102 protein-coding genes, 1 tRNA gene and 2 riboswitches (2 of these 105 only partly in view) are annotated in these 115,343 nt (G+C 56.5%); of the genes, 65 read left to right on the top strand and 38 right to left on the bottom strand.

Annotated elements, in window-relative coordinates:
* Window positions 1-2,541, top strand: the 3' portion of a protein-coding gene (locus EL361_RS10045; RefSeq protein WP_126379095.1) for an ABC transporter permease. The gene continues 24 nt to the left of window position 1, outside the view; the window shows 2,541 of its 2,565 coding nt (coding positions 25-2,565); its start codon lies beyond the left edge, outside the window; the stop codon is at window positions 2,539-2,541.
* Window positions 2,542-2,769: 228 nt separating this feature from the next.
* Here the strand turns inward: EL361_RS10045 and EL361_RS10040 are convergent, their stop codons facing one another.
* On the bottom strand, window positions 2,770-3,444 hold the full coding sequence (locus tag EL361_RS10040; RefSeq protein ID WP_232034754.1) for an arylesterase: 675 nt from the start codon (window positions 3,442-3,444) through the stop codon (window positions 2,770-2,772).
* Window positions 3,445-3,509: 65 nt separating this feature from the next.
* Complete coding sequence (locus tag EL361_RS10035) at window positions 3,510-3,944, bottom strand: FKBP-type peptidyl-prolyl cis-trans isomerase (RefSeq protein ID WP_126379093.1); 435 nt, start codon at window positions 3,942-3,944, stop codon at window positions 3,510-3,512.
* Window positions 3,945-4,253: 309 nt separating this feature from the next.
* On the opposite strand from EL361_RS10035, the gene EL361_RS10030 reads away from it, so the two are divergent.
* A tRNA-Ser gene (locus EL361_RS10030) sits at window positions 4,254-4,343 on the top strand.
* Window positions 4,344-4,639: 296 nt separating this feature from the next.
* Here EL361_RS10030 and EL361_RS10025 read toward each other — a convergent pair.
* On the bottom strand, window positions 4,640-5,731 hold the full coding sequence (locus tag EL361_RS10025; protein ID WP_126379091.1) for a tetratricopeptide repeat protein: 1,092 nt from the start codon (window positions 5,729-5,731) through the stop codon (window positions 4,640-4,642).
* A 50-nt stretch (window positions 5,732-5,781) separates the two neighbouring features.
* On the opposite strand from EL361_RS10025, the gene EL361_RS10020 reads away from it, so the two are divergent.
* The 4 genes from EL361_RS10020 to EL361_RS10005 all read left to right on the top strand — a co-directional run bounded on the left by EL361_RS10020 (window position 5,782) and on the right by EL361_RS10005 (window position 9,716).
* A complete protein-coding gene (locus EL361_RS10020) occupies window positions 5,782-6,018 on the top strand; it encodes a hypothetical protein (protein ID WP_126379089.1) in 237 nt (78 codons plus the stop codon).
* Between the two features lie 25 nt (window positions 6,019-6,043).
* On the top strand, window positions 6,044-6,643 hold the full coding sequence (locus EL361_RS10015; RefSeq protein ID WP_126379088.1) for a hypothetical protein: 600 nt from the start codon (window positions 6,044-6,046) through the stop codon (window positions 6,641-6,643).
* 40 nt (window positions 6,644-6,683) lie between these two features.
* On the top strand, window positions 6,684-7,295 hold the full coding sequence (locus EL361_RS10010) for a hypothetical protein (RefSeq protein WP_126379086.1): 612 nt from the start codon (window positions 6,684-6,686) through the stop codon (window positions 7,293-7,295).
* 282 nt (window positions 7,296-7,577) lie between these two features.
* The gene (locus EL361_RS10005) at window positions 7,578-9,716 is read left to right on the top strand and encodes a Tex family protein (RefSeq protein WP_126379085.1); all 2,139 of its coding nucleotides are present in this window, start codon (window positions 7,578-7,580) and stop codon (window positions 9,714-9,716) included.
* A 68-nt stretch (window positions 9,717-9,784) separates the two neighbouring features.
* On the opposite strand, the gene EL361_RS10000 is transcribed toward EL361_RS10005, so the two are convergent.
* From EL361_RS10000 to EL361_RS09985, 4 genes are all read right to left on the bottom strand, one after another.
* Window positions 9,785-10,321, bottom strand: a complete 537-nt coding sequence (locus EL361_RS10000; RefSeq protein ID WP_172961708.1) for a DinB family protein — start codon at window positions 10,319-10,321, stop codon at window positions 9,785-9,787.
* 167 nt (window positions 10,322-10,488) lie between these two features.
* Window positions 10,489-12,618 (bottom strand): methyl-accepting chemotaxis protein, encoded by a 2,130-nt coding sequence (locus tag EL361_RS09995; protein ID WP_126379081.1) that lies wholly within the window; start codon window positions 12,616-12,618, stop codon window positions 10,489-10,491.
* Window positions 12,619-12,759: 141 nt separating this feature from the next.
* Window positions 12,760-14,202, bottom strand: coding sequence for a tetratricopeptide repeat-containing serine protease family protein (locus tag EL361_RS09990; protein ID WP_126379078.1), 1,443 nt, complete (start codon window positions 14,200-14,202; stop codon window positions 12,760-12,762).
* Window positions 14,203-14,228: 26 nt separating this feature from the next.
* A complete protein-coding gene (locus EL361_RS09985) occupies window positions 14,229-16,178 on the bottom strand; it encodes a PAS domain-containing protein (RefSeq protein ID WP_126379076.1) in 1,950 nt (649 codons plus the stop codon).
* 215 nt (window positions 16,179-16,393) lie between these two features.
* Between EL361_RS09985 and rfbC the strand changes: the two genes are divergently transcribed.
* The 9 genes from rfbC to hgcB all read left to right on the top strand — a co-directional run bounded on the left by rfbC (window position 16,394) and on the right by hgcB (window position 25,817).
* Window positions 16,394-16,951 carry a dTDP-4-dehydrorhamnose 3,5-epimerase gene (gene rfbC, locus EL361_RS09980; protein WP_126379074.1) on the top strand — a complete coding sequence of 186 codons (558 nt, stop codon included), beginning with the start codon at window positions 16,394-16,396 and terminating at the stop codon, window positions 16,949-16,951.
* A gap of 37 nt (window positions 16,952-16,988) precedes the next feature.
* The gene (locus EL361_RS09975) at window positions 16,989-18,428 is read left to right on the top strand and encodes a mannose-1-phosphate guanylyltransferase/mannose-6-phosphate isomerase (RefSeq protein ID WP_126379072.1); all 1,440 of its coding nucleotides are present in this window, start codon (window positions 16,989-16,991) and stop codon (window positions 18,426-18,428) included.
* A 309-nt stretch (window positions 18,429-18,737) separates the two neighbouring features.
* Complete coding sequence (gene qrcA, locus EL361_RS09970; RefSeq protein ID WP_126379069.1) at window positions 18,738-19,340, top strand: menaquinone reductase multiheme cytochrome c subunit QrcA; 603 nt, start codon at window positions 18,738-18,740, stop codon at window positions 19,338-19,340.
* A 14-nt stretch (window positions 19,341-19,354) separates the two neighbouring features.
* The gene (gene qrcB, locus EL361_RS09965; RefSeq protein ID WP_126379067.1) at window positions 19,355-21,400 is read left to right on the top strand and encodes a menaquinone reductase molybdopterin-binding-like subunit QrcB; all 2,046 of its coding nucleotides are present in this window, start codon (window positions 19,355-19,357) and stop codon (window positions 21,398-21,400) included.
* Window positions 21,401-21,414: 14 nt separating this feature from the next.
* Window positions 21,415-22,239, top strand: a complete 825-nt coding sequence (gene qrcC, locus EL361_RS09960) for a menaquinone reductase iron-sulfur cluster-binding subunit QrcC (protein ID WP_126379065.1) — start codon at window positions 21,415-21,417, stop codon at window positions 22,237-22,239.
* Window positions 22,232-23,542, top strand: a complete 1,311-nt coding sequence (gene qrcD, locus EL361_RS09955) for a menaquinone reductase integral membrane subunit QrcD (protein WP_126379063.1) — start codon at window positions 22,232-22,234, stop codon at window positions 23,540-23,542. The genes qrcC and qrcD overlap by 8 nt, the downstream gene beginning before the upstream one ends.
* Window positions 23,543-23,823: 281 nt before the next feature.
* Complete coding sequence (locus tag EL361_RS09950; RefSeq protein ID WP_126379060.1) at window positions 23,824-24,162, top strand: ArsR/SmtB family transcription factor; 339 nt, start codon at window positions 23,824-23,826, stop codon at window positions 24,160-24,162.
* A 101-nt stretch (window positions 24,163-24,263) separates the two neighbouring features.
* Complete coding sequence (gene hgcA / locus EL361_RS09945; RefSeq protein WP_269471685.1) at window positions 24,264-25,394, top strand: mercury methylation corrinoid protein HgcA; 1,131 nt, start codon at window positions 24,264-24,266, stop codon at window positions 25,392-25,394.
* 144 nt (window positions 25,395-25,538) lie between these two features.
* Window positions 25,539-25,817 carry a mercury methylation ferredoxin HgcB gene (gene hgcB, locus EL361_RS09940; protein WP_126379058.1) on the top strand — a complete coding sequence of 93 codons (279 nt, stop codon included), beginning with the start codon at window positions 25,539-25,541 and terminating at the stop codon, window positions 25,815-25,817.
* Between the two features lie 41 nt (window positions 25,818-25,858).
* Here hgcB and EL361_RS09935 read toward each other — a convergent pair whose 3' ends face one another.
* From EL361_RS09935 to EL361_RS09925, 3 genes are all read right to left on the bottom strand, one after another.
* Complete coding sequence (locus EL361_RS09935; RefSeq protein ID WP_126379056.1) at window positions 25,859-27,331, bottom strand: type II secretion system protein; 1,473 nt, start codon at window positions 27,329-27,331, stop codon at window positions 25,859-25,861.
* A 135-nt stretch (window positions 27,332-27,466) separates the two neighbouring features.
* The gene (locus tag EL361_RS09930) at window positions 27,467-29,080 is read right to left on the bottom strand and encodes a type II secretion system protein (RefSeq protein WP_126379054.1); all 1,614 of its coding nucleotides are present in this window, start codon (window positions 29,078-29,080) and stop codon (window positions 27,467-27,469) included.
* 103 nt (window positions 29,081-29,183) lie between these two features.
* Window positions 29,184-29,888 (bottom strand): pilus assembly FimT family protein, encoded by a 705-nt coding sequence (locus tag EL361_RS09925; protein ID WP_269471684.1) that lies wholly within the window; start codon window positions 29,886-29,888, stop codon window positions 29,184-29,186.
* A 341-nt stretch (window positions 29,889-30,229) separates the two neighbouring features.
* Here EL361_RS09925 and EL361_RS09920 point away from each other — a divergent pair, with 341 nt between their 5' ends.
* The 16 genes from EL361_RS09920 to EL361_RS09845 all read left to right on the top strand — a co-directional run bounded on the left by EL361_RS09920 (window position 30,230) and on the right by EL361_RS09845 (window position 49,252).
* Window positions 30,230-30,838, top strand: a complete 609-nt coding sequence (locus EL361_RS09920; protein ID WP_126379050.1) for a hypothetical protein — start codon at window positions 30,230-30,232, stop codon at window positions 30,836-30,838.
* A gap of 5 nt (window positions 30,839-30,843) precedes the next feature.
* Entirely contained in the window at window positions 30,844-31,701 is an 858-nt protein-coding gene (locus tag EL361_RS09915; protein ID WP_420705112.1) for a UshA-like (seleno)protein family 2, read from the top strand.
* Between the two features lie 101 nt (window positions 31,702-31,802).
* Window positions 31,803-31,883, top strand: a riboswitch (cyclic di-GMP riboswitch).
* Between the two features lie 39 nt (window positions 31,884-31,922).
* Window positions 31,923-32,708, top strand: a complete 786-nt coding sequence (locus EL361_RS09910) for a prepilin-type N-terminal cleavage/methylation domain-containing protein (RefSeq protein ID WP_126379046.1) — start codon at window positions 31,923-31,925, stop codon at window positions 32,706-32,708.
* 38 nt (window positions 32,709-32,746) lie between these two features.
* Window positions 32,747-33,505 (top strand): prepilin-type N-terminal cleavage/methylation domain-containing protein, encoded by a 759-nt coding sequence (locus EL361_RS09905; RefSeq protein WP_126379044.1) that lies wholly within the window; start codon window positions 32,747-32,749, stop codon window positions 33,503-33,505.
* A 150-nt stretch (window positions 33,506-33,655) separates the two neighbouring features.
* Window positions 33,656-35,365 (top strand): ExeA family protein, encoded by a 1,710-nt coding sequence (locus EL361_RS09900; RefSeq protein WP_126379042.1) that lies wholly within the window; start codon window positions 33,656-33,658, stop codon window positions 35,363-35,365.
* A 5-nt stretch (window positions 35,366-35,370) separates the two neighbouring features.
* Window positions 35,371-35,445, top strand: a riboswitch (cyclic di-GMP riboswitch).
* Between the two features lie 56 nt (window positions 35,446-35,501).
* Entirely contained in the window at window positions 35,502-37,151 is a 1,650-nt protein-coding gene (locus EL361_RS09895; RefSeq protein ID WP_126379040.1) for a GspE/PulE family protein, read from the top strand.
* A gap of 43 nt (window positions 37,152-37,194) precedes the next feature.
* Complete coding sequence (locus tag EL361_RS09890) at window positions 37,195-38,418, top strand: type II secretion system F family protein (protein WP_126379038.1); 1,224 nt, start codon at window positions 37,195-37,197, stop codon at window positions 38,416-38,418.
* Window positions 38,419-38,437: 19 nt separating this feature from the next.
* Window positions 38,438-38,947, top strand: coding sequence for a hypothetical protein (locus EL361_RS09885; protein WP_126379036.1), 510 nt, complete (start codon window positions 38,438-38,440; stop codon window positions 38,945-38,947).
* Window positions 38,948-38,980: 33 nt separating this feature from the next.
* Window positions 38,981-40,654: a hypothetical protein gene (locus EL361_RS17195; RefSeq protein WP_197723430.1), complete on the top strand. Its 1,674-nt coding sequence runs from the start codon at window positions 38,981-38,983 to the stop codon at window positions 40,652-40,654.
* Window positions 40,655-41,302, top strand: a complete 648-nt coding sequence (locus EL361_RS09875) for a hypothetical protein (protein WP_126379034.1) — start codon at window positions 40,655-40,657, stop codon at window positions 41,300-41,302.
* A gap of 94 nt (window positions 41,303-41,396) precedes the next feature.
* Window positions 41,397-42,995 carry a pilus (MSHA type) biogenesis protein MshL gene (gene mshL, locus EL361_RS09870; RefSeq protein ID WP_172961707.1) on the top strand — a complete coding sequence of 533 codons (1,599 nt, stop codon included), beginning with the start codon at window positions 41,397-41,399 and terminating at the stop codon, window positions 42,993-42,995.
* A gap of 122 nt (window positions 42,996-43,117) precedes the next feature.
* On the top strand, window positions 43,118-43,807 hold the full coding sequence (locus tag EL361_RS09865) for a tetratricopeptide repeat protein (RefSeq protein WP_126379030.1): 690 nt from the start codon (window positions 43,118-43,120) through the stop codon (window positions 43,805-43,807).
* 160 nt (window positions 43,808-43,967) lie between these two features.
* Window positions 43,968-46,475 (top strand): HD domain-containing phosphohydrolase, encoded by a 2,508-nt coding sequence (locus EL361_RS09860; protein ID WP_232034752.1) that lies wholly within the window; start codon window positions 43,968-43,970, stop codon window positions 46,473-46,475.
* Between the two features lie 73 nt (window positions 46,476-46,548).
* The gene (locus EL361_RS09855; protein ID WP_126379026.1) at window positions 46,549-47,757 is read left to right on the top strand and encodes a cyclic nucleotide-binding domain-containing protein; all 1,209 of its coding nucleotides are present in this window, start codon (window positions 46,549-46,551) and stop codon (window positions 47,755-47,757) included.
* Window positions 47,754-48,557: a motility protein A gene (locus EL361_RS09850; protein WP_126379024.1), complete on the top strand. Its 804-nt coding sequence runs from the start codon at window positions 47,754-47,756 to the stop codon at window positions 48,555-48,557. Before EL361_RS09855 ends, EL361_RS09850 begins: the two co-directional genes overlap by 4 nt.
* A complete protein-coding gene (locus tag EL361_RS09845) occupies window positions 48,557-49,252 on the top strand; it encodes an OmpA/MotB family protein (RefSeq protein ID WP_126379022.1) in 696 nt (231 codons plus the stop codon). The genes EL361_RS09850 and EL361_RS09845 overlap by 1 nt, the downstream gene beginning before the upstream one ends.
* Window positions 49,253-49,363: 111 nt before the next feature.
* Here EL361_RS09845 and EL361_RS09840 read toward each other — a convergent pair whose 3' ends face one another.
* On the bottom strand, window positions 49,364-50,449 hold the full coding sequence (locus EL361_RS09840) for a tetratricopeptide repeat protein (protein ID WP_126379020.1): 1,086 nt from the start codon (window positions 50,447-50,449) through the stop codon (window positions 49,364-49,366).
* Between the two features lie 211 nt (window positions 50,450-50,660).
* Between EL361_RS09840 and EL361_RS09835 the strand changes: the two genes are divergently transcribed.
* From EL361_RS09835 to EL361_RS09800, 8 genes are all read left to right on the top strand, one after another.
* Window positions 50,661-51,263: a TetR/AcrR family transcriptional regulator gene (locus EL361_RS09835; RefSeq protein WP_126379018.1), complete on the top strand. Its 603-nt coding sequence runs from the start codon at window positions 50,661-50,663 to the stop codon at window positions 51,261-51,263.
* Between the two features lie 80 nt (window positions 51,264-51,343).
* A complete protein-coding gene (locus tag EL361_RS09830; protein WP_126379017.1) occupies window positions 51,344-51,859 on the top strand; it encodes a carboxymuconolactone decarboxylase family protein in 516 nt (171 codons plus the stop codon).
* A 371-nt stretch (window positions 51,860-52,230) separates the two neighbouring features.
* Window positions 52,231-53,211 (top strand): flagellar motor switch protein FliM, encoded by a 981-nt coding sequence (gene fliM, locus EL361_RS09825; protein ID WP_126379014.1) that lies wholly within the window; start codon window positions 52,231-52,233, stop codon window positions 53,209-53,211.
* 473 nt (window positions 53,212-53,684) lie between these two features.
* Window positions 53,685-54,962 carry a lysozyme inhibitor LprI family protein gene (locus EL361_RS09820; RefSeq protein ID WP_172961706.1) on the top strand — a complete coding sequence of 426 codons (1,278 nt, stop codon included), beginning with the start codon at window positions 53,685-53,687 and terminating at the stop codon, window positions 54,960-54,962.
* Window positions 54,963-55,060: 98 nt separating this feature from the next.
* Window positions 55,061-56,017: a metal ABC transporter solute-binding protein, Zn/Mn family gene (locus tag EL361_RS09815; RefSeq protein ID WP_126379010.1), complete on the top strand. Its 957-nt coding sequence runs from the start codon at window positions 55,061-55,063 to the stop codon at window positions 56,015-56,017.
* Between the two features lies 1 nt (window position 56,018).
* Complete coding sequence (locus tag EL361_RS09810) at window positions 56,019-56,858, top strand: metal ABC transporter ATP-binding protein (RefSeq protein ID WP_126379008.1); 840 nt, start codon at window positions 56,019-56,021, stop codon at window positions 56,856-56,858.
* Window positions 56,851-57,672 carry a metal ABC transporter permease gene (locus EL361_RS09805; protein ID WP_126381405.1) on the top strand — a complete coding sequence of 274 codons (822 nt, stop codon included), beginning with the start codon at window positions 56,851-56,853 and terminating at the stop codon, window positions 57,670-57,672. Before EL361_RS09810 ends, EL361_RS09805 begins: the two co-directional genes overlap by 8 nt.
* Window positions 57,669-58,091 carry a Fur family transcriptional regulator gene (locus EL361_RS09800; RefSeq protein WP_126379006.1) on the top strand — a complete coding sequence of 141 codons (423 nt, stop codon included), beginning with the start codon at window positions 57,669-57,671 and terminating at the stop codon, window positions 58,089-58,091. Before EL361_RS09805 ends, EL361_RS09800 begins: the two co-directional genes overlap by 4 nt.
* Before the next feature lie 143 nt (window positions 58,092-58,234).
* On the opposite strand, the gene EL361_RS09795 is transcribed toward EL361_RS09800, so the two are convergent.
* Complete coding sequence (locus EL361_RS09795) at window positions 58,235-59,362, bottom strand: sensor histidine kinase (RefSeq protein WP_126379004.1); 1,128 nt, start codon at window positions 59,360-59,362, stop codon at window positions 58,235-58,237.
* 122 nt (window positions 59,363-59,484) lie between these two features.
* Window positions 59,485-60,114: a class I SAM-dependent methyltransferase gene (locus EL361_RS09790; protein WP_126379002.1), complete on the bottom strand. Its 630-nt coding sequence runs from the start codon at window positions 60,112-60,114 to the stop codon at window positions 59,485-59,487.
* 260 nt (window positions 60,115-60,374) lie between these two features.
* Between EL361_RS09790 and EL361_RS09785 the strand changes: the two genes are divergently transcribed.
* The gene (locus EL361_RS09785; RefSeq protein WP_126379000.1) at window positions 60,375-61,796 is read left to right on the top strand and encodes an alpha/beta hydrolase family protein; all 1,422 of its coding nucleotides are present in this window, start codon (window positions 60,375-60,377) and stop codon (window positions 61,794-61,796) included.
* On the opposite strand, the gene EL361_RS09780 is transcribed toward EL361_RS09785, so the two are convergent.
* Window positions 61,793-63,319 carry a sigma-54 interaction domain-containing protein gene (locus EL361_RS09780; RefSeq protein ID WP_126378998.1) on the bottom strand — a complete coding sequence of 509 codons (1,527 nt, stop codon included), beginning with the start codon at window positions 63,317-63,319 and terminating at the stop codon, window positions 61,793-61,795. The two genes, EL361_RS09785 and EL361_RS09780, sit on opposite strands and share 4 nt — an antisense overlap.
* A 344-nt stretch (window positions 63,320-63,663) precedes the next feature.
* On the opposite strand from EL361_RS09780, the gene EL361_RS09775 reads away from it, so the two are divergent.
* Complete coding sequence (locus EL361_RS09775) at window positions 63,664-64,029, top strand: hypothetical protein (RefSeq protein WP_126378996.1); 366 nt, start codon at window positions 63,664-63,666, stop codon at window positions 64,027-64,029.
* A gap of 115 nt (window positions 64,030-64,144) precedes the next feature.
* Here the strand turns inward: EL361_RS09775 and EL361_RS09770 are convergent, their stop codons facing one another.
* Together EL361_RS09770 and EL361_RS09765 are read right to left on the bottom strand one after the other, a co-directional pair.
* Entirely contained in the window at window positions 64,145-65,107 is a 963-nt protein-coding gene (locus tag EL361_RS09770) for a hypothetical protein (RefSeq protein ID WP_126378994.1), read from the bottom strand.
* Between the two features lie 152 nt (window positions 65,108-65,259).
* Window positions 65,260-66,174, bottom strand: a complete 915-nt coding sequence (locus EL361_RS09765; RefSeq protein WP_126378992.1) for an ADP-ribosylglycohydrolase family protein — start codon at window positions 66,172-66,174, stop codon at window positions 65,260-65,262.
* A gap of 241 nt (window positions 66,175-66,415) precedes the next feature.
* Between EL361_RS09765 and EL361_RS09760 the strand changes: the two genes are divergently transcribed.
* Window positions 66,416-68,788, top strand: a complete 2,373-nt coding sequence (locus EL361_RS09760; protein WP_126378990.1) for a GAF domain-containing protein — start codon at window positions 66,416-66,418, stop codon at window positions 68,786-68,788.
* Window positions 68,789-68,846: 58 nt separating this feature from the next.
* Here the strand turns inward: EL361_RS09760 and EL361_RS09755 are convergent, their stop codons facing one another.
* Both EL361_RS09755 and EL361_RS09750 read right to left on the bottom strand, forming a co-directional pair.
* A complete protein-coding gene (locus EL361_RS09755) occupies window positions 68,847-69,809 on the bottom strand; it encodes a rhomboid family intramembrane serine protease (RefSeq protein WP_126378988.1) in 963 nt (320 codons plus the stop codon).
* Window positions 69,810-69,828: 19 nt separating this feature from the next.
* Entirely contained in the window at window positions 69,829-70,221 is a 393-nt protein-coding gene (locus EL361_RS09750; protein ID WP_126378986.1) for an FxsA family protein, read from the bottom strand.
* A gap of 176 nt (window positions 70,222-70,397) precedes the next feature.
* Between EL361_RS09750 and EL361_RS09745 the strand changes: the two genes are divergently transcribed.
* Window positions 70,398-71,132 carry a LexA family transcriptional regulator gene (locus EL361_RS09745; RefSeq protein WP_126378984.1) on the top strand — a complete coding sequence of 245 codons (735 nt, stop codon included), beginning with the start codon at window positions 70,398-70,400 and terminating at the stop codon, window positions 71,130-71,132.
* A gap of 353 nt (window positions 71,133-71,485) precedes the next feature.
* A complete protein-coding gene (locus EL361_RS09740; protein ID WP_172961705.1) occupies window positions 71,486-71,977 on the top strand; it encodes a host-nuclease inhibitor Gam family protein in 492 nt (163 codons plus the stop codon).
* Window positions 71,978-71,999: 22 nt separating this feature from the next.
* Here EL361_RS09740 and EL361_RS09735 read toward each other — a convergent pair whose 3' ends face one another.
* From EL361_RS09735 to EL361_RS09725, 3 genes are all read right to left on the bottom strand, one after another.
* Window positions 72,000-72,383, bottom strand: a complete 384-nt coding sequence (locus EL361_RS09735; RefSeq protein WP_126378980.1) for a hypothetical protein — start codon at window positions 72,381-72,383, stop codon at window positions 72,000-72,002.
* 184 nt (window positions 72,384-72,567) lie between these two features.
* On the bottom strand, window positions 72,568-74,076 hold the full coding sequence (locus tag EL361_RS09730) for a carboxypeptidase M32 (RefSeq protein ID WP_126378978.1): 1,509 nt from the start codon (window positions 74,074-74,076) through the stop codon (window positions 72,568-72,570).
* A gap of 108 nt (window positions 74,077-74,184) precedes the next feature.
* On the bottom strand, window positions 74,185-74,787 hold the full coding sequence (locus EL361_RS09725) for a MarC family protein (protein WP_126378976.1): 603 nt from the start codon (window positions 74,785-74,787) through the stop codon (window positions 74,185-74,187).
* A 213-nt stretch (window positions 74,788-75,000) separates the two neighbouring features.
* On the opposite strand from EL361_RS09725, the gene EL361_RS09720 reads away from it, so the two are divergent.
* The 18 genes from EL361_RS09720 (at window position 75,001) to EL361_RS09640 (ending at window position 94,303) form a co-directional block, all read left to right on the top strand.
* Window positions 75,001-76,329 carry a PilZ domain-containing protein gene (locus EL361_RS09720; protein WP_172961704.1) on the top strand — a complete coding sequence of 443 codons (1,329 nt, stop codon included), beginning with the start codon at window positions 75,001-75,003 and terminating at the stop codon, window positions 76,327-76,329.
* 171 nt (window positions 76,330-76,500) lie between these two features.
* Window positions 76,501-81,234, top strand: coding sequence for a PAS domain S-box protein (locus tag EL361_RS09715; RefSeq protein WP_126378972.1), 4,734 nt, complete (start codon window positions 76,501-76,503; stop codon window positions 81,232-81,234).
* A 9-nt stretch (window positions 81,235-81,243) separates the two neighbouring features.
* A complete protein-coding gene (locus EL361_RS09710) occupies window positions 81,244-82,461 on the top strand; it encodes a response regulator (RefSeq protein WP_126378966.1) in 1,218 nt (405 codons plus the stop codon).
* 63 nt (window positions 82,462-82,524) lie between these two features.
* On the top strand, window positions 82,525-83,556 hold the full coding sequence (locus tag EL361_RS09705; RefSeq protein ID WP_172961703.1) for an HD domain-containing phosphohydrolase: 1,032 nt from the start codon (window positions 82,525-82,527) through the stop codon (window positions 83,554-83,556).
* A 183-nt stretch (window positions 83,557-83,739) separates the two neighbouring features.
* Window positions 83,740-85,836 carry a methyl-accepting chemotaxis protein gene (locus EL361_RS09700; protein ID WP_126378962.1) on the top strand — a complete coding sequence of 699 codons (2,097 nt, stop codon included), beginning with the start codon at window positions 83,740-83,742 and terminating at the stop codon, window positions 85,834-85,836.
* A 139-nt stretch (window positions 85,837-85,975) separates the two neighbouring features.
* Entirely contained in the window at window positions 85,976-87,292 is a 1,317-nt protein-coding gene (locus EL361_RS09695; protein WP_126378960.1) for an MFS transporter, read from the top strand.
* A gap of 73 nt (window positions 87,293-87,365) precedes the next feature.
* Window positions 87,366-87,608, top strand: a complete 243-nt coding sequence (locus tag EL361_RS09690) for a hypothetical protein (RefSeq protein ID WP_126378958.1) — start codon at window positions 87,366-87,368, stop codon at window positions 87,606-87,608.
* Complete coding sequence (locus tag EL361_RS09685) at window positions 87,605-88,795, top strand: mechanosensitive ion channel family protein (protein WP_126378955.1); 1,191 nt, start codon at window positions 87,605-87,607, stop codon at window positions 88,793-88,795. The genes EL361_RS09690 and EL361_RS09685 overlap by 4 nt, the downstream gene beginning before the upstream one ends.
* 45 nt (window positions 88,796-88,840) lie before the next feature.
* The gene (locus tag EL361_RS09680) at window positions 88,841-89,179 is read left to right on the top strand and encodes a tRNA-binding protein (RefSeq protein ID WP_126378953.1); all 339 of its coding nucleotides are present in this window, start codon (window positions 88,841-88,843) and stop codon (window positions 89,177-89,179) included.
* A gap of 351 nt (window positions 89,180-89,530) precedes the next feature.
* Window positions 89,531-90,163: a LysE family translocator gene (locus EL361_RS09675; protein WP_126378951.1), complete on the top strand. Its 633-nt coding sequence runs from the start codon at window positions 89,531-89,533 to the stop codon at window positions 90,161-90,163.
* A gap of 121 nt (window positions 90,164-90,284) precedes the next feature.
* Entirely contained in the window at window positions 90,285-90,836 is a 552-nt protein-coding gene (locus EL361_RS09670) for a LemA family protein (RefSeq protein WP_126378949.1), read from the top strand.
* Window positions 90,833-91,618, top strand: coding sequence for a hypothetical protein (locus EL361_RS09665; protein ID WP_126378946.1), 786 nt, complete (start codon window positions 90,833-90,835; stop codon window positions 91,616-91,618). The genes EL361_RS09670 and EL361_RS09665 overlap by 4 nt, the downstream gene beginning before the upstream one ends.
* A 109-nt stretch (window positions 91,619-91,727) precedes the next feature.
* Entirely contained in the window at window positions 91,728-91,865 is a 138-nt protein-coding gene (locus EL361_RS17075) for a hypothetical protein (RefSeq protein WP_172961702.1), read from the top strand.
* Window positions 91,866-91,907: 42 nt separating this feature from the next.
* Window positions 91,908-92,135 (top strand): hypothetical protein, encoded by a 228-nt coding sequence (locus EL361_RS09660; protein ID WP_126378944.1) that lies wholly within the window; start codon window positions 91,908-91,910, stop codon window positions 92,133-92,135.
* A gap of 4 nt (window positions 92,136-92,139) precedes the next feature.
* On the top strand, window positions 92,140-92,322 hold the full coding sequence (locus EL361_RS09655; protein WP_126378942.1) for a hypothetical protein: 183 nt from the start codon (window positions 92,140-92,142) through the stop codon (window positions 92,320-92,322).
* 101 nt (window positions 92,323-92,423) lie between these two features.
* Entirely contained in the window at window positions 92,424-92,780 is a 357-nt protein-coding gene (locus tag EL361_RS09650) for a PilZ domain-containing protein (protein WP_126378940.1), read from the top strand.
* A 191-nt stretch (window positions 92,781-92,971) separates the two neighbouring features.
* On the top strand, window positions 92,972-93,754 hold the full coding sequence (locus EL361_RS09645) for a hypothetical protein (RefSeq protein ID WP_232034751.1): 783 nt from the start codon (window positions 92,972-92,974) through the stop codon (window positions 93,752-93,754).
* A gap of 90 nt (window positions 93,755-93,844) precedes the next feature.
* Entirely contained in the window at window positions 93,845-94,303 is a 459-nt protein-coding gene (locus tag EL361_RS09640) for a hypothetical protein (RefSeq protein ID WP_126378935.1), read from the top strand.
* A gap of 87 nt (window positions 94,304-94,390) precedes the next feature.
* On the opposite strand, the gene EL361_RS09635 is transcribed toward EL361_RS09640, so the two are convergent.
* Window positions 94,391-95,020 carry a queuosine precursor transporter gene (locus EL361_RS09635; protein ID WP_126378933.1) on the bottom strand — a complete coding sequence of 210 codons (630 nt, stop codon included), beginning with the start codon at window positions 95,018-95,020 and terminating at the stop codon, window positions 94,391-94,393.
* 168 nt (window positions 95,021-95,188) lie between these two features.
* Between EL361_RS09635 and queF the strand changes: the two genes are divergently transcribed.
* The 3 genes from queF (at window position 95,189) to EL361_RS09620 (ending at window position 98,490) form a co-directional block, all read left to right on the top strand.
* The gene (queF, locus tag EL361_RS09630) at window positions 95,189-95,692 is read left to right on the top strand and encodes a preQ(1) synthase (protein ID WP_126378931.1); all 504 of its coding nucleotides are present in this window, start codon (window positions 95,189-95,191) and stop codon (window positions 95,690-95,692) included.
* Window positions 95,693-95,793: 101 nt separating this feature from the next.
* Window positions 95,794-96,708: a bifunctional helix-turn-helix transcriptional regulator/GNAT family N-acetyltransferase gene (locus tag EL361_RS09625; RefSeq protein ID WP_126378929.1), complete on the top strand. Its 915-nt coding sequence runs from the start codon at window positions 95,794-95,796 to the stop codon at window positions 96,706-96,708.
* A gap of 150 nt (window positions 96,709-96,858) precedes the next feature.
* Entirely contained in the window at window positions 96,859-98,490 is a 1,632-nt protein-coding gene (locus EL361_RS09620; protein ID WP_172961701.1) for a sensor domain-containing diguanylate cyclase, read from the top strand.
* A gap of 133 nt (window positions 98,491-98,623) precedes the next feature.
* On the opposite strand, the gene rpe is transcribed toward EL361_RS09620, so the two are convergent.
* The 16 genes from rpe to fliD all read right to left on the bottom strand — a co-directional run.
* Window positions 98,624-99,289 (bottom strand): ribulose-phosphate 3-epimerase, encoded by a 666-nt coding sequence (rpe, locus tag EL361_RS09615; RefSeq protein ID WP_126378925.1) that lies wholly within the window; start codon window positions 99,287-99,289, stop codon window positions 98,624-98,626.
* Window positions 99,286-99,750, bottom strand: coding sequence for a siroheme decarboxylase subunit alpha (gene ahbA, locus EL361_RS09610; protein ID WP_126378923.1), 465 nt, complete (start codon window positions 99,748-99,750; stop codon window positions 99,286-99,288). Before ahbA ends, rpe begins: the two co-directional genes overlap by 4 nt.
* Complete coding sequence (gene ahbD, locus EL361_RS09605; RefSeq protein WP_126378921.1) at window positions 99,750-100,952, bottom strand: heme b synthase; 1,203 nt, start codon at window positions 100,950-100,952, stop codon at window positions 99,750-99,752. Before ahbD ends, ahbA begins: the two co-directional genes overlap by 1 nt.
* Before the next feature lies 1 nt (window position 100,953).
* A complete protein-coding gene (hemB, locus tag EL361_RS09600) occupies window positions 100,954-101,949 on the bottom strand; it encodes a porphobilinogen synthase (RefSeq protein ID WP_126378919.1) in 996 nt (331 codons plus the stop codon).
* A gap of 115 nt (window positions 101,950-102,064) precedes the next feature.
* Complete coding sequence (locus EL361_RS09595; protein WP_126378917.1) at window positions 102,065-102,319, bottom strand: hypothetical protein; 255 nt, start codon at window positions 102,317-102,319, stop codon at window positions 102,065-102,067.
* Window positions 102,286-103,467 (bottom strand): 12,18-didecarboxysiroheme deacetylase, encoded by a 1,182-nt coding sequence (gene ahbC / locus EL361_RS09590; RefSeq protein WP_126378915.1) that lies wholly within the window; start codon window positions 103,465-103,467, stop codon window positions 102,286-102,288. The genes EL361_RS09595 and ahbC overlap by 34 nt, the downstream gene beginning before the upstream one ends.
* A gap of 182 nt (window positions 103,468-103,649) precedes the next feature.
* Window positions 103,650-106,511, bottom strand: coding sequence for a putative bifunctional diguanylate cyclase/phosphodiesterase (locus EL361_RS09585; RefSeq protein ID WP_126378913.1), 2,862 nt, complete (start codon window positions 106,509-106,511; stop codon window positions 103,650-103,652).
* A gap of 114 nt (window positions 106,512-106,625) precedes the next feature.
* Window positions 106,626-107,948 (bottom strand): 4Fe-4S binding protein, encoded by a 1,323-nt coding sequence (locus EL361_RS09580; RefSeq protein WP_126378911.1) that lies wholly within the window; start codon window positions 107,946-107,948, stop codon window positions 106,626-106,628.
* A complete protein-coding gene (locus EL361_RS09575; RefSeq protein ID WP_172961700.1) occupies window positions 107,948-108,610 on the bottom strand; it encodes a 4Fe-4S binding protein in 663 nt (220 codons plus the stop codon). The genes EL361_RS09580 and EL361_RS09575 overlap by 1 nt, the downstream gene beginning before the upstream one ends.
* 95 nt (window positions 108,611-108,705) lie before the next feature.
* Window positions 108,706-109,437 (bottom strand): hypothetical protein, encoded by a 732-nt coding sequence (locus tag EL361_RS09570; protein ID WP_126378906.1) that lies wholly within the window; start codon window positions 109,435-109,437, stop codon window positions 108,706-108,708.
* Between the two features lie 68 nt (window positions 109,438-109,505).
* The gene (locus EL361_RS09565) at window positions 109,506-109,841 is read right to left on the bottom strand and encodes a hypothetical protein (protein WP_126378904.1); all 336 of its coding nucleotides are present in this window, start codon (window positions 109,839-109,841) and stop codon (window positions 109,506-109,508) included.
* A 13-nt stretch (window positions 109,842-109,854) separates the two neighbouring features.
* Window positions 109,855-111,003 carry a YIP1 family protein gene (locus EL361_RS09560; RefSeq protein WP_126381403.1) on the bottom strand — a complete coding sequence of 383 codons (1,149 nt, stop codon included), beginning with the start codon at window positions 111,001-111,003 and terminating at the stop codon, window positions 109,855-109,857.
* A 178-nt stretch (window positions 111,004-111,181) separates the two neighbouring features.
* Entirely contained in the window at window positions 111,182-112,378 is a 1,197-nt protein-coding gene (locus EL361_RS09555) for a glycosyltransferase family protein (RefSeq protein ID WP_126378902.1), read from the bottom strand.
* A complete protein-coding gene (locus EL361_RS09550) occupies window positions 112,350-113,462 on the bottom strand; it encodes a glycosyltransferase family 4 protein (protein ID WP_126378900.1) in 1,113 nt (370 codons plus the stop codon). The genes EL361_RS09555 and EL361_RS09550 overlap by 29 nt, the downstream gene beginning before the upstream one ends.
* Before the next feature lie 2 nt (window positions 113,463-113,464).
* On the bottom strand, window positions 113,465-114,274 hold the full coding sequence (fliS, locus tag EL361_RS09545; RefSeq protein WP_126378898.1) for a flagellar export chaperone FliS: 810 nt from the start codon (window positions 114,272-114,274) through the stop codon (window positions 113,465-113,467).
* A gap of 22 nt (window positions 114,275-114,296) precedes the next feature.
* A protein-coding gene (gene fliD, locus EL361_RS09540) for a flagellar filament capping protein FliD (RefSeq protein WP_126378896.1) crosses the window boundary here: on the bottom strand, window positions 114,297-115,343 show its 3' portion. Its footprint extends 639 nt past the window's final position; the window shows 1,047 of its 1,686 coding nt (coding positions 640-1,686); its start codon lies beyond the right edge, outside the window; it ends in the stop codon at window positions 114,297-114,299.

The following is a 115,343-nucleotide window of genomic DNA, read 5'->3' as shown; positions in this document are numbered from 1 at the left end:
TTGGGCTTTTTTGCCGGACTGCGCCTGGCCCTGCGTCTGGCTCGACGGGAACTTCGCGGCGGAGTGCGCGGGTTCGGTGTATTTCTGACCTGTCTGGCTCTGGGGGTGGCAACAGTCACGGCCGTGGGCGTGTTTTCAGCAGCGGTGGATGATGGTTTGACTCGCGATGCACGCCGCCTGCTGGGAGGAGACGTGCAATTCACCCGGACTCATGTGCAGCCGGGGGCGGATGTGATCGATCTGGTTTCCGCGCGGGGCAGGGTTTCGCATTTTGCCCGCATGCGGACCATGGTTCGTCCCGCTACTGGGGACGTGCCCGTGCTGTCGTCGCTCAAGGCCGTGGACCGCGCGTATCCCCTGTATGGTGAAATGGTTTTGGAATCCGGACGCAGCCTGCATCAGGCCCTGGCGGGGCAGGACGGTCTGCCCGGCGCCGTTGCCGAACGGGAACTGTTGTTGCGCCTGAACCTACGGCCGGGTGATGTCGTGGGGGTGGGGCAGGTGCGGTTCGTGATCACCGATGTGATTCGCAAGGAACCGGACCGTGTGACCCAGTTCTTCGGCCTGGGGCCACGCTTGATGATTTCCCTGGATGCCTTGCAGGAGACCGGGCTGATCCGGCCCGGCGGGCTGATCCGCTTCGGGGCCAATGTGCGTCTGAACAATGGTGCAGGACCGGATGCGGCCGAGAGTCTGATGGAGGAATTGCGCGAGCGGTTCCCGGACCGGGGACTGCGGCTGAGGACCTATCGCAGTTCCGGTGGCGGTTTGACCTGGCTGCTGGACAGTCTGGAAACGAATTTGACGCTTGTGGGGCTGGCTGCGCTGTTGGTCGGTGGTATTGGCGTGGCTGGGGCCGTACGCTCGTTTTTGGCCGGGCGTGAATCATCCGTGGCGGTGATGAAATCCCTGGGCGCGAGCCGTCGGCTGGTGAACACCATCTATCTGTTGCAGACCATGGGGCTGGCCCTGGCTGGAAGTCTGGCCGGAGCCGTGGTGGGAACGCTGGTGGCGGTGCTGGGAGCGGGACCCTTGGCCGCACGCATCGGTGTGCCGTTGGGGTATGGTCTGTATTGGGAGCCCGTGTTTCTGGCTCTGGTCTACGGAATCCTCATTGCCCTGATCTTTGCGGTTTGGCCTTTGTCTGCCGTGGGCCGGATTCGTCCTGCGCAGTTGTTCCGCGGCTACGCCGATCCGGGAAGCCGTCGCCCCGGTCTGTGGGCCGTGCTGGTCTGTCTGGGCGCTGCCGGAATGCTTTTGGGCCTGTTGCTTCTGACTTCGCCCAGCCCCCGTCTGCCTCTGGGGTTTGCAGCCGGGAGCGTGATCAGCATCGGGCTGTTCTGGGTCTATGCCTGGGTGATTCGTCTGCTGGCGGCGCGGATGCCGCGCGTGGGGCCACCGCATCTCCGTCAGGCCATCGCTGGCCTGCACCGCCCCGGAGCCTCCACGGGCAGCGTACTGTTCTCACTGGGGTTGGGGCTGACCGTGTTGGTGGTCGTGCTGCTGGCGGATGGCAATATTCAGGATCTGATCCGCCGTCAGACTCCAGCGACTTCGCCATCGTTCTTCTTTATCGATGTACCCAAGGGGCGCATGGCCGAACTGGAACAGGTCGCTCTGGCAATGCCCGGAGTCGAGCGCGTGGACAAGACCCCAACCATCCGTGGGCGAATTCTGGAGATCAACGGCATTCCTGCCTATGAGGCCGAAGTGGGGAAGGGCTCGTCCTGGGCCTTGCGTTCGGACCGCGCCCTGACCTTTGCGGGGCCGCGCCCGGAAAAGGTCGAACTGGTCACGGGCGACTGGTGGCCCGAAGACTACGCTGGCCCGCCGCTGATCTGTTTTGATAGTGATATCGCCAAGGACTTCGGGGTTGGGGTGGGCGACACACTGACCGTGAACATTCTGGGGCGTCGCGTGACCGGGACCATCGCCGCCACACGCGACATCGACTACACCACCGGTGGTATCAACCACGCCATCATCTTTTCGCCGGTAGTTCTGGAGCGTGCGCCCTACACATGGCTGGTGTCAGCCTATGCCGAGCGCGAGGCCGAGCCGCTGCTGTTCCGGGAGATTACCAGCCAATTCCCCGAGGTGATTGCCATTTCCATGCGCGAGGTGCTTGAGGAGATCGCAGGCATTGTGGCGGATATCGGTCTGGCCGTGCGCTCCTGCGCGGCGGTGACGCTGCTGGCCGGACTGCTGGTGCTGGCCGAGGCCCTGCGCGCCAACCTGCGCACCCGGCACCGGGACGCGGTGATCTTCAAGGTGCTGGGCGCTACGCGCCGGGATGTGATGCTGGCCCTTGTTCTGGAGTTCGCCATCCTCGGTGCCGCTGCGGCCCTGTTGGCCGCAGCCCTGGGCACGGTGGGCGGCTGGCTGTTCGTGACCGAAGGCATGGACGGACGCTGGGTCTTCCTGCCGGGGACACTGGCCGCAGTGGTGCTGGGCGGCGTTGCGGCCACGGTGACGTTGGGGGTGCTGGGGGTGAGGAAGTCATTGGCGGGCAGTGCTTGGCCGGTGCTTCGCAACGAGTGATGCAGTCCGCCCCTAAGCGGTCATCTGCGTCGTTTCTGCAAAAAATTCAAGCCCTCGCGTATGTCTGGATACGCGTCGGACTTGAACTTTTTTTGCGCCTTGCATCTGGCCACTTATGAACGACCTGTGATGGCGGTGCGTCTTTTTAAATGGGAAGAACAGTAAACTGAAATTGGTATGTGGGTATTGCTGACAGGGCGGTTGAGAATTGGTCCGTTCAGAAAAGGCTCAGTTCCGATACGCCTGTTCCACCAGCTCGCGCACCAGCGGGTACATGCGGTTGGCGATTTCGCGAGCGCCACGGGCGTTGGGATGGATGCCGTCCATCTGGTTCATGGTCGGGTCCATGACCACGCCATCCAGCAGGAAGGGATAAAACAGCGTGCCGTGTTTGCCTGCCAGCCGGGGGAAGACGCCGTCAAAGGCGCGGGCGTAATCCTCGCCGTAGTTGGCTATGGATCGCATTCCCGCCAGCAGCACGGGGATACCCTTCTTGTCGAACATCATGAGCATGGCGTCCAGATTTCGCTCCATGGCTGCCGGGTCCTGGCCCATGAGGGCATCGTTGGCGCCCAACTCCAGAATGGCAGCATCCACAGGCTCTTCCAGGGTCCATGCCAGACGCGCCAGGCCGCCAGCGGTGGTGTCGCCGGAGACTCCCGCATTGATGATGCGCACGTTGTATTGGTCGGCCAGGAGCAGTTGCTCCAGCTGCGAGGGCAGAGATTGGTCCACGGGCAGACCGTAACCAGCAGTGAGGCTGTCGCCAAAGGCGAGGAGGGTGATTTGCCGCGTTTGCTTCATTGTCGCTTTATCTGCGGCCCATGAGAGGACCGGCTGCGCGGTGAGGATGCAGATGGCCGCCAGCAGGGCGGCCACCCGAGTAATACTTATGATGTTCATTCTCTTGTCGAGGTGAGGCCTGATGGTGTTCTGCTGCCGGTCTTGCGGCAACTCCATCGGCTTCACTACTCCGCGATTTCCAGCAGCTCGATCTCAAAGGTCAGATCCTTGCCAGCCAGGGGGTGGTTGCCGTCCAGAGTCACGGTATCTTCGTTGACTTCGGTCACGGTCAGGCGATATTGGCCGCCGTCTTCGCCCTGAGCTTCCAGCACCATGCCGGCTTCGGGGTCGACTTCGCCGGGCAGTTCGGTCTTGGGAAATTCAAAAACCATTTCTGCGTTGCGTTCGCCATAGGCTTCGGCCACGGGGATGGTGAAGGTCTTTTTTTCTCCCGCATCCATTCCGGTCACGGCCTTGTCGAATCCGGGGATGACATTGCCCGAGCCGAGGGTGAACTCGAAGGGTTCGTCACGCTCTATGGATGAATCGAAGACGTGCCCGTCCTCGAGTTTGCCGGTGTAATGGATGCGTACAGTATCGCCGCTTTTCGCGGGGGCCATGGTTCCTCCGTATTGCTTTCAGGGCCTTGCGGTGCGCTCGCGTGAGCGACCGGATGATCCCCTTGAATGTTATTTCAGTGTCGGACCTTACGCGGATTGGGCCGTTGGTGCAACTTGCCTAAAGCGCAGATGGTCTTGCTCCTTGCCCGTGAGGCGACTGGCTCAACTACCGGGAAGGAATGCGGAATGTGGTGGTCTGGGCGCGTTGATCGGCGAAATGATGTGCTTGATATCGTGAGGTGGGCTAGGGTATGGAAAGGGTGTTTACATTCGATGGCTTGCCGCATATGTTCGGCGTCCCCAAATTGCGGAGGGGTGGCAGAGTCCGGTTTAATGCGACGGTCTTGAAAACCGTTGATGGGTAACCATCCGGGGGTTCGAATCCCTCCCCCTCCGCCAGCGACACATCCAGCGAAGTCCAACGCTGTTCAGGAAGCCCCCGAAATTCGGGGGCTTTTGTTGTTTTTGCCATCTGTTTTTGCCGCTGTCTTTTGGCTGAATCCGCGCTTTATCTGATCCATTGTGAGGAACTTTTTGGGTAACTGGTTTGATAATCGTGGTCGTTACCCCGATTGTGCCCAGTGGATTCACGCCCTGTGCCACGAGATCGACCAATCCCTTGGGAGTTAAAGCTGAAATGACAGGTCTGCCCCATGATTTCTTTTTGAGATCATCCGGCTGAAGTATTTGGGGGGTTAGAATGTGGGGACAGGGATGTTGAAGTTTATCAGCCTGGCCCTGTTGGCATCGGATTTGGCCTGGAGGATGTTCCCCAGCGCCTTGTGCATGAAGGCGCGGTTTCCATATGCAAACGCGTAATTTGGATTCAGCTCGATCGCACGATCATAATCCCAAATTGCACGCTGGTACTGCCCGAGAGTGGCGTAGACAACGCCCCGGTTGTAGTAGGCTTTGGTATAGTTCGGATTGAGCTTGATGGCCTGGCTGAAGTCCGTGATTGCCCGCGAGTGTCGCTGGAGTGTGGCGTAGGTAACGCCGCGATTATAGTAGGCTTCGCCAAAGCCGGGAGTCAGGTCGATAGCTCGCCCATAATCCGCGATTGCCCGCTTGTATTGGCTGAAGTTATTGTGGACATTGCCACGGTCGTTGTAGGCAATGCCATATTGCGGGTCCAGCTCGATAGCCTGATTCAGGTATTCCAGTGCTTTTTGCGGGTCTGTATATCGTCCATTATCCCAGAGGGCGAAAGCTTTGTGGGTCCACTCTTCCGCCGTCAAACCCTGCGAGACATGCTTGAACTCTTCCTTGAGTTCCTCGCGCTGCTCGGTGCTCAGCTTGGTCAGTTCGCGGTTTTTCGTTTCCAGTTCTTCGATGCGGGCGAGCAATTCCTGCTGCTTTTTTTCGGACTCCTCAAATTTCTGCAAAGCTCCTGCGTTATCCAGAAACTCTCGGACTCGGCGATCCAGTATTGAGGTGTCCACGTTGATGCGGGCGGTGACTTCGATACCAAAAGTGTCGTCCGTGACGTATCTTTTTTCCTGAATGATTTCGGTTTTGAGAACACCCGCTGCCAGGGCCATGATCTGGTCTTGGGCCAGGCTGCCGTTTTGTACCACGGTCAGGCTTTCGAGGTAGGTTCCTGCCTCTTCCAGGGCCATGCGTTTGGCCCGTGTCACAGCCGTAATGCGAGCGTCCTCAGGCGACTGCATGCCTTCAAAGGACTGGCGGATGGTCTTGGTGATGATCTTGGTTTCAGCCTGAGCCGGGAAGGCGAAAGCCGCCAGCATGATCAGGAATATCAGGGTCTGAAAAACGCGCATCCGCATGCTCTCTCCTTATTACAATCCGTTGATTAGATCATACCAAGCACGAATCAATGAAGAAAGGCAAGGAGGAATCCTCTGCATTGGTGGCGCATTCAGCGCAGTCTGACGTCGTGCAAAGATCTCCTTATTTCATGTGGGGTGAGGTGGAATGTTTTGAGAGGAAACATGCTGAAAATACAGGGTTTTCAGTCCAGGCCCATCAGCGAGGGAACTCTTTGCCAGGGTTTATCGGTTTTCAAGTTGGCGAAGAAATGTTTGAATCGATCAGGTTAGGTGTGGGTATCTAGCGTAGATTATGTATAGGGGGGGGATATGAAGCCGTTGCCGTTGGATTTGAGTGATGCCTGGGTCTGGAACGCGGAGGATAATTTTTTGGTTCTCCGGGAGCTTGATGATTCGCCGGTCATTGCGAACGTGCAGGAGCACATGTTTTCTTTTTTGAAGCTAGTGGAGTGGCGTATAAGGTCGCTGGATGAACCCGATTGGCGTTTGGGGTGGGCTTTCGAGGATTTGCTTCAGTGTGAGTATATAACTGATTCGACGACTCTCGATGGGTGTCTGGCTCATCCACAAGGATTCGCGAGGAGTTTGTTCCAGGAGTTGTCTCCATATTTTTGGAACCTGCTCGGGTGTACTGTACCTCAGATGGTGACCTATCCTTTGCAATTGCACAGGGCGACGACTGAAGACTTCAAGGAGATCGCAAGTAGCGCACCTTTCGACATTCTAACTCTGTTTATGCTTGTGGTTTCTACCGAACAATTTGCCCAGTCGTGGGTTAAAGCTGAGAACGCATTGTTGAAATATGTCGACCCATATGACGGAGAAATCTACCCCGAAGGGCCAAAGCCGGAAAGGCCGGAGCCGAAGTTCATCTGTGGGACGCCTTTGCTTAGGCGCAAGCGAAGCTAGTGCTGAGGTTGGTCTGTTTATAGTTTTTTGGGGGGTAACGATGAAGTTTTCTGGCGAAGAGCGAGCTTTCTTGATTAATGCCGCAAGGGTGGCTGCAGATGTGGTTGAACGTGGGGTGGCTTCCTTTCGGAATATGACGCTGCGTGCCGAGTTGGGGGTGCCTTCTTGGGTCCCGTTAAGCCGGGGTGCGAAGTCCGCTTTGCCCTATGAATTGCCCAGTGAGGCGTGGTGCTGGGGGGCTGAATCAAATTTTCCGGTGGTTCAGATGGGCGGCAAGTCGGAGATTTCGTGTTGGGAGGATCATATTCACGGAGCATTTAGAGTTGTTGAGTGGGTGATCCGTCGTAATCGAATGGAAGAATCTTCTGTCGATTGGATGTTGAGTGAGTTGCGTAGCGCAGGATTGATTGAGGGGGAAGTTACACTAGATGTTTGGCGTCAGGACCCCTTTAATTTGCCCAATGCACTGATCCGGGATTTAAGCGAAAAGTTTATGGTGAGGTTTGAGGGGACAGTTATGCGTGATGTTAAGTACCCGGCGTCTATGTACCGAATTACGGAAGATGATATCGATTGTTTCGAAGGGTTAGACCCCTATGATTGGGTAGAGTGGGTGGTCAAGTGGAGTGATGAGGGTGAGTGGTTGTACTGATTTGGTACAAGAAAAGGTACAACTAAGTTTCAGAATTTGTATAAATATACGGTTATGTTGATAAAATAGTTTGTATTCGAATACCTCCCCCTCCGCCAGCGACATATCCAGCGAAATCCATCGCTGTTCAGAAAGCCCCCGATTTTCGTGGGCTTTTTGCATTTCTTCTTGGAAATCCCTTCTCCCCTTGCGCCAATCGGCAAGCCAAGCCAAAATGCCCTTCTTGATCCCGATGATCTCATGACCCAACCGCGCCGCCGATTGGCGCAAAGAAGCATCAATATGAATGACAAGCATTGCTCACAGATCGCCAAGGGCATGTCCCTGGCGGTGTCTCAGGTGGCTGCCGTGGCCCGGCTAGTGGGCGAGGGGGCTACGGTTCCCTTTGTGGCCCGCTATCGCAAGGAGGCCACAGGCTCGCTGGACGAAGTGGCCGTTGCCGCCATTCGTGATCGGTTGGAAGCACTGGCGGAGCTGGACAAGCGCCGCGAGGTGATCCTGTCCTCGCTGGAGGAGCGCGGTCTGCTGACCCCGGAATTGAAAGCCGCCGTGGACAAGGCCCCGGACAAGACCCAGTTGGAAGACATCTATCTGCCGCATCGGCCCAAGCGACGGACCCGTGCGTCTATGGCGCGGGAGCGGGGGCTGGAGCCATTGGCGAATGCTCTCATGGCGCAGCAGGGGCGCGACCCGCTGGCCTTGGCCAAGCCTTTTGTCGATGCGGACAAGGGCGTGCCGGATGTGGACGCAGCTCTGGCCGGGGCGCGGGATATCATTGCCGAAGGCCTGGCCGAAAATCCGAGCCTGCGTAAGGCGGTGCGCCAGTTGTTTCTGCGCCGGGGGCGGTTCACGTCCAAGATGGTCAAGGGCAAGGAGGAGGCCGGAGCAACCTATCGTTCATGGTTCGCCTGGGATGAACCCTTGCGCGCCATTCCCGGTCATCGCGCTCTGGCGATGTTCAGGGGCGAGGCCGAGGGCTTTTTGTCCCTGAGTCTGCGGCCGCCGGAGGATGAAATTCTGGAGCTGGCCCGACGCGGGGCGTTGCGGGGCCGTGGCCCGGATACCGAGCAGGTGGGCGTCGCTCTTGCCGATGGCTGCAAGCGTCTGCTGGTGCCGTCTTTGGAAAACGAGATCAGGGCGGAGGTCAAGAGACGGGCCGATGCCGAGGCCATCCGGGTCTTTGCTTCCAATTTGCGCGGGCTGCTGCTGGCTCCGCCGCTGGGGCAGAAGATCGTGCTGGCGCTGGACCCCGGTTTTCGGACCGGAGCCAAGCTGACGGTGCTGGATGCGCAGGGCGGCCTGTTGCACCACACCACCATCTTCCCCACCACCTCCACCAGCCAGCGCGAGGCCGCTGCCAAGGTGGTCAAGGAACTCTGCGCCAGGTTCAAGGTGCAGGCCGTGGCCGTGGGCAACGGCACTGCCGGGCGCGAGACCGAAGCCTTTGTGCGTGAACTCGGGCTGGGCCTGCCCGTGGTGCTGGTCAACGAGTCCGGGGCGTCCATCTATTCGGCCTCGGAAATCGCCCGCCGCGAATTCCCGGATCTGGATCTGACCGTGCGCGGGGCCGTGAGTATCGGCCGCAGGCTGATGGACCCGCTGGCGGAGCTGGTGAAGCTGGACCCCAAGTCCATTGGCGTGGGCCAGTATCAGCATGATGTGGATCAGGCGGGGTTGCGTCGTTCTCTGGACGATGTGGTCTCCAGTTGCGTGAACGCCGTGGGCGTGGACGTGAATACCGCCAGTCAGGAGCTGTTGACCTTTGTCTCCGGGTTGGGACCGGTGCTGGCCAAGAACGTGGTCGAACATCGGGATGAGCACGGCCCCTTTGACAGCCGGGCCGCGCTGCGCAAGGTGAAGCGGCTGGGCCCCAAGGCCTTTGAACAGGCCGCAGGATTCTTGCGTGTGCGTGGGAAGGAGCCGCTGGACTCAAGCGCGGTGCATCCCGAGCGTTACGCCCTTGTCCGGAGCATGGCCAAGGATGTGAAATGCCGACCTGCCGAGTTGCTGACCGATCCTGCGGCGCGGGCCAAGGTGCGCCTGGAAGACTATGTGTCCGAGGACGTTGGTTTGCCTACGCTCACGGATATCATGGCCGAGCTGGAAAAGCCGGGGCGTGACCCCCGCGCTGCATTCAGCGCCTTTGCCTTTGCCGATGGCGTGAACAAGGTGGAGGATTTGTCCGAGGGCATGGAGCTGCCCGGCATCGTGACCAACGTGACCAAGTTTGGGGCCTTTGTGGACATCGGGGTGCATCGGGACGGGATGGTTCATGTCAGCCAGTTGGCGGACCGCTTTGTGTCCGACCCTGCGGAGGTGGTTTCCGTGAGTCAGGAGGTCATGGTGCGGGTTGTGGAGGTCGACCTCAAGCGGGGGCGTATCTCCCTGACCATGCGCGGCGTGGCCGGGACGAAGAAATAGGCCCGAGAGTGGGTTGAAGAGTCTTCAGGTTGCAGTTGCAGCAGGCTGCGTTCTTATCTCTTGGCGCATCAGCCTCGGGGAGGGCCGCTGCCTCCCTCGCTAGGTGGGGTAATGATCCCCTCTCTTCTCTCGTATTTCAGGTGATGCCACTTGGTTCGCCACCTCTCCCGTCGTTCGGTGTAATGGTCCGTGTGCAGGCGCAGGTGGCTGTAGTAGTCCTCGATCAGGAATTCCAGCGTTTGGGGGCCGTCTTCCCGTATCCAGGCGTTCGTGCGCGCCGATTCGGGGATGTTGGCAGCCAGATGCAGGATGAGGGCGTTGTAGCTGCTCCAGAGGGTGGCAAGGGTCTTGAAATCGAACGTGGCGTAGTGTTGGGCCTCGACCCAGGGTTCGGCATCGTAACCGGGGAAGTCCTCGAGGTTGCCAAGGCTCAGACGGGCGAATCGCTGATGGTTGTTGCTGGCCGAGTCCACAAGGTGGCCCACGATCTCCGTCAGCGTCCAGGCGTCTGGCGAGACCCGAACCTGAGCAGCCTCAACGGGCGTTGAATCCAGTAGTTCCTGAAAGGCCGTGACGGTCTGCCGTGCTTCGTCGAGATTCATCATAAGGTTTTCCCCCATTGTTATTGGCAAGTTGAATCAGTTCCATTGGTTAAGTCAAGGTTCTGTTTTGGATGGCAGACAGGCTTGGCGCTGCTTTTTTTGCTCCAGATAACAAAAGGCCCGAAGCGTTCTGCTCCGGGCCTTTCTTGATGGTGATCTTTGAGGGCGATCTATTCGCCGCTGCTCTTCTGCAATTCGCCGATGAGCTGTTGCAGGTTGGAGGACAGGTCCGCGATCTGGCGGATGGCCTCCACGGACTGGGTAATGCCCTCGGAGGTTTCCATGGAGATGGTGTGGATTTCCTCGGTGGAACGGTTGATCTCCTCGCTGGTGGCGGACTGCTGTTCGGCAGCCGTGGCGATGGAGCGCACCCGGTCGGCGGTTTCCCTGACCTGATCGATGATCTCCTCCAGCTTGGCACCGGACTGCTCGGAGAGCGCGGTGCTCTGTTCAACGAGCTTCGAGGTTGTTGTCATGGCCTCGATGCTGTTGGTCGCGCTGTTCTGGATGGCCTTTGTGGCGGATTCCACCTCTCCGGTGGCCTGCATGGTCTTCTCGGCCAGCTTGCGAACCTCGTCGGCCACCACTGCGAACCCGCGTCCGGCATCACCGGCTCGGGCGGCTTCGATGGCGGCGTTGAGCGCCAGCAGGTTGGTCTGGTCAGCGATATCGCTGATCACGCCCATGATTGCTCCAATACCTTGCGCCTGTTGCCCGAGTTCGTTCAGGACCTCGGTCAGGGTGTTGGTGTGGGAGGCCACATCCTTGGATGAGGCAATGACCTGCGTGACCACTTCCATGCCCTCGGTGGCGTGGCCGCTGGCCTTGTCCGCACCTTCGGCGGCGGCACCTGCGTTTTGGGCGACCTCAAGGACCGTGGCGTTCATCTCTTCCATGGCCGTGGCGGTTTCCTGAGTGCGGGTCTTCTGGATGTCGCTACCATTGCGAATCTGCTCAGCCTGGGCGGCGAGTTCGTCGGCTCCGCTGGCAAGACTGGCAGAGATGCCCAGGGCCTGTTCCGTGACTTCGTTGATGGTTTCCAGCAGAGAGATGACGCGCTGGCGCTCCTGCTCGGCGGCCTCCATGGCATCTTTGGCGCGCTCGCTTTCCTGGCGGGCTTCATCACCACGCTGTTCGGCTTCACTCATCTTGTCGCGCAGGGTTTCGACCATGGCGTTGACCGAATTCACGGTCTGACCAATGGCGTCATCAGCCGCGTAGCTGGCCCTGGCATCCAGGTCGCCACCGGCGATCTGGGCGGTGACTTCAGACAGGTCGCGCAACGGCTTCATCAATCTGTGGATCAGGAAGACAAAGAGCAGCGCCGCCAGCAGAATGCCGACGATGGTGATGGACGAGCCTGCAATGAGCATGGTTCGATCAGTACCCATGCTGAGCCGGGAGGCATCCAGAGTCAGGCCGATGTGCCAGTCCCAGGGTTCGTAATGGCTGACATAGGCCAGTTGTGTCTTGCCGCCCTGTTCATATTCGATGAATTCGTCTTTGGCATCCAGCAGGGCTTTCATGGTCTCGGGCGTGGGCTCACCGAATTCGTCTTTCTTGAAGATGACGTTGCCGTTCGACAATGCCGCGAAACAGGAGCCTTCGCCGTTGTACGACGTCTTTTCAAGGACATTGCGCAACTGGGAGGTCAGGATCTTGCGTCCCACGTAGATAACCGCAACGATCTTGCCCGAGGCGTCCTTCATGGGCTTGTAGGCCGTCAGGTACCAGTCGTTGACCACAAAGGCCTTGCCGCGGAAGGTCTCGCCGCTCATGACGGTCTTGTAGACTGCACTGCTCTCGGGGATGTAGGTGCCGGTGGCGCGGTTGCCGTCGGTTTTTTTGACGTTGGTCGAAACGCGCAGCAGTCTGCCAGGCAGCACCTGGAAGATGGTGGATGTTCCGCCCACCATGTTTTGCACCGAATCCACCAGCGTAAAGTTGTTGTTGATCGTTTCTTCACCCAGTTTCAGTGCCGGGATGTCTGCGGTGTTCGATTCCTTGCTGACCTGGTTGACCATGGTGCTGGTCACTGGCTCGTCGGGTGCCAGGCTGAAACCGCCTTGTGTGGCGATTTCCTTGTCCATCAGCCCGAGGTCCGAGACGAGTTTTTCCTGGGTAATGCTGTTCTGCATTTCCAGGGTATCCGTCAGATTGGTGATGAGGTCTTCCATGGTGGAGTGACCAAGAAAATCCAATGAACGGACGGAGATGAAATACGTGGTCCCCACTGCTGCAGTCAGTAGCACCAGCGTGGTGACAATGACCGAGGCCATAAGTTTCTTGTTGAAGTTCATACGCACAGTCCTTACTTAGCGGGTTGCCGTGGCAGGGATACGATCCCTGCCTCCGGTTAAACGGGGTAAACTGAGTGTAGCATATATATTCCGGGAATGTATACTCTTGTTATATCAATCAAAAAGCTACACAGGATGATCTCATTCTGCCACCACCAACAGGGTCGAAACCTGTGCTCGAGTTGCATGAATTTCCAGGTTGGCGGATTTCGGTTCGTTGACCGGAGGGCATGATTTCCCCACCAGATTCTTAATCCAGACTGATATTCCGGGAGTTTTTGAGGGAACCTGGTCAATGAGTTGCTGCAGCAGGCGGATGTGAATGGCGTAGTTGACGTTCTCAAGCAGTTCACCGGTTGACCGATAAACTTCCGCAGTATCGATCATGGCTTGAACCACACCGACGACCTCACCGCGCAAGTTGATGAGTGGACCGCCGCTGTTGCCCCTGGCTACAGGCACGGAGATGGTCATGGTTCGGGGATCACCGCCCACGCCCGTATCCCCGGTGATACGCCCCACGGAGAGCTTGGGTGAAGAGCCCATGATGGCCACCTGCGGGAAGCCTACGGTAAAGACTTCGGCCCCGAGACCAGGAGTTTCGGCTGCCAAGGGGAGGGCTGGAGGCAGGACGCAGGGGTCTTCAACTGCCAGCAGGACGAGATCACTGTCTTCATCCGACGCGGCGACCGTCGCCGGAACATAACTGCCGTCGGGGTGCACCAGTGATATGGTCGTGTGCCCTTGTACCACATGCAGGTTGGTGACGGCGTAGCCCGGTGCGGCAATCCAGGCCGTACCTGTGGAAAAGCCGTTTGGCGTTGCACCTGTTCTGCTGTTCAATTGTCTGGCCGCCTCGGCCAGCTCGGTGGCTGCCGGGTGCCCCGGAGCCACCTGGTTGATGGTTCGCGAGACCTCCAGCGTCCAGTCGGAACGGCCTTCATTCAAAAAGATGGTGCCTGCCTGAGTGAGCAGGTCAAGGGCGCGGTTGCGATCCCGGCGCATTCCCTCGCCGCCAGCGGCCATGACGCCCATCAGGAAGAGTGCGTCCGGCACGTTCTGATTTGCAGCGGTCCTGAGCCAGCGCAGAGCACCAGCTGGGTCGCGCTTGCCTGTCAGGCCATTGCGTTGCAGAAGCCCAAGAGAAAATTGAGCCCGTCCGTGCCCGGATGCTGAGGCCTTGTGAAACCAGACTGCCGCCTGCTTGTAGTAGATGCGTGCTTTGGTCTGCCAGCCGGAGCGTTCCTCATGCTCGGCACGAACCATGAGCATGGCTCCCAAAATATATTGGGCCTGGGCATTGCCGCGTGCGGCGGCGCGTTCCAGTTGGGAATCATCGGTCTGGGACGGGATGTCATGGCTGAAGTGCGAGAGTTCCGCCCGAACCGGAGTGGTGACTGACAGGAGGGCGCAGGTCATCAGCAATGCCGCAATGAATTTTGGCAGGCCGTTGCAAATCCGAAGCAGGCGCGCGCGAAGCTGCTGCCGGGTGGAGGAAGCCAGCGTCGGGATCGTGCTGCCACTCAGGCGGCTTCGGCGTTGGGGATGGGGCGGGACCATGGGCTCTCCTTGGGTGGCGGACATGCCCGGCTCCGGTAGGGGCAGGGGGGTCAGGGCACTTGAACGTTGATCCAGAAGTTGATGGTGGTGCCCTTGTCGACTTCGCTCTCTACGGTAATGATACCGCCCATGAGCGTGACCAGCCGTTTGACGATACCCAGGCCCAGTCCTGTCCCCTCATACTTGCGGGATTTGGCCCAATTGAGCTGCACGAACGGCTCGAAGATTGTTTCCAGCTGATCGGCGGGGATGCCGATGCCCGTATCGGTAATAGTGAACAGCAGCCGTGCATTATGCGGGTTGGCTGTTTTGCGCAGGATGAAAGTTTCCAGGCGGACGGACCCTTCCTTGGTGAATTTGACTGAGTTTCCCACCAGATTGAACAGGATCTGGCGGATGCGCCCCTCGTCGCCGACGAGCAGTTCAGGCACATTCTTGTCCACCATGGAGCTGACTTCCACACCGCGCTTCACGCTCTGGTCCTTATAGGTATTGATCACGGTGCGGATGGATTGGCGCAGATCGAATTCGTTGCGCGACAGGGTGATCTTGTCGGCCTGAAGCTTAGAGAAGTCGAGGATGTCATTGATGATGGCCAGCAGCCCTTCGCCAGCAGCAAGAGCAATCTCGATGGAGTCGCGCTGGTCGGCGTCCAGTTTCGAGTCCATCAGGACATCGAGCATGCCTAGCATGCCGTTCAGGGGGGCCCGGAGCTCATGGCTCATGTTGGCCAGGAATTCATCCTTCATCTTGGTGGCGTCTTCGGCCATGGCCATGGCCTTGCGCATTTCCTCTTCCGAGGCTGTCTGCTCGGTCACATCCTGAGAGACCACAAGCACTCCGGGGGATTGATCATCGCGAAGGCGGGCAGGGTAGGTCTTGGTGCGGTAAGTGCGGCCGTTACTTGCCCGGGCCAAAGCCTCGACGGGCTTGCCCTGCTCCAGGCAGGCGGAAGCCGGACAGTCCGGGCAGGCTCCGATTCCTGTCTGCCAGAGATCATAACAGTAGGCTCCGATGATTTCCTCGGGGGGCAGGCCGGTCGTTTCGCACATGGCGCGGTTGGCCCACAGAATCCTGTGGTTCTGATCCTGAAAGGTGACGGCCTCGCTAATGGTGTCGAGGATGGCCTTTTTTTCGTGCTCGGACTGGCGCAGAGAGCGCTCCATCTCGATGCGTTCGGTGATGTCGTTCATCACGCAGACCAGTCCTTGGGTGTCGCCTTCGGGGCCATCGATGCGCTTGGTGACGATGTCCACCCAGAATGCTGAACCATCGCTGCGCAGAAAACGTTTCTCCATCCGGTAGGAACCCGTGTCGCCGGCCAGCATTTTCTCCATGCGTTCCCGGCATAGAGGCTGGTCATGGGGATGGGTAAAGTCCAGCGGGGTTTTGCCTATCAGTTCATCCAGAGGGCGTCCCAAAAGCTCCAGCCACTTTTCGTTGGCCTTGCCAAAGGTTCCATCGGGCCCGCAGATGGCAATACCCGAGGCTGCATTATTAAAGATCGTCTTGAACAGGCGTTTGCGCTTGAGCAGGTCTTCCTGCTCGGTATGGGTATCGGTGATGTCGGCCCGGTAGCCAATGAGTTCAGCGGGTTCGCCAGGGGCGTCGGCCACAAGGCACTTGCGATCCCGCAGCCAGGCCCAAGTCCCGTCTTTGCGGAGTAGACGGTATTCGTAGGTACCGCAGATCCCGACCTTGAGTTCGTCGCGGAAGCTCATGGCGTGGTCCCGATCGTCGGGATGAACACGTTCGCGCCAGAAACCGTTTTGGGTCGTGATTTCTTCGGGTTCGTAGCCCAGGATGTCGTGTACGTTTTCGCTGACAAAGGTCGTGATGTAATCACGGGAAGGATCGGCCCTGTAGATAATGACGGGGCTGTCGCCCAGAGCACTCTCCAGACGTTCGTTCTCGCGGCGCAGGGTTTCCAGTTCCTTGGTTACGGTATTGAGCTTTCGCTCCAAGTCTTTGAATTCCTTGGCGGTGTACTTGCGATCCATGCTTGTGGCCTTGTTGGCGTTGTTCAGGGGGAGAGACGTGCCGGACGAATTCCCAGAATAGAGTAATTCTATTGAAAATTGACTTGTTGTCAACAGTCTCCTGCGAAGAAAGAGTGCTGGACGACGGCAGTAATTCGGCGTGCATGCTGTTGTCTTGGCAGGCGTTCTCGGGTACACAGTGCACAGTTCAAGGGGTTCATCCGAGGAGGTTTACGGTGCAGGTGGAAACCACCCATATCCCCGGCCTGTTTGTCATCAAACCAAAGGTATTTGAGGACGGGCGGGGATTCTTCATGGAAAGCTGGAACAAGGACGTGCTCGACGCCAAAGGGCTGAAGTACGATTGGATCCAGGACAATCATGCTCGTTCGGGCACGCTTGGGGTTTTGCGGGGGCTGCATTTTCAGTTGCCGCCATCGGCTCAATCCAAGCTGGTGCGTGTTTCCAACGGGGCTGTGTATGATGTGGTGGTGGACCTGCGCCAAGGTTCGCCCACCTACGGACAATGGCACGGAGTGGAGCTGTCCGCAGAGAACCATCTGCAACTTCTTATCCCGCGCGGCTTTGCCCATGGCTACAAGACCCTGACCGAAATCGCAGAGTTCCAGTACAAGGTCGATGCCTATTACGACGCCAAGCGCGATGCGGGCATCGCCTGGAATGACCCCGATTTGAACATCGAGTGGCCGGGGGGGGCTCCCCTGTTATCCGACAAGGATATGAAGTTGCCGCTTCTGAAGGATTTTGATTCGCCTTTCGTCTACGAAGGCTAGCCAATCCGGGAGGCCGGATAAACTCAGAGGAGGGGTCATGAGCGCCAAGCAGCACTCAGCCGATCGGATTGATCATTGCCATGCCGTCATCCTGGCCGGTGGGTCGGGTACGCGTCTCTGGCCGTACTCCAGGACCTTGCTTCCCAAGCAATTGCTGGCCCTGACCGGAGAGACTACCATGCTTCAGCAGACTGCGGTCCGCTCCATGGAGGTCTTTGGGACTGAGTCCATCTGGGTGGTCACCAATGAGGAGCAGGTGTTCGAAGTCCGCGGTCAGTTGGCGGCTTTGGAGCCACAACTGGAAGCACAGGTTCTGGCTGAGCCCATGGGACGCAATACCCTGCCTGCCATTCTGCTGGGCATGGACCGCGCCCTGACTGCCGATCCTGAAGCACTTGTCGCTGTGTTCCCCTCGGATCACCTGATCCACAAGCCCGAGATCTGGCGCGAGGCTTTGACCCGGGGTGCCGCCCTGGCACGTGAAGGCTGGTTCGTGACCTTTGGTGTGGTGCCGGATAAACCCGAAACCGGCTACGGCTATATCAAGCAGGGGGCTCCTCTGGGTGATGACTGCTTCGAGGTGGGCGCTTTCGTGGAAAAGCCGGACCTGGCCACTGCGGAGCAGTTTGTGCGTGGTGGGGAGCATTTCTGGAACAGCGGGATGTTCGTATTCAACGTGGCTGCCTTTGTGGCGGCTGTTGAAAAGCACGAGCCTGAGCTGGCCGCTTGGTGGCACGGGCGGGATGAGCAGAGCCTGATGGATGGGTATTCAAAATTACCCAATATTTCAGTCGATTACGGGATCATGGAGAAGGTGAGTCAGCAGGCCGTTGTCAAGGCTGATTTCGGATGGGATGACCTCGGTAGTTGGGAAGCCTTGCACCGTCTGGGAGACAAGGACGACAAAGGCAACGTGGTTCAGGGCGATGTGCTGAATCTGGATAGCGAGGACTGCCTGCTCTTTTCTCGCGGGGGCAAGCTGGCCGCTGTGGAACTCAAGGGCATGATTGTGGTCCAGACCCGCGACGCCACGTTGATCTGCCCCACGAGCAAGGTCCAGCGCGTCAAGGATGTGGTCAACCAATTGAAGGGCGAGGGCAGTTCCCTGGTGGAGGCCCACGTCACGGTCTATCGCCCTTGGGGTAGCTATACCGTGCTGGAGGAAGGGCCGCACTACAAGATCAAGCGCATCGAGGTCAAACCGGGGGCGCGTCTGTCTTTGCAGAAGCACCACCACCGCAGTGAGCATTGGGTGGTCATCAGCGGTACGGCCGAGGTTCGGGTCGGGGATGAGGAAATTCTGCTGTACGAGAATCAGTCCGTGGACATCCCCAAGACGTCCCTGCATCGTCTTGGCAATCCCGGGCATGTGCCTGTCGAGATCATTGAGATTCAGTCCGGTCCGTATCTGGAAGAGGATGACATCGTTCGCTACGATGACGTGTACGGTCGGATTTCTCCTGAAGACAAGGAGTGATTTTCGTGGTTTCCAATCTATGATTTCCCCCTGTGTGAGGGGTGAAAACAGACCCGGCAAACCTCGTGAATTTTTTCATTAAGCCTTGACACGCTTGATCTCTCATGCATAGAACCTAGCGGTCTCTCAAGTGAGGTTTTACTAAGAAATTTCCCCGTCTGGACGTATTCTCTCTTGGCCCAAGGCCATCCGGGAATGTGTTTTCAAGCGGGGTTATGGCACAGGCATAAGCCTTTGCCTGGGTGGGATGTCGGGCCGCGGGCCCGGCTTGGATAATCCTTTCACCTTTTACGGATGAGGCGAGAGCATATGGTGAAGAAAGCATCGAGCAGTGGAGGAGCATTGCCCTTCTTCGTTGGTTTTGTGGCGATGCTCTTCGTGGGCTGGTGGGTATTCCCCCAGGCGCTGTTTAGCAAAGCTGAGCAGCCCATCCGCTTCAGCCACGTGATTCACGTGGACGACGGCGGTATGTCTTGCGAAGACTGCCATTACTTCAACGATGATGGATCCTTCAGTGGTATCCCCAACACCGAGTCGTGCGCCGAGTGCCACAGCGACGTGATGGGCGAGGACCCGGCTGAGGAGCAGTTCGTGAACGAGTACGTGAACGAAGAGAAAGAAGTCGAATGGCTTGTCTATCAGGACCAGCCGGACAACGTGTTTTTCTCGCACGCCGCGCACCAGGATAAGGACTGTACCACCTGTCACCCCAACATGTCTGAAAACGACACACCGCCGACTCATTACAAGAACGTCCTGACTGGATATTCCAACGGTGGTTACAAGATCGTGTTTGGCAGGGGCGTCGGTGTGGACCCGGCTTACAGCCGCGGTACCATGAAAATGTGGGAATGTGAGCGCTGCCACGCCGAGAACGGCCAGAGCAACGCTTGCTACGTTTGTCATCGATAGGAAGGGTGGCGCATATGAACAGAAGAACTTTTCTGACCTTCTCCGCAGGCGCCACGGCGGGATTGATGATCACTCCCATTCCGTGGAAACTGACGGACGATGCCTCCATTTGGACCCAGAACTGGCAGTGGAACCCCAAGGTTCCCAAGAGAGCTATCTACTTTGCAGAGATGGCCTCCAAACTTGATCCCTCTGGCTCTGGCGTGAAAGTCGCCGTTGTCAATGGTAACGCCGTAGGCGTCGCCGGCAACGTCGATCATCCCCTGGGCAAGGGTGCTGTCTCCACCATGGCCGCCGCCGAAGTCGGGCTGCTCCACAGCCCTGCACGCGTGCGTCAGCCCATGCTGAAGACCGCTACCGGATTCAAGGCCATTTCCTGGGACGAGGCTGAAACTATTCTGACCGGTAAGCTTTCCGAAGCCCGTGGCGAAGTCGCCATGGTCAGCGGTGACGACACCGGCTCTGCCAACGAGATCTTTGCCGCTCTGGTGAATGGCCTCGATGGTTCCTTCTACATGATGCCCGGCGAAACCCAGAGCGCTCACAAGGCCCTGGAGATGATGGGCGGCGAAGGCCGCATCGCTTACGACATCGAAAATGCCGACTACGTGTTGTTCCTGGGCGCTGATGCCCTGGAGTCTTCGGGCACTTCCACGCGTAACGCGCGTGTGTTCTCCGAGACTCATCCCACCGGCAAGGCCGCTTCGGCCAAGTACGTGTACGCCGGTCCGGTGATGAACAACACTGCCGTGGTCTGTGACCAGTGGATTCAGGCCAAGCCCGGCGCAGCCGCGACCGTGGCTCTGGGCCTGTCCCGCATCCTCATGGACAACGGTGCTGTCGCCAACGCCAAGGGTTTTGCCTCCTTCAAGCAGAACGTGGCCCAGGGCTACGCTCCTGCCCATGTGGAACGCGAGACCGGTGTGCGTGCAGACGTGCTGAAGAAGATCGCTCGCGAGCTGGCTGCTGCCAAGCGTCCGCTGGTGATTGCCGGTTCCGAGTTCGGTCAGGGTGCCGGCGCACGCGCGCTGATGGCTTCCCTTGGTCTGAACGTGCTGCTGGGCCAGATGGGCCAGAGCGTGAAGATCATCCCGGGTGCTCCCGCGGTGGTTCAGGGCGCTGGTTCCGAGTCCGAGCGTTACGCTGCCGACGTGATTCCCTTCCTGAAGGGTGTCGCCGAAGGTCGTGATGGCGCCAAAGTGCTCATGGTCTACGACGCCAATCCCGCCTACGGTTTGCCGCAGACCCAGGCCATGGCCAAGGCCATGGACAAGGCTGCCTACACCGTGTCCTTCAGCTCCTTCATGGATGAGACCGCCGAGCGCGCCAACCTGATCATGCCCAACAGCATGACCGCTGAGCGCTACGATGATCTCTACACTCCTCATGGAGCAGGCACTGCCACCTACAGCGTCAACAAGCCGCTGGTGAAGTCCGCGTTTGATACGCGTACCACCGCCGACGTGATGCTCTCCGTGGCTTCCCGCCTGGGCATGGATCTCGGTTACGCCTCCTTCAAGGATGTGCTTCAGGCCAAGGCCACTCGTTTGGGTGCCTCCTGGAGTTCTCTCCGTCAGGGCAAGGCCTGGACTTCTGCCTCTGCTTCCTCTGCACAGCTGAACCTGGCTCCTTGTGCCGCTCCGGCTGTCCGCGCCATTGGCGAGGGCACCCTGGCTCTGGCTCCTGTGGTCAAGCACAACATCGGTACCTCCAAGGTCGCCATGCCGCCGCACAGCGCCGGTTCCATCCGCGATACCGAGCTGAGTGGTGTGCAGACTGTGGTTCAGATGAATGCCAAGACCGCCCGTATGAGCGGCGTCAAGGCTGGCGAGACTGTCAAGCTGATGGGTCCCGGCGGCGAAATGACCGCTCAGGTGTACGTTTCCGAGAAGGTGATGACCGGTGTTGTCGCCGCTCCTCTCGGGTTCGGCCACACCGCATGGGACGGCTTCAGCAAGGGCGTGGGCGAGAACGCCTTCAAGTTGCTCGCTGCGGCAGATGATCCCGAGACCGGCCTCTCCGTCTGGTCTACCAACCGGGTGACCATCGCCACCGCATAAGAGAGGAAGGTATCATGGCTGGATTTAAGGAATTCAATATCCGCTGGAGCATGGTTGTCGATATCGACAAATGCACCGGTTGCGGCGCCTGCATGACGGCCTGCAACAAGGAAAACAATATCGCTCCCCAGGAAGAGGCCAAGGCTCGTCTTGAGAGCAAGGGTTTCCCGACCCGCTTCAAGAAGATCGAATGGCTGACTATCTATGAACTGTCCAACGGCAAGCAGGGCGGCGACCACGATACCGCATTCCTGCCTCGGCCCTGTATGCAGTGCGGCATGCCCTCGTGCGTGTCTGTCTGCCCGGCCATTGCCACTGACAAGAACGAGGAAGGCGGCATCGTCAGCCAGATCTATCCGCGCTGCTTCGGCTGCCGGTACTGCATGGCGTCGTGCCCCTACCACGCTCGCGTATTCAACTGGGATCAGCCCATCTTCCCCGAAGGGATGGAGAAACAGCTGACCCCCAACGTCTCCGTGCGTTCACGCGGTGTGGTCGAGAAGTGTAACTTCTGTCACCATCGCCTGATGTACGCCAAGGACGCCGCCCGTGTGGCTGGCGAGGATCCGGAAAAGCTGGCCGACGGCGCCTACATGCCTGCATGTGCCGAAGCCTGCCCCACCGGCGCCATCTCCTTCGGCGATGTGAAGAACCCCGAGCATGAGGTTCACGAGCTCGCCAAGAGCCCGTATGCCTTCCGCCTGCTGGAGCGCCTGGGTACTGACCCCCAGGTCTACTACATCAGCAAGCGCGAGTGGGTTCGCAAGCAGGGTGACAACTACCTGGAATCCGAAGGCGCCGCAGCTCATGGCGGCAATGGAGGTGGCCAACATGGATAGAGCTCTGTGGCCTGAGGGCGTTGAGCGCTGCTCATTCGGCAAATTCCTGCTGTGGCTCGGTTTCATTGGCATCTTCTTGGCCGCTGGCGCGTATGAAGCTGTCATGATCCTGCTTCCTGATGGTCTGGCGCGTACCGCGCTGGACAACTACTTCGGGTTTGGCCTGTGGATCACTTTCGACCTTGGCGTCATCGCCTTGGGCGCAGGTGCCTTCTTCACCGGCCTCTTGAAGTACATCCTGGATATCAAAGAGCTGGAGAAGATCGTCAATCTGACGGTCATCGTCGGCTTCATCTGTTACTCTGGTGCCATGCTGGTTTTGGCTCTGGACGTTGGTCAGCCGCTGCGCTCCTGGTTCGGCTTCTGGCATCCGAACGTTCACTCCATGCTGACAGAGGTGATGTTCTGCATCTCCTGTTACCTCTTGGTGCTGACTCTGGAGTTCATTCCGAACATCCTGGAGAACCGCCAGCTGAACAAGATCCCCCTGCTGCACAATATCGCGCATAACTTCCACTATGTTATGCCTCTGATTGCAGGTCTGGGCGCTTTCTTGTCCACCTTCCACCAGGGCTCCCTGGGTGGTATGTACGGCGTGCTCTTCGCCCGTCCGTACATCCTGCGTGACGGCTTCTTCATCTGGCCCTGGACGTTCTTCCTGTTCGTCCTGTCCGCCGTGGCCTCCGGCCCCTGTTTCTCTGTTCTGGTCGTGAAGCTCATGGAGCTGATCACCGGCAAGGAACTGGTGGACTTCAAGGTCAAGAAGCTGATGTGCCGCATCGGTGGCACCATGCTGGCTCTGTATCTGTTCTTCAAGTTTGCTGACACCTGGGCCTGGGCTACCGATGTCCTGCCTCGTTCCGGTAATACTTGGGATCAGATGTTCAACGATGCGCTGGGCTACGGTGAGTGGCTGCTCTGGGCTGAGTTGGTTGTGTGTGGTGTCATCCCGGCTATCCTGCTGCTGACCCCCCGCTTCCGCAACAACCCCGGTCTGCTGTATACTGCCGCCATCCTGAACTGCACCGGCATTGTCATCAACAGATACGTGTTCACGGTCCAGGCACTGGCCATTCCGGTCATGCCCTTCGACCAGTGGTACTCTTATACTCCGAACTGGGCAGAGTGGGGCCCCTCGATCATGATTATCGCCTACGGGTTCCTGATCCTGTCCCTGTCCTATCGTTACCTGCCGGTCTTCCCGCAGGAAACTCAGCTGAACCCCATCAGCGCTCCTGCTGCTCCGGCTCCGGTCGAGGCTGAAGAAGTTGCCGACGTGGAAGGCGAACCAGAGACTGCATAACCCACCCGCATATGCTCTCATCTTGGCCCGGCTGGTTCTCCAGCCGGGCCTTTTTTGTGGGGCTATAACCCTGCGCCTGCTGAAGCGTATGATGTCCTGCGCCAGTTACAAGGTCCTTGTCTGGAAGGTGCGTGCGAGCGTTGCCATGTGGCTCGATTGAAAGGAACAATCGGATGAGATTATGTGTTTGGCTAGTGAACAAGTAGGGATTGACCTTTCGTATTTCATCGCCTATCGTCGATCAACGATTAATAGACAATGCAAGCTGTGAGGAGCGTGCCTTGGAAAAGATCAAGAATGCAATATCCGGTTGTTGTGGTGGCGTCGGGGGCAATGAAAAAGCAACCCCGGTCTTTGATACGGATCGGCTGGCAGCGGTGTGTAAGGCTCTGGGGCACCCTGCGCGGCTGGCTATCGTACGCCACCTCAAAAGCGTTGAGGGCTGCGTCTGTGGGGGGATTGTGGATGTGCTTCCCTTGGCGCAATCCACGGTCAGCCAGCATTTGAAGGTACTCAGGGACTGCGGGTTGGTTCAGGGGCGCATTGAGGGGCCACGAACCTGCTATTGCCTGGATGATGACGTATTGCAGATATTCAAGGGGCAGATAGCCGACCTTTAGGAAATATGGAGAGTGGAGAACGTATGAATGTGTTGAAAGATTTGCGTAATGGATCAGAGACCGGGACTGGTTGCGGAGGCGGGTGTGGGCCTGAACTGCCCATGGCGGGTGGATTGTCCCCGTCGCAGCAGATAGCAGAAGAGGGCCCCTGTTGAGGACCTCAGACCGTGTCCGGGTTCGGACACCATGACAAACCGGGTTACAGCATCGAGCCGTTTGTGGAAGGCTTTGCAGAAACTTTGGCTGGGCCTGTGCCGAGAATCAGGACCAGGCTGAGTCGCAGGGATCTTTGGGGAACATTTCTGGCTCGAGTTTCGGGTGTGCGCGACGATTACAAGATCGTGCCCGGTCTGTATGGAGTGGGGCAACCCGGTTCTGAGTCGCCTGTGATCGTGACCTGCAACTACAAGCTGACTTTCGACATCGTGCGCCGTGAACTTACCGGTCTGGACGTTTGGCTGCTGGTCATCGATACACACGGCATCAATGTCTGGTGTGCCGCAGGTAAGGGCACCTTCTCCACCGCAGAGGTCGCTCACAGGGTGCAACGTTCTGGGCTGGATAAGGTGGTGAGCCACCGCAAGCTGATCCTGCCCCAGTATGGAGCCACTGGTGTGTCGGCGCACAAACTGCGCAAAGCGTGCGGCTTCGGTGCTGAATTTGGGCCCATCCGTGCGGCAGATCTTCCACGCTACCTTGAACAGGGCGCTGATGAAACCATGCGCAGAGCGACCTTCAGCCTTGCCGAGCGGGCTTTGCTGGTGCCCATTGAGGTGACACTGCTCTGGAAAGCCCTGGCCTGGGGTGCATTGGTCATGTTCGTGCTCTCGGGCATCGGCCCGGATTGGTTCTCGCTGTCTGCCGCCTGGACTCGGGGCGGATGGGCTCTGGGTGGAACTCTGGCGGGCATTCTGGCTGGAGCCATCGCCGTGCCCCTTCTGCTGCCGTGGTTGCCTGGACGGGCCTTTAGCCTCAAGGGCGCTGCTACAGGCCTTGTGGTGGGGCTTGGGGCTGCGTTCTGGCTGCCTGGTGGGGCCCATTGGGGCGAAGGTCTGGGGCTGCTGCTGTGGGTGACGGCTCTGTCATCCTATCTGGGCATGAATTTTACGGGATCGACCCCGTTCACCTCGCCCTCGGGTGTGGAGAAAGAGATGCGCCAGGCCATTCCCTTGCAGGGCGGTGCTGTGCTCATGGCTGTGGCCTTGTGGATCGGTGCTGCCTTCATGGTGTAGGGCGGTGATAGGACGACTGTGCTTGCAGATTTCTTTATGTTTCAGATTTGTCGACGACAGCGTGGTCTGAGCAGGCGATTGATGCAGAAAGTTCACGCCGTTTGGGATGAATCAAAGACTTTGTCGTGTGCAGGGGAGAGTGGAATGAAAGACTTCAGATATCTGGATGGGGTGGCAACGCTGAAATATGACGCCGAGGCCTGTGTTGGCTGCGGTTCATGCACCACCGTTTGCCCGCATGGCGTGTTCGAGCTTCAAGGCAAGAAGGCCGTCATTGTCGATGGTGACGGCTGCATGGAGTGCGGTGCCTGCGCCATGAACTGTGCCCCCGGGGCCATCACGGTTACACCGGGTGTTGGTTGCGCGGCCTACATCATTCAAACGTGGTTGCCATGGACGAAAAATGCAGGCGGCTGCTGTTAGCTGCCGCCTGCATTTCTGTATTGTAGGGTGTAGTCTTTTTCCTATTGGAAGCTCAGTTTGGTGGCGTCGTAATAGTCTTCTATATCAGCAGCGGGAACAACCGTATCGTAAAAGCTGATCTCATCGACGTAACCGTCGAAGGTGCGGGTAGTGACACCAACTTCCATGCCGAGATATGTTGGCCATATGCTTGCCACAGGGGCAGCAGGGCCAAGATCTGGACCTGTTGGGTAGGTTACTGTATTGGATTGCAAGTCGTTATCCGTAGGCTCATCAGAGACGTAGATTGTCAAGGTATGTTGCCAATCTGCCTGTGTTTCGTAGTCAGCAGTGCCGTAGGTTGCAGTGTCGCAATCAATGGCCGCGACTGGTAGCCCGTTTTCATCCACGCAGTCCTTCTCCATGGTTGCCGCAAAGAAGTGCCAGACGGCATCGGTGTGAAGCGTGGCCGTCGTGTCCACTCGGAGCTGAGCATTTGTATCCAGATTGTATTCTGTTACGGCCCTTGATGCCTTGAATACATACTCACCGGGTTGGTGGCCCTGCCCGCTATTGTTCGCCCAGGTCACAAGCCAGAAGGTGCGATCGTTCCATGCTGTCGTCGGACTTTCGCGGTTCATGATGGGTTGATATCCATTATTAGTCCCTTCAGGGACGGTGATATCGGTTCTGAACCAGCCCATGATGGTGAATTCATGGCGGCGATAGTACTCGGGATTGTCGAGCTCCGCATAAGCCGTATTGGTGGTGAGATCCAAAACCGCGCCTATGCCGGTGCCATCGCCCAAGGTGGTTACGGCTGCTCCTCCATTGGTTGTGTAGCCTCCGTTGCCGTCAAAATTGAGTGTTGCCGTGGGAGAACCCGGGGGCGAAATTGCAACATTATCGTCGGCAGAGGCCGCCGCTTTTTCCTGCAGGTAAGACAGAATGACGTATTCAACCTGATCGTCGTTGGGGTCTGCGGTCGCCGGGTTGTTATCGAGGTCTGCCGCGTAGGGGTAGTAAGTGAAAGTGCCCACACCATCAACAACGCCATCGACCGACTCCGCAGTCATATTGGGCCCAGTGGTGTACACAATGAAGGCCACGTCAGAAGTGTTCTCGAGGTTTGGCCCGCCGGTGTACTGATCAAGGTTGGTAGTGACTTGCGTTCCTGTGGCATCGTTGACGTTGATCTGGTCCAGTCGGGCTCCAGAGCCGGAATCACGGGCAATGATGTAGCGGATGTCCTGTCCCCAGGCATCTTTGCTATGCGTGATCAAGGCCGAGGGAACAATCGTAAATCCACCGCCAGCGGTATCTGGTATGGGGAGGTTGCCGTTGACTGCCGCGTATCCGATGATTTCGTCGCGAACATCCTGAAGGCTGAATTTAGCTTGTTTGGCTTTGTCCTTGCCCACAGACCCAAGGATACGGGGCATGACTGCTGCCACGATCATACCCACAATCATCATTATGAATGCCATTTCCACGAGGCTGAAAGCGGATGATGTGTTACGCTTGAACTTGGGCATTGCTGTCATCCCTGCATATCTTGAAGTTGGTATGGTGGTGTCTCGCTGGGGGCTATGCTTGTTGCATTTCGATGCACGCGCAACTGGCGCGTTGCAATTCGCATGATCCCCCAAAAAAATCGTTTCGTCGCCGTGTTAGGGCAGGAATTTGATGCCGAAATCCGTGACGACGACATCAGTCGCCCCATCATAGCCTCCACCCGTACCCACGGTCCACCCAAAGCGGATATCATCCCATGTCAGGTCGGCATCGAGTGTCGTGAATTGGTGTTCAATCGTAGCGGTAACACCTGGGGCGAGAGCAGCCATGGTGTTTGTCAGATCCGAGCAATTGGCATCCGTGCAGTCAACCCACGTCTTGAGGGTATAGTCATAGCCATCGCTGCCAGCATTGGCGGTTCGGGTGATTTCCACGCGGACCTTCTTTTCGATTCCATCTTCCATCCAGGCGGGGTCGCCAAGACCTTCGCCGTAGAAGGGAGGTTCCGTGTCGGGAGGAACGGCTGCGCTCGTATCATCGGGAATGGTCTGAGCGTTGAGTGTGTCGGGAGTGGGTTCGCGAACGGTCACGCTGTGTTCGTTGTCATCTCCACCAGTACCTCCATTCTCCGACCATGCAATCCAACTCACGTGGTTGTAGTCAGGGTCCTGCTTGGAAGCGTCCTGGGCAAAGTCAAACTCCGTTGCCAGTTTGGGCGGAACGAGGTTGGTGCCGCTTGTTGCTGTGCCATTATCACCGTTGTAGGCCAGAAAGGCGCCGTTGCCGGGGACGGCACCGCAGGAGTCGGCATCGTTGGCACCGTTGATGATGGCAAAGGTGAAGCCGCCGCCCCAGCCGCGGTCAGAGTCGGTATTGTCGTCACGGGCGAGAAAGGCAAAATAGGCCCGAAGTCCACCTTGCCATTCGCATACGCCGGGGTCGTTGCTTGGGGCGGCCCCGGAACCGCAATTACCTGTGGCTTCGTTGCCCTGATACCAGACACAACCATCGAATGCTGTGGCAGTGTCTCCACCACCGAGTTCTACGGTGTTTGTCTCAATATCGACAGTAACAGCACCACCGGCAGAGCCATAGGGGGTCACACCCGTAGAATCGCCGGAGAAATCGGTAATGTCATTCGTGAAGCTGACATCCGAGCCAGGAGGTGTGAAGGAATTGCTGGCTGTGTTTGTGCAGATTTTGTTGCGCAGGAAGTTGAAGGAGACATAGTCGAACAGGTCGTCAAACTCGCTGCCATCGTAGCCGGCAACACCTGTGACCCACGCTCGTGTGTCATAGGCTTGCACGATATTGGCGGCGACGGACATCTCGTTGTTTCTGTCCCGACCTGCGGTATAAATGATGAAGCCAAGGTTTGAATAATCGGTGTCGCCTGTGCTGTCGGTGTAGCGCAGGGTCAGGTTGTCAGAGGCTGATGCCGTGCACAGGTCATCGGTGCTCAGAGCTGTGTCGACCTCATACTGAATGGTGTTGCCGTATGGGTCAGTACTTACCCTGAAGCCCAGGTCGGTCCCATCCAGGGCCCTTGGCAGGCGCTTGTTGATGAGGGCAAAACCGATGATTTCGTTCTTGATCTTTCCCAGGAAAGCGCTTGTCGCGGAGCTTTTCTCTCGCTTGATGAGGTCGCTCACAACGGGCAGGACCAGGCCTGCCATCAGGCCAATAATGACCAGGACGATGGCCATTTCGATGAGAGTGAAGCCGAAGCCGACGGACTTTTTGCTCGTCGTGCCATGCTGTCTTTTCATTGCTCCTCCACCGTTACTACGTTCCGCTGATGCGGGTCGTCATGAAGTTCAGGATGATGCCGGATTCTGCAATCCTGCTGTATGTTCTTGCCGCGTGTGTGCCTTAGCGAGTCAGGATACCGCTCAACTCAGGGCCGGTAACATAATAAATCTGGTCGTCCCTGGATTGTACATCAACGGTTAATCCAACATCGTTGGTGGAAAAATCAGGGATGGTTCCACCGGGGTTGATGATGGCTATCTGGCTATCATTTGGTGCAGAAAAGAGTGCCTGATACGAGGTGTTATCCGGGGTTCTGTCCCGGCCAAAACTGATCAGGACAAAAGCAATATTGTTAATGGTGACACCGTCTTTATTAACAATCGAGGATGTCGAGTCCGGATAGACCGGGGTCTGTCCCTGTGCCTCGTTCCTGACTATATAGCTATCGCTCATGGGCGTGTAGACGCCCGGAGAACTCTCGTAGACACCTTCGAGGAAATAAAGAGGTTGGCCCCATGCGTCTCGCAGGCTGCAAAAGCAGTTGTCCACATCAAAGGCCATGAGGTCGTGCCGCGTGTTGTCATCGCAAAGCGTGTTGTCAGCAGCAGTGCCAGTGGTCGTGTTCCCGGTGTAGGTCGGGTAGCGGTTGGAATAGAACATGCGTTTGATCAGGCATTCTTTGGCTTGATAGAGGGCAGAGGCCGTCTTTGCTATTCTGCGCCCTTCCAAAACACTGGTCCATCCCACTGCCCCGGCCGATATGATGAGCCCGACAATAACGAGGACAATACTCAGTTCGATCATGGTGAACCCCGCACAAGCCAAGGGTTTCCCTGCCGTGTGACGGGAATGTGATGAGAATTTCAAGTGAGAACCCCCCTATTGTGTCTCAGCGCGCACATTCATTCTCTATGAGCTTCATAATTTATGGCTGTTTTTAAAAGAAAAAGCAATACGGATTCGTAATCGTGGGGTTCGTGCACGATTTTCAGAGCAGGGAGAGGAGGTCTAAGTGTTTAGCGCTTGTGTTTGTCGAGCATTTACGTAAAAAAATTGCATTCTCTACTTGAGTTTTTTTAGTGTTGTACATAAGAGTGAGAGGCTTGCTTTTTTCGTGGGGGGAGAAGCTGAGCCCGTAATCATCATTTTAGCGTTTGGGCGGGGGGATGTTCCAAACCAGAATCAAATCAATTCGACTTCCCGGATATAGTCAGGCTGAACTCCTTGTGGGGTTTGGCCTCGTCGCGTTGCTGACGCTGAGTCTGCTGGTGATTGTGAATCCTTTTGCTGGTGACGATAATGAAGATATTCCTTCGTATCGAGTCGCTAATGCCATGTATATCTACAACGCCATCTCAAGACAGAAAGTGGCGTTGATGAACTACATCGATATGCATGGTGATTTGCCCGGGGACAGTGCTTTGCCAATTATGGTGGATGGTCGGATGATTGTGGGGAACGGCAATCAGAAAATTGAGACGGAGAATGGCGAGAAAGATAAGGTCTTCCCCGAGTTGTTCCAATCCGGTGTTGCCAGTCAGGGCTATGCGCGAATTCGCAGCAGGGATCTTGAACTGGCCTGGATGGTGCTGAAGGATGGAGAAAAGATTCTCGGCACTGGTCATTTCTTCAAGCTGTCTGGAATAAATGCTCTGGAAGCCAGGGCATACGATCGAAAATACGACGACGACTCGAGTGACACAGGGCATGTCCTCTACGCCCGCAATAAGACAGAGGGCGTCGACTTGTTTATTAAACTAGATCTGTATCGGTAGCTGGGATGAATTTGATTCGTACGATTCTGATGGCATTGTGTTGTGTTTTTGGTGTTGCAGGGGCGGGAATGGCCTCTGAATCTGATGTTGTTCTTCTGTATACAGGTAATTCTCTGGGGGAATACCAGGCCTGCCCGACATGCGGACAGTACTCCGAGGGTGGGCTGGACCGCCGGGCGACGATGCTCGCGAATCAGCGTGCTGCGGGCGATACAATTTTTCTGTTGTCGGGGGGGTATGATTTTACCTCTTATATCAAGCACTGGCGGCCCAAAGGCGGGCAGCTGGAGGCCCTGGCGGAGGCGTATGCCAAGCTGGGTTATGATCTTGGAGTGCTTGCTGCCGGCGATCAGCAATACCTCGGGCATGCAGGCCTGAAGCCCCCCGCAGGCTTTGTCCCGGTTGCCGAAGAACCTGAGGTTCGGATTCTGACCAAGGGCAAGATTCGGCTCGGGGTTGTTTTGTGTCCGGTGCTTGAAGGTAAGGAGTTTACTCCTGAAGAAAAGCAGCTCGAGTCGGTTGCAAAGGCCGCCACCGCATTGCGGGATCAGTGTGACATTGTCGTTGCGGTCAGCACGTGGGGAGGGCGAGGCGAGTCTGCTTTCCTAAAGGCTTTCCCAGGTGTCGTGGACGTGCTATTGGGGAGTGGTCCTGGTTCTGGTGCGGGTGCGCGAGTGATGAGTGACGGTGCGACTCTGTGGCTTAGGCCCAAACCCGACGGCAGAGCCGTGATGCGGCTGGGATTGGCCTCATTTCTCAGTGCAGGAAAGTGGAATAAAGATTTTTTGGCAGCTGAAACGCTGTCTTTGGACTTTCGTGTAAAGGGTGATGGCCGTATCTCAACGCTATTTGCCTGGATATAGCCATCTGATTCACTGCACACTCAGGCTATTACGGGGGGGAGGACTCTAAAGCTGCATTGACACATCATAGTGATTCAGTGATAGTAATGTTGAAGGTCTACTAGTAAAAAAGCCAAACTCGCCGCGAGGGGGGGACGGAAAGCCACGGATCTCAGTGGATATGAGATGGCCGGGTTGCCAAGGGGTATGATGCAACCACTTCATTCCAAGGAGGATTATTGATGATCTCGCTCAACCTGCGGAATAAAAAGGTATCCGGCTTCACGCTTGTGGAGATGGCTATCGTCCTGGTGATCATCGGAATTATTCTGGCCGGTGTCATGAAAGGTCGTGACATCGTGCGTGGCTCTCAGGTTAAACAGTTCTCGCAGCAGTTTGCTCAGAAATGGGGAACCATCGCTCAGACCTACTATGACAAAACTGGTCAAATTCTGTTGGATGGCAATGACAATGGCGCCCGAAATGCCGATGTCACCAACGGCATCATGAGTGGCCGTTTGAACGTGCGGATCAACGGTGCCGGCGCCTCTGGCGTCTTGGACGTCTGCGAAGCCGTGGGCATCACCCCTTGCACGCTGATCAAGTCCAAGCTGACCCTGCCCGTGACCACCATTCAGGGCAACGTCACTTCGGGGACCACCGCTCATTGCAACAGCGATGTGAACATCGTTCAGACGACTGTTGAAGGCGAGTACACCGGCAACTCGGTTGTTACGGTGGACCTGCGGACGATCATGGCCACTGTCAGCGGCATGACCTCGCAGCGTAATGCAGTGATCCTGTTCAACGTCCCCACGGACGTGGCACAGGGGCTGGATACCGTGATCGACGGCCAGGCTGATGGCGAATCGGGAACGTGTATTGGTGTTCAGGGCGCTTATGCCATGAATGCCATTCCCACCGCTTTCCCTCGTGCCTGGAATGCCGTGAATCCTGTTACGGCCACTGCGTGGGATCCTGCCAGTAATGGTCAGGTTCAAACTGTGGGCATCATTTTGGATTACTAGGTAGTCTGTTCAACATTTAATTTTTTCAGGAGTCTGCCATGAATAGGAACGCAAAGGGTTTCACTTTGGTTGAAATGGCCATCGTGCTCGTCATCATCGGCATCATTCTGGCCGGTGTCATGAAGGGTCGCGATATCGTACGTGGTGCGCAGGTCAAACAGTTCTCGCAGCAGTTCGCTCAAAAATGGGCCACTGTGGCACAGACCTACTACGACAAAACCGGCAACCTGCTTATTGACGGCGCCGAGAACGGCGGTTCCGCTGCAAGCGCTGACGGCCAGATCGAAGGTGGCCTTGAGCTTCAGATTGGTGCCGCTGGTGGTGCAGAGGAAGTACTTCGCGCCGTGGGTATCACCCCCTGTACGTTGATCAAGTCCAAGCTGACCACCCCTGTTACTTTGGGCTCCCTGACTCAGCCTGTTGGTCATTGTGACGACAGCGGTACTCAGACCGTCAACGTCGTGCAGACGACCATCGAGGGTGAGTACACCGGTACGCAGGTTGTCCAGGTTGATCTGGGTACGCTGGCCGTGACCGTGAGCGGTCAGGACCTGCTGCGTAACTTCGTGATCATCTACAACTGCCCCACTGATGTGGCTCAGGGTCTCGATACCGCGATCGACGGTCGCGTCGGTGGCGATACCGGTTCTTGCGTTGCTCTGTCGGTTGCTGCTGCTGGTGGTACCACCGCTGCGCTGACCATCCCCGGCCTCGCAACTGCGCCTATCGCAACCCAGCCTTGGGATCCTGCTTCCAACGGCAATACCCAGACCCTTGGCATCATGATGGATTACTAAGCTCAATGGAATAAAGACAATCGGCTCTGCTGTTGGCGAAGTCTGATTGTTGCGTGATTAAGCGCCGCCGCACTTATCCGAATAGGTGCGGCGGCGCACACCAACTAGCGGTTTGATTGATGCAGCAGCGACACGCATTGAGAGGAAGCCTTGACCACCGATATTTTTGAAGCCCTCGGGCTTGACCGAAATCCCTTCTCCATGGCCGCCGATACAGAGGGGTATTTCCATACGGACGCCACCAAGCAGATTCTTGATGAGTTGGCGTTCGGCATTCTCTCCCGCAAGGGATTCCTGCTGCTCGCTGGTGAGGTGGGCGTGGGCAAGACCTCGCTTCTGTACCAGTTGCTCAGGCGTCTGGAGGGCGAGAATCTCGTCACCTCCTGGATCTTCAACACCATGCTCAACAAGGAAGAGCTGCTGCATGCCATTGCCAAGGATTATGGGCTGGATGCACCCAAGTCGGCCAATGTGGCGCAGCTGATTGATCTTCTTCAGGGCTTTCTGGTGGAGCAGAACGCGCAGGACAAGAACTGCGCCATTATCGTGGATGAAGCACACAATCTTTCGCTGCCAGCCATGGAAGCCTTGCGCATGCTCTCCAATCTTGAGGTCAGCGGGCGCAAGCTGGTCCAGATTCTGCTCGTGGGGCAACCCGAGCTCAAGGAGCGCCTCGACGAAAAGAAGCTCAGGCAGCTCAGAAGTCGGATCAGTATCTTTCGCGAGCTGGAGGCATTCGACCTGGATGCAACCGGCCGCTACGTGAATTTCAAGTTGTCCAGCGCACAATCCCAGTTCAGGATCAGTGGCGCTCCTCTCAAGGTTCTGCACCGTGCCACAGAAGGCAATACTCGCATGATCAATTTGATCATGGAGCGTACATTGTACGCTGCCGTGGCTTTTGGTGAACGTGAACTGACGGTGAAGGTGATCAAGGCCGCAGTGGCAGAGATTGCCTCCTGTCAGATTGAAGTGGCCGAGCGTATGGGGCGATCCCGCAAAAGAATGAAGTCTTTTGCTCTGGTTGCGGGTGTGCTGATGTTGTTTGCTGCAGCGGTGCTGCCGTATATTCCCTCTGATGCTGGAGCGCGAAGCCCTTTGGGTTTTGTTGTGGAACGGGTGATGGTTGCAATGCAACCTGCACAGGAGCAGCAGGAGCAACAACCTGCACAGAAGCCTGAAGTTGCACCTGTTGTCAGGATTGCAGAACAGAAGCCTGCCCCCGTCGTTGCGGCTCAAAGTGTGATTGAAAAGCCGCAGGTCATGATCGCCGATGTTGCTGAAAAGCCGCAGGCAGATGCCTCCAAGGCATTGAAAAGTCAAAAAGTCTCCTTGACAGCAGAACCCAAAGCTGCGACATCATCAGGTAATCAACAATTAGTAAAAGCAGTGAAGACTTTTCCTGGCTCTTACTATGATTTTTTAAAGCCGATGGGCCTGGAATCCAAAGTCAGCGATTTCTCAGACGCAGTGGATTCCGGACAGATTGATAGATTGGAAGAGGTTCTGCCCGGGGGGGTGCAGGCTCTGAAGCTCGATCGGCTGCCTGCCAAGCGTGTGGTGTCATTCACCGCCTTCCCCTGGAAAAAAACCGTTAACGACAATCCCGCGTGGCTTGCATTGTGGCATCCTCCATTCATAGTGAAGGATTTCTACTACGGCTACCGCCACGAGGATATCCTGGTCCTGCAGCGGATGCTCAAGAAGCTCGGCTACTATTGGGGCCCTGATGACGGGATGGTCGGACCAGTGACATGGCGCGCTATCAACAGCTTTCAGAAAGACATGAAGCTCAAGCGCACCATGTGGCCGGATCCGGAAACGGTGTTCTGGCTGAACGTGATGTCGAAACAGGGGTAGCGAATTTCCAGATAAGCCAAACCCGTCGCAAGGCGGGGACGGAAAGCCACGGATCTCCCTGAGATGGCCGGGCCGCCGAAGGAAACCGCAGCTCCAAGCCGGAGTTTCGGCACAACCTGTTGAAGAGGTGGACCATATGGCCGCTCCGATTCGTATCGGTGATTTGCTCAGGGACAAGGGGTTCATTGGCGACGAACATATTCGCTATGCCCTCCAGGTCCAGCGTGTGACCAAGGAAAAACTCGGTCAGGTCCTGACTCGGACCGGTTTGGTGTCCGAATATGACCTGGTCTACACAGTCTCCCAGCAGCTCAAGCTTGATTACGTCAAGCTCGACAGCATGACCCCCGACTATCAGCTTCTGAAGCGCTTCAATCGTAATGCTTGTCTTGCTCAGCGCGTGTTTCCCATCGCTCAGCAGGATAACGAGATTCTTGCGTGTATTTCGGATATTCCGGATGGAAAGCTGGAGCAAATGATCGTCCGTGCCACAGGCATGCGGCCTCGATTTGTCATGGCCGAGGAAAGCCGGGTCATTTCTGCGATCTACAACTATTTCTACTTTCTCGACAATCCGGTTGAGAAGCTCTTGCAGCGCGAGGTGGGGATCATCGCGGCGGATACGTCGCGTACGGTCAGCCCCGATACGCTCATCAATTACATCCTGCTGCTGGCTGTGAAACAGCGCGCAACGGACGTTCACCTGCGCCCCATGGCCCGCGGCATTGCGGTCGCTTTCCGCGTTGACGGTGTGATGTCCAACGTGGCTTTCCTGCCTCCCGCCCTATCAAGGGTGACGACCTCCATCAAGCTTCAGGCCGGCATGGATATCGCTGAGCAGAGATTGCCGCAGGATGGTCGCTGGACAGCCAACCTGCTGGAACGGCGTTACGACATTCGTGTCTCGTCAATTGTCACTCCGTTCGGCGAAAACGTGGTCATGCGTTTGCTGTCACAGGAAAAAGCTAGCTTCAGCTTCCCAGCCCTTGGATTCCTTGAAGAGGACGTGGCCATTCTGGCGCGAATCTTCGACGAACCCTTTGGGATTCTGCTGCTGACCGGTCCTACCGGTTCAGGTAAATCAACAACCCTTGTTGCGGGCCTGACCTCGTTGGATCTGCTGGGCAAGAACGTGCTCACGGTTGAAAACCCCATTGAGTATGTGGTTCCCCTGGCACGCCAGACCCAGGTCAACGAAGGTGCGGGTTACAATTTCTCCAATGCCATGCGCCACTTCCTTCGCCATGACCCGGATGTCATCCTCATCGGTGAAATGCGAGACGAAGAGACAGCGTCAACGGCACTGACTGCCGCGACGACTGGTCACTTGGTCCTGTCTACTTTGCACGCCAACACCGCCATCGGTTCCATCCCGCGTCTGCAGGGCTTGGGGATGGATACGCAATTGCTCTCCGAGAGTTTGATCGGTGTCGTCAGTCAGCGTCTGGTGCGTATTATCTGTCCTCATTGCAAAGAGGAATATGCCCCCAGCCAGGATGATCTCGACTATCTTGGCGGTGCTCAGATAACCAAATTGTATCGTGGTAAGGGCTGCGAGGCTTGCAATCAAACAGGCTACATAGGTCGAACACTGGTCTATGAGATTCTTGTGGTTGATCGTGATGTGCGTGAAGCCATGGAACGTGACATCGAACTCACTCAGTTGGAAAGCATGGCCAAACGCAAGGGCTTCCGCACCATGTATGATGTGGGAGTGGTCAAGGTTCAACAAGGTGTTACCACGGTTGAGGAGTTGCAGCGCGTACTCGGTAAGACGAGATTCTAGCGCATCGCGTAAGAACGAGTAGAAACGGGGAAAGCAAAACGCAATGCCCATTTTTCGATTCAAGCTGCTGACCTCCGCAGGAAAGGTCGACCGAGGGGTGGTGGAACTGCCGTTTACGGACAATTCCCCTGCCATTCGATATCTGGAACGCCAGGGTGGCGTCGTTATTGATATCAAACGCTTTGGTCCTTTCATGTCTTGGCTGACAAAGTTGGCCACTCAGGGTTTTTCCCGGGTCAAGCGTCCGGAATTGGCTGAATTCTTCAATAATATGGCAATGCTGCTAGGGGCTGGTGTCCCGGTTATGTCTGCCATGGACGAGATCATGCAGGAAATCAAGAATCCGATGCTCCTGATGACACTCAAGTTCATGCGGACTGACATTGAAGGTGGTCAAACCTTTGGTGAGGCATTGTCCAGGCATCCCAAGGTTTTCAATCCATTGGTGCAGTACATGTGCCGTATTGGTGAGGAAACCGGTATGTTGGATCAGATGGCCAAAAAGTCTGCCGAGCATCTCGAGAATATCGAAGAGATTATTGGCGGAACCAAACGGGCGCTGATTTACCCAGCCTTTATCTTCGCGGTGGTCGTTGGAGCCTGCTTCTTCTGGTTCTATTTTGTTGTGCCCAAGATCACTAAGCTGTTTGTTGATATGGGGGTTGCCATCCCCACAGCAACCAAGATCATCATTTGGATTTCCAACTGGTTCCAGTTGTATTTTGGCTGGACTCTGATTGGAGTTATCGGAACGATTTTCTTCATGGGGTATGTCCGGCGAAACAGCACGCGTGTTCGTTATATCATGGATGTAATTCTTCTCAGGGTGCCTATCTTCTCGACAATCATCGAGACATCGATCATTGCCCGTATCACCGAATATTTGGGTATTCTTATCGGGGCCGGAGTCGGTGTGGTGCGCACTCTCGAGATTATTACGGATTCGATGAGCAACCTTGTCTACAAAGGACGTTTGATTCTGGTTCAGGACAGCGTGAAAAACGGCAACCCCTTGTCCGATTCTTTGAAGTCGGCCGAGGCGTTGCATCCTTTTGCTGTACGAATGGTTTCAGTTGGTGAGCAGACAGGCCGCATCGAGGAGCAGACCGAGTATGTGGCCAAGTTGTATAGAGACAAACTTTCGGCTCTGGTTGAGGTACTTGGAAAGACTCTTGAACCCGCAATGTTGGTGTTCATGGGAGTGGTTTTCGGTGCTATCTTCGCAGGGCTCATGCTGCCGATCTACGATATGATCGGCAAACTGTGATAAGGGGGAAGACTCAATCATGCGTTGGCTCATCAGTATCCTGATCAGCGTGGCATTCGCCGCAGGGATCATTTTGTATTACCAGATGTTTATCGATTTCAAGGCTGGTCAAGCCGAGATTGAGATTCTCAATCAGGAAATGCAGGATTATCAGAAGTTGGCCGAGTTGTACCAGGACCAGGAAGAGCAGGTCGTCATTGTTAATGCTCTGTGGAATGACATTAAAGAGGCGAAGCTCGAACCTGACAATTGGTTGAGCTATCCGCTGACCATGGGCAAAACCCTTGAATGGCGAGATGTGGAGAAGATGATGCTTCTTGCCACCAACAAGGATCAGGACGGCAACTACTGGTTCCGGCCGAACCAATTGCGAATTTCAAGAGTTGTTGTTGTTCCGGACAAAGGCACCAAGGGTGAAGACGTAGAAACGGGCACTGCGCCGGGCTCTGCTGATCTTGAGCAAAAAAATTCCATTCAGATGTATGACTTGGACATGTCGGGAACGTTCCTGATTCCCAAGACGAATTAGCGCCCCAATAGAAAACGTGGAGCGGGATGCGATATGACTGAAGAAAAGAAAGATACCGAGCTGATCCCTGAAGAAGTTCAGGGGGACAATGGGCAAGTCGAGGTTCCTGAGTTGGAGCTTGAAGACGTGTCCTGGGAGCTTGATAGTGCCGCTGAACCAGCAGCCGAAGAGGTTCCGGCGCCACCAGTGCCCGAACCGGAAATGGTTGAGGCTCAAGAGCCTGTTGAGATGGTTGAGCCGGAACCTGAGACTACCCAAGAGCCCGAACCTGAGCCCGTGCCCGAACCCGAGCCTGAGCCAGCGCCCGAGCCGGTGGCAGAGTCTGAACCCGAGCTTGTTCAAGATATGTACGCTGACGAAGCTGATGCTGATTATACAGATCAGTGGGGATGGCGAATTCTCAAATCCTCTGTGACTCCCTTTGTTTTTGACTACAACAATCAGAAACATATGGTCTCCAGCCGTGGGATCGAGTGGATAGAGGATGTGAGCTCGATGGGGCGGTACTTCACCTACCTCATCGACTATCCCGATTCACCGGGTATGGGGCTTTTGACCCTTTCCACTGAGGCCAAATACGCCGATGTTCTTGCGCGCAAGAATCTTGAAGAACTTGGTGAGTTGAATACAGAAGGCGTGTTGCAGGTTTACTCCAAGCGTAAGCTTGAGGGCGGCCAGATCAGTGTCTTTTATGAAATTCTTCCAAGAGACAAACACGTTGGGCTCTCAGAGGTCTACAATAGCTATAATCATGGCTTTGTCGTCTCCGACACAGTCTCTTTGCTTTATGGGCTGCTTAAGAAGCAGGGCAAAGGGGCACACGCCATGGCCTTGCACCTTCCTGGTGCCATTATCCTGGTAGCAGGAAAGAATGGCAATGTGCACTTGGCCCGGCGTTATTCACTGATTGGCGATGATGCGCAGGCGCTTAATGAGGGTATTTTTGCCCTGGAGCAAGACCTTGTCGCTCTTGAGAAGAATATCGGACAGCGCATTAGTCATGTCGATTGGATTGAAGGCCTGACATGGACGCTTAATCTGGCTCGGCCGGATGTTGATATTCCGCTGGTTCCCTATCCGCTGCATGAGTTTGCCATGGATGGAGAACAGGTTTGGTCGGCGTTGCCTTCGGCCGTCTCCAAGGCTTCCTTGGCAGCCGCCATTGGCCCCAAAGAGGAACTGTATCTCCGGCCTCTTGAAATGGCGGAGAAGTGGATGTGGGCCGTATTCCTGGCCTTGGCCATTGTTGCCGGAGTTGGATTCTACTCCATGCAAGGCATTACGGAGGGAGTTCGGGCAAGATCTCAGGACATGAAAAATAAAATGAAGGTTGCAGAGGCTGAAATCCGGTCTCGGGCTGTGAATGTGGAGTTTGATGATGTCGGTCCGGCCATGCAGTTGGCAAAGGACTTTAGCCAAGCAGCACTGTATCCGCCATTTGGTGAGCTGTGGAACTATATGGCATCCATTCGTCCAGCCTATATGAGGGTGGATGGCCTTGAGTTTGGATACGGAAAGGATGGTGTCACAATTCGCCTGGAAGGTCAGGTCGAGATGGACATTACCGTCGCCCAGCAAGGATTTACGAAGTTTATCGAGAATCTTGAGCAGGAAGGCTTCAAGGTGGTGAGTCAGGAGGTCAATCTTGACCTTGAGGGGAACTATTATTCCCTTGATGCACTCTGGCCTGTGAAGAAGGGGGAGTAAATGCATCCCGGTAGAAGGAATATCCTCATCCGTTGGATTGGTTATGTCTTGGTGATTGTTGTCACGGCAGGCTGGATCTACATGGATGAGCCTCAGAGGCCTAGGGTTAAGTCTGACATACTGAAAAGGCTTGCTCCTAAGACGTTGAATGTGCCTTCAAATGAGGTCACAGATGCTATCCAGGCAGCTATTCTGGTTTCCAAGAAAAAGGTGGCCACGTTTGGGTCGGTGGAAAAAATCGATCCGACGTTGATCGTGCTCGATGCAGCTTCTCTTGATGCGAAGCGCGACTCTTTGAATGTGACTACGATTTTTCTTGGCCCACCGGACAAGTTCGCTGTTCTAGGGGGAAAAATCTATAAGCTGGGTGATGTGCTTCCTGATGGACGCATGGTTAAGGGAATAGATGCCGAAGGTGTTAACCTTGCCTTGGGAGATACGGTTGACCGCATGCCTTGGATTCATCCTTTCAGGGTGGAACTGACTGGTGGACCGAAAAGCAGGGAAAGGGAGCAGTCGGCTGACGGTGAAGGAGAAGATGGCACGACTGGTGAACAGGGCTCTCAGGATGTCAATCTCCAGAATCTGCCATCGGATCTTAGCCCGGACCAAGCCTTGGATATTTTGCAGCAGATTGGGAAGCAATAACCTTTGCACGTAACCCCCGGAAAGCGGGGCGAGGTCGGATATGCTACATCAACCGCCTCACAGAGGGGAAGGAAGGGTGAAAAAGGGACACGTCATGCGCAGGTCAATCGTTTTTCTTGGACTTTTTGTGATGTCACTGGGCCTTGCCGCCTGTCAGAATCCGGGCAAAATGCTTGAGAGTGAGCTCGAATACGATTCGCTCTACAAGCAATTGCGCAAAGAGGACGAGCAGTTCGTCAAAATGCGCGCCATGGAGCAGCAGATTGAGCAGTCCCAGAACGAGGTCGATGACCTCATTGAACCGGTACTGCCTGCTTACAATCCGCTGGAGGATACGACGATATCCATCAGCGTACAGCAGGAAACCATTCACAATATTCTGTACATCGTGGCGCGTAACTCCGGCCTGAACCTGGTCATTGAGCCGGGTATCGAACTGGATAAACGCGTAACGATCAGCTTTGAGGATGCATCCAGTGCTCTGGTTGTCGAGAAATTGCTGCAGGCCTATGATCTGGCCTGGGAAGTGACGGAAAATATTCTGTACGTGCAGCAGTTTGCAGAGCAGACCTTTAAGTTGGACTTCGTTAATGCGCAAACCGAGGTTGAAACCAATTCTGGTGGCGATATCTTTGGCAGTGCCTTAACTGGGTCTGGTGATTTGGCTGGACAGTTCTCCATGTCTACGGCCATGGGGGGCGAATTCGATGATGCATCTCTGTATGGACAGATATTGCAAAGCGTAGACTCGATTCTGTCTGAGGAAAGTGCTTTTGGAGAGCAGACTGCGGCAGGTGATGAACCTGAAAACCCTGGTTACTTTGCCTTGGACCCGTTGACCGGAACTTTGTACGTCCGTTCTTCTCCTGGTAAAATCAAGGCTGTTGCCAAGCTGCTTAACAACTTGAAGTCCAAGCTCTCGAAGCAGGTTGTCATCGATGCCCGAATCATGGAAGTTCGTCTTTCGGATAACTTCCAGTTTGGTATCGACTTTAACTGGGTCGCTGAGCGCATGTCGCTTGGTGATGGTACGACCACCCTGTCGCTCCTTCAGCGCGGGTCCACGGCGATTGGTGCCCGGACTTTTGCGGACAATCAGACCGTAGCCACGGTTACCGGGTTTACCCGAGGTGATGATTCCTTCAACGCTGCCATCGAAGCTATGCAAACGTTTGGTGGTGTAAAGGTTGTGGCAAACCCGCACGTTCGTGCCAAGCATGCTCAGCCTGCGCTGTTCACTTCCGGCAGTTCCTATCAGTATGTCTCGGAAATCAGCCGCGATGTGGATGACACAGGTGCTATTACATACACCACAACGACAGCTAACGTGTTTGACGGTGTCATGCTTGGTGTCATGGCTTACATCAGTGATGATGATAAGATCGACATGCAGATCTTCCCCATCAAGAGTGAGGTTGAAACTGCTAGTCTTGAACTGGTGGAAGTGACCAATGCCGGTGATAAGATCACGCTGCCTCAGGTTGACGTGAAAACGGTCAATACAACTGTGCGGGTAAAAGACGGAGATACTATCATTCTTGGTGGTTTGATCGACAAATCAACCAGCAAGTCTGACAATGGCATTCCTGTCATGTCTGACATCCCTGTGCTGGGATGGCTGTTCAAGACCAGGACGGACAATGATGCAGTTCGCGAACTGGTTATTGTCATGCAAGTCAGGGTGGTGAAATGAGTGTTATCTACCGAAGTCTTCAACAATTGAAGAAGGAGGAGGCCGGGAAAGCTCCTCGGTCAACTCCTCAGGCTGTGGCGCCCAGAACAAGCAAGCTTATTGCCAGGGCAGCTGTATTCCTTTTGATCTTGACCGTCCTTGTCGGTTCCGGTGTCTTCTTTATCCAACAGGAAGTGCAGAAGATACCAATTCCGGTTGCTCCAGATATGCCTCTGGCTAAATCCCAAACCATGCAGGGACGTCAGCAGGCAGTGGATCTGATCATGGAAGGTAAGGTTGGCGAAGCGGAATCTGAGACTGTGGAGCAGGCTCAGCTTGCACCTAAGCCTCGACCGGCTCCAATCGTGCGCCAGCGTTTGTATCGCGACGTGCAGAAGCAGGATCGCAAGATTGACCTGAGCAAGCCCACCAAGGCGTTGGAAACGCACTTTGCGCAGAAGGCCCGCAAGAACGAGAACGTTTTGGCGCTGGAGCGGAAATTGGTTCAGGCTTCGAAGTCGGGTGATCTGACCCAGTCCAAACAGCTCTTGTCTTCCATGTCCGTTGAAATCGGCAAGAAGGAAAGTGCTTCCAAGTATAAATGGGAAGGGTATCTGGCTCTTCAGGAGAAACGCTACGCAGATGCGGAGAATTTCTTCCGTCGTGCAGTGGCTATTCGAACAACGGATTATGTTAGTAACATCAACTTGGTATATGCCCTGCTTGGGCAGGGTAAGCGACAGGACGCTGTTCGAATTTATCGTCAGCTGATTGATCGCTACCCCATGAATGAACGTGTGCAGAAACTGGGCAAGAGCCTGGGCGAACTGTAGACTCGTTCATCATACACCCTCTGTGACGTGCCCTAACCGGGCCGGAGTTTCCCTCTCCGGCCCGGTTTTTTATTGGTATTTGCGGAGTGGTGATGTTTTGGTATATTCAATGGGGATGTTATCAGGCGCAGTGCGTCGAACTCATAACAAGGCGAATTCAATGGGCGATGATGAAAAGCAGGGGCAAGGAACCACTCCGCCGGAGAAACCCGTGGCGTGTGTCCCTGGAACCCGCGTGGATCGGCTTTCAGCCTTTCAACTCTATCACCTGAATAAGTATGCCGAGATCGGCATGGCGCTGTCTGGTGAGGCAAACGTCAATCGTTTGCTTGAAATGATCATTCATGAAGCGCGCGCCATTACCGACGCTGATGCAGGCACGCTGTATCTCGTCAACGAGGACGCGACCCATCTGGATTTTGTCATCCTCCAGAATGATACGATGAATACCCGTATGGGTGGTACCTCGGGAGTGGAGATCAACCTGCCTCCGGTCCCCTTGATGGTAGATGGGAAAGCCAACCGATCGAATGTCTCGTCGCATGTCGCACTGACTGGTGAGATCGTTAATATCGCCGATGTCTATGAATCCGAGGAATTCGATTTTACCGGTCCCCGTAAATATGATGAAGCCACTGGCTATCGTTCAAAATCCATGCTGGTTATTCCCATGCGAAACCATGAGAACGACATAATTGGTGTACTTCAGCTTCTGAATGCTCAGGATATCGCTGCGGGCGGCTGCATAACCGAGTTCTCTGATGACCGGGTGGTGCTGGTCGCCTCCCTGGCCTCACAGGCGGCAGCAGCCCTGACCAAAACGCGTTTGATTAAGGACCTGAAGGACCTCTTTTACGCCTTCATCAAGAGCATCGCTAACGCCATTGAAGAAAAGTCCCCGTATACCGGTGGTCATATTAACCGCGTGGTGGACATCTCCATGATGATTGCCCGCAGGATCAATGAAATTGATGATGGTCCATTCTCGGAAGTACATTTCAACGAGGATGAACTGGAGGAGCTCAAGCTCTCGGCTTGGCTGCATGATATTGGCAAGATCATCACTCCCGAATGGGTTGTGGACAAGGCCTCCAAGCTCCAAACCATCTACGATCGTGCGGAGCTGGTTGCCCTGCGTTTCGATTTGATCTCCAAATGTATTGAAACAGAGTGTCTGGCCTCCAAGGCAGAGCAGTTAGCGTTGGGTGCTGGGCCGCAAGCTCTAGCTGAGACGGATGCTCGGTGTGCCGATGCTCTGCAGGAGCTTTCAGAAGAGCGCGCTTTCGTGATGTCGTGCAACGAACCTGGCGAGTTCATGAGTGACGAGCGCATCGAGCGGCTCAAGGGTATTGCGACCAAGACCTATGAGGTGAATGGGGAAGAGCGCCCCTATTTGACCGAGAATGAGCTTTTGAACCTGTGCATCCGCAAGGGAACCCTCACTGGCAGTGAGCGGGAGATCATCGAGGATCATGCGTCCATGACGGGAACCATGCTTTCCGAACTTCCGTTCCCCAAGAAATTGTCGCGTGTACCGGAATATGCCAGCAGCCATCATGAGAAACTGGACGGCTCGGGCTATCCCCAAGGTCTCAAGGACGATGATCTGCCTCTGCAGGCCCGCATCATGGCTGTGGCCGACATCTTTGAAGCCCTCACGGCCAAGGATCGGCCTTACAAGAAGCCCATGCCGCTATCTCAGGCCGTCAAAATTCTCGGGTTCATGAAAAAGGATCGGCATATTGATCCAGAAGTTCACGATTTGTTTCTGTCATCAGGGCTGTTCAGAGAATACGCCGAAATGGAACTCAACCCGGATCAGTTCGATGAAGTCGATGTCCCACCGGATCTGACCATGCGCACGGTCTTGATTGCCGGGGTGGGAGACTTTGAAGCATTGACCGAGCGGCTATTGACCTGGGGTGCTGATCTGGAGCTGGAGCCATCCTTGGGCAAGGCCGAATTGGCAACAATCGAGGCCTATGGCACCTGCAAGCCTTACCGCATCGTCTTTATCCCTGCTGATGACCAGGGCTGGAAGCTGGTTAGTCAATTGGTGGATAACGAAGGTTTTCCCATGCATAGCCTGGTGATGTTTTCGGATGCGCCCGACGACGAGGATAGGCTGTATGCACAGACCTTGGGCTTGGCTGGCGTCATCGCATTGCCCGCACAGGAGCAGGAGCTCAGTGCCGTGGCCTTCTCCATCGTTAACGGGCATCGGTACAGCGAGGGGGTTAACCCCGCCCTGTGCCTGATGGGCAAGGCGCGCCTGCGTGCGAAGAACGAGGATGGCGGACCGTCCATTCTGGTGGTGGATGATTCCGCGAATACCAGAATGTTGGTCAAATACTATCTGGCGGACAAGCACTATAGGTTGGCCTTTGCCGAAAATGGGCGAGGCGGGGTGGAGGCCTATACCAAGAGCCATTTCGATATGGTGATTATGGGCACCCATCTGACGGGTATGGATGGCTTTGCGGCGGCCCGGGCCATTCGCAACTGGGAAGGCGAAAGCAAGACTCAGCCCGTTCCCTTATTGGCCATTACTGCTCACTATATTCCAGACGATGGTCAGCGAAGTTTGGACGCGGGATATACTGACTATATCGAGCGTCCATTTACCAAGCCCAAGTTGCTCAAGCTGGTGGAACAATATATACGTTAGCGATGGGCGGAATAGGTTTGCCCTTACGTATTGCGCTATTTCCGGAACCTGATTTCATACCGAGGCCGCGCTGATGGATTTCAATTCCGATACAAAGTACAAGACTCTGCACAAGGGTCAGGTGATCTTCAAGGAAGACCAGAAAAGTTCCGTGGCCTATATGCTCAAGACAGGCCGTATCAGTCTGTATCGTATTCTCAACAACAAGAAAGTGGTGCTGGCGGAAGTGACACCCGGGCAGATCTTCGGAGAGGAAGGGCTGCTCGGCGGGGGAACGCGTATTGCCAATGCAGTGGCCGAGGAGCCTTGCGAGATCATTGTTATGGACCGGGACACGTTCCAGGCTATGCTCCTGAAGAGCCCTGCGCCGATCCAGCGTCTGGCCCGTTTTCTGATTGAGCAGGTCCGTGCGGTGAACAGGCGCGTAGCGGAAAGCAGCACGGGGAATGTCTTTCTGTCCGTGTGTGGGATTTTGGAGATGATGTACAAGGCTCACATCCATTCCCCTAAGAGCGGTGGCAAGGCAGGGCAGACTTCCGGCTTGTCCTATGCGGAGTTCTCGCGCACCGCCAAGGATATCCTGCTGGTGACCCAGCTTGAAATTGACGAGGTTGTGACCCGCTTGCGCAAGTTGAAGATTATTGACGTGAATGATGTGCGCAAGGCCGTGATGAAGAAGGACGCCCTGGGTCGATCCCGCAAGACGTCCGATTTTCTGAAGGATCGTACCCTCACCATTCCAGACCTTGCTAAGTTCATGAGCGTGGCCCGTAACCTGTCTCAGGAAATGCCCGCAGACAAGGCCCCGTTTACCCAGTGTTTGGAGTTTATCGATATCTATGAATTTGCCGAGCTTGTCGAGTCCAAGCCCGAGACGATCTACAAGAAGATGAGCTACAAGGAGATTCCGGAAACCTATTTCTTCATGCACAAGCCGACTGTTGAGGCATGGGTCGGGGAAGTGGGTACCGAATTTTTCCAGCGGGTCAAGAAGAAACGCGTCAAGCTTGAAGATCTGGAGACCGTCAACGACATCGTTTATGTGGACAATGCGGCCCTACAGGACTGCTTCTCTTCCCTGGGATTTCACAAGGTGGCCATTCTGGCTTCCATGGCCGGTGACGAGGCGCGCAGTCGCATCTTCTCGAATCTCTCCAAGAAGATGTCCAAGATCGTTCAGGAGCAGGCCATGTCCATCGAGAATCTCGATGAGATGGAAGCCGCAGATGCCGAGGACGAACTCATCGAGACCATCAAGCGCATCAAGGGGCTCATCAAGTGAACGTCGCCACAATTATCGGCATCCTGTTCGGCATGGGCGTGTTGGGGTTCGCAACTTTTTTTGCTACATCCAGCGTTGCCGTCTTTTTGAACTTACCTGGCTTGGCCATCGTGCTGGGCGGGACCGCCGCTGCGACTTTCATTTGCTATCCTATGCGTGAGGTCGCGCGCGTGTTCCAGCTGTTCCTCATCGCCCTGGGGCGAGAGGAGTTGCCCATGGGCGAATACGTCAACGCCCTGGTGCGTCTGGCCAAGGATTCGTCCACCAAGGGTAAGGTTCATCTGGAGAAGCAAATTCCTGGTATTGATAACGAATTTTTGCATGACGCCATTCAGATGGTGGTGGATGGATACTCGCGCGAGGAAATTGCAGAGATTCTGGATACCCGTATTCAGCAGACCTACGAGCAGGAGATGTCCTCGGCGGGCATCTATCGCACCATGTCTCGGCTCTCACCGGCCTTCGGGATTATCGGAACGCTCATTGGGCTGATTGCAATGATGCAGGCCATGGGCAGTAATCTTGGCGAAATCGGACCGGCCATGGCCACGGCCCTGACCACGACCTTGTACGGTATCCTGCTGGCCAATATGGTCTTTTTACCCATTGCCGTGAAGGTCGAGAAGCGCATTGAAGAGCGGGTGATTCTGATGTCGCTGGTGCGCGATGGCACGCTGTTTATCAAGGACAAGGCTCCGGCTGCCATTGTTCTTGATAAGCTCAAGGCCTATCTGCCACCGCGTCGATGGAGCACCATCACGGTCATGAAGAGCGTGGGCAAGCCTCGGAGAAAGGCCTGATGCCCGGTCCGGTCAAGTTCAAGCGCACCGAGCGCGAGCAGGGCGGGGCGTGGGAATTGTCCTTCGCGGACATGATGACGCTGATTCTTTGTTTTTTTATTCTCATGGTCACGGTGTCTGAGGTGAACCGTGAGCAGTACGAGGTGGTGGCCGAGTCGTTGGGCGAGGCCATGGGGACCAAGGCTCCGGAACCGGAAGCGCCCATGATTCCGGCGGAGTGGCGCCAAAGGCTCAAGAGTATGGAGGACGTCCGGCATGAAATTACTGCGCGTACCCGCCATGCTTCAGATGCTCTGTCCCTGGAGATGCGTCCCAATGCTGTGGCGGTAAACCTGCGGGGAGCAGTGTTCTTCGAATTGGGCAGCGCGGAGTTGACCCCCACGGCCCTTGAGATTCTGGCCGACATTGCGCCGCCGCTGATGGGTATCCCCTATCGCATGACGGTGGAAGGTCACACCGACAACATCCCGATCAAGTCTTCGGCATTTCCATCGAATTGGGAGTTGTCAGCCGCACGGGCCTCTGCCGTGGCACGCTATTTCATTGATCACGGTTTTCCTCGTGATCATGTTCAGGTCATGGGACTGGCAGATACACGTCCCAAGCGCCCCAATATGGATATTCACGGGAACGCCATAGCCGAGAATCAGGCTCAGAACAGACGTATTGTGATTCTAGTTGAGCCGATGGAGTAGAGTTTGCCCTGAAATTTTCAGTTTTTGGTACAAAGAAAGAAGGCTTCGCAGATTAGCGAAGCCTTTTTTTGTGGGCGAGCAGGTGTCTTGCCGAGTCGTCGGGTAAAAGAATCAGATGTCTTTGATGGTCTCGGCTCTTTTGGTGTCCTGGGCAGCGGAGATAGGCTCGCCAGAGGGCGGTGACCAGGGTCTGCCCGTGACTTCCTTGTAGAATTTGGCTGCCTCGGGAAAATGCGGATTAATATCCAAAGAGAGTTTCAGGTCCTGTTGGGCCTTTTTGCGCTCGCCCATATAGAAGTAGGCCTTTGAAATATTGAAGTAGATGTTCTCGTCTTTCGGAGTGATCTCCAAGGCTCGGCGGTAGGCCCGAACCGCACCGGGATAGTCACCGGCTCGACGCAATCGGACACCCAGAGTGTTGTATGGATTGGGAGCCTTGGTATCGTGCTTGAGAATCTCGATGAAGATGGTTTTGGCCTGTTCCAGCCGATCGAACTGGGCGTGAACCTCGGCGGCCTTTTGCAGGTAGCCCTTGAAGCGGTCCAGATTGCCCTTGCCCTTGTAGGCTTCGGCCAGTCCCTGATAGGCCTCGGCGAAAAGATCGTTGATCTTGAGCGCCTTGTTGAAAGAGATGATCGCCTTGCCGTACTTTTGGCGGATCAAATAGTCGCAGCCCATGTCGTAGTATTTTTGGGCCTCGTCCTGCAGCGAAAGTATTTCTTCGAATTCTTCAATTGCGTCATCAAAGTCGCCCTGATCCACCATGTCCTGAGCGTGTTTGAGTTGTTCAACTTCGATTTCGGAGAAGCGTTGCAACTGCACTGCCATCATCAGGTGGCGTTCAAGGGTTTCTTCTGAATATGGGCGAAGGACGTAGCCCGTGCAACCGGCGGCGATGGAGTCCAGCACAGCATTCTTCTGGTTCTCCACCGTGACCATGATAATGGGCGTCATGCGGTGCCGGGGCATCTGGCGGATAATCCGCATGAATTTGCAACCGTCCATGTCGTCAAGGTTGGAGTCGCAGATGATGCAGTCCACATCTTGGTTGGCAAGGAATCCTGCGCCCTCTCCACCAGAAGAAAAGCCCATGATCGTCTTGGGGCGAAGCCGTTTGATGTTCAGCTTGTCCCTGCGTAGATGATCTTCCTGGCCGGAGACGACGCAGATGGTTTTGAATTCGTGCGCTTGGTCCATATGTCTATTTTGCGTTTCCCGAATGATGAGGTCAACTTAATTGTACGCGACAGTGATATTTTGGCAACCCCGAGCACTTGTGGTTGTACAGAGGGAGCAATTTCAGATTGCCGAGCCGGGGGGGAGGCAAGGATCGTATTCATTTTGCAGGGATCATTGTCAGGATCTCCTTGTTTGACATTCACTAGACGACTGGTCTAATGAATGCCAAATGAAGACTCAAAAGCAGGGAACCCGCGAACGCATTATTGAGGCCGGCGCGCGGATCATTCACAAAAATGGCTTCAACAACACGGGGCTCAAGGAGATCCTTGATGCCGCTGATATTCCCAAGGGCTCCTTCTATTTCTATTTCAAGAATAAGGAGGATTTCGGGCTTCAGGTTGTGGACCATTATGTGGCGCATTTTGGGCAAATGGCTATGGAGATTCTTGCCGGGACCGACGGCTCGCCTCTGATGCGGTTCAGAGTGCTTCATGAAAAGTTTCGAGATTTTTATCAGGCTCAGGAATGTTCTCTCGGATGCCCTGTGGGCAACCTGGCGCAAGAGATGGGGGACTTGAGTCCCGCCTTTCGCAAGCGTTTGTCGAACGCCATTGACGGCATGGCTAGCATGTACTGCTCTGTGCTGGCAGAGGCACAACAAGCAGGGGCGCTCGACCCTGCCTTGGATGTGCGCGAGGTTTCCTATTTCCTTGTGTCCGGCTGGCACGGTGCCTTGGTGCGCATGAAGGTGACCAAGGATATCGAGCCACTGAACCTGTTCATGCGCATGGCCTTTGAGCGGGTGCTGGGCGTTCCGTTGCCCGAGTAGCGCGTCGGTCTTCTTTTATTTTTTTGGAGCAAAGATAGACGACCGGTCTATTATTAATAGTGAGCAACGAGGAGAAAGAAATGTTTGCGATCGAACACATGTCCCCCGAGCAAGCCACCGGAACCGTGGCCGAGATCTATGGCTTGTTTCCCGAAGAAATCGGTGTCCCGGTGCCGTTGCAGTTACTGAGTGCCAGCCCCCATCTGCTGGAAGTGCATGGTGGATTCATCCGCTATTATAAAAATCACAAGACTCTTGGTTTTCCTCTTTTACCTGCCTTGCGGTATCTGGTGGCGAGTCGCGAAGGTTATGAGTATTGCATTGATTTCAATGGGGGAATGCTCAAGCGTCATGGCATGAGCGCGGATGAATTGCAGGCCATTGCCACGAACCCCGCCCAGCTACCGTTGGAGCCCAAGGACGTAGCTATGCTGGAGTTCGTGACCAAATCCCTGGATGCCCCTTCGGAAATCGGAGAGGCGGATGTGGACATTCTTAAGGAGCACGGCTGGGCAGAAAGCGATGCTCTGGATGCGCTGATTCATGCCAGCCTCATGTTTGCCTACGGTGCTGCGTTCAGGGCTTTTTCCAAATAGTTTCATATTACACCGTGTTCCGACGGCGTCCCACATGGGGACGCCGTCGGAACACCGACACCCCGTATTTCTTTGTCCGTGCCATGCGAGTGCCTAATTGCCTTGGCTTCCTTGGCCTGCAGCATAAATCTCGTGGTCCCGGCTCTTTGGCTTCCATTTTGCAATAACTTGTGAGTTGAACGGTTTTGTTGCCAAATGGCGCAGGGCCGGGTTACAGGTGAGCTGGCGGGGCGTTCCCCGTAAGACGCGGAAATCCGCGGATGTAACGCCTTGGGGCATAGGGTATTTCGAAGAGGTTTCGAAAACCGGAAATGCAGCCCGCAACGGCAGATACTGCCGCATGGGCATGAATTGCGCAGGAAGGCGAATCCATGAGTAAGATTCTTGATCAGGACGAAGTTGATGCGTTGCTTCGTGGTCTCTCCGGGGGCGAAATAGAAGCAGAGGCGGATATTCCGGAGGATGACTCCGGGGTAGTCTCCTTTGACCTGGCCAACCAGGATCGTATCATTCGTGGTCGTATGCCGGTCCTTGAGATCGTCAACGATCGTTTTGCTCGTTTGTGCACCAATGCTCTGGCCAACGCCATGCGCAAGCGCGTTGACCTGAACCCCATTTCCATCGACATGTCCAAATTCGGGGACTTCATGCGTTCCCTGCCCGTTCCCACCTCCATCAATATTTTCAAGATGGACCCCCTGCGTGGTAACGCGCTGCTGGTGGTGGACTCGCGCTTGGTCTTTGCATTGGTTGAAAATTTCTTCGGCGGTGCGGGGAGTCAGCCCAAGGTCGAGGGGCGTGATTTCACCCCCATTGAGCAGGCCATTGTGGATCGTGTGGTCAAGATCGCCTTGGCCAACATGGAAGACGCTTGGCGACCTGTGCACGAAGTGCATATCGAGTTGACCCGCTCCGAGATTAACCCCCAGTTTGCAGCCATTGTTCCGCCTTCGGATGTGGTCATTGTCGTGACCTTCGAGGTTGAGCTGGAAAATGCCATTGGTTCGCTCATTGCCTGCTTGCCGTACGCCACTCTCGAACCCATTCGCTCCAAGCTGCATGCTTCTTTCCAGTCCGAACGACTGGAAGTGGACCATGCCTGGATTGCCCGATTCAAGGAACGCCTGCTGGAAACTCCGGTGGAGATGGTCATTGAACTGGGGCAGGCCAAGATTACAGGCCGCCAGCTTTTGAATCTGGAAATCGGCGATATCCTGCTCCTGGATACCGACACCGAGGAACTACTGGAGGCCGAGGTGGAAGGCGTCCGGAAATTCTATGGTCTTCCCGGTACGGTCAAGGGCAGCAAGGCCTTCCAGGTCGTGCGTGAAGAAGAACCCCGTTACACCTAAGAAAAGGGTTCTTCGCGCCCCCTTGCCGCTATTCGCGCGGCGTTGATTACCCAGTTCTGCTCTATGCGGGTTCCCTACTGTTTCTTGTCGCCGCTCACTCGACAGGAGTTTCCCCTCTCTTTGTCAGGCTGTATTGCCATAGCGCTGCTATGGCTTTTTCGGTTTCGTTGCACTGAATATCCATTCCTATGCTTTTTGGCATGACCGGTGATGTTCGCAATCCTTTTCAAATCAGTAGACAGGCTTCAACACTGCTCAAGTGTGTTGTTTTATCCCGATCCTTTTGACGCTCCGTTAATGCCATGGTGCAAGCCGATGAAAGTCATTGTGTTAGTCGCGACGTGTGACAGGCGCTGAAGATATCCTGGTAAAAATTGCTGCTTTACCGTGCCGTGAAGGCTGAGCGGAGTCACTTTATTGATGGGCAGACTTTCAATTTCATGCGTGCTGTGGCAAGAGTGTGGAATATGAAGATGTTGCGACTTTTAATGTGTTTTGTCTGGTTCGGAGTGGTGGTGCAGGTCATGCCCGCATCGGCACAAACCAAGGATAACTCATCCAGCAGGGTTTCCGGTCTGGTGGACTGCGGTGGAGAGTTGTCTCCGGCTGACAGGATGCACTGCGAGAATGTGCAACTGGATGCTGCGGATGATGATCTGAACAGGATTTATCGTACGCTGATGGAGGTCCTGGACAAGGATGCCAGGGCTATGCTCCTTGATGGGCAACGGGGTTGGCTCAAGTATCGCGACAAGAATTTTGAACTGTTTTCTTCCGCCGCTTCACCTGGTGGGCAGCAGGGGATGGCTGAGCAGATCCATATCCTGCGTGAGTTGACCGAAGCCCGCGTCCGTGAGTTGGAGAATCTGTACCGTCTGTTCCAGAACAGTGGACTGCTGGCCGTTGCCCCCGATGCCGTGGCTTTGGAGGACGAGCCCGCTCCGCACTCTGATACTGCTACGGATTTGGAAGCTGGTGACCCCATTGAGTTTGTTGACACCGGGACGGTTCCAGAGACCTCTCAACCCGAGGGGGCCTTTTCTGGCAGCGAATCCGATGAGGCAGGGCAGGATACTGCCGGGGAGAATGGTGTCCCTATCACGCCCGAAAAGCCGCGAGGCCGGATTATACTCAACGGCAAGGTCGTTCAACTGCCTGGGACCATACAGCCTGATCCCGAGGGGAAGCTTGTCGTCATCGAGCCATCAAGCCCTACAGATCGATCTGCTCCCGCCGAACAACCCAAACCAGCTGAGTCAGCCGCCTCTGAAGACCTCACAGTGATGATTGAGCAGGAGCCTGTCTCCCCACTCCTCCCTGCTGCTCCTGAGGTTTCCGAGGCTGAGGACTCAGTGGTTCCCAAGACTGAAGTCAAGAGTCAGGCCGGTCTCAAAAAACTGTTGGGTAGGCACCCTCTACGCCTGCAGTGGCTTTCCGGGGACCCCATTGGAGAAGCCTGGATTGAAGACCGTGGTGGCGTCTACTGGTTGTCCGGCTCCCAGGGCAGAGAAGGGCACGAGCTACTCATCGATGGGCGTATTTCCACTGTGCGCAAGGATAATTTTACGTTCCATGGGACGGTCACAACAACCCTTGGCTTCCTGAATGAGGGCAAGCCCTGTGTGCGACAGGGACGGATGTGGTTCGTGCGCAAGGATGGGCGGCCCTTCTGGCGTTTGCAGTCCATCACCAACCCCTGTAGCGGGGTCAGTGACTATATCGATATCTATGTCGATTTCTCCGGGGAATGATAGCTCCTGGCTTTTCGTTCAGAATGGGGAAGCTGTTGACATAAAATGCAACTGAGTTGCATTATGGTTTGTCTGACAGCTAGGCAGGAGAGGTTCTTGTGCGAAAAATTATCTGCATATTCATATTGATGGTACTTGTTCCGACCGCGTCTCAGGCCGCAGGGATTCGGGTGTTGGTTTCTATTCCGCCCGCCGCCTGGTTTGTCCGGCAGGTTGCTGGCGATTTGGCCGAGGTGCAGGTGATGATACCAGCCGGGGCCAGTCCTCATGCCTATGAGCCCAAGCCCAGGCAGATGACGGCCGTGGCACGGGCTGACCTGTATCTGGCTATCGGCGGGGAATTCGAGGATTCCTGGCTTCCGAGATTCAGAGGGGTGAATCCGGAGTTGGTGGTGCATCGTTTGGACGCAGGCATCGTCAAACTGCCAATGACCGAGCATGGTCATGGTGAGGGCGAAGCTCACGGGGGCGATCACGGCAAGCAACCAACCAAGCGACCAACAGGGCACGAGGGCAAGTCTCATGTGCAGGTGCACCAGGAGGTGCTTGAGCCCCATCAGGGGCTGGATCCGCATATCTGGTTGTCCCCCCGGCTTGCCACTATCATCGTCGACAACGTGCGGGAGGCCATGTCCGAGGCTGACCCGATGCACGCCGCACAGTATGCGGCAAACACAGAGCGGGTGCTTGCCACAATTGCGTCATTGCAGCGCGAACTGGCACCATTGTTCAGGGATTTGCCCTCAAACAGGTTTCTTGTGTTCCATCCTTCGTGGGGATATTTCGCGCGTGAATTCGGGTTGGGGCAGATTCCCATCGAGGTTCAGGGGCGCGAGCCCAGCCCTCGGGAATTGCACGATCTTGTGCAGGAGGCCTTGGAACATGGCGTTCGCGCCGTTTTCGTGCAGCCACAGATGTCGCGTCGAACCGCACAGATCGTGGCCGATGAATTGGATGGGCGTGTGGTGCTGGCTGATCCGTTGGCCGAGGACTGGGATGCCAACCTGCGTCGCGTTGCTCGAGAGCTGGCCGCTGCCATGAAGGAGGAACGCTGAAATGTCTGAACCGGTCATAGAAGTTCGGGATCTTGATTTTGGTTATGAAGGTGGCCCTGCGATTCTGCAGGGAGCGCACCTGACGGTCCGGCGAGGGGAATATGTTGCTGTACTGGGGCCCAACGGCGGAGGCAAGAGTACTCTGATCAAACTGTTGCTGGGGATTCTGGAGCCGGAGGCCGGGACCATCCGCGTTCTGGGCAAGACTCCAGCCAAGGTTGCCGGGCGCTTGGGCTATATGCCGCAGTATTCAGGGATTGGGCGTGAGCTCCCGGCGCGGGTTATCGATATGGCCCTGATGGGCCTCCTTGATGGTACCAGTCGTTGGTTCCACTGGACTCGGGATGAACGCCGGCGGGCTGAACGCGCCTTGGACAGGGTGGGGATGTTGTCCCTGAAGGATCGACGGATTACCAGGCTTTCCGGCGGGCAGCGCCAAAGGGCTCTTATTGCTCGGGCACTGGTCTCGGACCCGGAGATTTTGTTTCTGGATGAACCCACCGCCAGCGTGGATGCAGAGGGCCGCTGTGCCCTGTTGGAATTGCTGGCCGAATTGAATCGGGAAGTGACCATCGTCTATGTGAGCCATGATCTTTCCGTGGTTGCCAGTGGTGCGCATTCCGTGGCCTGCGTCAATGGCAGCGTGCATTTTCATCCGCGCCCGGAGATTACCCGCGAGATGCTGACCATGATGTATGGCGACAAGCATACCTGCCCGGTGGAAGTGTTCACCCATGGGGATGTGCCGCACCGTGTCGTGCCGCACCACGGCGCACCGGGATGTTGCCCGGACCGTGAAGGCCATGGAGCCCCATCCGATGGAGGTCATGATCATGATTGAGGCTCTGTCTTACGAATTCATGCGTAACGCCCTGTATGCCGGATTGCTGGCCAGTGTGGTCTGCGGGGTGATTGGTACGCTGGTGGTGGTCAACCGTATCGTTTTTTTGGCAGGAGCCGTGGCTCATGCCGCCTATGGCGGTGTCGGGCTGGCCTATTTTCTGGGCTGGCCGGTCTTGCCGTGCACGGTGGGATTCTCGGTGGCCGCAGGTGGACTCATGGCTGGGGCCACGGCCAAGGGTATGGACAAGGCCGATCGCTTTATTGGTGCGTTGTGGGCTGGTGGAATGGCGTTGGGTATTCTGCTTCTTGACTTCACACCGGGCTACAACGTGGATTTGATGAGCTTTTTGTTTGGCAGCATCATGGCCGTTCCGCGGGCCGACATCTGGATGATGCTTGCTCTTGATGTTTTGATCATTGTGCTGGTCCTGTACTTCTACAAGGACTTCATGGCGTTGTCCTTTGACCGTGAATTTGCCGCAACGCGCGGGATTCCGGTCCTGATGCTGCATTTTCTGATGCTGGCCATGGTGGGTGCCTCTGTGGTCATGGTCATTAGGGTGGTGGGATTGATCCTGGTGATTGCCCTGCTGACGATTCCTTCGAGCATTGCTCTGTCTCGTGCCCGATCCTTGGGTGGCATGATGGCCTTGTCTACGGTGTTGGCGGCAGTATTCTGCATGATTGGTCTGGCCCTAGCCTATGCCCTGAATCTGACTTCCGGCGCGGCGATCATCAGCGTCGCTGTTGTGGGGCAGGCTCTGGATGCCCTCTGGCGCAAGGTGGCCCATAGCGGGGAGGGCGAAGCATGAGAGGTGAAGACCTGCTTCGCGATTCGGGGCTGAGGGCCACATCCATTCGTGTTCGTGTGCTGGAGGCCGTCGTGGATGCCTCTGGTGCATTGGCTCAGGCGGAAATCCTGGATCGTGTGCAGGAACAGGGCGATGCGGACCGGGTCAGCGTCTATCGCGCTCTGGATGCGTTGGTTGAACGGCATCTGGTGGTGCGGACCTCGGGGCCGGATAGAAGCTATCGATATTGCTCGGGAGATGCTGGCGCATGTGCACATAGCCATTTTTATTGTAGCCGCTGCGGAGCCATGCGTTGCCTGCCACCTGGGGCCTTTACCCTGGATTCGGACCTGTTGCCCGAGGATTCCGTTGTAGACCGTATCGAGATGCGTGTGGAGGGGCTTTGCGGTGATTGCCGCATGAAGAAAACCCACGAGTAGTTTACGGCGCGTGAAAAGCCTGTTCTGCCGGGATGAGGGCTTTCGGATTGGAACAGGCGATACGGAATGCGTGAAGGCGCTCCGCACCCGGGGTGCGGGAGCGCATCTGCCTGAGGGAGCGGCCGGGGAGGGCGATCGGCGGATTACAGGGGAAATGTGATGATAAACGTGGTCCCGCTGGTAAAGTCTTCCTGGATTTCGCCGCGCAGTTGTCCCACGAGGTTGACTACGAGCTGCATGCCCAGGGTTTCGGTCTGCCGGTAGTCCAGCCCTTGAGGGAAGCCGATTCCATCGTCACTGACCTTGAGCTGGACGCCACCTTCGAGTTGTCGAAGGGAGAGACAGATGGTTCCGGTGGCCCGGTCCGTGAACGCGTGCTTCATGGAATTGGTGAGCAATTCGTTGACCAGCAGGCTGCACGGGATGGCTGAATCCACGGGAATGAAGATTTGCTCGAGGTCGAGGTCAAGGCGCACCTTGCGGTTCTGATCGCGATAGGTCTGCATCAGGGCCTTGGTGATAGTCTCCAGATAATTCTTGTAGTCAATGCGCGCCAAATCGCCGGATTGGTAGAGCTTCTCATGGACCAGTGCCATGGACCGAACCCTGTCACGGCTTTGCATGAACAGTTCCCGTTGGCCCGGGTCCTCGATCTGTTGAGATTGGAGGTACAGCAGGCTGGAAATGATCTGCAGGTTGTTTTTCACTCTGTGGTGGATTTCCTTGAGCATAACCTCCTTTTCATCCAAGGATTTTCTGATTTGTTCCTGGGCACGTTCGCGCTCGGTGACTTCCTGCTCAAGTCTCTGGTTGGCTGCGGTCAATTCGGCTGTGCGGCGGGCAACTTCCGATTCCAGATGGGTCTGGTACTGATCGCGCTGTTGGAGCAGTTCGGCTCGCTCCAGGGCCTTGACTACGGCATGTTCCAGCACTGCCATGTCCTGAATGGGCTTGGTCACATAGTCCCAGGCTCCCAGACGCAAGGCCTCGATGGCGTCGTGGAGCACGCCGGTTCCAGAGACGACAATGATGGGGGTCAAGGGGCGCTCGCTGGTGACTTTGGCCAGGACATCCAGCCCGTCAACTTCGGGCATGCGCAAATCCACCAGAACCAGATCCGGGTGGGCATTGCGGAATACTTCCAGTCCAACGCGTCCGTTTTCTGCCTGGATGATGGTGTAGCCGCTGTCTTCCAGATAGGCTTCGATGCTTTCACGGATGACTTCTTCGTCATCGATCGAGAGGATTGTGATGCCGTTATTTTGATGCATTGATGTTGCTGGCCTTGAATGTAGTCTCGGTCAAAATTGTCTGAATCGTAGTAGATTGTCTGGCTCGACGTATGGGCGGAACAATAGCCCAAATACATGTTATTGGTCAAAACCAAACAAGACTATTTTAATGTGAGATTGCGAATGCCCAGCATGTGCAGCCATTGTTCACTGCTTCTGCCGGGCCGGTTGTCCGGTGTTGTCCAGGTGCGTTGGAGTGTGAGCAGTTCGCATTGCGTGACGGCCAATTTAAGGCTCGTCTCGTCCTGAAGGCAGACGTAGAGTTGTTCGTCCTTGAAGTATTCACCCTGCCCATGTTTGAACGAGGCAAAGAAGACTCCGGCTGGTTTGAGCGCTGCTGCGAGTCGTTTCAGAATTCCTGGCAACTCTACGGTCGGGACATGCAGAAGCGATGCATTGGCAAAGACCCCATCAAATCTGGGGGGGAAATCCACATCCTGAAATTCAAGGCGTCTGATGTTCAGGTTTGAATGCTGCCGGGCCAGATCGATCATTTTCTGTGAGGCGTCAAAGGCCTCGACCTGGTACCCCATTTCCGCAAAGCGCTTGCTGTCGCGGCCCGATCCGCATCCTGCATCAAGGATGGCCCCGCCCGGGGGAATGCGCGGCAGAAAGGCATCATAGCTATGGGGCAGTTCAATTTCCACCGTTTCATCAAAGAAGGAACGTGCGTGGTCGTCATACCAAGTGGCAGTGTCTGGCGCCGGGTTGTCTTGGATTGGTGAACGCATGCAAACGATTTACACCCCACGGATGGAATGAGCAACCGGAGCATACATTCGGGAGGAGGGCACATGGTTGAGGTCACCTGCCAACCTACTGGAATTTCGAAAGACATTGCACGAGCCGTGGCGCAGGGTCGTAAATGCTGCTATCGTGGATGAGACGGAGGGCTCCTGTGCGCATCCTGTGTGTTTTGATTTCGTTGCTCCTACACATTTCGGTACTCGCAGCCGGGCTTCATTTTGCCTGGCAGTTTCCGATACGTTTGATGGCCGAGGACCCCATCTATCATGTGGGGCTGGTGCGGTTGGATGAGATTCCGCCTCCTGTGCCTCGTGCTGCAGTTCGCCCAGAAGCCCCCTCCTTGCGCGCAGTACCGGATACCGTTGTTCCACAGTCTGTGCCCCCTGCGCCGAAAGCGGTTCCAACATCCAAACCTTCGGCTCCGGCTCCAGCGACACCAAAGCTCGAACCCGTGCCCGAGTCTGTGCCCCCGGCGCTGCCCGCTCCCAAGGTGATCAGTTCTCGCATGAATCCCAACATCGGCCTGTTGGAGCAGATGCGTGATGACCTGCCACCACCTCCACGCCCCGAAGACCTCCCCGTAGCCGTGGAAAAGGACGGTACCGTTTACGTTGCGGGCACCCATGGTTTTGCCACATTTGCCGATACCTTCAATCTTGAGCGCTGCGGGGCGGACACCTTTGAGCCTGAGGATTTTTTTGGTCATTACCGGGTGGGCTCCAGGCGGTTTGTAAGTGTCATCGACGGGTTGGATAAATTTGGTGGATTTCTGTTCTATGATTCGCAAACAGGCATGTTTCGCAAGCTGAAGCAGGTCTCCAACATGATCTTCACCTATGGGCCCAGCTTTAGTCGCGAAGGTCCCGTGGCCGGGTCCGTGACCATCCTGCCCAAGAAGGATCGCTATCAGAATAAATACATCAAGAAGCCCAATCAGTTGATCTGGCTACCCGAGGACCCTCCCATGCGGTATGGGACGCTCATTGAGTTTGCCGAAACGGAATTGAACTTCGATAGCGCAGGGACAACCTTAACGGGAACACTGATTACCCGCCCGGAGGGAGGTCGTGTGCCTGGGGTGGTCCTGACGTTCTGCACGGGGTGCATCCGGCGTGATCAGGCCCGTGGTTTTGCCCAGGCCTTAGCCCTGCACGGGCTCGCTGTGTTGATTTACGATGTGCGCACCTGCGTGGGGCCTCCCGCTCAGGGGGAGGCCGGTCTGCGCGTGTTGGGCGAGGATGCTCTGGCCGCTGTGCGCGCCTTGCGCAGCCGTCCGGAAGTCGATCCCGACCGGGTGGGGCTGTGGGGCAAGGACAACGGAGCCCAAGTGGCCCTGGCTGCGGCGTCCATGGGTGTTGAGGCGGATTTTCTTGTGTTGACCTATGCCCAGGCCGGACCGGTGAATAAGGTGTCTCTGCCACCTCCGCCGAGACCCGGTGGGGTTCTGGTTCCTGCCCTATGGCTGTTCTCGGGAACCCGGCCCAAGACGCTGTGGCGGGAACACATGGCAGCGGTGGAGCACGAACGATCCACGCGCGGGAGGGATTTCAATATCATGGTGCTGCCTGATGAGACCGAACAGGGTGCTCCTGATGCCCCGGCTCTGCAGCCCCTGTCCCTTCGCTATGGTGGACGCGCTGCCCCTTGGATCAAAGGACTGCGTTAATTCGTCTTGCGGATTCCCAGTTTTTTGAGGCGGGAGTCAAACGTGCTGCGCTTGAGCCCCGCTTCGCGAGCTGCGCGGCTGATGACCCAGCGATGTTTTTCCAAAAGGTGGTTGGCATAATCACGTTCCACATTCTCCCAATCCTTCCCGGAGTAAACCGCTTGTGGATCCGGGGGCTGGGTTGTGGGCACGGGGCGACCGAAGGGGCCTTCGGCCAATCCTGCGGCGATGGTTGGGGGCAGGTCAGAGGGGCCAATTTCCGGCCCGTCACAGGAGACGAGCACCAGTTTGACCATGTTCTCCAACTCTCGGATATTGCCCGGCCAGGGATACGCCATCAGCATGGAGAGAGCCTCTGGGGAGACGGGCTTGGGTTCCATGCCCAGCAGGACGGATTCTCGGCGGATGAAGTGTGCGAGGAGATAGGGGATGTCCTCGCTGCGTTCGCACAGAGGCGGAACAGTCACGGGCAGGACGTTCAGGCGGAAGAAGAGGTCCTCGCGGAAGGTCCTTTCGTCGATAGCCAGGCGCAGATCCTTGTTGGTGGCGGAGATGATTCGAACGTCCACTTTTGTTGCCCTGTTGCCACCCAGAGGCTTGATTTCGTTGTCCTGCAACACACGCAGCAGGCTGGCCTGCAAATCCGTGGACATGTCTCCGATTTCATCCAGAAAGACTGTGCCTCCGTTGGCAGCTTCAAATAATCCTTCCTTATCTCTGTATGCACCGGTGAAGGCGCCTTTGCGGTAGCCGAAAAGTTCGCTGGCCAGGAGCGTACGCGGGATGGAACTGCAGTTCTGTACAAGGAAGGGCTTGTTGCAGCGGTTACTCATGCGATGAATTTCGCGGGCCAGAACTTCCTTGCCCACGCCTGATTCGCCAGTGACGAGCACCGGGTAGTCATTGCCTGCATAATTGCGGCAATGATGCAGAGCTTTCTGGAAGCTGGGGCTTGGGCCGGCCACCATGCGCTGGCCCGACATGATCTCGATGGTCTTTTTGAGCTCGCTGTTTTCCTGGGCCTGGGAGGAAAACTCCACGGAGTTGGAGAGGGCGATGGAGCCGATATCCACCAGGTTTTGCAGGAAGTCGAGATACTCCTCGGAAAGGTTCATGCTCCGGCCTCCGGTGCTGGTATCGATGACCTCGATCACGCCGTAGACCGATGAATCCTTGAGAAACAACGGATAGGCCAAAATCAGGGAGCTTTTGACGGCCATGGCCTCTTCCACCTGTTTGAAGTGGCGTTTGTCGCGCCCGGCTTCGGCGATGGTCATTCGGCCATTTTTCATGACCCAGCCAACGATACTTTCCTTGCTCTTGGAGATGGACATCCCTTTGATATTGTCACTCTCTTCACCCACAGCCTCCAGACAGGTGAAGTTGTCGCCGTCACGAACCCAGATGGAGCCCCGCTCGACGTTCTGGAGTTCCAGAAGCAGTAGCAGGAATTTGAGCAGGAGTTGCTGGGGTGAGACTTCACCGGAGAGGAGCTTGAAAAAATTCATGTGTCGGACAGTCATCGTATCTCCGAAGCTGATGAGTGGCAAAGAGATGAAAAGGTGATTCCGATATATCGTTATAATTTTGAAATTTCAAAGGGAAAAATTGTAATAGCAGTGATTGCTCCTTTCAATAGGCTTTGAAGGGGAAGCGAATATGCCAGCGTGTAGCAGGTTTAAAAAAAGTATTGAGATGTTTTGTGCTAGGGAGACAAGAGGTTGTGGATAATTGGTCTGCTCAAGATCTGGTCTGGGGCGATGGGAGGAGGGGCTTGGCATGCCTGTTGCTGGTAATTGTGGATAGAGTCAAAGGCCCTTTGTGGGAAAGAGAAGGACCTGTAGCAATAGGAGAGGGAAGGACCCTTATGAACCTCATCGAGAGATTCCGACTGACCAAGCAATTGCATGACCAGGTGGAGATTTCCGGCGAATCTGTCGATGCCGTGTTGCGATCCTGGAGCGAGAAAGACTATAAATCATTGTGTGATTATATCATGCAGTGCGAAGGTGTTGTTCCCAAGTATGTTGAGCGTTTGGCGGCTTTGACAGGGCTGGAATCCAAGACAGTGGTGATGGAGATCATCGGGGTTCAGTATGCCGGATCGGGTGCAATGAGCGGCGACAACGACTCGCAGGATGACCAACTGTCCGGTGTCTATCTGCCTGAGGATACGCAGGAAAAGGACGCCTTCTTGAAAAGTCTGGTCCAAGACCAGCAGCGTTTTATGTGAAGCCTCACATCCCGTTGGGTGTAGAGGGGGGAATGGGACGGCGGATTCTTTCTGCCGTCCTTTTATTTGTGACGATATTTCGTGAGTGTTTTGTTTGATCAGAAACCGGGGCTGTTCAGCTGGAATCGGCCATCAGGGTTCTGTCAAAGAAGGTCTGCGGTAATCGGGAGACGACCTGGACCAACAGTGCCATGAAGATCAGGGAGAACAGGAGCCGACCCCAGAACACGCCGGTGAAGTCCGCCCCCAGCATCATCATCAGCATGGTGTCTTCGATCAGTGCATGGGCAAGCCCCATGAGCGTCAGGGAGTAAAAGGCATCTTTCCTTCCAAGTCGTCCGGTCTTGGCCTCATGGATGATCAGCCCGCTGCCGTAGGACAGGCCCAGAGTCAGTCCCACCACGGTGACTGCCGAGGCTGAGGGACCGATACCGATGCGGGTCAGGATGGGCCGAAGTGACCAGCTGAGCAGGTTGGTGATCTTAAGTGCGTCCAAGAGCTTCATCATCAGCATCAGAGCAAAGATGATGACGAAGATCGAAGCCAGATTGCGAGCTTCACCCAGAGCCCACTCCAGATGCGAGGTCGGCTCTGCTCCCGGATTCCAGAACACGGTGCTGGGGCCCTGCAGCAGGTCGAATCCCGAAAAGATCAGATGCATGATCAGCCCGCAGGTCAGGGCCGCGCCCACGCGAATCAGGCCCTGCCCGAGGACGCTCGGCCCGCACATTCTGGCGATTTTGAGCTCCACCGGCAGGCCATGGGCAATGAGTAGCATGCAGGCCAAGACCGTGACCTGAGCCACGGTCAACTGGGCATCCGGGGCCAGAGAAACGAAGACGATCATGGCCCCGTAGATGGTGTTCAAAAGCCCCGTTGCCCAGACAATGCCCATGCTGGCAGGCAGTCCCACCAGTTCCATGATGGGTTCAAGGGGCATGGCCAGGTAGCCGATCAGTCCGAATTCCTTGAGCAGTTTGACGCCGATGATCACGGGGATCATGACCCGCATCAGGGTCAGGGCGACGGAAAGGGAGGCCTGAAAGGTATCCTTGATCGTGCGCAGCAAGTCGTTCATGGGCGTTCCGTGGAGGTTGCGGTAGGACCGCCCGTGCGGCGGTCCGTGAAGGCCTCTCTTACACCGCTAACCTGTGGAAATCCATTATCAGTTTTTGAGTGTTTCTGGTGAGGACTGTTTTATGCCCGGGAGCTTGGCCGTCGGCTTCTGACCTAGAGCAGGGCACCAGCCAACCTTTCGATATCAGCGGCCTTGTTCAAGCCATTGAACCACTGTGCAGGCAGGGCCTCCTGATCCAATGCCGCCCCCAATATCAATCCGATCAGCAGGCCGCGTGCGGCACTGTCGCCACCAGCCATGGCGTTGACCGTGAGTGCTTCAGCCAGATTGTCCTCGTGTCGGGCGATGATTTGAACCACTCCCGGGAAAGCTCCATTGACGTTACAGCTTTGTCCGAACTGCGCGATGGCGGCGACGCTGTCTGTCTCCTTGAGGGCAAGTCCTTTCTCCAGCCAATCCGTCACGGGTGCACTCACGTAGTTGGCTTTGGTGGCTTGTTGCATGGCCTCGATGGGGGAGGCGCCGTGAATGACGCCATGGGCGGTGCGAGCGAAGAACTCGGCGGATTCGAGTACTAGAATGTTGTTATGGGTCAGGCGGGTCTGCAAGCGTGCTGCATCCACCAGTGCCTCCAGGTCATCGTGATGGGCGAGAATCACCGGGGCAATGCGTGATGCCCCGGCCAGATCACTTGAATTGGACCCACAACCATCCGGCCCATCACCGTAATCGATACGTGAAAGAGTGTTGCGTGTGGCTCCATCCACGTAGCCGTCATACCCTGACATCAGCCGTTTCCATGTGCCGAACCAGGCTTCGACAGTGAATCCCCTGCTCTCCGACACGGCCTTGAGCAAGGCAAAGGTCTGGTCTCCATAATGAGTGAAGTCTCCGGCAGTGCGATTCTTGTGATACGAATCCGGTCCGGGGGCCGAGAGTGACTCAATGCGTCCGAAGCGTTGTTCGATAAGAGCCGTATCATAGATCCAATGAGGCCCCAGCGACAGGGAGTCAGCGGCGAGAGAGGCCTTGAGACCGGCCAGGGCTTTATTGGTATAGATGGACATGTGTATCTCCTTGATCGGGTCGTGGAGGATTTGGAATGGTTCCTTATAAAGTACGTTATTCAGGCGCTCTCAGCAAGGGAGGTTGTGGATTGAATGGCGTTCTTGCGTACTTGGCCGGGGTTGCAGGAGGCTGTGGCAGAAAGCGGTTGTTCTTGTCATAAACCATGTATTTGTCATATCTTGAAGACGGGTTTCTTCGTTTGTCATGCTTGAGGGGGTCAGGGACAGAGGTAGGGGTGTGATGGCAGCCACGACGTTTGAGTCCGATACCAGACTTCTCAATCAGATTCTTGAGCACCGGCTGGAGCAGGATGATATCAGGCGCCTGCTGGGGACGCTTTCGTCCTCGGACCGCGAGGAATTTCTGGGCAAACTGGCCGATGTTCTGGGCAAGATGAATGCGCTGCTGGATGTGTCCAACCGGCTGGCGGATTCCCTGTCTCTGGATGTGCTGTTCCGGCGTCTGGTGGAGATTACTTCGGCTGCAGTCAATGCCGACCGCGGTACGATTTTTCTCAATGATGCAGAGACCAATGAATTGTTCTCGCGGGTTGCAATGGGGGATACCCCGCAGGAAATCCGTTTTCCCAATGACAAGGGGATTGCCGGGGCTGTGTTTACTTCTGCCAAGGCCATTATCATTCCCGATGCCTATGCAGACGAGCGCTTCAACCCCGAGGTGGACAAGAAGACCGGCTACCGAACTCGAAATATCATTACCGCACCCATCCGTACCAAACAGTCCGAGGTGGTGGGTGTGCTGCAATTGCTGAACAAGAAGGAGGGCGACTTTTCGGAGTCTGATCTCTCCTTGCTGGAAGCCTTGGCTTCGCAAGCCTCCTCTGCCTTGCAGAATGCCCAACTCTTTGAGCAGGTTGAGCGAGCCCGTGAAGAGGAGACCTATCTTCAGGAGCTGACTCAGGCCATCTCCACCGAGCTGCATCTGCTGCCTTTGCTGCAAAAGATCATGGATACCTCCACAAAGATTCTCCAGGCTGACCGAAGTACCCTGTTCCTGAATGATGAAAAGACCCATGAACTCTGGTCGCAGGTGGCGCAGGGCATGGATCATCTGGAGATCAGGTTCCCCAATTCCATGGGCATTGCGGGGGAGGTTTTTACCAGTAAAAAAACCGTCAATATCCCGGATGCCTATGCAGATGCGCGTTTCAATCAGGCTGTGGACAAGAAGACCGGCTATAAGACAGACACCATTCTCTGCTGTCCTGTATTGAACAAGGAGGCCAAGGTTATCGGCGTGACCCAGGTCCTGAACAAAGAGGGAGGCCCCTTTAACCGGCTGGACGAGCGCAGGCTCAAATCCTTCTCTGCTCAGGCGGCCATTGCCATCGAGAACGCCAAGCTCTTTGAGGATGTTCTGAATATGAAGAACTATTCCGAAAGTATGCTGCAAAGCATGAGCAATGGCGTGCTGACGCTTTCGGCTACAGGCCGCGTGGAAAAATGCAACCGTGCTGCAGCGAAGATCCTGTGCCGCGAGATGGACGAATTTATTGATCGCGACGTTGTCGATCTGTTCAGCGGGGCCAATCAGTGGGTGGTGGAAATGGTCTCCAAGGTGGCGGCCAAGGGCGAGCCTGACATCGCCGTGGATGCCGAGTTGTTCGTGTGTGATGACAAGACCCTCACCGTGAATTTTAATGCCGTGCCACTCAAGAACTCCAAGTTGGAGCTGCTCGGCACCATGCTGGTGTTCGAGGATATCAGCGGTGAGAAACGCCTCAAGGGAACCTTGGCCCGATACATGACCAAGGAGGTGGCGGACAAGCTGCTGGAGGGCGGCGACGACATGCTGGGCGGCAAGTCCCAGGAGGCTACGGTGCTGTTTTCGGATATCCGCAGCTTCACGACTCTGTCCGAGACTCTGGGGGCAGAGGAAACCGTGTCCATGCTCAACGAATATTTCACCATCATGGTTGATATTCTGTTCGAGCATCAGGGCATTCTGGATAAATACATCGGCGATGCCATCATGGCTGTGTTCGGTACCCCGTTTGCCACCGGGCATGACGAGGATAACGCCGTCAGCGCAGCCGTGGACATGATGCGTGCCCTCTACGCCTTCAATATCGATCGAGCGAGTCGCGGCAAGCAGACCGTGAACATCGGCATCGGTGTGAATACCAACCCCGTGGTGGTGGGCAACATCGGTTCGCTGAGACGGATGGATTACACGGCCATTGGCGACGGGGTTAATCTGGCGGCACGGTTGGAGTCGGCCTGCAAGACCTATCGTTCCAATATCCTGGTCAGTGAATTTACCTGCGCCAAATTGCAGGATAGCTATATCATGCGTGAGGCGGACCGGATGACGGTCAAGGGCAAGACCCGCCCGGTGGCCGTGTACGAGGTGCTGGATTTTCATACATCCGAGACCTTCCCGCATATGGAGCAGGCACTGGAGTTTTTTGCCAAGGGCCAACAGGTGTGTCGTGGGCGTGATTTTGAAGGAGCGTTGGCCCTGTTTGAGCAGGTTCTGGGGCTTCATCCCGGAGACGGGCTTTCGTCGGTCTGGGCAGAGCGCTGCCGCTATTATCTGGAGAATCCTCCGCCAGAGGATTGGGATGGAAGCTGGGTCATGCTGACCAAGTAGATTCGTTGAAACGAGGTGTAGTGCCTGTCGGAGTGATTCGGCATTTTTTTGGGGTCGATTAGTTGGCTAAAGCCAAGGTCCAGGACAGGACGATCAGGCCGAGGGCCAGGATGCCCAATATCCATTGCATCTCTTGGCGCGGCACTCCGTGGACCATGATCAGACGGCCACAACTGGCGCCCAGCGGCAACCCCGCCATGAATCCGAACAGGTGCGCGCCAAGATCGGTGCGTTCCCCGCCAGTGCCCAGCATGCCCAGCAGGGCCAGCCCGGCCACAACCGGTGCTGCGGCGCGCCTGAAGTCCAGCCGCCCTTCTCGTACCATGGACAAGGCTCCCAATGCGCCCACGGCTCCGAAGACGGCAGTGGATGCTCCCACCGAGATATGCCCGCCACCCCGCATCCATGCGTTGGCGAGATTGCCGAGCATGCCGGACAGGACGAACATCAGCCATGCGGCTCCGCTGCCTGACACCCGGCACAGGCAGGCGACGAAGACACCTCCGATCACAGCATTCCCCAGAAAATGAGCAGGATCGGCGTGCAGCGTCAACGCTGTTACGCTGCGCCACCACTGCCCGGACAGAATAAGCCGGGCATTGGCGGCGCCCAGGCGTACCCAATCTTCGGGGTAAAGGGACCAGCTCGGGAGTGGTCGCGTAATGACCGCGTAGTGAACGGCGGTCATGGCCATGACCAGAGCGACCCCCTGTGCTTCGAACCCGGAGTGCAAGGAAGGAGTGATGGGGTGTTTGCTTTGAGGCGGATTTTCGGTTTCGTAGGCGGCTATTTCCCAAGCCGCCTCGGATACACGGGCCATGGGGGCAAGGATGTGCCACCCATCCTCGTCGTGGCTGGTGCGATGGGGGATGCGCCGGGCTTTGAGGACAAGGGTCCAGTCCCAGGCCGTATCATCATCGATTCTGGCTCGGCGGTATTCATCGGGCAGGGCCAGGGACACATCACTCCACTGGCTTTTGCTGTGTGCAGAGGTTTCTGCTGGCGGAGCCTGCCCTGTCATGGCCAATCCAGCATTGCTGCTAACGGTGGATGACGGTCACGTGGCCGTTTTGGGCCATGTCCGCGAGCTTGCGGCCGAGAACTTCCTTGAGCTTGGCACGCACCGGGGGAATGAGCAGCAGGAGTCCCATGATGTCCGTGGCAAAACCGGGGGTCAGCAGAACCACTCCGGCCACAAGAATCAGGGCGGCGTCCACAAGTTGGCCCGTGGGGGGGACGCCTCTGTTCATATCCGCTCGCATGCGGTTCAGGACGCTGACGCCCTGCGCACGGGCCAGCCATGCACCGGCAAAACCAGTCAGTAGGACGATGGCGATGGTCGCCTCCGCACCGATGGCGGAGCCAACTTTCATCAGAAGATAAATTTCGATCAAGGGGACGGTGGCAAAAGCCAGGAAAAGACGGAAGACCATATGATTTGTCCGTTGTTGTCGGTGATTGAAGAGAGTCATAAGCATGATGACGTATTTACGAGGACTTGGAAAGGCTAAAGTAAAGCTTGAATTATTCTGGTTTACTTGACGACTGAACATTTTAAGCGTACATGGGTGTGAGAAAAATCAATATCACACTGCGAGGGGTATCTGTTATGGCCGCGAAAGCACAAAAGAAATTGCAAGGTTCGAAAATCGTATCCAGCGAGGGGTTTGGGGCCGCGCAGATCATTGCCAGGATGATGCAGGCTTTGAACCTGCCGACCCAGAGCGCTTTGGCCGAAGAATTAGGCGTGAGCCGGGGAGCGGTCTCCGACGCCAAGGCCAAGGATAAGATCCCTGCCGAGTGGATGCTCAAGTTGTTTCGCGGCCATGGGTTGAATCCGTTTTGGATGGAGACCGGGCGAGGCGCCATGTATCTGGATCAAGGTACTGTTCGTGAGGATTCGCCCACCGGACCTGCGCGAGGTGAAGAAGGATTTGATTTCATTCCTCTGGTCGAAGCCAAGCTTTCCGGCGGGGGAGGCAGTGTGGAAACGGAGGATCGCGTCCTTGGGTATTATGCGTTTCGCCGTGCATGGCTGAATGGCCGTGGCAAGATTGATTCCATGCGTTTGATGCGCGTGACCGGGCAGAGCATGGAACCGACCCTCGAGGATGAGGACGTGGTTCTGGTGGACCTGTCTCAGCATGATATCCTGGCGGGCAAGATCTATGCGGTGCGCATGGATGATGAAATCGTGGTCAAAAGGCTGGAGAAGAAACCAGGGATGCTTGTGTTGCTCAGTGATAACAGGCGTTTTTATGATCCGTTGGAAGTTCCCGTCGGTGAGCAGCTCAATGTTCAGGTTATTGGACGGGTGATCTGGATGGCTCGCGAAATGATGTAGCAGATCATCCTGGTGTCTGTAGGCTGGGGGTGGTTCTGGATGCCTCTGGTCCGTGGCTGGACATCTCAATGAGAGAATTTGGGCCTGCTGGTTGCCCTTGAGATAAAACCCCGTATCTTGATGCGGGGTTTTTGTTTGGAGTACAAAGTAAAGTTTTAAGGAATTTATAGGCAAATAATTATGCAATGCTTGACGTTGCGCAGGCGTTTGGATATTTTGCAGAGGTGCCCGGATGGAGTTCATTCGGGCCAAAGAAGGCGAATGAAGAGGGAAAGATGAGTGATTGCAGTGGGCGTACGCAGAGTCCTAAGGGTGAGAGGAATCAAGTGCGGAACAGGGCTCAGGCCGAAAAAATGATGGAAGAGTTGGCGGTCATTCGACAGGAATTAACCAGGATTGAAGCTGCTTGTGAATCAAGGGTTATTCACGAGCGGGCGCTCTGCGCGCAAACCGCAAGGCCTCTCGAGGTTCGCGCGGGGGTGGTGGAGAAGGCATTGGAGGGTTGGGCGCTGCGCCATATGGGCAGGGGGAAGTCCATGCTGCAACTGCATGCCGGAAAAGTGCATCAGGATTGTTATGTAGAGTTGAATACACTGGCCGGTCATAATTGGTGCGATGTCATTGCCAGACTCAAGGCTGTCGGGCGGTCAGACATGGTGCAGGTCATGGAACGGCCCGATGCCACAGGTCTGGCAACATGGAGCGATGCTGAGTTGGCGGAGGTTGGCGTTCGGAAAAGTGCGGCGCGGCGCTTCGTGGTGGCTACGAAGCCCGCGCCGAGTAATGCCTTTCCGCGCCGCCAGGAGGAGGTGAAATGGGCGCAGAAGAGCTTGCCAACAACTTGAAATCGGCCAGTGTCTGAAAAAATCAACTGGCCCGGGCCGTGTGGACCAGTGGCAGGAATTCCACGGGAACACGCGGTCCGCAAAGATCAAACGCCTCGTCATTCAGGGATGCCTGACGCAGCAGTTCGGCCGAAAGGGGTGACAGCGGCCGCGAGCTCACTTCCATGAATTCCAGAAGATCCTGATCCGTGGAAAAAACCAGGGCAGTGGGGATGCTCCGCTTGCCGCAGTTGGTGATGTGGAACTCGCTATACAGAATGTATTGTCCAAGAGATGTTCTGTAGAGAGCCGTGTCCATCCAGTTTTCGTTGAAACCGGAGAATTCCCGGTCGTCCACCTGAGCAAGGAGGTCTCCATTGAAAAGAAGGTCTGGCTTTCCGTGGCGTTGCAGTCTGATCTGGTTCATGATGCTCCTCCTTCAAAAGGTGGTGATTATCCGTCCCGGAAACGTAGGGGTGGATTTCCGGCTTACTACCCCCATAGCATATTTTGGGAAGCAGTTGTAAAGGAAAAAGTGAAAAAAAGGACTCCTCGCTCACGGCGGGGAGTCCTTTGCATTGTGAAGATCGGAAATGGGCGGTCAGAAAGTGTCAGATCCCGTACAGTTGGGCATACTTGCTCTTCAAACCCCGAATCAGTGCCCCGGAATCTGGTTCGTAGCCCGTGGCCTTGCGGACGAGTTCGCGCGGGGCCATGCGACTTCCCCAGATGTGAACGTTCTCTCGTAACCAACTGAGAAGTGGAGAAAAATTGCCCCGTTCAAATTGGGATTCAATGTCTCCCAGGGCCTTGGAGGCCGCCTCGAAAAGTTGCGCAGCATACAGGTTGCCCAGGCTGTAGGTCGGGAAGTAGCCGATCAGTCCGGCCGACCAGTGCACATCCTGCATGACGCCTTGGGCGAAGTCCGGAGGAGTGATACCCAGGAAGTCGCGCATTTTCTCATCCCAGGCCGCAGGCAGATCCGTGGTGCTCAGGTCTCCGCGTAACAATGCCAGTTCCAGTTCGAAGCGCAACATGACGTGCAGGTTGTATGTCACCTCATCGGCCTCAACCCGAATCAGCGTGGGCTGAACCTCGTTGACGGCGAACAGAAATGCGGATTCAGAGACATCCTTCAGGCAGGGGAAGAAATCGCGGGCCTGAGGAAAGAAATGCCGCCAGAAACCTGCGGAGTGCCCCACAAGATTTTCCCAGAGTCGTGATTGGGATTCATGAATGCCCAAGGAAACCGAGACACCGCTGGGCGTGCCGAAGTGCTCGGCAGGAAGCCCCTGGCTGTACATGGCGTGCCCGGCTTCGTGGATGGTGCCGAACAGGGCCTCGGACAGATTGTGCTCATTATAGCGGGTGGTGATGCGCACGTCGCCGGGGCCGATGCGGGTGGAAAAAGGGTGAGCCGTGGCATCGAGCCGACCGGCCTTGAGGTCGTAACCCACAGCTTGTGCCACTTGTCGGCAGAATTGTTTCTGCGCGCTGGTGGGATAATCGTTGTTCAGGATGGACGGATCAGGTGCCCTGGAGCTGCCCTTGATGCTGTCCAGCAGGTTGACGATTTCATGGCGCAGTTCCCGGAACATCGGCTCCAGAGTTGCGGCAGTCTCGCCGTGCTCATATTCATCCAGCAGGGCATCGTAGGGTTCGCCTTGATAGCCCACAGCTTCGGCTTCTTCCCGCCTCAGCCGGATCAATTCATCCAGATAGGGCTGGAAGGCCTTCCAATCATTGTCGGGGCGGGCGCGTTTCCAGGCGGTTTCGCCGTCCGAGGCAGCACGGGCCAGAGCCACGGCCAGATCTGATGGGATTTTTGTGGCGCGCTCAAAGGCGCGCATCCATTCGCGAACGTTGGCAGCCTCAACGCCTATGGGGTCCCGCTCGTCCCAGTAACCGCCGCAGGCGGCAAGGGCATCGCCTATTCTGGGGTCGCTCCGCCGTTCATGGGTCAGTTTGGCCAGGGCTGCAAATTGCTCGGAGCGGTGACCGTGCCCCGCACCGGGCATCATGGTCGATTGGTCCCAGTGCAACAGTGCCCCCATGGATTCGAGGACGGACGTTTCCACGTGATGTGCCTTCAGCCAGTCATAGGCTTCCTTGGGGGGCATGGGTGCTCCTTGGGTTGAGGGGCCTCGGGGACTTTGCGTAATGATAGGGGAAATCCGGGCTCGGGACAACCGGACGGCTGTACAACCGCGTTGCCCACGCAATGTCTCCTAGAGGCTTGTGATGAACAGACGCACACCATCTTCCAGCATCTGGAAGGACATCAGGATCAGGATAAGCCCCATCAGGCGTTCCATGGCCCGTAGACCTCGAGTGCCCAGGACGCGGGTCAGCCAAGGTGCCATGAGCATGAATGCGGCAGTGGCAACCCAGGCCAGCATGATGGCGGCTCCGACGATCATCAGGCTGTCCCGGTGCGCGTAGACCATGACGGCGGCAAGGCAGGAGGGGCCGGCAATGAACGGCACGGCAATGGGCACGATGAATGGATCGGCGGATTGGGGATCGGGCTCATCGCCCGTGCTACTGGGAAAGACCATCTTCATGGAGATGATGAACAGAATTACGCCACCAGCCATGCGTAATGTGGATTGATGAATATCCAACACACCCAGCAGGCCTTCGCCCACATACATGAACATCAGGATGATCCCCAGTGCGAAAAGCAGCTCACGTCCGATGATGGTCCGCTGGCGTTTGGGCGAGAAGTCGCCCAGCATGGACAGACAGATTGCTCCGTTGCCCACCGGGTCCATAATCAGGAACAGGGGAAAAGCGATTTCAATGATGGCCTGCAAGGTCTCGATGGTCATGGTCTCCTCCGTAGGCGGTGTCTATCTGCGCCAAGGAACATTGGCAAGCCCGGCTTCGAATCTTGACCTATTGTTGTGATTGATGGATATTGTTGTGTAAGCAACTTTTTCCAATTCTTCGTGCTGCGGGGTGTTTCGCGCAGAGGGTGCGGGAAGATTCGGGAGGGAGGGATGTCGCTCAAGGGCAATATAGGGATACTCGTCGGGGAGCCTATGCCCCAGGTCCAGCAGATCATCGGGAAAATCCTGGCAGACAACGGTTACGAAAAGGTCCGTTTTGCCGAAGATCATTCCGGGGTCATCGATATTTTGCGTCAGCGTGAGACCGACGTGACGATGTTGGATTTCAAGATGGCGACGGAAAACACCTTTGCCTTGCTGGATGACATCCTGTTGGACAGGCACCTGTATCGGCATCCCATCTTACTCCTGGGCAACAAGGCCCCGATCGGCCTGATCGACGATGCCATGCGCCTTGGAGCCAGGGATTATCTGAACAAGCCCTTTACGCCGTATTTGTTGATGGTTCGGCTGGAAAAGATTCTGTTTGGTGCTCCGCCGAAGGTGATCAAGCGCACGGCCAAAGCCGGGACCGAAAGTGCTCATCTGGGTGAAGAAGTGGAGGCTCTGCCTGCCCCGCACATTGCCTCGCAGCAGGCGTTGGCCAAGAAGCTCTTTCTGGATGGGCACAAGCTGCTCAAACAGAATTATCCTGAAAAGGCGCTCAAGAAGTTGGCTGCGGCTGCGCGCGTCAATACTCTTTTTCCTGAGGCCTACAAGGCACTGGCCGAAGTGTTTCGATCCCAGGGTGATTTGGCGCGCAGCGCCCAATTCCTGTCCAAGGCTGCAGAAACCCACGCCTGGCTCGGTCAGAACGATAAGGCAAAAGAGGCCTTTACTCTGTCCTGCAAGGTCGACCCTGCATGTCCCAATCCATTCAAGACCGTCGCCGACCACATGACCGGGCATATGATTCAACGGGAAGTCGCACGGGCCTATGAACAGGCTCTGAAATTGACCCCCAAGGATCCCTCCGTGCGCGTGGCTCTGTCGCGCTCTTATATGGAATCAGGGGATAAGGATAAGGCTGCCGAAACTCTTGCCCCCATCGCGGGCAAGGGTGAGATTCCCGAGGACATGCAGCATGTGATCATGCAAGTGCGGCGCAATGATACCAACGGGGCCGGTCGAAGAAGACAACGGTTCTCGATGGATGGCATTGGCCCATATAGTGGCGAGGAGCGTCGGCGCGCAAAGCGTATCCCTCTGGCCGAATATTCAGCACGGCTGCCACACAGGGATGATTCATTTCAGGTGTTTGATGTATGTGCTTTGGGCATCAGCTTCAAGCATGGCGGCGAATCCTTCGAGATCGGTCAGAAGCTATCCTTTGATCTGTTGACCCTTGATGGTCCCAGAGCCAAGAAGGTCAAGGCAGTGGTCAGGAGGCTGACGCCGCTTGTTGTCGGCTGTGAACTGGTGGGACTTAACAACAAACAGAGAGATGCCTTTACCAAGTTCCTGCCCAAACAGGAGGATTGAATCCCCCGGGCAATATTACAGTGAGCCGGGATGCCCTTCGTGAGCATCCCGGTTTTGTGTTGCCTGTGCGAGCGTTGTTGTTGTGCTTATCTGTGCCATTCTGATAGTGTATTATTTCTCGTCATAGAAATCCTTTCATGAAGAATAATGGCTCATTTTTGAGGAGTTTGAATGAGGCGCTTTAGGTGGATGGTGATCGTAAGTACTCTGCCGTTTGCGGTTGCGATGCTTCTCCTTGCAGGCTCTGCCTTGGGGAATGACATGGGGATGCATGATCTTCCTGACTGGCATTTGCAGCAGATGCTCTTCTGGGGGTTGCTCAGTGTGCTGCTCATCAGCGCCGTCTTCCTGCTCTGGATCTGGAAATTGCGCCGGGAGATCAGGGCCAGAGAGCAGGCGGAGCGCGATCATGCTCAGAGCGAAGAGCGTTTAGCTGCCATTATGAAGAATGCCAGTGAGGGCATTATTGTTGTACAGGATGGGTTCATTCGTTTTGCCAATCCGGCCATGGAGCGTTTGCTGGGCTATTCCATCGAGGAATTGAAGGCTCGGCCTGTCATGGATCTTGTCTTCCCTGATGATTGCAAGATGGTCAGCGAGCGCTCTCGGCAACGCCTGGCCGGTGAATCGGTTCCTGCGTCGTATTCCTTCAGGCTTCTGCATCGGGAGGGTGCTGCCATTGATGTGGGAATCAGCGTTTCCCTCATGGACTGGCAAGGCGAGAAGGCCACGCTGAGTTTTTTGCAGGACATTACCGCTCGCAAAAAATCAGAGGAAAACCTGCGTTTGACTCAACACGCCCTGGATACCTCGATCTTGGGTATTTACTGGGTACGTCCAGACAGCAGTTTCTATTACGTCAACAACGAGGCCTGCCGTGTCCTGGGCTACAGCCGTGAAGAATTGCTGAATATGAAAGTGCCTGACATTGACCCCACAGTGTCAGATGAAAAATGGCCTGATTTTTATCAAAAGCTCAAAACATCCCGCCAGATGATTTTTGAATCATCGCATCGAACCCGTTCGGGCAGTCTGATCCCCGTGGAGATCAATGCTCACACCATGCGCCTGGGCAGCCGTGAGTTGATTTTTACCTTTGTTCAGGATGTGACTCATCGCCAGCAAAATCAGGAAGCCCTGCGCGAAAGCGAAAGACGTTTCCGCAGTTTGTTCGAGGATGCACCTATCGGGGCGGTGGTCATGGATCTGGAAGGACGCCAGGTCTCGGTCAATGCCGCGTTTGCCGAGATGCTTGGCTATTCCGAGCAGGAGTTGGTGGGCAAAAGGCATCTGGATTTGACGCACCCGGCTGATCGAGATGATTGCCAGGCGCATGGTCGGGCAACCTTTGAAGGAGAGTGCGACCGCTATCAGATGGACAAGCGCTTTCTGCGCCGCGACAGCTCCACGATGTGGGGCCGGTTCTCAGTTCAATTGGTGCGCGACGATGCGGGCGCTCCTCTCTATTTCCTCGGAATGGTGGAGGATGTGACTGAGCGCAAGCTGGTGGATAGCCGTTTGAAGGTGCTTTACCGCGCCATTGAGCATAGCCCCATTTCGGTGATCATCACCAATAATGAAGGCCGAATCGAATACGTGAATCCACAGTTCACTCATGTCACTGGGTATTCCCAGGACGAAGCCCTGGGAGAGACCCCGCGAATTCTCAAATCCGGCAAGATTCCGCCGGAGGTGTACGCCGATCTCTGGAAGACCATTACCTCCGGTTCCGTCTGGCGTGGAGAATTAGTCAACCAGACCAAGGATGGCCAGGAGTTATGGGAGGATGTGGCCATCGCTCCAGTCAAGAACGAAGAGGGCCAGATCACGCATTATGTCGGAATCAAGGAAGACATTACCGAACGCAGGGTCGCTGATGAGCGTTTGAGGAGCAGCGAGAATTCCCTGAAGATGGCCCAGCGTATCGCCGGGATTGGCGATTGGCAATGGGATATCGAGACCAATTCCATCCGTTGGTCGGATACACTCTATGATATCTTCGGTGTCGATTCGAAGGATTTTTCGCCTCGCTACGAGACCTTTATGGAATACGTGCATCCCGAGGACAAGGAGCGGGTCATGCAGGCCGTTGCCGGTGCTCTGGAAGGCAAGGCCCCGTATTCCATTGATCTGCGCATTGTTCGTGCCAATGGTGATGTGCGCCATGTGCATGAACAGGCACAGATTATCACTGATGAGAGGGAACAACCGGTCAGGATGGTCGGAACCCTGCAGGATATCACTTCGCGTAAGTTGGCGGAGCAGGACCTGGCTGATAGCGAGAAGCGCTTCCGAAGGGCTGTGCAGGATGCCCCGTTCCCCGTCATCATCCATGCCGAAGGGGGGGAAGTGCTCCTGGTGAGTCACTCCTGGGAAGAAATTTCAGGGTACAAACATAGTGATATTCCCACTGTGGGTGACTGGTTTCAACTTGCTTACGGTGACAGGGGTTCGGCCGAGCGCGAAAGAATCATGGATATCTACGGGATCAGTAGCAAGGTGCGCTTGGGGGAATTCGAGATCCGCACGGCAACGGGAAAGGAACGTGTCTGGGACTTCAGCTCCGCCCCTTTGGGAGTCATTCCCGACGGACGTCGGGCCGTGATGAGCATGGCTGTAGACGTGACCGATCGCAAACGTGCCGAGCGGGAACTCAAGAAGCGTATCGCCCTCGAGGAACTCTTATCGCGAGTGACCGCTGGGTTCATCAATATCACCAATGAAACTATCGGTTTGGCCATTCAACGGGCGTTGTCCACCATCGGTGAATTTACTCATGCCTCACGATGTGGAGTGTATGAAATCCAAGGGGATTTGCTGGTGAATAACCATTGCTGGGATGTTGAAGGAGGTGGCTCCGAGAGCAGGTGCATGCTGCCCGTTCAGATCAGCGATATGGCATGGTTGTGGGAGCAGGTTGAGAGTGGATTGAAGGTGATCGTCGATGATTGCTCCCAATTGTCGGAGGAGGCAGCCGGTACGCTGGCATCCTTTGCACTGATCGATGTCCGGGCTCTGCTGGCAGTGCCATTGTTGTGGGAAGGCAGGGCGATCGGTTTTCTCGGGGTGGTTAATGAGCGTCCTCGAACCTGGAGCGATGAGGACGTGACTCTGCTGGAAACCCTGGCCCATATTTTGGCCCAGTCCATGGAGGGGCAGCGTGCTAGTATAGTTGTGCGCCGAAATATGGCTCTGAAGGATGCCTTGGCCCGGTTGTACGAGCCCATGATCTCGGCCGAGGCATCAATCCAGAATGTCACCGAAGTTCTGCTGGATGAAGCGCTTGCCTTGACCGGAGCCAAGTATGGGTATGTGGGGACCGTGGAGGCAGAAACCGGTGACATGCTTAATCATACGCTGACGAATATGATGGCTGCGAATGAGTGTGCGGTTGATCGGGAAGGAGAAACCTCAAGATTCCCCAGAGGAGAAGGTGGGTATTCATCGTTGTGGGGGCATTATCTGAACATTCTGGAACCAGGTTATACCAACGCTGCCGCTTCTCATCCATCCGCACGAGGAGTGCCCAAGGGACATGTGCCGGTGCAGGAGTTTTTGACCGTGCCTGTGGTTTTCGGCAATGAGTTGGTAGGACAGATAGCTCTTGCCAACAAGGACGAAGGGTTTACCGATGACGACTTGGCAGTTGCTGGCGAGTTGGGGCGCTACTTTGCTTTGGCGGTCCAGCGCTTGCGGGTACGGACCAACCTGGCGGAAAGTGAGGAACGCTTCCGGTCGCTGGTGGAGACAATGAATGAAGGCTTGGCCACCTTGGATGAGCATCGGATGGTCACCTACGTCAATCATCAGTTTTGCAAGATGCTGGGTTTTACCCGGCAGGAAGTCGTGGGCACGTGTCTGTCCGATTATATGGATGAATCCAACAGGCAGATATTCGAGAAAGAGTACGCCCGTCGAGCAGAAGGGTGGGCTGAGCCGTATTCGCTGGTTTTCAAGCGAAAGGACGGTACGCAGGTGTTTACATTGATCGCCCCCACGCCTCTGTTTGACGAAAAGGGTGACTTCAAGGGTTCTTCGGGGGTGATGACCGATATTACCAAGCTGAAAGTACTTGAAAACCAGTTGGTTCAGGCCCAGAAGCTGGAATCCATAGGGCAGTTGGCGGCGGGCATTGCCCATGAGATCAATACTCCCAGCCAGTATGTGGAGAATAATACCCGCTATCTGCAGAAGAGTTTCGAGGGGATTGGTTCTTTGCTGAAGCTGTATGGCAAGTATCGTGACGATATGGGCAAGGGAGCGGATGTATCGAATCTCCTGGCTCAGATTCTTGAGTCGGAGGAAAAGCTCGGCCTTGATGACTTGCTGAAGGAGGTGCCGGAAGCCTTTGAGGACGCTCTGGAAGGATTGGGACGGATCACGACCATCGTCCGCTCCGTCAAGCAGTTTGCCCATCCGGGAGTGGCGGAAAAGGAATACGTGGACGTCAACAGCGTTATTCGTAACACGGTGGTGGTGTCCACCAATGAGTGGAAATACAACAGCGAGCTTGTCACCGATCTGGCTGAAGACCTTCCCACTGTGCCCATGGTTCAGGGTGAGATGAGTCAGGTGCTCCTGAACCTGATTGTCAACGCCGCCCATGCCATTGCGGACAGGGTGGAGGCGTCGGAGATGACCCGCGGCACCATCACGGTGACGACCCGCCTCGGGGACGGTTGCGTGGAGATTCTTGTGACCGATAACGGCATGGGAATTCCCAAAGCGGTCCAGCCCAACATCTTTAATCCGTTTTTTACCACCAAGGCACCAGGCAAGGGAACGGGACAGGGATTGGCCATTGCCCATACTGCAGTGGTTGAAAAGCATGGCGGCAGCATCAGTTTTGAGACTGAGGAAGGCAAGGGGACGACATTTACCATAACCCTACCCTTGAGCACATAGGCAGGCACGATGAAGAGGCGAATACTGTTTGTGGACGATGAACCCAAGGTGCTGACAGGCATCCGGCGCATGTTGTTCGACATGCGCGAAGAGTGGGAACTCCTGTTTGCCGCAGGTGGATACCAGGCATTGGAAATCATTGCCGACAAGCCTGTGGATGTCATTGTCTCGGACATTCGAATGCCGGAAATGGATGGAGTGGAATTGCTGGGTCGGGTTCGTAAGCAATATCCGGAAGTGACCCGCATCGCCATGTCCGGCCATTCCAGCGCCAAGGTTTCGGCCTTGGCCGCGCTTACGGTGCACCAGTATCTGACCAAACCATGTTCCGTGGAGGATCTGAAGTCTGTCGTCAATCAGGCCTTGGGACGGGAAAATATTTTGGAAGATCCGGCTCTGAAGCGCATGGTCTCCCGGGTGGACAGACTGCCGTCGGTGCCGGCGATCTTTCAGGAACTGACGGCAGAGTTGGGCAAGCCCGAGCCTTCATTACCGATTCTTGGCGAGATTGTTGCCCGGGATGTGTCCATGTGCGCCAAAATCCTACAGCTGGTGAACTCATCGTTCTTTGGATTTGCGCGCCATATCGAGAGCCCGCAGCAGGCGGTGACCCTGTTGGGGGTCAATGTTATCAAATCACTGGTCCTGTCGGTGCATCTGTTCGCGGAATTCGATGCAGGCAAGGTGCCGGGATTCACGCTGGCCTATCTCTGGGATCACAGTCGCCGAGTGGCTGCTCTGAGCCGGATGGTGGCGGAAGCTCGGGGCTGCTCCAGGGAAGACTGTGATTATGCCTTTATCGCCGGGATGCTCCATGACGTCGGAAAGTTGGTCCTGGCCGAGAATTTTGTGGAAGAGTACAATGGCTGCCTGGAAAAGGTGCGCAGTGATGGTGGTATCATGTGGCAGAGCGAACGCAACTGTTTGGGCGTCAGCCATGCCGAAGTCGGTGGGTATCTGATGGGGTTGTGGGGGCTGCCCGGTCCGGTGGCGGATGCCATTGCCTACCACCACCTGCCCCTGGCTTGTCCCGAATCTTCCGCCGTGCTGTTGGCAGTCCATGTGGCCAATGTCATGGACCATACGGTCTATGTCTTTAGTGAGCGGTCGGTTATTCCAGTGATGGATCAGCAGTTTTTGGAGCAGATGGGGGCACTGGATCATGTTGAGAGTTGGCTGGAGACAGCACGTGAAATGATACAGGAATCGAAGGATGGCGACGGGTAGCGAACGACCCTCCCGCTTGAAAGAGTGGGAGTCCGCGTGACAGGGCGGGATGGAGGGACAGACGTGGCAGATAAAATTCTGTTTGTGGACGACGACCAGAAGATATTGTCTTCCGTGCGGCGACTGCTGGAGGGGCGTTTCGAATTGCACACGGCAGGAGGCGGTGACGAGGGACTTCAGGTCCTCCACGAGAAAGGGCCTTTTGCCGTCATTGTCTCGGACATCAAGATGCCGGGCATGGATGGTCTGGAATTTCTGGCCAGATCAAGAGATGTCTCTCCTGATAGTGTGCGCATGGTGCTGACGGGATATGCCAATCTGGAAAATGCCGTGGATGCGGTGAATAGTGGCTATGTGTTCCGTTTTTTGGCCAAGCCTTGCTCCGGTGAGAATCTGGATAACGCCATTGCGGCGGCCCTGGCACAGTTCACCATGCTCAGGGATCGCGCCGAGATGCAGACCCTGCGCCGCCTGAAGGATGCCATGGAGGGGATCATCACCGGGTTCGTGAATCTGGTGGAAGCCCGGGACCCATATACCGCCGGGCACCAGCGCAGTGTGACGCTGCTTTCCGTGGCGATTGCCGAGTCCATGGGGTTGGAACCAGACCGCATCCGGGGCTTGCGTTTTGCCTCCAGCGTGCATGACATCGGCAAGGTCTATGTTCCGGCCGAATTCCTGAATCGTCCCGGGAGGTTGACCGACGTGGAGTTCGCCATCATCAAGACACATCCGCAGGTGGGGTTTGATATTCTTGACCCTGTGGATTTCCCTTGGCCAGTGAGCACCATCGTGCACCAGCATCATGAACGTTTGGACGGGACGGGCTATCCACTTGGCCTGTCAGGTGATGATATCCTGCTGGAAGCCAGGATCATGGCTGTTGCCGATGTGGTGGATGCCATCAGTTCCCATCGTCCCTACCGGCCCGGGCATGGTGTGGCCAAGGCTCTGCAGGAAGTCGAGTCCAAGGCTGGAGACTTTTATGACGCCGATGCCGTGGCGGTCTGTCTTGATCTTTTCAGAAACGAGAAGTTCACTTTGGATTTCAAGGCCGGAGAAGGTCCCCGTTGCGAGTGGCTTCGATGTGAGTAGTTGTGCTGATTGTTACCTGTCGTGATGATCCGACAGGTGGCACAGCGTGTATTTGCTATTGATCTTGAAGAAAGATGAACTATAGTATTTGAGTGTTTTGTATGCTCTCTCAGTATTGACGGAAGGGGAATAGACTCGAAAGTGGTCTGTTGTGTTCATGTTCCGGGTAGGCTGGAGGCCTGTATGCGAAAATCCATCAAGTTGAAGATTATTCTGGGATTGGTGGTGACCATCACCGTGCCGGTTGTGGTCATTCTGGCTCTCTTGTCCATGAGCATCAAGGAGCAATCTCTGGATGCCTTCGAGAAGTCCACGGCCATTGAACTGGAACAGGTGGACAACACCATGACCCTGTTTGTGGACGAGGCGAAGCAGAATATCGTCATGGTCTCGGAGTATGATCGTTTGGCTGATGTTCACGATGGCATGACGACCTATCTGGATGATGCCGAGACCAAGCCCGCCGCGCCCGACCCGGACGATGAACTCGGTCAGGAATGGACCCGGTTCTTCAAGCTCGTACAGAGCAATCACAAGGGCTACACCGATGTCTACATTGGCACCAAGTTTGGCGGATTCCTGATCTCCAACGCAACGGACCTGCCCGGCGGGTATGATCCTCGTATTCGCCCCTGGTACAAGGATGCCGTGCAGAGTCCGGACAAGGCCATTGCCTCCAGTGCCTACATGTCCACCGACGGACAGGCCATGATCAGTATTGCCAAAGCTGCCAAGGGCCCTGACAAGAAGGTGTTGGGTGTTGCTGCCATTGACATTTCCCTTGCCGACTTGACCAAGATGGTTGGCGATATCCGCCTGGGTGAGACCGGATATGTGATGTTGGTGCAGGGCGACGGCGTTATCCTGGCCGATCCTATGCACAAGGAATATAACTTCAAGGCGATCAAGGAACTGAAGGTTCCTGCCTACAGCACATTCTTTGCCCTGAAGTCGGGGACAGCAGAGGTCGAGCTGGATGGCAAGGCCTTCTTTGCGCATGTGTTCACCTCGCCGGGTTTGGGCTGGAAGTTCGTTGCCATGATCGAGAAGGCCGAAATCATGGCCCCGGCTGCGGCCATGGTGACCAACGGCATTATGGTTGTCGCAGCGGCGTTGCTGCTTATCGTTGCAGTGATCTGGTTTTTTATGGACCAGTCCGTGATCAAGCCCCTGAATCGGGTTGTGGCGTTCATGGGTGGCATCGCCGAGGGCGACTACGCCTCGCGCATCGATCACAAGCGGGTGGATGAGATCGGAGTAATCTTCAATGCCCTGAATGACATGTCCGCGACCCTTGCCGACAACATCGACGAAATTACCGCCAAGACCGCAGAGGCCGAGGAAAAGGCACATGCCGCCGAACTGGCAACCACTGAGGCCGAAGAAGCCCGCTCGCGAGCTGAGCGAGCCAAGAGCGAGGGTATGGTCCAGGCCGCCGAACGACTGGAGGCCATTGTCTCGCGCGTGACTTCCGCTGCCGAAGACATCTCCTCACACGCCGATGGCATTCGTAAGGGTACGGATATTCAGAGCGAACGCATTCAGAGTACGGCTACGGCCATGGAAGAGATGAATGCAACGGTGCTGGAGGTTGCCCGCAATGCCTCCGATGCTGCCGGAGGAGCCGATGAGGCTATGAATAAGGCCAGAAGCGGAGCCGGCATTGTCTCCAACGTGGTCGATGCCACGGGTGAAGTCGCCGAGCGTGCCGGGAAGATGAAAGAGGCCTTGGGCGGATTGGGACATCAGGCCGAAAGCATTGGGGCCATTATGGGAGTGATTACCGATATTGCCGACCAGACCAACCTGCTGGCTCTGAACGCCGCCATTGAGGCTGCCCGGGCTGGCGAGGCCGGACGCGGGTTTGCCGTGGTTGCCGACGAGGTGCGCAAGCTTGCTGAAAAAACCATGCAGGCCACCAAGGAAGTCGGTGACGCCATCAACGGTATCCAGGAAGGCACGCGTCAGAATATCAAGGCCATGGATGGCTCGGCTGCAGCCGTTGCCCGCAGCACCGAACTGACCCAGAAGGCTGGAGACGTGTTGAAGGAGATCGTCAGCGATACCGAGGCCAGCGCGGCTCAGATTCAGAGCATTGCTGCCGCAGCCGAGGAACAGTCGGCCACCTCCGAGGAGATCAACAGCTCCATTGAGGAGATCAACCGCATCACGGTAGAGACCTCTCAGGGCGTGGCCGAGACCACAGATGCCCTGCGCGAACTGTCCGAACAGATGACCGAATTGAATGACTTGATTCAGGAGTTGAAGTCCGAGGGCTAGCTTCCGACAGGCACAGAACAAGAGAATGAAAAGCGGGACGTTCCGGTGGGCGTCCCGCTTTCCTCTTTTTCCGGGGTTGGCCTTGTGCGTCCGAAGCGTGTACCAAGAGGCGGAACCCAACCTTCAGCGGAGATTCCGTATGACCGCAGAATCGCAGACCAAATCCGGGTCCAGACAGGTTCGGGCCTGGTGCCTGTATGACTGGGCCAACTCGGCCTATGTGACGACCGTTGCCGTTGCCGTGCTGCCAGCCTATTTCGCCGCAGCCGTCGTGCCCCAGGGGGGCGTGGTGGTGGCCGGGGTCACCTTCTCCGCCGCCAGTCTATGGGGCTATCTGATCAGTGCCTGTGCCCTGGCTGTCTTCATCTTGGCCCCGCTGTTGGGCGCGGTGGCTGATCACTCGGGATTTCGCAGGCGTTTCCTGATGACCTTCTGCATTATGGGCAGCATCGCCAGTGTGCTGCTCCTGACCACAGGGCCGGGATTGGTCTGGTGGACCATGGCGCTGTTCTTTGTGGCGCAGGTGGGGTTTGTGGGGGGCAATGTTTTTTACGACGCCTTCTTGCCCCATGTGGCCGCTCCCGGCGACATGGATCGCGTTTCGGGCCGGGGCTTTGCCTATGGGTACCTGGGAGGTGGGTTGCAGTTTGCCCTGTCTCTGGGGCTCATCGCCGGACATGCTCAACTGGGCTTGGACAAGGACCTTGCTGCCCGGCTGGCCATGGCCTTTGCCGGTGTGTGGTGGGGAGGCTTTGCTCTACTGACGTTCAGAGGTTTGCGTGAACCTGCTGGTGCGCCATTGCCGGGAGGAGAACGCGGGGTGGGGGCCGTACCCGCGTATCTGCGTCTGGGGCTGACCCGTGTGCGGGGTGTCTGGGGGCGTGCACGTGCCGTGCCCGGTTTGACCATGTTTCTGGCTGCTTTCCTCTTTTATAATGACGGCGTGCAGACCGTGATCAGTATGGCGACCATCTATGGCAAGACCGAATTGGGACTGTCCAACACCGTGCTCATGCTGACTCTGCTCATCATTCAGTTTGTCTCCATCTTTGGTGCCGAGCTGTTCTCACGTCTGGCCGGACTGATGACCACCCGCCGGGCGTTGATGTTGGCGGTGGCCCTCTGGGGCGGTGTGGCGGTCTATGCCTATGGCATGGATTCGGCGGCGGAGTATTTTGCCATGGGTGGAATCGTCGGGCTGGTCATGGGTGGCTCCCAGGCTCTGTCGCGGTCCATGTATGCCCGGCTTATCCCTGCGGATCGCTCGGCGGAGTTTTTTGGCTATTTTTCAGTGGTCAGCCGGTTGTCGGCCATTGCCGGTCCGTTCGTATTTGCGGTGGTGGCTCAGGCGACCGGTTCTTCGCGCGGGGCGATTCTGTGGTTGGTAGGCTTTTTTGCGGTGGGTTTCGTGTTGCTGTCTTTGGTGCGTGATCCCGATCCCGAGGAGCAACGCTGACTTTTCGGTCGGTCCGCTCCGTGGTAGAGAGTTGTTGCGAACCAGCACGATCCACAAAGGATATGTCATGGGCATGAGAAATAAATTGTTGGGGTGGGCGATGCGTAAGGAATTGGAACGGCATGGGCCCGCCATCCGCGCTGAGATCGACCGTTTGAAATCCATCCGCACTCTGGCTGAACTCAAGGTCTGGGGCAGTGAAAAGGGTGGCGCACTGAAGGTCCTTGCGCACGAGCGCGGGCCGGAACTGCTGGCCTTCATCAAGTCCGAATGGGCACGCATGAGAGAATCCTACGACAAGGGGGGGCGCCGATGATTGATGGTCTTTCCATACCTACCGATCTCCTTGTCCTGGTCGCGGGGATTCTTGGCCTCGCCCTTGTGGCGTATGTGGCCATGCGCGTCTGGGTGCTGCGGCTGGTGCATGCCTTTGTTCGCCGCACCAAGGGCGAATGGGATGACAAGGTCATGGAGCATAATGTCTTTCAGCTTCTGGCCTGGTTCCCGGTCGTATTGATACTCTATCGTGGGGCGGAATATCTGCCGTCGTATCAGGCTGTGATCCAACGCGCGCTGGGAGCTTGGCTTTTCGTGCTGGTGATGCTCTTGGTCAGCCGGGTCCTGGACGCCCTGAACGCCATCTATGAGACCTACCCCGTCTCACATCGCAGACCCATGAAGAGCTACCTGCAGATGTTCAAGCTGTTCCTGTTTCTGATTGGCGGTATTGTTGCCGTATGCCTGCTGCTGAATACCTCGCCCTGGGGGGTGCTGTCCGGGCTGGGTGCACTTACCGCAGTGCTGATGTTGGTCTTCAAGGATACGATTCTCTCACTGGTGGCCAGCGTGCAGCTGACGGCCAACGATCTGGTACGCAAGGGCGATTGGATCGAGATGCCCAGTGCCGGGGTGGATGGCGATGTGGAAGACATTGCCCTGCATACCGTGAAGATTCGAAATTTCGATAAGACTATTGTAGCCCTCCCCACATCCAGGTTGATCAGCGATTCATTCCGCAACTGGCGGGGCATGAGCGAGGCCGGGGCGCGGCGCATGAAACGTGCGGTGTATATCGACCAGTCATCGATCAAATTCGTGCCCGACGAGGAGCTTGGACGTTTCGAGGCCCTGGAACTTCTGGTTCCTTATCTGCGTGCACGGCGTGAGGAGATCGCGGCGTATAATCAGGAGCATGATTATGATCGCACCAAGAGCCCGGTCAATGGCCGGGGCATGACCAACCTGGGATTGTTCCGAGCCTATGTGCGGGCCTATCTGCTGGGCCACCCCAAGGTGCGGAATGATTTGACGCTCCTGGTCAGGCACTTGAACCCGGACGCTGCCAAGGGGCTGCCCCTGGAAATCTACTGTTTTGCGGATACCACGGAATGGGCTGCCTATGAGGACATTCAGGCCGACATTCTGGACCACGTGCTGGCCGCCATGCCCGAGTTCGGGCTGCGGGCCTATCAGCGCAATGCCCTGACTGATGGTCGGGTCTGACTTTTTGATGATTATCGATGAGATAATCGAATTCTGGAGAACTTGATGGAGACTATAGACTGGAATGATTTCGAGAAGGTCGAACTGCGCGTGGGGACCGTTACACGCGCTGAAGTGTTCGCAGAGGCTAAAATTCCGGCCCACAAAGTCTGGGTGGATTTCGGCGAGGATGTAGGTGAACTCAAGACCAGTGCCCGGGTGACAGACCTCTACACCCCCGAAGAACTTGTCGGGCGTCAGGTTGTGGGCGTGGTCAACTTCCCGGTCAAGCAGATCGGCCCCATCCGCTCGGAGTTTCTACTGACCGGTTTTCCAGATGAGAATGGACATATCGTGCTGGCTGTGCCTGACAAGCGGGCACCCAATGGCTCGAAACTCGCGTAGCAAACGGTTGAAAAACGATCGATTGCGGTGTTGCTTCGTCACGATCAAATCCTCACGTACGTCATTGTACGCATCGGCCTTGATCGCTCCTCGCGCCTGGCACTCGCCCATTTTTGAACCGTTGTGAGAGGTCAGAATCTGCTGCTTACGGTGATCTGCGGCGTTGCTGCGATCAATTCAAACCCTCGCGTATGTTGGAATACGCGTCGGCCTTGAATTGATCTTGCGTCTGGAATCTGACTCCTTTTGAACGGCTTGCGGAAAACGAAAGTGGCTTCGGCGGGTGAGATTCTTTATGTTGTTGAGTTTGGTTGTGTGGACGAACTGAAACTACTGTTGGAAATGTGAGCTATGTTCGGCATTGAGAATTATTTGTTGTTTCTGGTGGCCGGGGTGCTGCTGAATATCACCCCCGGGCCGGACATTTTGTACGTGGCCACGCGTAGCACCTGTCAGGGGCGTGGGGCGGGCGTGGTCTCCGCTTTGGGCATTACCACCGGTGGTTTGGTCCATACTCTGGCTGCGGCCCTGGGCCTGTCTGCTGTGCTGATGTACTCGGCCACGGCCTATGAAGTGGTGCGCTGGGCCGGAGCGGCCTATCTGGTGTACATGGGGTTGAAGATCATTCTGACCCGCAACGGCGACGACGGGGTGGGGCGGCTCAGTTGCGAATCGCTGACCAAGGTCTATCGCCAGGGAGTGTTGGTCAGCATTCTGAACCCCAAGGTGGCGCTGTTCTTTTTGTCGTTTCTGCCGCAGTTTGCCCATGCCTCGTCGGAGCAGTTCACCCTGCAGATTCTGGTACTGGGGCTGACGTTCTGTTGCACGGGCTGCATTGTCATGACCACTGTGGCTTTGTGCTTTGGCCGAATCAATGCCTGGGCATCCTCGCGTCCCGGATTCCGGCGTACCCAATCCTGGGTAACGGGCGGCGTTTTTCTGACCATGGGGCTGGGACTGGGTATTGCCGGAGGGCGGGACTAATGGCGGAGTTGCATAGTCGCCTGACCGTGCTTATTTGCACTGTACGTTTCCTGTGCGCCGCGCCATTGCATGGACGTCTGGATCGCATGTTGCGGAAGTCCTGTTCTCCGGGAAGCTCATCATGATCGAAGGTGTTTCCCTACTGGTGTTGTTGACTATGGTGGCTCTGTGGATGATCTGGGCTCACCGGGGGCTGATCAAGGCCAAGGGCGAGGTCTACACCCGCTGGGCTGTGGTCGAAGATGTTCTGGAACGGCGCGATGACCTGATCGCGGCCTTGTCCAGAGCAGTGCAGGGACATATGGGGCGCGACGCGCAAAGCGGGGCACGAGTGGAACGCCTGGTGAAACGTTGTCGTGAGGCGTATGGTGCCGGAGATGTGGCCCGTGCCGAAGATGAGTTGCTTGCCGAGGTCGCTGAACTGCTGCATGTGTTGACTCTGAGTCCGGGGGCGATCAGTGACCCCGAAGCAGCGGATTTGCCTGGGCGTATCGCCCGGTTGGATGCCAAGGCGGACGAGATGGCGCAGGAATATAACACTGCGGCGACACAACTGAACGTGCTGGTGGAAGCTTTTCCATCACGGCTGGCAGCCCGGATGTACGGGTTTGGACGAGTGGATTATTATGAACCGCAGAAACCAGGCACCCGCCAGCGCGGAGAGTGGATATGAGTAAGGATCTCCATGCCTATGCCGATGGTCTTGTCGAGGAGACGCTGGTCGAGGCGGCAACCACTTTTTTTGGAGCCCGGGTCGCCTTGGAGCGCGAGATCGAACGCTACCGCGCCCAGGCAGAGGAACTGATCAAGGTGGAGGAACAGGTGCTCCTCCGTGCCGCAGCGCTGCATTTCCTGTTGTTGGATGGTGCGGCGGCTGAGAATTTTTATCAGTTGCTTGGCGTCAATCCAGGACATCTCCTGGACGCTTGCGAGATCGTTGGACGAAGTGTGGGCGGGGTTGAAATTCCCTTCGCCCTGTTGCCCTCGGCGCGTTATGCCAAGCTTGTGCTGGCTGCCTATGGCGAACTGCTTCATGCCGTTGATGCGTATCTTCACGGTGAGTATTATACGGACTCCCGCGGTCGCAAACGACTGAGCGTGAATTATGACCAGCTTCAGAAGTGGTGCAATCAACTCAACGAAAAGATCAGCGCTCTGAACAATAATCATTCCCCGTCCGGGGCGCTCTGTTTCGTCAAGGGGCTGGACCCGGCCATGATCGGGAAAGAGCGTCTGACCGAAGCCACACTCGAAGGCTATACCGAGGAGTTGGACCGGGAATTGGCCTTTGCCCCAGTGGAATGCCTGGCCATGAACTACCTGGCTGCCCCGGAATTACCCGGACTGGACAAGGTCAAGGACGCAGTCATGCCCTTTTGCAGGGAGCTCTATTGTCAGGCCACGCCCGAAATGAAGAAGTTGCTTAGCGAGTGGAAGCGGGCATCACAGGAATAGACGCCTGCTTTCCCCATGCCGCTGGACATAATCCCACCCTTGCCCCCGCCCCGCCAAGGGGCTATACGCAACACAACAAGACTCAACGGAAAACCCGGAGAATTTACTCATGTGGGAAGCCTTGACCGTGGGCATGAAGATGCTCGCACTGATCGTGATGTTTACATTTCTTGCTCTGGCCTTTGGTGCTGGAATCGTGAAGATGCAGAACAAGAAACACCGTGAGCGTGAGGCCCGGGGCAAATAGCCCGATTCAGAATTCAGCATCCGCAACCAGCGGGGGGAAAGCGTGAACATCCTGAGGGTGATCATCAAGATTCTTTCGTTTATTCTGGCGGTCCCGTTTGTGACCTACGGTTTCCTGGGGCTTATCAAGACGTTGTCGCTGGAAGGTCCCATCGACAAGTATCTGGGGCTGGTGGGCAACTACCACAACCCGGTGACTGCCCTCATTCTTGTGGTGATCGGCGGCTGCCTGATCTATGGGCTCAATGCTCTGGCCAATAAAATCCGTTGAGACCATGCCCGACAAGAAATCCTTTTGGCGCGAGAATGGTTGGAAGATCGCCTATTTTGGCGGTGGCGTGCTGTTTATCGGCCTGTCCCGTTTCGTTTTGCCATTCTGGCCCCGTTTTATCATCCTCGCGGGCTGGGCTATCGGTCTGGCCTTTCTGTTTGCTCGAACCATGAGTCGTAAAGACTGATCGTCTTCTTTCTGCCTGCACGCACCTGACAAATCATCGCTGCTACGATATGCTTTGCCCTATTCCCGTTGTTTCGATTCGATTTTGACGAGGGGGCAACCATGCCGAATGCAAGAAGCAGAAGCCGTGTTCCCGGGCAGTTCGAGGCTCTGGTGATTTGTGGTGACCGCTCCATTCCGGTGATTACCGACAACCTGAGCCTCAAGGGCATGCTCTGCCACACCGGAGATTGCTCCGGCCTTGAGGCGGGGACCCTTTGCACCCTGCGTCTGGAACTGGCGCGGGACATCGCCGTGGAAATCAGTGCCTCTGTGGTCCGTTGTGGAGAAGATTCTCTGGCAATGAATTTTCAGGACATGGACGCCGCTTCCTTTGCCCACCTGCGCAATATCGTGCGTTTTGCCAGTGAGGATGCCGATGCCATTGACGGCGAGGTGGGAACCTCAGGCGAAGTCTAATCCCGTCCAGACTGCCTCCTTTTCTCTTGTTCGGTTGTAGGGCTGATTCGTGGATGCCCCTGCTCGGTATTGTGTCTACAAGTGGCGGAAGGTCCATTGCGAGCCTCGGCACTAGTTGCCCGCATAGCAACGTAGTTGCCCCCTGCGCAGTGGTGCAGTAGAGCAGTTCCACATCACACGGGAGTATCGATTTGGATAATCTGATCCTTGGACTTGCCGCCGGATACCACTACGGAGACGTACGGCCCTTCCTGGCTTCGCTGAACGATGTCGGCTATTCGGGGCGCTGCGTACTCTTTGTAACGTCTACCACACGCGGTATCGACGAAATGCGTGAGGCCGGGGCCGAAGTGATCGCTTTCGAACGGACAGGCGAGATCGCCCATCTGTCGTACAATGCCTATCGCTATTTCCTGTATCTGAATTATCTGCGGGCGCATGGCCCGTTTGGGCGAGTGCTGGTCACCGATGTGCGTGACGTGCTCTTTCAGGCCGATCCATTTTCATACCCCTGGGCCGATGGCGTGAACGTAACGCTGGAGGATCGGCGCATGACCATCGGCTCCTGCCCCTATGTGACGCGGTGGATCACCGGGCATATGGGGGAATCGATCTGGGAGTCCCTGCGTGATCGGCCCATTTCCTGTTCAGGCACCACCGTGGCGGATCATGCTGGCATGCTGGATTATCTGGAGCGCCTGACTGCACTGCTCGTGCCTTACGAGCCTGACCGCAAGATGATGGCGGGCTATGACCAGGGCGTGCACAATCACCTGATTCACAACGACTTGCTGCCTCGCCTGACCCTTCACGACAATGCGGGCCCCATTTTGACCCTGGCCTACAAGAAGGATGCTCCTGCGGTGAACTCTGCCGGGTGCATCTTGAACGATGCGGGGCATCCGGCGGTGATTGTGCATCAGTACGATCGCAAGCCCGATCTTTTCAAGCTGGTGCGGGAGCAATACCAGTAGGCCAGTTGTCTCATTGCCTGCCGTTTGGTACCCGGATAGGCAGCGTTGGGTTGGGATAATCCATTCCAATGATGCACTGGGGGCGATGTCATGGGCAGGGAAGAGATTCTTGAGCGGTTCAACAAATACCTGGAATACAATTCGGACGAAGCCGCGATGGTGGCTGCAGACGAACCCCGGGCTCGTTTTATCGAAGCGCTTGCCGAGGCCAGTGGTCAGTACCTCATCGTCGTCGAGGTCCTGGAATCCGCCAATTGCAATTCCGGCTACAACGTTGGAGATCAGTTCGTCCTTGATGTGGCGGGTAATTTTATCGCCAAGCGTTGTCCGCAGCGGATGTGCGTGTATCTGATCAGCCAATTGGCCTTGCCACTGGGGCTGATGAATGAACGCTTCTGCGCCGGACTGGATCCCAATGGTATTCACTTCATGCGCCGGGTGAACTGTCTTGATGCTGGCGTGGCCTGTAAGGGGTATGGGGCAGTTCAGGTTGGGATATCCGCAGTGCCGCGTCGAGAATTTCTGAAAGCGGCTAAAGCTGTTCGCTAGACCTCTTCGCCCTCGTTCCCACGGCAACAGGAAAACGCCTGGCTCCTTGCGGTGCCAGGCGTTTTGACTTGATAGGACGATATGGGGCTAGGCTGTCGCCGGGAGAGTTTTGCCGCGCAAGGCCTGGACAGCGGCGTACACCAGCGGAGTGTCGATGGCGGCGATCATCAGCTTGACCAGCCATTGGCCCAGGATGACCTCGCCCACGGGCAGGATGCCCCAAAAGGCGATGGTCACGAAGATGGTTGAGTCAATGAGCTGCGAGGCCATGGTGGAGAGGTTGTTGCGCAGCCAGAGATGGCGGCCTTTCGTGCGCTGGCGCAGGAGGTGAAACAGCCATATGTCATGCTTCTGGCTCACCGCGTAGGCAATGAGCGACGCGGCCACGATGCGCGGGGTGTTGCCGATGACGCTTGCAAAGGCCTCCTGATTGGTCCAGAACACGGCCCCCGGCCAGGATACGGCCAACCAGGCCAACGCCGAGGTCATGACCAGCGTGGCGAATCCGCAAAAGACTGCCTCTCCGGCGCGCTCCTTGCCCCAGACTTCGCCGATGACGTCGGACGCGGCGAAGGTCAGGGAGTAGGCCAGCACTCCGGCTGGTACTGCCATGCCAAATACGGTGATGATTTTGCTGGAGATCAGGGCGGCGACAACGAGTCCACCGATGAACAGGCTGACGAGCAGGGTGTAGGCCCTGCGATCAAAAGATTCCATTTTTCTAGCTCCTCGGGATATACAGTCCGTAAGGGTGGGCATTGGCGCCCTGCCGCTGGAGGGAAAAGCAGTCCCTGGCGGCGAAAACGATTCGGAAAAAGGGGCTTGCCATTGTCGGGCGCGGAAGTCAAAGTGACGCGCCAGAATTAATGACCTATGGAGGACTCAATGGGCACCACCAAAAGCCAGGACAAGACCAACCACCTCAAGACCCTGGGCCAGGGCGGGCAGACCGAATATCAGCTCGAAGGCCCGCATTCCGGAATTCTGGAGACCTTCCCCAATAACTTCCCGGGGCGGCCCTATATCGTGAACGTGGAGTTCCCGGAGTACACGTCGCTCTGTCCCATGACCGGTCAGCCCGACTTCGGGACCATCATCATGGAATACGTTCCAGACCAGCGCATTGTGGAATCCAAGAGCTTCAAGCTGTATATGTTTGCCTACCGCAACCACCAGTCCTTCATGGAGACCATCGCCAACACCATGCTGGATGATTTCGTGAAGGCTCTGGACCCGTTGTGGTGCCGGGTGAAGGGCTTGTTCTCCCCGCGCGGGGCCACCACGCTGCATGTCTTTGCCGAGCACTTCAAGGTTGATGCCCCCAATATCGCCGAGGTCCGTTCCGTTGTTTCGGAATGGAAGCGCGAAAATAATCGCCACGGCGCATAGCCCGTTTTTTATCAACCCCGCTGAGCCTGAACTCGCTCATGCGGGGTTGGTTTTCTCTTGTATGTTGACATAGTCAATATAATGGAATTATTCTGCTCATCATGAAAGAGATCGAAGCATTCCGACGGTTCAACCGATTTTATACCCGCATACTTGGATTGTTCAGCCCCCGTTTAATGGGCAGCGGGCAGACGCTGGTCGAGGCCCGCATTCTCTATGAGCTGTGGCAGCAGCCGGGGCTGTCATCCGCCGATCTGATGCGGCTTTTGGACATGGACCGGGGGCAACTCAGCCGGGTGATTGCCGGTCTGTGCAGGCAGGGCCTTGTGCTGAAGAAGGAAACCCACGCTGGGCGCAGGGCCATTCCCCTCAATCTGACCCCTCAAGGGCTTCGCGTGATGAAGGAGCTGGACTTAATGTCCAGCCGGCAGGCCGAGGGCTTGCTTTCGTCGTTGGGAGCTGCCGGACGCAAGCGGCTGGCGCAGGCAATGGGCGAGGTCGAGGCGCTGCTTGGAGCTGGAGCGTGGCCAAGTTCCGAGGGCGAGGTCGTAGTGCGCACCGCCCGCTCTGGTGATATGGGCTGGGTTGTTCAGCGTCACGGTGAACTCTACCGGGATTCGCACGGATTCAACGAGGAATTCGAGAAATACGTCTTACTTGGACTGGCCGAGTTTGCGCGCAAGGCAAGCCCGAAAAGTGGTCTTTGGGTTGCCGAGCAAAGCGGTCAAGTGCTTGGCAGTATCGGTATTGTTGAGAGTGAGGGCGAGATGGCTCAACTGCGCTGGCTGATCGTGGACCCGCAGGCTCGGGGGCTCGGGTTGGGGCGCAAACTGGTTGATCAGGCCGTGACCTTCAGCCGCGAGCAGGGCTACAAGGGCATTTTCTTGTGGACCATCGATTCCCTGTTACCCGCCATCCGGCTGTATCAATCCTTTGGTTTTGAGCTGACCGAGATAAAGCCTGGCAAGATGGGGGGAATAACACTTACCGAGCAGCGTATGGACTTGGCGATCTAATCCTGAGTGACTTGTCTTTTCAACACCTCTGAAAAAAATATGATTCACTAACAGATTGCGCGACTGTGACAATGTGGCGGATTTGTGTTCTATAATATGGTCCAGTGATCAAAATTGGCGCCAACGCACCTGCGGATGGGAGATGGCTGTATGAACATGAAGACGGACAGCGAACGAGTTACGCGCAAGGCGATGACTCTATTTTTCGTCTTGTTTCTGATTTTTGGGTCTGTTCTGGGCGGCTTAGTGGCCGTTTTCTATCGGTCTGAGATCGATTCCTTTCTGCACGACGTGGAGATCAAGGAATGGGGCCTCATGGAATTGCAAGGGCTGGCACTGGAGAACGAATTTGATCACGTGACCGCGGACCTGTTGTTTTTGTCGAACCAGAACGAGCTTGATGATTTTCTGATGTCCAATTCGTTTGCCGACCGGGTTAAGGTTCAGAAGGAATTTATTGATCTGGCCCGGATCAAGGGCGTATATGATCAGATTCGATTCATCGACGCCAGCGGCATGGAACGGGTGCGGGTCAATTTCGATGGGGACATGGCTGGTGTTGTTTCCCTTGAGAGCCTCCAGAATAAGTCTGATCGTTATTATTTCAAGAACGCCATGGACATGGGAAAGTCCGGAATCAGTGTCTCCCCTTTGGATCTCAATGTTGAAAGCGGCGTGGTAGAACAGCCCTATAAGCCGATGATCCGTTTCGGTACTCCTGTTTTTGACTCGTTGGGCAAGAAGCAGGGCGTGGTCATCCTGAACTATCTGGCCAGAAATTTGTTGGACAAGATCGAGAGCGTGAGCCGGACTTCCAACGGTGAACCCATGCTCCTGAATCAGAACGGATATTGGATGCTCTGTCAGGACAAGGAATTGGAATGGGGCTTCATGCTCAGCGAGCGCGTGAGCGCAAGCTTCGCCCGTATGTTCACTCAGGAATGGGAGCGCATGCAGGGACAGGACGAGGGACAGTTCCAGACCGGGAATGGCCTGTTCAGCTTCAGGCGGATTTATCCTCTTCGCGAGGTCATGGGCAGGCACACGGTGGCCCAGGCCTTGACCGAGCCGAAGAAAGGGCCCGAGGCGGAATACTTCTGGGTCCTGGTTTCACGCATCGCACCAAAGATGCTGAAAGCCCATCGTAATTCTCTCATAGGGCAGTTGTTTCTTTTTGGTGCGGCACTTTTCCTGATGGTTTCTCTGGGGGCCTGGGCTCTGGCAGTGGCAGTTACTCGCCGTCGTTTGTATCAGGCTCGGCTGGTGAAGATGGCTCTGTATGACCCTCTGACCAGTCTGCCTAACCGCAAGTTGTTTTTCGATCGTCTGGAGATAAGTCTCAATCATGCCTCGCGCTATGGGCGCAAGATGGGGGTACTGTACATCGATTTGGACGGCTTCAAGCAGGTCAACGATACCTTGGGGCATCAGGCCGGGGATGCGTTGCTGATTCGGGTGGGTGAGATCCTGCAAGCTTCGTCCCGCAAATCTGATACCGTGGCGCGGTTGGGCGGTGACGAGTTCGCTGTGATTCTGTTTGAAATCGACGGGATAGAAGGAGCGCGCCGGGCCGGGCAGAAGATCGTCGAAAGCCTGGGCGAGCCCATTGCTCTACCTTCCGGGACCGCGCATATCGGTGGCAGTGTGGGGGGCGCGGTTTATCCGGACCACGCGGAAGATTCCGATGAACTTTTGAAACGTGCGGACTCGGCCATGTATCGGGCTAAGGCCCGAGGTAAGAACAACTGTGTGATTTGTTCCGACCCCCCGGAAGAAGGGTAAGCCTCTCTGCATTTCCCTGATGAGAAAGAAAATCGCCCGTCCGTGTAATATACGGACGGGCGGTTTTGATTTTGGGAGTATGGGGGTTGGGGAAGGGCGACCTTTTTTAAATGGAGCCTTCCCCAAGAAGCATTTACGCCTTGGCGGCGTCCTTGAACACCTGATGGCGTTCCTTCAGCGGCGGGAACTTGAAGAACGCCGAGCCTGAGACCAGACAATCGGCACCGGCAGCGACCAGCTCCGGAGTATTTTCCGGGGTGCAGCCGCCGTCCACCTGGATCAGCATCTCGGGGTTTAGCTCGTCGCGCAGGGCGGCGAGTTCCTTGATCTTGTCCAGCGAGAAGGGGATGAAGCCCTGACCGCCGAAGCCGGGGTTCACGCTCATGATCAACGCCATATCCAGCTGCGGAATCAGGTAGCGGATGTTTTCCACAGGGGTCGCGGGGTTCAGCGCCACGCCAACGTCCTTGCCCAGATCCTTGATCTGGGCGCAAATACGCTCCAGATGGTTGGTGGCCTCGGCATGGACCACGATCATGTCCGCTCCGGCCTTGGCAAATTCCTCCACATAGCGCTCGGGTTCCTCGATCATAAGATGCACATCGAAGTAGAGTTTGGAGGTCTTGCGCAGGGCGCCGATGATCGGCGGGCCGAGGGTGATGTTGGGCACGAATCGGCCATCCATGACATCCCAATGCACCCACTTCAGGTCGGCGGCTTCCAGTGCTTCCAACTCCTCGGCCATGCGTCCGAAGTCGCAGGACAGCAGCGAGGGCGATAAAATGAATTCGCGGCTCATGACTCTTTCCCATTCTTGTTCATGTCAAAATCAACCTTGATCTTGAACAGCTTGGTGGCTGGCAGATAGAGGATGTCGATGCCTGTTTCGGCAGTGATGTCCTTCAGGGTCTGTTGTGCGATTTCCGGGGTTTCACCGATAAAGGTGAACCAGACGTTGAATTCATGATCGCGCAGGTAGTTGTGGGTCACGCCGGGGTGGGCATTGACCACGGCCACGAAATCGTCAAAGGCTTCGTCCGGGACCTTGGCGGCGCACAGGGTGGAGTGCCAGCCCAGCTTGCCGGACTGAAAGTTTGCCCCGATGCGGCGGATTACGCCGGATTCCTTGAGGGCACGCACACGTGCCAGCACCTCGGTCTCGGTCAGTCCCAGATCCTTACCCATCACGGCATAAGGCCGGGCTTCAAGGGGGAATCCGGATTGAATCACGCCCAGAATCTTGCGGTCCAGATCATCCATTACTTTTTCTCTTTGTTGCGCATTTTCACGGGAATGTAGGAGCACAGCGGCTCTTCGCCCATGTGATTGTTGTCCATGGTGAAGGCTCGGGCACGGCAACCGGCGCAGACCTTGTGGTACTCGCACACGCCACATTTGCCGTCGAACTCTTCCTGGTTGCGGAACTGATTGAAGACTTTGGAGTTCTTCCAGATTTCCGGGAACGGGGTGTCGCGTACGTTGCCGCAGTCCTTGACCAGGTAGCCGCAGGGCTGCACCTGGCCAGTGTGCGATACGAAGCAGAAGCCCACGCCACCCAGACAGCCGCGGGATACGGCGTCCAGCCCGAAGTTTTCGAAGGTCACGGGGATACCGTCTTCCTTGGCGCGCTGGCGCAGGATGCGGTGGTAATGCGGTGCACAAGTCGCCTTGAGCTGCATATCCGTGGTCTTCTGGAAATCGTAGAACCAGTTCAGGACGTCTTCGTAATCCTCGGCGGTGATGACCTCGGCGCCAAGGTTGGCTCCGCGTCCGGTGGGGACCAGCAGGAAGATGTGCCATGCGGCAGCGCCAAGCTCTTCGCAGAGCTTGAAGATGTCTTTGAACATGCCCAGGTTGCCCCGGGTCACGGTGGTGTTGATCTGGAATTCCATTCCGGCCTGTTTCAGGTATTCGATGCCGCGCATGCTGGCTTCGAAGGCACCCTTTACGCCACGGAATTCATCGTGGGACTCGGCGTCCGGCCCATCGATGGAGATGGAGACGCGCTGGACGCCCACTTCCTTCATGGTCGCAGCAGTCTCGGGAGTGAGGAGCGTGCCGTTGGGGCTCATGACGCAACGCAGCCCCTTGGAGGTGGCGTATTCCACCAGAATGGGCCAGTCCTTGCGCAGCATGGGCTCGCCACCGGTAAAGATCAGAATGGGGTTCCCGGCCTTGGCGAAATCGTCGATCAGACCCTTGGCCTCTTCAGTGTCGAATTCGCCGGGATAGGGCTCCTCGTGTGCTTCGGCGCGGCAATGCTTGCAGGCCAGGTTGCAGGAACGGGTGATCTCCCAGGCAATGAGCCGCAGTTCGGGGGTTCCGTCTTCACTCTTGGAGTGACCGTGAGGGCAGCCACCGGGGTGCCCGCCAGGATGCCCGCCCTTGCCGTGGGGATGTCCGCCGGGATGACCAGCGGAGGTCGCACCGGGATGCTCGAAACAGTCTTTGTTTTTGCTCATGTTATTTGCTCTGCAACCGCAGGAAGTCTTCGGTGAAATAGGTGATGATCAGCTTGGCCCCGGCGCGCTTGAAGGCGGTCAGGGATTCCATCATAACGGCGGTGCCGTCGATCCAGCCATTGTCTGCCGCTGCCTTTATCATGGAGTACTCGCCACTGACCTGATAGGCCGCTACGGGCAGATCAAAGGATTCGTGCAGGGTGCGCACGATGTCCAGATAGGGCATGCCCGGTTTGACGATGAGGATGTCCGCACCTTCATCGATGTCGGCCATGGCTTCGCGCATTGCTTCGCGACCATTGGCCGGGTCCATCTGATAGGTCTTGCGGTCCCCGAATTGTGGAGTGGACTCGGCAGCCTCGCGGAAGGGTCCGTAGAATGCGGACGCGTATTTGACCGCGTAGGACATGATGGGCACATGGGCGTAGCCGTTGGCATCCAGAGCCTGGCGCATGGCAGCCACTCGTCCATCCATCATGTCGGACGGAGCGACCATGTCCGCCCCGGCCTCGGCTTGGGAGACGGCGGTTTTGGCCAGCAGTTTCAGGGTGGGGTCGTTATGGACTTCACCGGTGGTGTCGCCCTGTTTGACCAGCCCGCAGTGACCATGGTCCGTAAATTCGCACAGGCAGGTGTCGGTGATGACGATCAGTTCGGGGAAGGCCTTCTTCAGACGGCGGGTGGCCTGTTGGACAATGCCATCTCCGGCATAGGCCCCTGAGCCCTTGTAGTCCTTCTTGGCAGGGATGCCGAACAGGATGACCGAATGCATGCCCAGAGCAACACCTTCGGCAACCTGCTTTTCCAGCTGATCCAGCGAAAGCTGGAACTGGCCGGGCATGGCGCTGATGGGTTTCCTGAAATCGGGGTCATCGGTTTCGACCACGAAATAAGGCATGATCAGGTCTTCGGACCGGACCACGTTTTCGCGGACGATGTCCCGGAGGTTTTGGGTCTTGCGGAGCCTGCGGCCCCTGAAGAAAGAGGGATAATCCATCAGGTTGCTCCCTTCCTGCTCAGGCCCCGGGGTATGCGTGGCCTGCGGATGGTTGAATCGTCTGGCGGGCAGTTCAGGATGCCGCCGGGACGCTTTCGCGCCCCGGCGGATCTGATTATTTTTGTGGAGTGCACTGACCAGTGGCCAATTCCTCGGCCTTGGCTCGGGCTTTGCGCTCCTCGGCAGCAGCAATACGCTCTGGAGTCAGGGGTTCACAGTCCCTGCAGATGCCCGTGTCGAATTCACCCGTATGGGCGTCGTTACGGTTGCTTGCTTCCAGTAGCAGCTCGAAGCTCGCTTTCAGGCGTTTTCGAGTCTGCGTATAGGTGCCTATCTTTAGCGCTTGATCTCTTCGTCTGTTAAATAGCATGCGGGATCCTGCGCCCATTCGTCGCCGTAAAAAGCCTCTGCTCGTGCCCTGAAGTTACCGCCGCAAATCTCCAGGTACTTGCATGTCGCACACCTGCCGCCCACATGGCTCTTCTTGTCTTTGAGCTTATGCAGGAGTTCGATTTTCTCGTCCATCCAAATCTCGGAGAACGGGCGTTCCAGAACGTTGCCGAAGGTGTGGTTGCGCCAGAACTGGTCGGCGTGAACCTGACCGTCCCAGGAGATGCAACCGATGCCACGGCCGGAGTTGTTGCCTTCGTTGAAGGACAACAGCTTCATCACTTCCTTGGCGCGCTCGGGGTCTTCGCGCAGCATGCGCAGGTAGACGTAAGGGCCGTCGGCGTGGTTGTCCACGGTCAGGACTTCCTTTTCCTTGCCCTTGTCGAACAATGCCTTGGTTCTGTCCATGATCAGGTCCAGCACATCGCGGGTCTCCTGGTGGGACAGGTCTTCCTTGATCAGTTCGGAGCCACGGCCCGAATAGACAAGGTGGTAGAAACAGATGCGCGGCACTTCCAGGTCTTCCAGCAGCTCGAAGAGCTTGGGGACTTCGCCCTGGTTGCGCTTGTTCAGGGTGAATCGCAGGCCGACCTTGAGGCCTTCAGCCTTGCAGTTTTCAATACCCTGAATGGCTTTCTTGTAGGAACCGGGAACTCCACGGAACTTGTCGTGGATTTCCTCGCCGCCATCCATGGAGATGCCGACGTAGGACAGGCCGATTTCCTTGAGTTCGCGAGCCTTTTCCTTGGTGATCAGAGTGCCGTTGGTGGAGATGACCGCACGCATGCCCTGGGCAGTTGCGAATTTGGCCAACTCAGGCAGGTCCTTGCGCACCAGAGGCTCGCCGCCGGAGAACAGCATCACGGGAGCGCCGAACTCAGCGAGATCCTTGATGATGGTCTTGGCCTGCTCGGTGCTGATTTCGTCCTGACCATCGGGATCGACGGCCTGGGCGTAACAGTGCACACACTTCAGGTTACAGCGGCGGGTCATGTTCCAGACCACAACCGGTTTTTTGTCCTTGGAGAACTGCAGCAGATGGGAGGGCAGTTCCTTGGAGTCGCGGCCATACCGCAGAGCGTCAGATGCCTCTACCGCGCCGCAGTACAGTTTCGAGATGCCAATCATTCTGGGAACCTCCAGTATTGTTTCGAGGGCGGGCCAAGCCCGGTCCCGGTAAAATCAGTATGAACTCGTATCGGAACGAGGCCGCACCATAGTCCTTCCGGCTCGCGGAGTCAAAGCCGCAAGAGCCGGTTCCCGTAACAAAAAAAGATAATCACGACGGGCCCGTTGTCACTATTCCCTACCTACCAAGTGGGATTTTTCTCCAGCAAGCTTCGAGCTTTTTCGGTGGGCAGGGGTTTGGCGAATAGGTAACCTTGGCCGTACTCGCAGCCGAGATTTCGCAGAAGGGCAAGTTGCTCGGGGGTTTCCACGCCTTCGGCAATGATCTTCTTGCCCAGGCTGTGTGCCAGAGAAACGATGGACCGCACAATCTCCATGTTCTCTTCATTGTCCTGCATCACAAAGACGAAGGACTGGTCCACCTTCAAAAAGTCGAAAGGGAAGCGGGAGAGGTAGGAGAGCGACGAATAGCCGGTGCCGAAATCATCGATGGATAGGGAGACACCCAGGGCCTTGAGCTTTCGCTGAGCCTCCAGAGCCTGCTGTGCGTTGCCCATCAGTCCGCTTTCGGTGATTTCCAGTTTGACCTGTGCCGGGGACATCCCCGTGTCGGCCAAGATCTTGGCGACCACCTGGGGCATGTCGGGGCGCATCAACTGCGGGACGGCGAGATTGACGCTCATGGTCAGTTTCTCGTAGCCGGGGATCTCGCGTTGCCAGACCGTTGCCTGCGTCAGGGCCTGTTCCAGCATGCGCTTGCCCATGGGGACGACCTGCCCATTTTGCTCGGCCAGGGGGATGAATCGTCCGGGTGGGACCAGGCCCTTGGTGGGATGGTTCCAGCGCACCAGTGCTTCGAAACCGCTGATTTGGCCGCTTTTGAGGTCGATGATGGGCTGATAATAGGGCACAAACTCGTCGCGCTCAACGCCGCGCTTCATGTCCGTTTCCAGTTCCAGATGTTCCCGGGCGGCGTCGTGCATGCTCTGGTCGAACAGTTGTGAGCGTCCTGTGCCTTTGTCCTTGGCCCGATACATGGCCGTGTCCGCATCACGCAGGATGTCATCGGGTGAGCGGGTGTCATCCGTATCGACCACGATGCCGATGCCCGTGGTGGCGAAAATCTCGTGCCCGTTGATGATGAACGGGGCTGCAAATTTGCTGTGAACGCGCCCGGCGAGTTCCAGGGCTTCATCCGGGCCGGATACCGGGTCCAGCAACAGGGCGAACTCGTCGCCCCCCAGGCGTGCCAGGACGTCGCAGGAGCGGATCAGGGTATTCAGTCTTCCAGCGATGTTTGTGATCAGCAGGTCACCGAATCCATGGCCAAGGCTGTCGTTGACGTGCTTGAAATTATCTACGTCCAGCAGCAGGACGGCATAGCCGTGGTCTTCGGTCTTGGCTGCGTGCGTCGCCGTGCGGCGAATGCGATCGGCGAACAGGACTCGATTGGGCAGGCCCGTGAGCTTGTCGTGAGTGGCGTCGAACAGAATCTGGCTTTGCTGCTGCTTGAGCCTGGTTAGATCGGTAATTACTGAAAATGCCCCCGTCAGATTACCGTCCAGATCGTGGATGGGGGCCACATCATAGCGAACGAATAACGGATTGCCCTTGTTGGTTTCACCCTCGACTTCGTCGATGCGGAAGGTGCGGTTTTCACGCAGGGCGCGGCCTGTCAGTGTGTTGCGCTCCGAGTCTCCATAGTAGAATTCGCCCACAGTCAGCCCGAGGTAATCATCGGGGGTTCCCTCGCGTTCGTACAGGTCCAGATAGTGCTGATTGATGAAGGTCAGGCGTTCCTCGGTGTCCACCACCAGACAAGGCACGGTGAGTCCGTTCAAGATGCCGTCCAGATAGCCAAGCTTGTGCTTGAGTTCGTTGACCATCTGACTGATGCCATCGGCCAGTTCCTGCATTTCGCCACCCAGATAACCTTCGACTTCGGCATTGTAGTCGCCAGCGCGGACATCGGCTGAGTAGCGGCGGACTTTGTTGATGGAACCGGTGACGCTCAGGTAGGTCCGCAGGAGCAGGATGGCGGCCAGGAGCAGGGCCAGGGCGCTGAATCCATAGCCCATGGCGCGCCAAGTCCTGTAGCTGGTCAGGCGTTTCTCGATCAGTGCCTGAAGTTCGTCCAGACCGATGGTGAACAGTTCATCAAGGTCGCTTAAAGCTGCGTCGCAGACCGCATCGAAGCCCGGTGACATGGATCCGTTGGAATGAAAATCCCGCAGCAGTCTGATGAGCTCGGTCGTGTTGCCGTGGTATTGGTCCAATATGGCTTTGAATCTGGTCTGAAGCCCCGGGCTGCGTCCATAGAAATAGTCGTCCATCATCAGGGCGCTTTGCCCCCCTCCCAGGATGAACTGCATGTCGTTCTCGTGGCGCACAATATGTGTATCAATGGTGGCCTGAAGGGATGAGTCCATAGTCTTTTCGCCCATCAGGTGCTTGAAGACGGTCTGCTTGGTCTCGTGCTGGTGGGCCAAAGATTCGGGAACGGCAAAGACGATGGCATCGACCAGATAGGCACTGTCCAGAGCCGGGTCCACAGCCAGTTGCGAACAGTCGGCCACACCTCTGAAGAATTGACGGATGGTGTTTTGGAAGCGTTCGGAGGCTCCGGCATCTCCGTCTTTTGCCTTGGCCCAGCTGCGGCGAAGGTCTGCGGGAGTGAGCTTGTCCTGAAATACGCTGGCAACTCCTTCAGGCGCATTGTCGATGGCCTTGACGAATTCGATATGTCGGGCATCGATTGCGTCCAGAAGGGTGTCGATGTCGGCCTCAATGGCGCTGAGTCTGGCCTGTGCATCCAGGCTGCCATGGTCGGCTACGGTGCGCATGTATTGGTGTTCGGCGGACAGTCGCATCAGGGGGGCTGAAGAGCGAAGATGCGTAATTCCAGCCAGTTCTGTTTCGGCAATGCGGATATCGTAGCGAAAGGAAAGATCCATGAAAACGGAGAGCATGGCCACGGGCAGAACAAAGGCCAAGGCACTGAGCAGCAGTTTGGTGGAAATATTCAGCGAGCGGAATGCGGGCACCAGTGTCTCCTTGTGGTCATGATGTTCAGGGCTGCTCACGGAGAGTGGGCGATAGGCATGGGGAGAAAATCATACGCGAATCCCGGATAAAAGGACAGACGGTGTGGCTTCCTGTCAGAGGCGTGCCACGCCCAGAAAGACGGCGTGGGCAGCCACTGCCATGGTCACGAACAGAGCGCGGGCATTGGCGTTGCTCAGGCCGGGAAAGACATAGTGCATGGCCGTGTGTGGGCAGGAGCCGACACAGTCGCCACACAGGGTGCAGGACAGGTGGGGTTTGCCCAATGCGATGCGTTCTTCATCCAGGGCATCGTAACGGCAGACAGCCGCACAGACGCCGCAGCCCGTACAGCCTTCGGTGATGCGCACCCGGAATGGATTGAGTTTGCCCAGGATGTTTGCGAGCAGCCCGATGGGGCAAAAGGTTGTGCAATGGACCATGACCCCCTTGCGGCGGGACAAGGTCAGCATGATGGCGACGCCGCCCAATCCGAAGCCTGCGGCCAGGGCCAGAGCCACGGAGATGGGCGCGCCCCAGTGCCGTAACCCCCAGGCTGTACCCGCCACAAGGACGAACAATCCCAGGCGTACCGGCTGTCGCCAGCGCGGGAGAGGAGCCGGGGTTTTGCGGGTGCGGCTGCTCAAACCGTCCCAGGCACCAATGTAACAGAGCCAACTGCACCAGGCCGGACCCACAAGGGCCACGGTGGATAGAAACAGGATCAGCATGAAGAAGCCTTCGCCCCGGTAGAGCGGCCCAGCCATGATCAGTGCGGGGATGGGCAGATGCAATTGTCCGGTCATCAGCATGCGCTCGGCGCCTGCCAGCCCCAGGATGAGTTGAACGAAAAATACGGCAGAAAACAGCCCCCATAATCGGATGCGCTTAGTGCTCCACTGGCGGGGCTTCAACCCCGGCATCAGGAATGAGCGGGTCAGTTCTGCGGCGTAGATGGACAGGCCAAGGATCAGCAGCCAGCCGCTGCCGGGCAGGAATCGGTCGGGCAGGAGGATGGGAAAGGAGACTTTTGCCTGGGTGGTCGAGAGCAGTCCGGCACACAGGGCAAAGGCCCAGGCCGGAGCCCATTGCGGCCCGGTATCGGATTGGGTGCGCGTGGCGACGCGCTGTGATTCCAAGAGGATGATGCCCAGCACCGCCAGCAGGATAAGCCCACTCAAGATCAACGCTAATCGAGTCCATGGCTGGTCTAGGGCGATGCGTATCTGGATCAGAGAGCTGCCTGTATTGGCCCAGAGGATGACCCCGGCTGCCAGGGCTATCTGGCCTATCCTGTGTGACCAGCTTCGGTGCAGCAGGAAAAGTGCAGGCATGAGTGCCCAGGCCAGCATCAGTCCGGGCTGTCCGCCTCTCAGGGCGTGCGCCCCCAGCAGCCACATGGACAGGATGGCGGGAAGGTAAGTGAGCAGCACGGGCATTATTCGCTATCCGGTCGACTCAAGGCTGCTGCCCCGACGCGGTTGACCACGTCTCCCATGCGCTCATGGCCTTGGGCCAGCTTCAGATAGTTTTTGATGCAGCGGGCGACGAGCACCGGGATATCGTCGGGCTGGCGCAAACCGGTCAGTTCTTCGGCAAAGCGTGGGTGACGCCCAAGTTTACCGCCCAGCATCAGCCTGAACCCCGTACTTGCATCGACGATGCACCCATTCAGGCAGACCTTTGTGCAGGCTCCGCAATTGGCGCATTTTTCGCGGTCGATGCTGGTCAGGATTCCGGCTTCATCCAGGCGGATTGCGCCTTCGCGGCAGACATCGGAACAGGCTCCGCAGGCAATGCAACATTCGGGATTGAAGTTTGGAGCCGCAGCACCGATCAACCCCACATCCGCAATCTGCGAGCGTGCGCAGGCATTGGGGCAATAGGAGATGGATATTTTGATGATGTTGTGGGCCTTGAGAGTGGACCCGATTCGTTGGCGAAGAGTTTCGCCCACGCCGAGTTCTGTCAGTGCGTCAAAGATGCGCTGGGGGAGTTCTGGTGCGTTCAGTGCCCTATGCTCACAGGCGTCGGCACCAAAGCATGCCGTGATGTGGAAGCCGTCTCCGGCCAGTTCCACCGTGTGTCGTTTGGGTTTCATGAACTCTCCGTATATGAAAACAGGCGGTGACGCTTTGACCGGGGTCAAATCGTTGCCGCCTGAGGGTATACGATGAATAGTGGTTTCGCCAGAGGTCATTCCATGGACGACTCTTCTTCCTCTTTGGGCTGGCCGTAATTCCAGTTGCGCAGCGGGTCGCCAATGTCGTTGGCCAGGGCTTGGGCCACCGCAAGCATGGGTGAGGAAGGCAGGCGGTTTTTCTTGTAGAAGAAAACATAATCCTGAGTCAGCCCGGCGGTCATGCTGCCTGCATGGGCCATGGACCACAGCAGATCACCCGTGGCGGCGTCGTAGATCTCCAGGCGTATGGCCAGTTCGGTATTTCCGGCGGAGCCTCCGAACATGAGATGAGTGACCTCGCCGCCGATGACCAGGTCGGCTCCTCCGGCGGAAGGCATGGTCATGATGCCCTGGGGGCCACGCCATTTTTCGCCTTCAAGCATGACCAAGCCGGGGAAGACTCTCTGCTTGAGCCAGGAGTTCCAGACAACGCGGGTCAGTTCCTCGGATAAGCCCTTGGCATTGGAGTAGTGCGTGCGCATGCGCAACGGGACCAATACCGCAGTCAGGGGTTCCAGAGGCGCGGTCCGGGGCTGGATGTAGATCTCAGGCAGCCAGGGGCGTTCCACGTACTGATCGATATACAGCGTGGGGGTACTGGAAAAGTCGGCTGTGACACCGGCTCCCACGTTGGCATTGCACGCGGCAAGGGAAAGGGCCGTTAGGCAGGCCATGAGCAAGGCGCCCAAATGGCGAACGGTCATGATGATGTCCTCGCAGTGGTTGCTGTTGAACCTTGACGACATGCGTCGCCTTCCGGGAATTCACCCCGGTGAACGGGACATAGCAAGATGCATACCGCATCGGATGCGGATTATTGTAGAGTGTCGGTGGGTGGTTCGGCGTTGTGCATGCTTTCCAGCAATTGGGCTTTGGACAGAAGCAGGCTCTTGCGCAGTTCCAGCCGTTTTGCGGTGGTCAATCGCCTGAATTCCGGCTTGCCCGCCAGTTCTCCAAGTTGTTTCATTTCCTTTTGGATGCGGGTCACGCGGGTTTGGAATTCCGGTTCATCGTGCCGGACTTTTGACGCAGTTCTGGCCAGGTCCTTGAGTTCGGCCGAGAGCTCGACAAAAACCTTGGGGGCGATTTGACGTTCCAGGCGCCTGGCATCTCGCCAGCGGCGCCAGTATTTAAGAAGGCGTTTGATCACGATCGCAACCCTTCTACATGCTTGGCGGCATATCCGCCGGGCTGATGAACGGTGCGGCAAAGGCCAGCAGGCCAAGCAGGATGATCGGCGAATAGGCCAGCAGCACCGAAAAGTATGAGGTCCTGTGGACAGCTTTCAGGCCGGCCACAATGACCGTGATTTGCCACAGAAAACTCAGGGGAATGCCGACAAAGGGCACGGCATAGAGCAGGCCTGTGGCATTGGCATAGCAGCAGACCCGGAAGGTTGCCCGGAAACCGGAATCTCCGGCACGGAATATTTTCAACAGCAGGTGCACGATACCCGCATTGACGTAGATGGCGGCGAACAGGAACATGGGCATGATGAACATCATCAGGAAATGTCCGCTCAGGGCTGCATAGAACCCCGCATCACTGGCTGCAGCCGCTTCCTGGCCCGGGCCCGCGAAATAGGCGAAGGGGTCCAGCCCTGCCGATTCCCAGATGGCCATGAACATGTAGGCCAGTTCGCCCAGCAGAACATAGAAGACCAGCGGTCTGGCCAGGCTCGTGTTCAGGGGCATGGCCTCGAAGAACAGCCCGGGATTGAACAGGGTGCGGCGGACGGTTTCCCACAGGCCGCCAAAGAACCCGAAGCGTTCTAAGTCCTCGAAGGGCACGGGTACGGTCTCGGACTCCTCGGGTGCTCCCTGGATGCGGTAGCTGCCGTTTTCAGGGGTACGACCGGGGTGAGTCTTGCCCAGATCGTCCAGCTTTTGCCAGATGTCGCTGGGGCCGCCGGTGTCGCCAGATGTCTTGTCCTGCTGCTTGGTGGGAGGGGCTGTTTCCGTGTCGGGCCGCTGTTCCGGTGAGTCCTCGGAGGCTTGTGGCTCAACGGGATGTCCTGCTGCGTGCACCACCTCGTTATTTTCCTGGAGGGGAGAAGCTTTGGACGTTGCGATGCCTTCGGGGGCAGGGCTTGGCTGTGCCTGAACGGCCTCTTCAGTCGGGAGAGCTTCCACCGATGGGGACTCCTGCTGCTCTGGGACCGGGACCGAAGCCGATGGCTCGGCCTGTTCGTCAGGGGTGCGGAAACGGAATTTGTTGCCACACTGCGGACAGGTGGCATTGACGGAGCGCCCGGGGATCTTGTCGTCCGGAACCTGACGTGAAAACTGACAATTGGGACAGGTGATATCCATGTTCTACCTTGTGTTTGTGATTGTCTGCGCAGGATACCTTGCCCGGGCTTTGGAATCAACAGGGCTGCAGGCCTGACTGAAAAACAGGATTATTGGTTGGGAGAGCAGTGGATACGCCGGTAGAACGGTCATCTGCAGGCGATGACCGTTCATATGAGCGATTGAAAGAAAATATTGATCAGGAAGGGTCCATGGGAATGATGACGGCTCTTAAATCGTCTGCTGAACCGATTTCCGGGAAAAACTCCACAGGTAATGCCGGATAGTCTGCGGACAGGGTATGGTTCAGTGCCCCAGCTCCTGCGGTATCGAATCCGGCCAGCTTCTGTTTGAGTTCATCAGGGGTTTTGAGCACATGCGATAGGTGCAGGATGGAGGCGTTCAGAGCAATGCCGAACGGTCCCCGGACGCCTGTAAGACGTTCGTGGATGGGGCGCTCATAGCTGATGCCGCCGGTCCAACGGAAGAGACGGAGTTGCAGGTCCGGCCATAGTCCATAGCCTGTCAGGATGTTGCCGACGTTTCGGGAAAGGGTCTTGCGTGGCAGGTAGAAACCGCCTGCGCCATTGGCATCGCCACGGGCGGCGAGCCTGCGACATGCCTCCCATCCAGCGGGCGACAGGCGTTCGTCAGCGTCCAGGGAGATGATCCATTTGGTGCGGCATTCGGCCAGCAGGGCGTTGCGTTGAGCCGCGAAGTCTCCATCCAGGGGACGGGCGAAGGAACGGACCGGTACGGCGCAGGGATATTGCGAGGCGGGCGGGGTTTGCCCATCCCACAGCACAAGGACTTCTTGCACGAAATCGGGAACCTGAGCAAAAAATTCCGGCAGACCGGGGTCGTCCGGGGAGAGGATGGTTGCCAGGGTCAGTGGAGGCGTCTGGGCCACTGGGGGGACGTCCAGCGGCAGCGCTGCAGCAAAGATCTTGCGGATCTGGGTCCAGCCCCTGTGATCACCTCCTGGCACGGCCCGTAACAGTGCGGTGCCAGGATGCAGCCCCTGCAAGCTCCAGAGTATGAAGTGGGCCCAGGGCGATGTATCGGCCAGCAGGTGAGTCCTGCCCCCTGCTTTGCTCCATGGGGCTTCGGAGTCTGCCATGGCTTCGCGGGCCCGTTGCGGGTCGCGTTCGGAAATGACGAGAGTGACTTCTGGAGGCAGCGCTGCATCAAGCAGGCGCGGCACTGCGCCGTCACCAAGGCCCATGAGGATAATCGCCGGTCTGGGTTCCTTGCGCCATGCCTTAAGCAGTAAGAGCAGGGCCTGATTGGCCCGGTCCGGTGGCATGTCGGGAAGGGGGTGGGAATTCTCTGCCTGCTCCCCAAGGTTGAACTGCAGAACTTCGTCGCTATATTTCCTGAATGGATGCCTGTTCATTCGAGTGTCCGGCTGTGGTTTGGGATGAGTCCAGCAGATCCTGATAGATGGTTTCCAACTGGCGGGTCACGGTCTGGGCCCGGTACAGACGCTGGGCTTTGGCTCGCCCGGCTTCACCCATGGCACGGGCCTCGCGGGGGTGATTCAGCAGCCATGCCACCGCTGTGGCATACTCTTCGGCAGTGGTGGCAATCAATCCTGTCTGGCCGTGCTCCACCAGCTCAAGCTGTGCGTTGTCTTTGGGACTGGGGCAGGGATGTGTGACAACCGGTAGACCAGCGGCCATAGCCTCGGCAATGACCAGCCCAAAGCTTTCGCCCGTGTCGTTGGCATGCGCCAGAACGGAAATGCTGTTGAAAAAATCAGCCAATTCCTCGTCGGTGTGCACAGCCTCGCAAAATTTCACATGATCATCAAGTCCACGAGTGTGCACCCATTGCTTGGCTTTGGGAGTACCACCGATGACCCGGTAGGTCATGTCCGGGATATGTTTCTGCAGATGGGGCAGCATCTCGAGGGCCAGGGCAGACCACTTGCCGGGATCCGGGCGGGACAGGCGTCCCACGCAATGTGCGACTGCGTCGTTCTGCCTGCTGTAGCGTGCAAAAAGATCTGTATCCACGGGATTGTAGAGAACCTGGTAGCGGGGACCTTTGACGTTGATCTGATTCATCTGCCCATAGCGCTCAAGGCAGAATCTGGACACGAAAAGATGGCGATCGATAATTTTGGCTTGAGGACTGGGGTCGAAGCGGCCAAAGACGTTGGTCTCAACCACGGCAGGAACGCCAGCCAGTCTGAGCAGTCGGAGGACCTTGGGATCGGGCCAGCCGGGGCGATGAAGATGTACGATGGCGGGGCGCAGGCGCTGCAGGATGACCAGCAGATCGCCTCCGACGAAGACGTCGATGCCTTTGGCTGCGAGCATGGCGCGCCGGGGGCCGTCTTCAAAGGCAAAGACCGAAGGGCTAAAGCGGGCTTTGTCCAGGTGGCTGACAAAGAGCTGAAGGGTCTTCTCTGTACCGCCCAGCCCAAGGCTTCCCGTAATATGCAGTACGGGGATAGGAGCGCCCACGGCGGACATGGCTAGCTCTTGGGGCCCTGGCGGCCATAGGCGCCGGGCAGGCCGGGCTTGCGCAACGGAGTTGGCTTCTTTGCGGGTGCAACCAGGGTTGGCCCTGTCGGAGAAGGTGCCGGCCTGACAAGGGTCGGTGCCTTCTTTTGAGGTTCACCTGATGGCGTTGCGCTCTGAGGCGTAGAGGTTTCGGGTGATTGCTTTGGCAGCGTTGCAGTCTGAGGCACCACAGGTTCTGGCGCGGGACTTTGCTGCGCGACCTGGGGTGCAACGGGAGCAGTGGGAGCGGATGGTGCCTGTTCTGGTGCTTCGCCATTCTGTGCCGGGTTGGGCTGGCCTGCCCCGTAGGCTCTGCTGACACGAGCGGCTGAGACCATGGGTGATCCCAGCTGTTTGGGCGCTGCAGCCATGGGCCGCGCCTGGGGAACTGCGCCTGTGGGGGCGGCAACTTCAGGCGCATCACCCTTGATGGTTTCGAAGGCTTCACGCAGTGAACTCAGGATGCGGACAACCTCGTCCACAAGCTCGGTGTTCATGTCCATGTTGGCGCGTAGTAATCTGGCGTTGCAATAGAAGTAGAGTTGGTGGAGGTTCTGGGCAACTTCGCCACCCTTTTCCGGATTCAGGCTGCTGTCCAGTTCTCCGATGATATCCATGGCCTTGGAGATGAGGATGCCCTTTTCGGCGTAGTTCTTCTCCTCGATCTTGACCTTGGACTGATTCAGGAATTTGATGGCCCCGTCATAGAGCATGAGCAAGACGTCGCTCTGCGACGTGGTGGTCACCTGAGTTGCAAAATACGCTTGTGCGCCCTTGATCATGTATGACTCCCTGGTCCTGCGGCTACTTTGAGCTCAGCGAACTGATCTGGCTATCCAACGACTTCATCATACTGTCATAATAGGACAATGTCGATTCCAGCCGAGCAAACCTACTGCGCGTCATGCGTTCCATACGTGTGATTCGATCTGTTTCGTAATCAATCTTCTTGTCGATGTCATCGATGATGTCCTGGTAGTTATCTTCCAAGATGTGCAGCGGCCCATCAACGGTACTGGTGATTTCATCCAGCGTTTCGACCATTTGGCCTGCCTTACCAAGCTTCAACCTGACTTCACCTGTATAGGTGCCAGCGGACAGATTGACAGCATTGATCACCAGACCGGCCATATCCGTGCCCGAGGGGCCAGTCATTTGGCTTCCAATGATGCTGGCCGTTTGACCACCGATGGTCGCTGAGGTGATGGTGCCACTCCCATCAACGGTGTATTCCACAGCATAGGTTCCGGCCTTTGTGACTCCGGAAATATGAGAATCGTAGGTGAAATCAGAGGAGTTGGTATCTCCCGAGAAATAGGCACTGAAGAAGCTTGAGACCGCGTCGGGGTCGGTTTTCATGGCCTCATCAAAGATTTCCTCGTCGAACATCAACAGACCACGGGTGGCCGAACCTTCTTCCGCGTCGGTCATGATGCCGATTTGGGATAAGGTGGAGATGACATCGTCGTCGTAATCGAAGCCCACACCCTTTTGCGAGGTGACATCCTTGAGCTTGGTCGAGATGAGCTGCAGGCCGTAGTTACCCTGCAGGAGAGCCCCCCTCTCCATGTTTTCATCGAACTTTGTGAGGTTGATGAGTTCCGAACGCACTTCGTTGATCTTGTCCACGAAGCCACGCACGTTTTCCTTGATGGCACTATTGTCGTTGGCGATGGAAAGCGTGATCGAGGCGTTGGATTGTCCGAAGGGAATGCTCTTCAACGAGAACGAGACCCCTTCCACCGCATCGGTGATGGTGTTGGTGTCCGATTCGATCCAGGTGGATATGGGCCAGCCATCCACTCGAATCTGGGCGTTCTGATTGGCCTGGTTGACGTCCCAGTTGCCCCC

This window comes from Desulfovibrio ferrophilus (assembly GCF_003966735.1).
In the GTDB taxonomy this organism is placed as follows: Bacteria; Desulfobacterota; Desulfovibrionia; order Desulfovibrionales; family Desulfovibrionaceae; genus Desulfovibrio_Q; species Desulfovibrio_Q ferrophilus.
This window is presented reverse-complemented; position numbering and strand designations above follow the sequence as displayed.

Excerpts from the sequence above, each read along its gene's own strand:
- EL361_RS10040 (WP_232034754.1), bottom strand. The coding sequence starts at position 3,444 with ATGAACATCATAAGTATTACTCGGGTGGCCGCCCTGCTGGCGGCCATC.
- EL361_RS10035 (WP_126379093.1), bottom strand. The coding sequence starts at position 3,944 with ATGGCCCCCGCGAAAAGCGGCGATACTGTACGCATCCATTACACCGGC.
- EL361_RS10025 (WP_126379091.1), bottom strand. The coding sequence starts at position 5,731 with ATGCGGATGCGCGTTTTTCAGACCCTGATATTCCTGATCATGCTGGCG.
- EL361_RS10020 (WP_126379089.1), top strand. The coding sequence starts at position 5,782 with ATGAAGAAAGGCAAGGAGGAATCCTCTGCATTGGTGGCGCATTCAGCG.
- EL361_RS10015 (WP_126379088.1), top strand. The coding sequence starts at position 6,044 with ATGAAGCCGTTGCCGTTGGATTTGAGTGATGCCTGGGTCTGGAACGCG.
- EL361_RS10010 (WP_126379086.1), top strand. The coding sequence starts at position 6,684 with ATGAAGTTTTCTGGCGAAGAGCGAGCTTTCTTGATTAATGCCGCAAGG.
- EL361_RS10005 (WP_126379085.1), top strand. The coding sequence starts at position 7,578 with ATGAATGACAAGCATTGCTCACAGATCGCCAAGGGCATGTCCCTGGCG.
- EL361_RS10000 (WP_172961708.1), bottom strand. The coding sequence starts at position 10,321 with ATGATGAATCTCGACGAAGCACGGCAGACCGTCACGGCCTTTCAGGAA.
- EL361_RS09995 (WP_126379081.1), bottom strand. The coding sequence starts at position 12,618 with ATGAACTTCAACAAGAAACTTATGGCCTCGGTCATTGTCACCACGCTG.
- EL361_RS09990 (WP_126379078.1), bottom strand. The coding sequence starts at position 14,202 with ATGTCCGCCACCCAAGGAGAGCCCATGGTCCCGCCCCATCCCCAACGC.
- EL361_RS09985 (WP_126379076.1), bottom strand. The coding sequence starts at position 16,178 with ATGGATCGCAAGTACACCGCCAAGGAATTCAAAGACTTGGAGCGAAAG.
- EL361_RS09975 (WP_126379072.1), top strand. The coding sequence starts at position 16,989 with ATGAGCGCCAAGCAGCACTCAGCCGATCGGATTGATCATTGCCATGCC.
- qrcA (WP_126379069.1), top strand. The coding sequence starts at position 18,738 with ATGGTGAAGAAAGCATCGAGCAGTGGAGGAGCATTGCCCTTCTTCGTT.
- qrcB (WP_126379067.1), top strand. The coding sequence starts at position 19,355 with ATGAACAGAAGAACTTTTCTGACCTTCTCCGCAGGCGCCACGGCGGGA.
- qrcC (WP_126379065.1), top strand. The coding sequence starts at position 21,415 with ATGGCTGGATTTAAGGAATTCAATATCCGCTGGAGCATGGTTGTCGAT.
- qrcD (WP_126379063.1), top strand. The coding sequence starts at position 22,232 with ATGGATAGAGCTCTGTGGCCTGAGGGCGTTGAGCGCTGCTCATTCGGC.
- hgcB (WP_126379058.1), top strand. The coding sequence starts at position 25,539 with ATGAAAGACTTCAGATATCTGGATGGGGTGGCAACGCTGAAATATGAC.
- EL361_RS09935 (WP_126379056.1), bottom strand. The coding sequence starts at position 27,331 with ATGCCCAAGTTCAAGCGTAACACATCATCCGCTTTCAGCCTCGTGGAA.
- EL361_RS09930 (WP_126379054.1), bottom strand. The coding sequence starts at position 29,080 with ATGAAAAGACAGCATGGCACGACGAGCAAAAAGTCCGTCGGCTTCGGC.
- EL361_RS09920 (WP_126379050.1), top strand. The coding sequence starts at position 30,230 with ATGTTCCAAACCAGAATCAAATCAATTCGACTTCCCGGATATAGTCAG.
- EL361_RS09915 (WP_420705112.1), top strand. The coding sequence starts at position 30,844 with ATGAATTTGATTCGTACGATTCTGATGGCATTGTGTTGTGTTTTTGGT.
- EL361_RS09910 (WP_126379046.1), top strand. The coding sequence starts at position 31,923 with ATGATCTCGCTCAACCTGCGGAATAAAAAGGTATCCGGCTTCACGCTT.
- EL361_RS09905 (WP_126379044.1), top strand. The coding sequence starts at position 32,747 with ATGAATAGGAACGCAAAGGGTTTCACTTTGGTTGAAATGGCCATCGTG.
- EL361_RS09895 (WP_126379040.1), top strand. The coding sequence starts at position 35,502 with ATGGCCGCTCCGATTCGTATCGGTGATTTGCTCAGGGACAAGGGGTTC.
- EL361_RS09890 (WP_126379038.1), top strand. The coding sequence starts at position 37,195 with ATGCCCATTTTTCGATTCAAGCTGCTGACCTCCGCAGGAAAGGTCGAC.
- EL361_RS09885 (WP_126379036.1), top strand. The coding sequence starts at position 38,438 with ATGCGTTGGCTCATCAGTATCCTGATCAGCGTGGCATTCGCCGCAGGG.
- EL361_RS17195 (WP_197723430.1), top strand. The coding sequence starts at position 38,981 with ATGACTGAAGAAAAGAAAGATACCGAGCTGATCCCTGAAGAAGTTCAG.
- EL361_RS09875 (WP_126379034.1), top strand. The coding sequence starts at position 40,655 with ATGCATCCCGGTAGAAGGAATATCCTCATCCGTTGGATTGGTTATGTC.
- mshL (WP_172961707.1), top strand. The coding sequence starts at position 41,397 with ATGCGCAGGTCAATCGTTTTTCTTGGACTTTTTGTGATGTCACTGGGC.
- EL361_RS09860 (WP_232034752.1), top strand. The coding sequence starts at position 43,968 with ATGGGCGATGATGAAAAGCAGGGGCAAGGAACCACTCCGCCGGAGAAA.
- EL361_RS09855 (WP_126379026.1), top strand. The coding sequence starts at position 46,549 with ATGGATTTCAATTCCGATACAAAGTACAAGACTCTGCACAAGGGTCAG.
- EL361_RS09845 (WP_126379022.1), top strand. The coding sequence starts at position 48,557 with ATGCCCGGTCCGGTCAAGTTCAAGCGCACCGAGCGCGAGCAGGGCGGG.
- EL361_RS09840 (WP_126379020.1), bottom strand. The coding sequence starts at position 50,449 with ATGGACCAAGCGCACGAATTCAAAACCATCTGCGTCGTCTCCGGCCAG.
- EL361_RS09835 (WP_126379018.1), top strand. The coding sequence starts at position 50,661 with ATGAAGACTCAAAAGCAGGGAACCCGCGAACGCATTATTGAGGCCGGC.
- EL361_RS09830 (WP_126379017.1), top strand. The coding sequence starts at position 51,344 with ATGTTTGCGATCGAACACATGTCCCCCGAGCAAGCCACCGGAACCGTG.
- fliM (WP_126379014.1), top strand. The coding sequence starts at position 52,231 with ATGAGTAAGATTCTTGATCAGGACGAAGTTGATGCGTTGCTTCGTGGT.
- EL361_RS09820 (WP_172961706.1), top strand. The coding sequence starts at position 53,685 with ATGTTGCGACTTTTAATGTGTTTTGTCTGGTTCGGAGTGGTGGTGCAG.
- EL361_RS09810 (WP_126379008.1), top strand. The coding sequence starts at position 56,019 with ATGTCTGAACCGGTCATAGAAGTTCGGGATCTTGATTTTGGTTATGAA.
- EL361_RS09805 (WP_126381405.1), top strand. The coding sequence starts at position 56,851 with ATGATTGAGGCTCTGTCTTACGAATTCATGCGTAACGCCCTGTATGCC.
- EL361_RS09800 (WP_126379006.1), top strand. The coding sequence starts at position 57,669 with ATGAGAGGTGAAGACCTGCTTCGCGATTCGGGGCTGAGGGCCACATCC.
- EL361_RS09795 (WP_126379004.1), bottom strand. The coding sequence starts at position 59,362 with ATGCATCAAAATAACGGCATCACAATCCTCTCGATCGATGACGAAGAA.
- EL361_RS09790 (WP_126379002.1), bottom strand. The coding sequence starts at position 60,114 with ATGCGTTCACCAATCCAAGACAACCCGGCGCCAGACACTGCCACTTGG.
- EL361_RS09785 (WP_126379000.1), top strand. The coding sequence starts at position 60,375 with ATGGCCGAGGACCCCATCTATCATGTGGGGCTGGTGCGGTTGGATGAG.
- EL361_RS09780 (WP_126378998.1), bottom strand. The coding sequence starts at position 63,319 with ATGACTGTCCGACACATGAATTTTTTCAAGCTCCTCTCCGGTGAAGTC.
- EL361_RS09775 (WP_126378996.1), top strand. The coding sequence starts at position 63,664 with ATGAACCTCATCGAGAGATTCCGACTGACCAAGCAATTGCATGACCAG.
- EL361_RS09770 (WP_126378994.1), bottom strand. The coding sequence starts at position 65,107 with ATGAACGACTTGCTGCGCACGATCAAGGATACCTTTCAGGCCTCCCTT.
- EL361_RS09765 (WP_126378992.1), bottom strand. The coding sequence starts at position 66,174 with ATGTCCATCTATACCAATAAAGCCCTGGCCGGTCTCAAGGCCTCTCTC.
- EL361_RS09760 (WP_126378990.1), top strand. The coding sequence starts at position 66,416 with ATGGCAGCCACGACGTTTGAGTCCGATACCAGACTTCTCAATCAGATT.
- EL361_RS09755 (WP_126378988.1), bottom strand. The coding sequence starts at position 69,809 with ATGACAGGGCAGGCTCCGCCAGCAGAAACCTCTGCACACAGCAAAAGC.
- EL361_RS09750 (WP_126378986.1), bottom strand. The coding sequence starts at position 70,221 with ATGGTCTTCCGTCTTTTCCTGGCTTTTGCCACCGTCCCCTTGATCGAA.
- EL361_RS09745 (WP_126378984.1), top strand. The coding sequence starts at position 70,398 with ATGGCCGCGAAAGCACAAAAGAAATTGCAAGGTTCGAAAATCGTATCC.
- EL361_RS09740 (WP_172961705.1), top strand. The coding sequence starts at position 71,486 with ATGATGGAAGAGTTGGCGGTCATTCGACAGGAATTAACCAGGATTGAA.
- EL361_RS09735 (WP_126378980.1), bottom strand. The coding sequence starts at position 72,383 with ATGAACCAGATCAGACTGCAACGCCACGGAAAGCCAGACCTTCTTTTC.
- EL361_RS09730 (WP_126378978.1), bottom strand. The coding sequence starts at position 74,076 with ATGCCCCCCAAGGAAGCCTATGACTGGCTGAAGGCACATCACGTGGAA.
- EL361_RS09725 (WP_126378976.1), bottom strand. The coding sequence starts at position 74,787 with ATGACCATCGAGACCTTGCAGGCCATCATTGAAATCGCTTTTCCCCTG.
- EL361_RS09720 (WP_172961704.1), top strand. The coding sequence starts at position 75,001 with ATGCCCCAGGTCCAGCAGATCATCGGGAAAATCCTGGCAGACAACGGT.
- EL361_RS09715 (WP_126378972.1), top strand. The coding sequence starts at position 76,501 with ATGAGGCGCTTTAGGTGGATGGTGATCGTAAGTACTCTGCCGTTTGCG.
- EL361_RS09710 (WP_126378966.1), top strand. The coding sequence starts at position 81,244 with ATGAAGAGGCGAATACTGTTTGTGGACGATGAACCCAAGGTGCTGACA.
- EL361_RS09700 (WP_126378962.1), top strand. The coding sequence starts at position 83,740 with ATGCGAAAATCCATCAAGTTGAAGATTATTCTGGGATTGGTGGTGACC.
- EL361_RS09695 (WP_126378960.1), top strand. The coding sequence starts at position 85,976 with ATGACCGCAGAATCGCAGACCAAATCCGGGTCCAGACAGGTTCGGGCC.
- EL361_RS09690 (WP_126378958.1), top strand. The coding sequence starts at position 87,366 with ATGAGAAATAAATTGTTGGGGTGGGCGATGCGTAAGGAATTGGAACGG.
- EL361_RS09685 (WP_126378955.1), top strand. The coding sequence starts at position 87,605 with ATGATTGATGGTCTTTCCATACCTACCGATCTCCTTGTCCTGGTCGCG.
- EL361_RS09680 (WP_126378953.1), top strand. The coding sequence starts at position 88,841 with ATGGAGACTATAGACTGGAATGATTTCGAGAAGGTCGAACTGCGCGTG.
- EL361_RS09675 (WP_126378951.1), top strand. The coding sequence starts at position 89,531 with ATGTTCGGCATTGAGAATTATTTGTTGTTTCTGGTGGCCGGGGTGCTG.
- EL361_RS09670 (WP_126378949.1), top strand. The coding sequence starts at position 90,285 with ATGATCGAAGGTGTTTCCCTACTGGTGTTGTTGACTATGGTGGCTCTG.
- EL361_RS09665 (WP_126378946.1), top strand. The coding sequence starts at position 90,833 with ATGAGTAAGGATCTCCATGCCTATGCCGATGGTCTTGTCGAGGAGACG.
- EL361_RS17075 (WP_172961702.1), top strand. The coding sequence starts at position 91,728 with ATGTGGGAAGCCTTGACCGTGGGCATGAAGATGCTCGCACTGATCGTG.
- EL361_RS09655 (WP_126378942.1), top strand. The coding sequence starts at position 92,140 with ATGCCCGACAAGAAATCCTTTTGGCGCGAGAATGGTTGGAAGATCGCC.
- EL361_RS09650 (WP_126378940.1), top strand. The coding sequence starts at position 92,424 with ATGCCGAATGCAAGAAGCAGAAGCCGTGTTCCCGGGCAGTTCGAGGCT.
- EL361_RS09640 (WP_126378935.1), top strand. The coding sequence starts at position 93,845 with ATGGGCAGGGAAGAGATTCTTGAGCGGTTCAACAAATACCTGGAATAC.
- EL361_RS09635 (WP_126378933.1), bottom strand. The coding sequence starts at position 95,020 with ATGGAATCTTTTGATCGCAGGGCCTACACCCTGCTCGTCAGCCTGTTC.
- queF (WP_126378931.1), top strand. The coding sequence starts at position 95,189 with ATGGGCACCACCAAAAGCCAGGACAAGACCAACCACCTCAAGACCCTG.
- EL361_RS09625 (WP_126378929.1), top strand. The coding sequence starts at position 95,794 with ATGAAAGAGATCGAAGCATTCCGACGGTTCAACCGATTTTATACCCGC.
- EL361_RS09620 (WP_172961701.1), top strand. The coding sequence starts at position 96,859 with ATGAACATGAAGACGGACAGCGAACGAGTTACGCGCAAGGCGATGACT.
- rpe (WP_126378925.1), bottom strand. The coding sequence starts at position 99,289 with ATGAGCCGCGAATTCATTTTATCGCCCTCGCTGCTGTCCTGCGACTTC.
- ahbA (WP_126378923.1), bottom strand. The coding sequence starts at position 99,750 with ATGGATGATCTGGACCGCAAGATTCTGGGCGTGATTCAATCCGGATTC.
- ahbD (WP_126378921.1), bottom strand. The coding sequence starts at position 100,952 with ATGAGCAAAAACAAAGACTGTTTCGAGCATCCCGGTGCGACCTCCGCT.
- hemB (WP_126378919.1), bottom strand. The coding sequence starts at position 101,949 with ATGGATTATCCCTCTTTCTTCAGGGGCCGCAGGCTCCGCAAGACCCAA.
- EL361_RS09595 (WP_126378917.1), bottom strand. The coding sequence starts at position 102,319 with ATGCTATTTAACAGACGAAGAGATCAAGCGCTAAAGATAGGCACCTAT.
- ahbC (WP_126378915.1), bottom strand. The coding sequence starts at position 103,467 with ATGATTGGCATCTCGAAACTGTACTGCGGCGCGGTAGAGGCATCTGAC.
- EL361_RS09580 (WP_126378911.1), bottom strand. The coding sequence starts at position 107,948 with ATGCCCGTGCTGCTCACTTACCTTCCCGCCATCCTGTCCATGTGGCTG.
- EL361_RS09575 (WP_172961700.1), bottom strand. The coding sequence starts at position 108,610 with ATGAAACCCAAACGACACACGGTGGAACTGGCCGGAGACGGCTTCCAC.
- EL361_RS09570 (WP_126378906.1), bottom strand. The coding sequence starts at position 109,437 with ATGTCGTCAAGGTTCAACAGCAACCACTGCGAGGACATCATCATGACC.
- EL361_RS09560 (WP_126381403.1), bottom strand. The coding sequence starts at position 111,003 with ATGGATATCACCTGTCCCAATTGTCAGTTTTCACGTCAGGTTCCGGAC.
- EL361_RS09555 (WP_126378902.1), bottom strand. The coding sequence starts at position 112,378 with ATGAACAGGCATCCATTCAGGAAATATAGCGACGAAGTTCTGCAGTTC.
- EL361_RS09550 (WP_126378900.1), bottom strand. The coding sequence starts at position 113,462 with ATGTCCGCCGTGGGCGCTCCTATCCCCGTACTGCATATTACGGGAAGC.
- fliS (WP_126378898.1), bottom strand. The coding sequence starts at position 114,274 with ATGATCAAGGGCGCACAAGCGTATTTTGCAACTCAGGTGACCACCACG.